Here is a 92,558-nt window from a genome sequence, read left to right on the forward strand (position 1 = left end):
AGAGCATATCCTTTCCTGATGCAAAAAAACGTCATTTACACGCGGTCACCAGCCTTAGTCCGCGAGCTCCAGCCCTTTCGTTTCCTTGCCAAGCACCAGTACGCCAAGCGCACCGATTAGGATAGTCACGAAAAACATCACGAAAATAAATTCGATACGGGTGCCATTTTGCTTCAGCACACCGACGAGCAGCGGTGCAATAACGCCGCCGATCCGTCCGAACGACGTAGCAAGCCCTACCCCCGTTGAACGAACCTTCGTCGGATAAAGTTCCGGACTGTAGGCATATAAACCTCCCCATGCTCCCAGATTGAAGAATGACAAGGAAATGCCTGCTGCGAGCAGCGAACCTTCCGTATTGGCGTAACCAAACCAGATTGCGCTGAAGGCCGTAAGCACCAAATAGGTTACGAGAACGAATTTCCGCCCGAACTTTTCTATAAAGTACGCGGCCGTAAAATAGCCCGGCAACTGGGCAAGCGTCATAATCAGCACATACTGAAAGCTCCTGACCAAACTGAATCCTTTATCGACCATGACGGTCGGAAGCCACAGGAACATGCCGTAATACGAAAATACGACCGTGAACCAGAGCACCCACAGCATGATGCTCGTACGCCGATGTTCCACCGACCAGACCGAAGCCACTCGCTCCCCGAAGGTCAGCTTGCGGGCAGCCTTGGCTTTCTGCTCGATATACCTTGGCGAATCCTCGATGGCACGCCGCAGATAGAGCGCATAAAAAGCAGGCAGAGCCCCAATAACAAAGGCTGCCCGCCAGCCGTAATCCGGGATGACAAAATAGGCTATAAGCGCGGATAGTATCCAGCCTGCCGCCCAGAAGCTTTCCAGCAGCACAACCGCTCTTCCCCGTTCATGAACCGGCATGCTTTCCGATACCAGCGTGGATGCAACCGGAAGCTCTCCGCCAAGTCCGAAGCCGGCAATAAAGCGCATCAAACACAGCATGATAAAACCGGTAGCCAGCGCGGAAAGACCGCTCGCGATCGAGAATATGAGCAGCGTCCACAGCAGAATGTTTTTCCGTCCATATTTATCGGCCAGGAATCCAGCCATGGCCGCCCCGAATACCATTCCGATCGAGGTGGTACTTGTCAGAATACCTACCTGCTGCGAGCTCAACGACCATTCCGCTGCCAGTGCCGCAACAACAAACGAAATCATCCCGACATCCATCGCATCGAACATCCAGCTGGCACCCGCACTGAACAGCAGCTTGCGCCGCTTCGGCTCTTTTAACAATTGCATATTGCCCATATTGGCCGCCCCCTCTCCTATATCTTTCTATAATGTAGAGCGAACCATACGTCCGGTCAAGCTAGATTATGCTGAGCGGCAGGATTACCTTTATGGTCGTTCCCTCCTGAAGCTTGCTGGACACGTGAACCTGCCCCTTGTGGTCCTCGATCATTTTTTTACTGATCATGAATCCCAGGCCGTTCCCTTTCTCCTTCGTGGTAAAGAACGGTTCCCCGAGACGGGAGAGAATCGCTTCCGGAATCCCGCAGCCATTATCTGTGAAATAGATGGCCACGGTAGGGTCATCGCCTCTCTCCAGCCGAATGGTCAACTCCCCGCCGCCCGGCATGGATTCCACGGCATTTTTAATAAAGTTGATGAACACCTGCTTCAGATGATTCACATCCCCTTCTACATTCGCCTCTCGCTCTCCGAAATCCGTTATAATCTCGACGTTATGTATGATGGCCTGGGTATTTAATAGAGTAATTACTTGGTCCAGGAGCTGCCGGATATCGGCACGCTCGAATTTCACGCTTTGCGGCTTCGCCAAAAACAAAAGCTCACTTACGATTAGCTCGATCCTTTCGATCTCCGAAGAGATAATATCGAAATATTCATCCTTTCGGCCGGCGCCGGAGCGAATGAGCTGCACGAACCCTTTGATGGAGGTCATGGGGTTACGGATTTCATGGGCGATCCCTGCCGCGAGCTGACCGGCCATGGACAGCTTATCGGACTGGATCAGCCTCTCCTCTTCTTGATGGGCCGCCTTTTTCATGTCGGTAATATCCGTAAAATGCGCCACATAGCCCAGTGTTCTTCCTTCCCTGCTGCGTGCTGTGCTTAGCAAACAAGATACCCACCTGATATCGCCTTGTTTATGTATCAGTCTTTTCTCCAATTGCAAGGAAGCGGTCTTACCCGACTTTAGCTTCTTTAACCAATCTTTGTCCTTATTCACATCTTCCGGATAAATCCAATCGTAATAGGGATGGTGCAGACACTCTTCCGCCTCATACCCCAGCATGACGCAAGCAGCGGGATTAATTTTGATAATACTCCCCTCTGAATCGATGAATACCGTTCCAATCGGCGCTACTTCAATCGCTTGGACCATAAAATCATAGCTGAGACTTTCACTATTCATCATCATTTGGAGATCCTCCTGTCTTTCATTGTTCAATCGTTTTACCTATTTCGAGATATCGGATTGCTTCTCCTTTCCTCTCGCCTATTGAAAAATATAAATACAGCAAACCAAAGGATAATTTGGACATAGGGCGAATATATTGTGATGAGGTTTCTAATTTTTGGTGACAATCCCAGAGCTATTCTAGTGAAACTGAGAGAAAATGGTTTTTTTTGACTTGAACGCTATGGCTTTTTCGTTTATTGTGAAAGAAAGCAAGTCATTTACAATTGTTAGTCGTTAGGACCGTTAACAAAGGAGTTTGCGAGTATGTACACGGAACAAGATATTTGGATTGTGCTTACAGGCACGGGCACCTGGTTCAGCAGAATGATCCAATATTTCACGAAGGCCCCACTCAACCATGCATCCATCGCGTTTGATTCCGAATTACGCGAAGTGTACAGCTTTGGGCGAAAGAAGGCGAACAATCCGTTTGACGGCGGTTTGGTTCGCGAGAATCTCCGCGACCCCTTCTTCTACACTTCGGAATGCGCGGTATATCGCTTCCGCGTTAGTAATGAAGACTATCAACGCATGCACAACCTTGTCAAAGAGATGATGCGTGATCAGGACCGCTACAAATATAATCTGCTAGGGCTGCTGGGTATATTGTTTCGGATTCATATTGATCGTGACGATGCTTTTTTCTGCTCCCACTTTGTTGCTACGGTGCTGGAGCAAGCAGGCCTGCGGCCTGTGAACAAGCCTTGTCATCTTGTAACGCCGGAGGATTTCTCCCATTCATCGCAGTTGAATGAAGTCTACCGTGGACCTCTCCACGGGTATCTTGCACAAGACATGACATCCCCGCTATCCCCATCACCGACGTTTACTCCTGTGACAACGAAAGGCCGAGGCAAGTTTTTCAGATTCGGAAAAACGGGTTAATCCTGAAATATGTAGCTATCATATAAATATGTTTCTCTGATACCTTGGAAAAAAGCAGCCGGGCTCTCACCCGGCTGCTTTTTTATATGATCGTCGCGGGGGTAACCCCCACGTCAGGTTTAGCGTTAAGCCGATGGAGTCTGGTCCGACGTCTGCTCCAGTACCGTCTTTTCGACCACAACGGGGCTAGATTCACTCGTAGATTCAGCCAGCTTTTCCTGCTCCATTTTCTTACGCTTGCGTTTGCGGTTAAAGTACACACCGATCAACAGAAGCGGAACGGCAATCAGCGCAATATATAACGATACATCCTTAACCATGCCTTCTGCCGCGTTACCGTACAGATAAAACAAGGTACCTACAACATAAAATTTGGTAGCTCTGCCTATAGCGGCATATGCAAGAAGTCTCCATAACGGGAAGTTCAAACACCCCGATAGAATCGTGAACACCTTAAAGGGTACCGGCGTAAAAGAACCAATCAATATAGCGGCCTCGCCGTTTTTCTGAAACATGTTCGTAGCAGCGTCAATCCACTCTTTTTTCAAAATCTTGTATAGTACCGACTTCCCAAGCAGCTTTCCGATTAAATAACCCAGCGGCGTCCCCAGCAAGCACCCGATAAAGCCATACGTTGCGAGCCACAGCGCATCCTGCGGATGCATGATGCTAAGCGAAACCTGCAGAAAAAAGGCGGGAACCGGAAAAATTACAGCATCAGCAAACGAATGAATAAACAATCCCCATGGACCAAAATTTTTTAAAAATTCCAAAATGTCCTGAAACATGTCTCAACCCCTAAACATTTTCTTCCTTTTCTATCAGACCCTTTATAAAGTATAGCACATAATTATACTGGAAAGGACCTAAGCCGCTGTATCCCTTTCGGAAAAAACGCGTAGAACGAAGCATGCCTTTGCTCCTATACACTATATGCAGCGAGTTCGACTAACAACAAAAAAAACCTTTCTTCTTGGAAGAAAGGTTTTTTTGTCACTTTCTGCAAGCCGAATACCACGCTTGAATAAGCTTGCAAAAAAATGTATTTTGTTTAATTTGCAGATAAACTGCGGTGCGCGGAATGTCTTGTCGGACCTACGAATTCATTCAGCGGGAAGCCATTGGAGATGGCTTGTGTAATGAATGCCTTCGCTTGCTGTACCGACTCGCGAACGGTCAAGCCTTTGGCAAGATTAGCTGTAATGGAAGCGGATGACGTGCAGCCCGCACCATGAGTATACTTCGTTACAATCGTATCGGCTTCGAACCATTCAAAGCTGTTTCCGTCATAGAGCAGGTCCATCGCTTTGCCTTCGCGGATCTTGCCTCTGTCTTTAATCAGCACATTCTTCGCGCCGCGCTCATGAATGATGGCCGCAGCCTCCTGCATTTGATCCAGGGTCGTGATCGGACCGGACTTGGCCAGCTGGGACGCCTCGAACAGGTTTGGCGTTACCAAATCGGCGCGCGGGAGAAGGAACTCCAGCATCGCTTCCGTATTTTCCGGCTGCAGCACTTCATCCGTGCCCTTGCAGACCATCACCGGATCGATGACGATCCGTTCCAGGTTATAGCGGTCGATATACTGGGACACGAGCTCGATGATCTCTACGGATCCGAGCATGCCGGTCTTCATCGCGTCGATGCCAATGCCCTCGAGCACGGTTTTCAACTGCGTTTCTACAATATCGAGCGCCACCGGGAAAACCTGATGATCCCATGTCTTCGGTTCCATGCAGACAATCGTGGTCAGTGCGGTCATACCGTATACGTCAAATTCCTGAAACGTCTTCAGATCAGCCTGGATGCCAGCGCCGCCGCTCGTATCCGAGCCCGCTACGGTTAGTGCTTTTCGTATCGTCATGTTCCATGTTCCCTTCGCTTGTAAAATGATTACTCTATTATAAGAAAAACTCCGATTGGCGTCTATTCATTGATGGCGTCGAATTCGTATGCGTCTATTCAAAAACGAATTCTGAGAGTTATACATCACTCCGCATGCGGATTGTTCTTCCGATCGCTGTTGCCCCCAGATTTCCTTTGAATCACGATATATATCGTTGAAATCCGGGGGCAAAGGCGCACGCTTCGCTTCTACAGAACAATTCCGCCTGCTCCGTTGGAGTTTTTTTTGTAGGCTCACTCGCGGAATACAACAACAGCCTCGTAGCTTGTACCGTCCCGCCCCATAGGGAGCGTAAGCCCCCTTGGAGTCACATCCTGCATCTTATTGTTCCGTTAAGATCACCGGGCCATCCTTTGTGATGGCGAGGGTATGCTCATACTGCGCGGACCATTTGCCGTCCACTGTTCTCGCGGTCCATCCGTCTGAGTCGATCTTGCATTGATATGTGCCAAGATTCAGCATCGGTTCAATGGTGATGACCATGCCCTCTTTAAGCCGTGTCCCGCGGTTGGGTGGGCCGTAATGCGGCACTTGCGGCTCCTCATGCATATTTTCGCCGATGGCGTGCCCCACGAAGTGGCGGACGACCGATAAATTTTGAGATTCCGCATAGGTTTGAATCGCATGGGAGATGTCTCCGATTCGATTGCCAATCACCGCTTGCTCAATGCCGAGATACAGGGATTTCTTCGTTACGTCCAGCAGATGCTGCGCTTCCTCGGACACGTTTCCGACCGGATAGGACCAAGCGGAATCGGCGAGCCAGCCATCATACTTCACCACCATATCAATGGTAACGATATCCCCGTCCTTCAATGGCTCATGGCTCGGAAAACCATGGCAAATCACGTCATTCACCGACGCGCAGGTGGCAAATGGATATCCGTGATATCCCTTCTGCTCCGGTGTCGCGCCGCGCTCTGCCAGAAACCGCTCGACAAATTGATCAATTTCCAGTGTTGTCACGCCCGGTTTAATCATCTTGGCAATCTGCCGGTGGCATTCGGCGAGAATGTCCCCGGCCTTGTTCATCTTGGCGATTTGTTCTTGTGTTTTAAGGATTATCAATCCTGCTCACTCCTTCTTCATGGGCTGTTATCTGCTATTCAAATCAAAAAGCCTTAGCTGACCGAAGTTCGTTGAGGACAGGCACCCGCCTCTCCTCACTCCCCGGCCAATAAGGCTGATTCACAATCACAAGGTGTATCTGCTTTCTTCTTGTCTTGTATCCAGAAAAAGAAAAGCTAAAAGCGCCCTACATCATCTTATTCTACTCCTAAGCCAAAGGAACCTCAATGTTTTCCATGATGAAGGTCTGCCTTTCGGTTTACACTCGGGCAGGCACGGAAGCCGAGAAGTATGCTTGTTGCATCCTTGGGGGCAGCTTCAACTCGGCTGTAACCCAGAACGTCATATGACTCTCAATGACCATGAACAGAATCAGGGCAGGCAGCATTTTATCTAACTTCGAACTTCATTTATCCAATGACCATCGTTTCTCCTCATATCATAAAGTATAATTTAAGGTTGCGCAGAAACGGTAATTTTACACGCGAGATCACAATTCCTTTCTTTTTTCCTATGTTCATTATATCAAAAGGGGCCGTTTGTTAGCTTTCCACTTGTTTCCGCTCCTTCTGGGTCATATCACTCTTCTCCTTGGACAAGAACCAGCCGAGGACCGCGATTAGGATTAATACGCCCCAGAATATAAGCTTCCAGCCGGTGCTTTTCGGAAACGTCTTTTCCAATACAGCGATATCCGGGTGTGCGAGCGTATAGACGGCCAGCTTAATGCCTACCCATCCCACGATCAGGAATGCAGCCGTTTCCAAGCCAGGTCTTCTAACGAGCAGCTTTCCGAAATACGATGCGGCGAACCGCATGATCACCAAGCCGATAATTCCGCCTGTCAGGATAACCAGGAATTGTCCACCGTCCATGCCCCCGATATTCGGAAGGCCGGTTTCCGGCAGTGTCAAGGCAAGGGCTACGGCAGCCAAAATGGCATCGACCGCAAACGCAATATCCGCAAGCTCTACCTTTAACACGGTAACCCAGAATTTTTCTTGCTTCATTTCGGCTTCCTTCAGATGTTTCTTCTTCTTCACAAAGAACTGTTTGACAATATGATTGATACTGATATACAGCAGGTAGAAGGCTCCAATCGCTTGTACGTACCAAACATCCGCCAGAAAGGAGATAATGAAGAGGGATGCAAAACGGAACACGAACGCACCGGCTAATCCGTAAAATAACGCCTTCTTCCTCTTGTCCTCGGGCAAATGTTTAACCATGATGGACATCACCAGGGCATTATCGGCTGCGAGAATCCCTTCGAGTCCAATCAACACCAGCAGCACCCACCCATATTCGAGCAACATTCCCATTTCCAAACGCAATCTCCCCTTCATGAATAGAATGATCCGATTTTTCGTTTCAAAAGGTGGAAGGAAACAAAAAAACCTTTATCCCGAAAATCGGCGATAAAGGTATCTACCCAGAAATAGACTGTAGGAATAAGCACCTTTACCGAATCGGCAAAGGTCTCGCAAACAACTTTCGTTGCCAACAAAGCCGGAGACACGTTCGTGTCACGAATTGACGACTTTGCTGCGACTGCTACTCCCCTTTACTTGAATACAAGAATTATAGCATGGCCGTTTACTACCGCCAATAGATCTTCAAAAATTTTACATCGGCTTTACATTTCTCTTTCTCTTCCTCCAAAAATAGAGCCATAGCCCCGCTCCCAGCAGCACTACGACAGCCCCCCACAGGACGGGTTTCAGTAAGAATTGAGATTGACCAGCATTCTGACCTTCACCTGAAGGCACCCCCTCCGCAAGCGTATCGGGCCCTGATTCACCCTGAGCCGATGCATCGTCTGGTGGATATCCATCTCCAAGCTCGGTTAGCTCTTTGCCTGCGGTGGAGAGGAGCTTCGTACCATCACACATCCCAGTTCTCAGCTGACCCGATTCTGCAGACGCGAACACCAAAAATTCGCTTCCTACGGCAAACTGATCATAACCGCAGCTGGCTGATGACACAGCCGTTGTAAGCTCCGTCATTCCGGCTAATTCGCCCTTCCATACTTCCGATACCTCTAACGTAACCTGGACCGGATCTGCGGATGACATCATCAGCTTCGGCTTCGGGCCAACCAGCTTGGTCACTTTGCCTGCAAATATCGCTGCACTCCGTTCCAAGCTCTCCTCAACCGTAGGCGGTCCCGCACAGGAACAAGCAAATACGTCCGTTGGTTTGACCGTGTACAGGCTCACGAGGAGCAGCAAGCAGCTAAGCATAATCCTAACCATGGATTGCCTCATAAATGAATCACCTCATTCCTTAGACGGCCGCAATCCCCAAAATGTTCCAGCAGTATCAATACATGCACAGAATCTGGGATCTACCTCCACAGAACACGGTGAGGCAGGCACTGGACCGGGTGGTTATCTCGGTTATCTAAAGAGAGAGGAGATTCAGCAAGAGGCTCCATCGGCATTGGCTATTTACTGGCGATGATCAGATAATGACGCTCTGTCGGATACTCGATTCCTTCCACATGCAGCCCTGCTTGCTCCAACAAAGCCTTCATCACATGCGGATCGACCCGGTTCGGACGGGGAACCCGCTTCTCGGCTGGATCCTCCTGCCACTCCAGACACAAGCATCGTCCTCCTGGCCGCAGCACCCTTGCCATCTGACGGATGGACTCCTCCAGCTGATCGGTAATATGAAGGATCAAGGAGGCAATGACCCGATCCACAGCTTCATGCTGGAAAGGAAGCTTTTCCACCATGCCTTCCATCACCTTCATATTCGTGAGCCCCTGTTCCTGTGCACGCCCCCGCATCATCTCCAGCATGGCTGGCTCGGTATCCAGCGCGTAAACCGTGCCTGTCGTTAACGAGGCTGCCGGTATGGAAAAATAGCCGGTACCTGCCCCGATGTCAAGGACATCCACCTCGCCATTCACTTGGAGCTTCTCTAGCAGTGAAGAGGCCGGTAACTCCTTCTTCCTTTCCGGACTTTCCAATCGGTCTATGAGTGACGGATCAAAGCTCTCTTTCATGGTATCGCTCTCCTCCTCGCATGATTGCACTTTGCTTATATGTACTTTATGAACCCAGTGAGGGAGAGAACTCCCCCTGTCGGTCTACCATACCGTTGATAGGGAACGATGTAAACCGGTTCGTTGCCTAATAACACTGTATCTATCCTTCTATCACTGTATCGATAAGATTAATGCTGTATCGGAACCATTATATATAATAAATGATCGCAATGAACACGCTGATTTATGATAAACCAGACTAAAAAGGGCTTCCCCACGATCATAATGACCATGAAGTTGCCCCATTTGTACCATTAGTCACGCTTATCCTCAATCAGCACCTGCCCTGCCAGAAAATCCGCGAGATGAACGGCCTCTACGCCATTTTGTTTACCGGCACGCTCGATCCCCCACTTCATCTGCAGCAGACATCCCGGGTTTGAAGTCACGATGACCTTGGCTCCGGTAGCCTCCACATGTTCCATTTTGCGATCCAAAAGCGTGGTCGACATTTCCGTCTGGGTCAGATTATAAATGCCGGCGGAACCGCAGCATATCTCGGCCCCCTGTAGCTCGCACATCTGTACACCAGGAAGGTGCTCCATCAGCTGACGCGGCTGGCCTTGTACCCTCATCACATTGCGCAAGTGACACGAGTCCTGATAGGTGACCGTTATGGCCTCGTTCTGTCCGCTCTCCGCATGAATCGGCGTAAGCAGCCGACCGAAGCTGTGCAGAAGCTCGGAGATGTCCTTCACCTGATCTGCAAAACGAACCGCCGCTTGCTGAAGCCGCTCATCCGGCTCTGCATGCATCAGATGATCGTATTCCTTCAGTAGTGCGCCACATCCTCCAGCATTGCTTGCGATGTAATCCACGTTCGCTTCCCCGAAAGCCCATATGTTCTGACCGGCCAGCTGCTTGGCATCGCCCATCTCACCGGCATGCGCATGCAGCGCTCCGCAGCATACCTGCTCCTCTGGAATGACAATTTCGAACCCGGCCTGACGCAGCAGCCGTACGGTGTTCACGTTCGTGGATGCAAACATGACATCCATGATGCAGCCACGGAACATGCCGACCCGGCCGACCTTAGCCCCGGCCGCAGGGATCACCATAAGCCTTGAACCGCTGTCTGTCGTCTCGCGGCGGTAGGGCAAGCCAGCCTTGCTCCACAGCTCTTCCAGGCCGTCGCCCGTTACGGGAGGCAGCGCCTTCTCCAGCTGCTGAAGATGGTCGGGAAACAGCTTCATGGCTCCGGAACTCCGCGCAAACCTTTGAAGGCCGGATTTCTGATAAAAGGAAAGCGTCTTGCCGATCAGCTTCAACCTTCCGCGATGCGGGAATAGCCCTTGCAGGAACGTTTTGCGAACGATCCGCACCGGCAGAGAATACGGCTTCTCGGCAGCAATGGCTGCCCGGGTCTGCTCGATCAGCTGGCCGTATTTCACATCGGAAGGACAAGCAGGCTCACAGGCTCTGCAGCCCAGACAAAGATCCATCTGGCTCCGAAAGCTCTCATCCGGCTCCATCAAACCATCCACAACCGCTTTCATAAGCGCAATCCGCCCGCGCGGGGAGGCAGCTTCGAGCCCTGTCTCGAGGAATGTCGGACAGGCGGTCTGACAAAACCCGCAGCGCATACAGTTCGTCAATTGATCCTCATCCAGCGTCAGCTTCAGCGATTGTGCAAGCTTCTCATGGGTTGAATTCATGCGCTCTCGCCTCCTCTCACGATGTTTGGATCTTCTGATCCTGATCCGAAATCGAGTCCCGCTCTGCCTGCTCCGTCCGATCCTGGAAGACAATCCGCTTCCGGGTTTCCGCAAACAGCTTGCCGGGATTCATGATTTGGTGCGGATCGATCGCATCCTTAATGGATTTCATCATTTGGATGCCGGCTGCGCCCACCTTCCATTCCAGGTAAGGGGCCTTCACGATACCGACGCCATGCTCACCGGTAATGGTGCCCCCCATGGCAATCGCCGCCTCAAAGATTTCGGCGAATGCCTGTTCCACACGGTGAATCTCTTCCGGGTCGCGGGCATCCGTCATCGCGGTCGGATGCAGATTGCCGTCCCCGGCATGGCCAAATGTGCAGATCTGCACATCGTATTTCTGTGCGATACGCTGAACTTCAAGGACCATGTCCGCAATCTTCGAACGCGGAACCGTCGCGTCCTCCAGGATCGTGGTCGGCCGCAATCGGGATAGCGCGGCAAGCGCGCTCCGTCTCGCTTCCATTACCCTCGCCCCTTCTTCCGGTGTCTTGGCAATATTGAGCTGAACCGCGCCGGAGGCGAGACATATCTCTTCCAGCTTCTTCAAGTCCCGCTCCACATCATCCACGCTGCCGTCCTGCTCAATCGCCAGCATCGCTTTGGCGTGAACCGGCAGGCCGATTTTGGCAAAATCCTCAACCACCTGGAGGGTCGGCTGATCCATGAATTCCAAGGTACACGGGAAAATATGATTGGCTATAATATTCGACACCGTTCGGGCCGCCGCGTTGAGATCGTCATAGACGGCAACCATGGCCTTCCTGTAAGAAGGCTTCGGAATCAGCTTGACCGTGGCCTCGGTCAGAATGGCCAGCGTACCACCCGATCCTACCAACAGCCGGGTCAAATCGTACCCTGCCGCGTCCTTCACCAGCTTGCCGCCCGTGCGCAGGATGCTGCCATCCGGCAATACGGCTTCCAGGCCAAGGACATAATCCTTGGTCGTTCCATACTTCAAGCCCCGCAGGCCACCAGCCCCCAGGGCGATATTGCCGCCCATCGTGCAGATGATCATGCTGCTTGGGTCCGGAGGATAGAACAGTCCTGTCCGTTCAACCGCCAGATGAAACTGCTTCGTATTCAGACCGGTCTGGAAGGTGGCGGTCAGGTTATCCGAATCGATCTCCAGCAGCTTATTCATTCGGGTCATAACCACGATCAGACCGCCCTGAAGCGGAATGGTCCCGCCGCACAGATTGCTGCCTGCGCCCCGCGTAATAACGGGTATGCGGTGTTTTGAGCAAATTTTGACGATGTCGGATACTTCCTGCGTGCTTCCAGGAAAGATAACCCCGTCGGGCATTGCTTGATATAGCGGCGTAGCATCATAACTGTAAGCGACGAGACTTTCCGGATCGTCCTTGAACCACTTCCCGCCAACCACGGCGGCCAGCTGCTCGCGAATAACAGATTCCAGCACGTGTTGTTTCCCCCTCCCCTATACGGGTTTGACTACAATATAGATAATCACGTTTCTTTCCAAGATCGCTGCCTAACATTACCTATACACCATCGCTCTGTACTTCCGTTCCGCGGGCTTTAATGAACGGTTTATGCATGGGTTTATGCACGGAGAACCTGGCAAAACCTATCGCTCTGGCAATCCGGCTTGATGCGAACATTTTTGCCGGCGAGGTACTGATCACGGTGATTTTGAAGTTTATGCCTCCTCCGCTATGGCAGGGCCAGCTTCCCCATAACGGTTGGGCGGCCGGCTCCCGTAGCCGCAGGCAAATTGTTAGGAACACCGAGCATGAAGTCATTGCCTAACAGTGCAAAAATCACGGCTTCCTTCGCATCGTCATCCAAGCCCAGCGCCTTGGAGGTCATGACTTTCTGTTCCGGCAGCAGCTCGCTTAACATGGAGAGCAGCGTCTTGTTGTGCGCTCCTCCGCCGGTCACGATCACTTCATCGATCTTGTAACGGGGAAACACATATCTCACATAGCTGTCGGCAATGGTACGGGCGGTAAACGCCGTAGCCGTTGCCATCACGTCCTCATCCGAAAGCTTCCTGAGCCTGGCTTGTTCCAAGAATGAAACCGCGTAATTGTGACCAAACACTTCTCTTCCTGTTGATTTGGGCGGCTCCATGTGAAAATAAGGATGCTCCATCATCTCGCCTAACAAGACCTGATCCGGGTTGCCTCGGGCAGCCCATTTTCCGCTGTCGTCATATGAAAGCTGCCCTTCGGACAGCATATGGGCTACGGCATCCATGATCATATTGCCGGGCCCGGTATCAAAGGCCAGCACATCCGCAGGATCCGCCCCTGCGGGCAGCGCCGAGCAATTGCCGATCCCGCCGATGTTCTGCAGCAGCCTTCCCCGCTGCGGTTGCCGGAACAGGATCAAATCTCCGTAAGGAGCAAACGGGGCCCCTTGCCCCCCTACCGCCATATCTGCGGGCCGGAAGTCCCCTACCGTAAGTTTGCCGGTATGCTTGGCGATAACGGAAATATCGCCGATCTGTAGAGTCGAAGCGACAGCATAGGGATCACCTTGTCCGGGTACAGGCTGATGCCAAATCGTCTGTCCATGGGAGCTAACCAAATCCACCTCATCGATTTGCATGCCGGCATCGGCAACCGCTTCCAGGACTGCCGCTCCAAACTGATACCCCAGGTATGCATTCATGCTGCAAACAGCAGCGCTATTGGAATTCTCTTCACTGCACAGATCGCGCAGCCGCTGACGGAGCTCCGGTTCGTATGGCTTGCTATAGTAATGCAGCAGTTCAACCGATGCCTCGAGGCCGCTTCCGTGTATGCGGACGACGGCTGCATCGATGCCGTCAAGCGAAGTACCCGACATCAGGCCGACCACAACGGTCGGCCCTCCATCCTTCCATGGTGAGAACATCCTTTACGCCTCCCCATACAGCAGATAAGGAGCCCGCCTCGTTCTCCACTGCTCCGCATTGTTGCCCCACTCGGCAACAATGCGCTGAAGTCCGGCTTCTTCGTGGATGTGCCGGCGGACATCCTCGCTGCCCGTAAGCAAATCAATAAAATACCGGGTACGTCCCTCCGGTGGGCTTAGCCACTGGAACTGATTCGGGTACATCCGGCTGACCAGGTGCAGCAGCACAAGTCCTGTGCGCACAGCTTCCACTTCTGCCGGATTCGTTACAAACAGCATCACCCCGCCACAGCCTTCGCCCTGGTGCTTCGAGAAGGTAGGCGTCATGTACATGGAATGGGCATGCACGCCCGGCAGTCCGTACGCGTTGAATGCCTTCGCCAGCTCTTCGCCATTGACCCATGGGGCCCCGATCCATTCGAACGGCCGGGTCGTACCCCTGCCTTCCGAAAGGTTGGTCCCTTCGAAGAAACAGGTCCCACTGTACAGCCGAACCGTATCCATCGTGGGAATGTTCGGCGAAGGCAGCACCCACGGAAGACCCGTGTCGGTATAAACCATGCCGCGCGTCCAGCCTTCGAGCTGAATCACATCCAGATCACAGCCCGTTCCCCGCAAGTCGTTGGCCATGCGCGCGAATTCGCCGATGGTCATGCCGGTGCAAATCGGAATGTGCCATCCGCCCACCATAGATTCAAATCCCGGCTGTAGCAAGCCGCCTTCGCAGCGCTCGCCTCCCAGCGGATTCGGCCGGTCCAGAACAAGCAGGCTCTTGCCATGCTCGGCGCATGCCTCCATGACATACAGCAGCGTCGTCATATACGTATAAAAACGCACGCCAAGGTCTTGAATATCAAAGATGACCGTGTCCACGTTCTTCAGCATGTCGGCGTCCGGTTTGCGCCGCGAACCATACAGACTGTAAACCGGCACGCCGAATACCGGGTCCACTTCATCATCCACGTGCTTCCCTGCCTGCAGTTGACCTCGCAGCCCATGCTCGCAAGCAAACAAAGCCGTCAATTCCGACTCGGGCAAGCCTGCAATCACCTCGATAGATGAACGAAAATCCGACGTGAGCCCCGTCGGATTCGTGATGACGCCAAGGCGACGACCCGTGATTTTCTCATGCTTTAAGCTCTGCAGCATATCAATTCCGCTCCGCACATTGATTCTCATATGCTCACACCTCTCGCTTCCGAGGCTACCACACCGTCTTCCGCCGGTTTGGCCTCTTCCGGATTCAGTACATTATACGTAACCTTATGCTGGTATATGGCCCACATGCCGTTAAACAAAAATCCAAAACCAACGACCGTTACCAGCAGCGGGATCGCGACGCAGAAGGCTTGAAAGCATGCGCCCAGCGTATAGGCCGGATATTTTAGGAACAGCTTGACACTGTGGGCCATAGCCTTGAAGATGCCCATCCCTTCCTGAATGACAAGCTGAAAGGTGTAGAATTGGGATATGAGCGCCATGATGACGAAATAGGTCTGGAACACGCCAATCGCAAGATAGCCGATTCCCTCTTTGCCCCCGTAATACCACCAGGTGGACCACAAAATGAGGGCCATCACCACAAAGAAGAAGCCCATGATTACGGCAGGTCCGAGTCCCTTGATCGCGCCTTGGAACACATCCTTAAGTCTTGACTTGCCCCGCTCCGTTCTGCGGTGATACGCATAACAGACACCATAAAAGAGCGGCATATACAGAATCGGCAGCAGCACCAGCGCTGCCCACAGCGGCACAAATATGACCACCGTCACGAGCACCAGCGAGGTAATCATGCTGTATAAGGCCACCGCCGTAATCTCACGGTAAATCTCAACCCCTGTCTTCTTCAACACATCATTCAGCTTGCGCATAGCTTTCCTCTCCTCTTCGTCGTTGTTTACCAATCGATACGCTGTTCCGTCTCAGGATCGAAGAAATGCACCTTATCGAAATTGAAAATGAAGGTTTTGTCCATGCCCGGATAACCCGTCGTTTCCGGGTGAACCTTCGCGGTAACCGTCCGGTTTCCAACGCGGAAGTACACCAGGTTCTCTGAACCGAGATGTTCAACAACCTGAACCTTGGTGAAGTACTTGTAATCCAGATTGGTTGTTCCTGGCAGATCCTCACCCGTAATGTGCTCGGGACGGACGCCCAGGATAAGATGCCTGTTCTCGTATTTGCTCAGCGCACCCGCCATCGTATCCGGAATAGTAAATGCCCCGCCTTCCATACGGAGGACGTTCCCTTCCTTATGCACATCGATAAAGTTCATCGGCGGGGAGCCGATAAAGCCGGCTACGAACATGTTCTGCGGATTCGCATACAGCTCCGTCGGCGAAGCGATCTGCTGGATAATGCCGTTGTTCATCACGACGATCCGCTCTCCGAGCGTCATCGCCTCAACCTGATCATGCGTTACGTATACAATGGTGGCTTCCAGACGCTTGTGCAGCTCGGACAGCTCTACCCGCATCTGCACGCGAAGCTTCGCATCCAGGTTCGACAGCGGCTCGTCAAACAGAAACACCTGCGGATCGCGCACGATGGCCCGCCCTACCGCAACACGCTGACGCTGTCCGCCGGACAGCTCGCGCGGCTTCCGGTCGATCATCGACTCCAGACCGAGAATGGAGGCTGCCTGCGATACCTTTTGCTCAATATAAGCCTTGGGCTTCTTCAGGTTCTTCAAGCCGAAGGAGAGATTCTCGCGAATGGTCATATGAGGATACAGCGCATAATCCTGGAACACCATCGCGATATCCCGATCTTTCGGGTGAAGATTATTTACTACTCTGTCGCCGATGATGATGTCGCCGGAGGTTTGACGTTCCAGCCCGGCAATCATGCGCAGCGAGGTGGTTTTGCCGCAGCCGGAAGGACCGACAAATACCACGAACTCTTTATCATTGATCACAAAGTCCGACCCCGCTACAGCGGTAAACGTCCCTTTGTTGTCGTCTACAAATTCTTTTCGTATATTACGGAATTCTACGCGTGCCATAACTTTGCCTCCTTCTAGCCTTTAACGGCTCCAATGGTGATGCCTTGCAGGAAATAGCGCTGAAGCGAGAAGAACAGGATCATCATCGGCAGCGCCGCGACGGTTGCTCCAGCCATAAGTGCGCCGAAATCGGTCGTGTCCGCATAAACGAAGGAAGCAAGACCGACTTGAATGGTCCTCATTTCCGTCGAATTGGTCACGAGGAAGGGCCAGAAGAAATCGTTCCAGGATGCAACGAACGTGAAAATCGCCAGCACGGCAAGACCCGGTTTGGCCATCGGGAGAATGACCTTCCAGAAGATGCCGAATTCGCCGCAAGCGTCGATACGCGCTGCATGAATCAGAGAGGTAGGCAGTGATGACATGTACTGCTTCATCAAGAAAATGTTGCCCACGCTTACAATGCCGGGAAGAAGAATAGCCGTGTATGTATTCCCGAGATCAAATACGTCAATCATCAAAATATAGAGCGGAATCAGCGTCACTTGCGCCGGGATCATCATCGTGCTGAGCAAAACCCAGAATACCGCTTTGTTCCCCGGGAACTTCAGCTTCGCAAAGGCATAACCTGCGAGCGAGGCCAGGAATACGTTGGTCACCGTCAGGATGGATGAGATCAATAAGGAGTTAAAGAGCCACCTCATGACGTTGGTTTTGCCAAAAAAACGCTCGTACGGGGCCACGGAAAATACGTCCGGAATCATTTTCGGGATAAACGAAGCCGCTGACTTGGTGTCCTGCACAGAGCCAATCAACATCCAGTACATCGGAATGATCGTCAGAACGCTCCATACCACCAGGATGACCGAAGCCACAATCAGCATGATCACTTTTGATCTTGATTTCATAGGTGCACCCCCTTTTAGCTTCAGAAATATGCATTAATACTCCACGTCGGACGAGAAGTATTTGAACTGAATGACGGAAATGACAATAATCAATGCGGCCAATACAAAAGATTGCGCTGCCGCGAGTCCAAATTCATAGAAGTTGAATGCGGTGCTGTAAATCAGGTAGGCGATGGTTGTCGTCGCGAAGTTCGGACCGCCCTGCGTCATCAGATACACCGAGATAAACACCTGGAAGGACGTAATGACGCCCGTCACCAACAGATACAATGTGGTTGGTTTCATCAGCGGCCACGTAATGCTCCAAAATTTGGACCAACCGCTGGCATGGTCAATATCCGCGGCTTCATAGAGCGATTTGGGAATCCCGCCCATGGCGGCCAAATAAAGAATAATGCCCGCACCATGCGAACCGAGCCAATTCATCAAGATAAGCGAAAAGAGCGCGGTGTTCGATTTGCCGAGCCATATGACCGGGTCAAATCCGAATAATCCAATGAAGCGATTCAACAGCCCGGCATGGGTCGGATCGTAAATGGCGAGCCATACCACCGAGATGGTGACGCCGGAAGCAACGGCCGGCAAATACATCGTAGCCTTGAAGAACGTTTGCCATTTATTCTTCATCTGAAAAATAAAAAAGGATAAAGCATACGTGATGACAATGTTCACAGGAACGGTACCGATCGTGAATAAAACCGTATTCCTCATGGATTTCCAGAACACTTCATCCTGTACCATCCGTGTGTAGTTGTCCGTTCCAATCCATTCAGAGCCCATCACGCTGTATTCCTGAAAGCTCATCAGAAAAGCGGAGGCGACCGGGTAAAGCGTAAATATCAAGAACAACAGTACGGGAGCCAGAATGAATAAATACGCCCATCCATATTCGCGTAGATAACCCTTCATTGGGGGACGCGAAGGCCGGGTTTGCGCCGGGGCAGTCTGCATTTGATTTCCTCCTTTGCGCACAGGTGAAGTATTTTCATGAAGCCTTTTGAAGCCTGAATCAATTGGTTTAAAAAGGGAGTGGCCCGATCGTTCCTGCTAAGGACAACGGGACACCCCCTTATAACTTCAATTACTGTCCTAAAATCTGTTTGCCTTTATCCTTGAAGTCCTGCGCGATCTGCTCCGGTGTCTTCTCACCCGAGAACAGCGCCTGAATGTTCGGCTTCACCACTTGCTCCTTGAATTTCTTCTGGTTGCCTGAAGCCTCTGCATCGAGGTTCAGGGTCACCGGAATTTCTTTGAAGTTCGCAAAAATTTCCGCTGCTTTAATGGTGGATTCCGTACCGAGTCCTTTGCCTTCATAAAACTCCGCTTGGGATTTACGAACGAAAGGCAGCACCAGTTCATTCGCGGAATTGCCGGCTTTCGCGCCGCTCAGTCCTTCCATGATGAGGAACGTGTTCTTTGCATGCTCTTCGCCTTTATCCTTCTTCTGTTTGAACGCTACGTAGCCTTCACCAAACATGGAGGTCTTCCGCTCAGCCCCGTCGTTATGCGGAACCGGCAGCAGGACGAAATCGATTTTCGCGCCCTGTACAGTACCGCTGTCAATATCCTTCGCGCGGTTCTGGAGCATTACGTCATAGTAAGGAATCGCCTTGGACACGATCGCGGCTTCCTCTGCATAGAACAGATCCATCCGTTTGGCCGGCGTAATCGCTGCGGTCTCGGCAGGCAAATGCCCGGCTTTCATCAGATCGGACACGAATGTCATCGTATCCAGAATCCGCTCGTCGTTCCATTGGAACTCGCCTTTATCATTCAGAACATCCGGCATGCCGTTGCTGCGCGTCAGCATTTCCATGAAGTCCAGGGAAGTACCGTCGGTCACCAGCGCATACTGCGTATTGCCGTTCGGAAGTTTCTTGGTCAACTTCTCGGCAGCTGCCTTGAATTCAGTCCAAGTCCAGCCGTTCTCTTGAATAGCCTTCCAGTCGATGCCGGCTTCTTCAAGAATCTTCTTGTTGCCACCCCACGCCCAGAGGGATTGGTACAGCGGAAGTCCATATTGTTTACCCTGGATTTGGCCCAGCTCAAGCGTTCCCGGCAGGTAGTCGTTTTTGATCTCGTCCGTAATATAAGGGGTAAGCTCCAGTGCAAGGCCCGTATCCACATAAGCTCCATCCACTGCGTGGAAATAGAGGTCAGGCGGGTTACCGGCATTCAAGGCCACATCGAACTTCTTCGGACCCTCAGCCCAGGAGAGCACTTCGGTTTGGACTGTAATGTGCGGATACTTTTCTTTCAGATCCGCTACATGCTCTTTCAACTCATCTTCGTATTTACCATGAACCGGATAAGTCCAGACGACAACCGTATCCTGCTTCGGTGCGGCTTCACCGTTTCCTTCCGAAGTGGTTCCTGTTCCGCCTTCCGGAGTCTTCGCCCCGCCGGAACCGCCGCAAGCTGCGGTAAACACGAGCATTAAAGAAGCCAACAATGTAAGCCAACCTTTTTTCTTCATGTACTACTCCCCTTATCATTTATATATTTGTGGTTTTCGCTATGAACTAAAACCGCTTGATCGCTTGCCGGCTCTCATCCAGGTATTTCACTGAATTCTCGTAATTCCGGCTGGCGACGCCAAGATATAAAATATCGATAAGATTAAGCTGCGTAATACGAGAGGACATTGCGCCACTGCGAATCTCGTTCTCCGTAGAGGAAGTGTACAAGGGAATGTCCACCGATCGGCTCAAGGTAGAATCACCGTATTTGGTAATGCCAATCGTCTTGCATCCCTTCTCCTTCGCAATCGCTGCTGCGCGGATCACTTCATCCGTTTCACCGGAGTAGGAAATGCATACGGCCGCATCATCTGGAGTCAGCAGCACCGCCGAGGTGAGCTGAACATGAGGGTCCGGAAACGATATGCATACCTTGTTAATCCGCAAAAATTTCTGCTGGGCATCCATCCCGATCAGATTGGAAGCCCCTACCCCGAACATAAAAATGCGCTTCGACTGATCGAGGGCCAGAACGGCCTCTTCCACCTTCCCTTCCTCCATAATCTTCATCGTATCCCGAATCGATTGAATGTTGTTGTTCGAGACGTTCTGTATAATTGCAGAAATGCTGTCATTGGGCCGGATATCCTGATACCCGGTGGCTAATGGCTCCTGCAAGTCTCCGGCTACCTTCAGCTTCAGATCCTGATAGCCTTTGAAACCCATCGTTTTGCACAGGCGTACAATGGCAGCCTGACTGGAACCGCTTCGGACTGCAAGATCCGCGACCGACATCTGTATCATCTCTGCCGGTTCCTGCAAAATGAAGGCTGCAACTTTGCGCTCGGACGGATTTAATGAATCATACACCTCACGCAATCGAACCAATCCGCCATTCATTTCTTGCCCCCCCTTTACAAATAATCCTCTGACGATCACCTATATGTAACATTACCTTACACAACTTGAATGAAAGCATGACTGGTATCGCTTTCAATATCAGTGGATTGAGTTCATTATAAATTGTATGAAATTATATTTCAATACTTAATTCATGATTTAAAATTTTATTTTACAACACTTCCGTTTTCTCCTATACTGGATATAGAAAGCGAAGTGGTTCAATATGGAAATTTTTATCGGTGTTGATGGTGGCGGTACCAAAACCGAAGCAACCGCTATCAATGGCGCTGGAGAAGTGTTTTCCCGGTATACCGGAGGTTCCACCAATCCTTACATTGTAACCTTTGATAAAGCGATGGAGGAACTCCAAACGGTGTTGGATGGGCTTCTGGCACCTCTTTTTAATAAGTCATCATCATTCACATCAATATGTCTTGGAATGTCAGGTATAAGCTCTGCAGAAGAACGACGTCGTGTTCAGTCTTTCCTTCATTCCTATTTCCAGCAGCGGCAGCTCTCGATGCGTATTTACATGCGCTCGGAAGCCGAAATTTCATTAATGGCCGTACTGGAACGTCAGTATGGAATACTTGCGATCTCGGGAACCGGATCCAATACCTACGCTATAACCAAATCAGGAGACATCCACCGCGTCGGTGGCTGGGGACATCTTCTTGGAGACGAAGGCAGCGGCTATCAGATCGGACTTCAGACGCTGAAATCTGTCATTAAGAGCCACGAGGGCATTTTACCACCCACCATCATGAGCAGCCTGATTGTTGCAGCCTATCCTCTCCAGCATATTACCGATCTCAAATCTTACATTTACCAGCCCGCTATAACGAAACAGGATATCGCTTCCTTCGCCCGCTGCTGCATAGAAGCAGCCGAAACCGGTGATGAAGCGGCATGCGGCATCATCCGGCAGCAGGCAGAAGAACTGGCCGATACAACAAGCGCTCTCATCAGGCAGCAAGCTGAATTCGAAGAGAGTGAACTCGTGCGGATCGGCTCGATATTCAAACATTCACCCTTGTTTCGGGACACGTACGGCAGCGTACTGCTAACGCGTTATCCCCGCATCCGGTTCCCCGAAGGAAATCGTGAACGTACACCCGCCCATGGTGCGGCCCTGTTAGCCTGCAAGCTATTTACAGACGGCGTCTCTGACTTGCTGTAGCTTTACATCAGTGCCCGTCCATATTCCAAGGCAAAAAAGGAGACCTGTCTCATGACGAATATTCTAAGTCAATTGACAACCGAACAGCCTCATGAAAATACGCAAAACATTGATCAGTTGAGCTCAGAACAAATTATGATCCTCATCAATAGCGAGGATAGCCTGATCACCGATGCGATCCGCGAGCTTATTCCTCTTATAGCCAGAGCGGCAGATCTCGTCGTGGACGCTTTCCAGAAGGGTGGCAGATTGTTCTATATAGGTGCCGGAACCAGCGGCCGAATCGGTATTCTGGACGCATCCGAGTGTCCGCCTACCTACGGGACTGACCCTTCCATGGTGCAGGGATTGATCGCAGGTGGTTTCAGAGCCGTAAAGGAAGCTATCGAAGGTGCCGAGGATAGCGAAGAGTTAGGTGAACAGGATATCAATGAAAACGGTATCAATGAGAGGGATGTTGTCATCGGCATCGCTGCAAGCGGCCGTACGCCCTATGTTCTTGGGGCAATGAGATGCGCCAAGGAGCGTGGAGCTGTTGTCATCGGACTCTGTAATAACTACGAATCGCCGATGCATCAGTATGCGGATTTTGTGATCGAGGCTGTTGTCGGACCCGAAGTGATCATGGGCTCCACGCGTATGAAAGCCGGTACTTCGCAAAAGCTGATTCTGAACATGCTGACAACGACCGCCATGATTCGGATCGGCAAGGTGTACAAAAATCTGATGGTTGACCTCAACCCGTCCAATAATAAGCTTGTGCATCGCGCCAAACGCATCATAACCCTTGCAACGGGAGCATCTGAGGAGGATGTGGAGAAGGCGTACCATGAAGCCGGCGCCCATGTTAAAACCGCCATCGTGATGCTGCTTGCAAATGTCAATGCCGCGGAAGCTTCCAAACTTCTAGACGGTACCAGTGGATTTGTTCGCAGCGCAATCGATATGAAGACGACGAAGTAATATAACGTGTGCTTCTATAACGGATCATGAACATCTATCGTGAAATGAAACGGGATATCCTCAGATCATGTTGATCTGAAGGATATCCCGTTTATTCGTTCGCCAGTCTTGGTCCTTCATTTACTGGTAGTCATCATGTTGATGGGCCGATTCATCCCCACGTTCATTGTTGCCCGATCAGGCTCTTATCGGATCATTCAGTCATAAACCACTCTTGGAATCGGGCCTCTTGAACGCGTAAATTCATCGACCCTTGTCCGACTTCCAACCTACCTGTTCTTCACTCCATTCCCACAGACGAGCGGCCAGCTTCGGATCCCTTGCCTTGTCGGTGGTCTTCGCTGGTTTGCATTTGACGTAGTATTCCCCTGTCACATGCTCCACTTCAGGACTAGAAGCCAAATAAATCGCTGTCCGAGCTCCTTCGAGCGGCGTTAAGAAGAACGGACGAAGCAGCTTGTGGACCGCATTGCCAAAGCCTGTGTCCCGGTTCACGCCAATGCTGGTGCTGACGGCACCGGGATGAAGCGCATTGACCGTTACCCGCGTCGGCTGCAGCCGGCGGGCAAGCTCTTTCGTGAATAAAATATTGGCCAATTTGGACTGTGCGTAACCTTTGGCCACAGTGAATCCCTTATCGAGATTAGGGTCATCAAAATGAATGCTGCCCACTTTATGCGCGCCAGAGGATACATTTACGACCCTCCCCTGCCGGGCGTGCTGAAGGGGCTCCAGGAGCTCGTTCGTCAGCAAAAAATGCCCCAGATGATTGACCCCCATCATGGCTTCATATCCGTCCTGCGTCAGTTCCCGCTTGATGGTGACCACGCCAGCATTATTCACAAGAACGTCAAGCCGCTCGTATTTGGCCTTATAATCGGAAGCAAATGCCCTAATGCTATCAAAAGACCCCAAATCCAGCGTCATCAGCTCGATTTTCGAACTGCCGCTCTCCTGCAGCGCTTGCCGAAGAGCCGCTTCACCCCGCGATTGACTACGGCAAGCCATGATCACATGCGCTCCGCCTTTTGCCAGCTCCACCGTCGCAGCCAGGCCCATGCCGGAGTTGGCTCCTGTTACGATGATGATCTTTCCAGTCATGTCATTCATCCCGCTGACCTCCTGTTCGTATCCTTCCACCATTGTAATAAGAAAAACGACTATCGACGCACTTTCTCAGAAGACAGACCACATTTAGCGGAAGTTTTTCTTGCGAGATAAGGATGGTAAGCCTCTGAAGTTTATACTTTCTTATCTCTAAAAAAAAAGCCCCGCCACCAACATCGATTTGGAGACGAGACTTAAATAACGTACTGGAAAAAGCTGATGTCAGGCTTTCACGCCTCAGGCGCCGCCATTCATCGCAAGTATGATTGCAGCCAGACCGAAACATAGATTCAGCAAACACAGAAATACTAATGTCTGCTTCTGATTGAGTCCCGTTGCCAGCAAACGATAATGCGCCTGGGATGCATCGGCCTGATAGATCGGCTTGGACTGAATCATTCTGCGGATGACCACAATGATATTATCGAAGATCGGCACGCCCAGAGCGAAGATTGGAACGAATAAGGACGCCAGGGTTGCACCTTTAAACGCACCATCCAGGGCAATGATCCCGAGTATGAACCCGAGGAAGGTGGCGCCGGCATCTCCCATAAACACGCGGGCAGGCGGCTTATTATATCGTAAATATCCCAGCGCAGCACCTACAAGAATGACGGCAAGCAGCGCGGATTCGCCTCTACCCAGCGTAATCGCCACAACAAACAGCGTGCCTCCGGATATGGCGGAGAGCCCTCCAGCAAGACCGTCGATGCCATCCGAGAAATTAATGACTGTCGTTACACCGAAAATCCACAGAATCGTTAAGATGAGCTGCAGCCATTCCGGCAGGTTAATATACTGACCCGTAAACGGATTGTTGAATCCTTCAAACGCGATGCCATAGCTGTATACAACGACGGCTGCGCTGACCTGTACAATGAGCTTCGGCAGCGAAGCCAGTTCCTTGCCTTGGGACTTATACCAATCATCCACGAGTCCAATGCCAAGAATAAGAGCACTACCGATAAAGATGCCTACCGCTTCCCTTGAAATGGCGCCGGTAAGCGCAAAATAGGTGATGAAAAATCCGATGAATATGGCGACCCCCGCTGTCAGCGGTATCGGCTCGCGGTGTATTTTCCGCTCGCTGTCCGGTCTTGGCTTGTCCACAAAATCAAGCTTGATCGCAAGTTTGCGAAATGGCGGAATCAGTACCAATACCAGCACCATGGATATGACAAACGCTGCAAAATAGAGCATGGTTTCCTCCCAATAAATGATGAATAATGGAGAACATTGCATTCTAAGTATATGACTTATATCGAACTCTATCAACCTATCAAAAGAAAAAGGCTGCAGCATCAGTAGAATTTCTACTTAGCAGCAGCCCTCCCGGACTCACAGGTTAAGACTCCTTCTTCACCGCAAGTCCGACGATCATAACGATAAGTGCCAGCAAAGCAATCAACTGATCGATGGTCATGGCCAAAAGCCTCCTTCAAGCAGGATGGCTCTTGCCCGGGCTACACATCTCCCTCTCCCGTTAAATGCCTTACGTTTTTCCCCACTACCATCTTATGAGGGCTCCCACCCGTTTTATGACGGGGGCCGCCAAAAAACCTGCCCCCGTTCATAAAACACGAAAAAGGCAGGTTGCATCGGCATACCTTGGAAAATGAACACGATATAGGGATGAGATGTGTTATTCTCACGGAGAAGTAGACCCTCACCCCGATGCTCCCCAGGGTTGCGTTTATGACTCGCTTCGGATTAGGCTTCCCTTACTCCGTCACGATGTCATAAATCAATACAGGCGCATCCGCATGATCTGCAATCCGAATGCTCTCATACAGCTTCTGCTTCACGTCATCCACGTTCTCGCGGTTAGCATGAATGGTTACAAGGGAATCACCCTTCTTCACGGCATCGCCGACCTTCTTGTTCAGCATCAGGCCTACAGCCAGATCAATCTCGGATTCCTTCGTCGCGCGGCCGGCTCCAAGCAGCATCGCTGCGGTACCGATCTCATCCGCTACCAGCTCAGCGACAACACCGTCCTGCTGCGCAGGAAGCTCAATAAGGTACTTCGCCTTCGGCAGTCGGTCGGGGTGATCCACCACGGACGCATCTCCGCCCTGGTTCTGGATGAATTCCTTGAATTTCTCCAATGCTTTGCCGTTGCGGATAACCTCTCTGAGCTTCTCTTCGGCATCTTCAAGCGAATCTGCCTTCTGAGCGAGGTAAACCATCTGCCGGCCCAGAGCCAGGCACAGCTCCTCCAGATCCTTCGGACCCTCGCCGCGAAGCGCATCGATCGCTTCCTGCACCTCCAGCGAATTGCCGATCGCAGCCCCAAGCGGCTGGCTCATATCGGAGATGACAGCCATCGTTTTGCGGCCGACATTGTTGCCGATGCTAACCATGGCATGCGCCAATTCCTTGGCATCCTCCACGGTTTTCATGAACGCGCCTGCTCCGGTTTTCACATCCAGGACGATGGCGTCCGAGCCAGCGGCAATTTTCTTGCTCATAATGGAGCTGGCAATCAGCGGAATGGAATTGACGGTAGCCGTCACATCCCGAAGCGCGTACAGTTTTTTGTCCGCCGGGGTGAGGTTCCCGGTTTGGCCGATGACGGCGATTTTATGTTGATTCACAAGGTTCACAAATTCGTCTTTGCTGATCTCTACATGAAATCCTTCAATGGACTCCAGCTTGTCAATCGTTCCTCCGGTATGGCCCAGACCGCGTCCGGACATCTTCGCTACGGGAATATCCAGCGCCGCTACAAGCGGAGCCAGCACAAGCGTCGTGGTGTCGCCTACGCCCCCGGTGGAGTGCTTATCAACCTTGATTCCCTCAATTGCGGACAGATCAATCGTTTCTCCGGAGTTTACCATCGCCATCGTCAGGTCCGCCCGCTCCCGGTCCGTCATGTCCTGGAAATAAATCGCCATGTTCATGGCGCTCACCTGATAGTCGGGAATATCTCCTTTGGTATATCCGTCGATAAAGAAATTGATCTCTTCTGTTGTCAGTTCCTTGCCGTCTCGTTTCTTCGCAATTAAATCAACCATTCTCATCGTACATTCTCCTCACTGTTTGCGATGATTGTATTCCTTCCACGGGCATCACTACAAATGCGGATTGTTCTTCCGATCGCTGTTGCCCCCAGATTCCTTATATATCATTAATATTGTTGGAATCCGTGGGCAAAGGCGACCGCTTCGCTTCTCCAAAACAATTCCGCCTTCTTCGCTCGGGGCCGTTTCCTTACAACGAAATCGCCGTATCCAGCGCGACTTCCATCATCTCGTTAAACGTCGTTTGGCGCTCCTCGGAAGAAGTCTCTTCCCCTGTCAGCAAGTGGTCACTTACGGTCAGGATCGTCAGGGCGTTCACACCGAAGCGTGCGGCAATCGTGTAGAGGGCCGTTGTCTCCATCTCTACGCCCAGCACGCCGTGCTGCATCAGCTTCTCAACCACCGACTTGTCCTCACGGTAGAATACATCGGACGTGAACACGTTGCCGACATGCATCTTAAGCCCTTTCTCCTTGCCGCGCTCGTACGCGCCGAGCAGCAGCGGGAAGCTGGCGATCGGGGAGAAATCATAACCGTTAAAGTGGTGACGGTTCATGCCGGAATCCGAGCAAGCCGCCTGGGCCAGAATGACGTCGCGCACCCGAACATGCTCCTGCATCGCGCCGCACGTTCCGACACGGAACAAATTTTTTACGCCATAATCCCGAATGAGTTCATTGACATAAATCCCGATAGAAGGCACGCCCATGCCCGAACCTTGCACGGAGATGCGTTTTCCTTTGTAGGTTCCCGTAAATCCGAGCATGCCCCGAACTTCGTTATAGCAGGTCACATCCTCCAGATACGTCTCTGCAATAAATTTAGCGCGCAGCGGGTCACCTGGCAGCAGAATCGACTCCGCAATGTCTCCCGGTTTCGCTCCAATATGTGTACTCATGTCCCATTCCTCCACATTTTCGATTATTTCAAATCATTCAAAAAGCTTGTTCCGTGCTCCGGCAGCTTCACGCCGAAGTTGTCCGCAACCGTAGCGCCGATGTCGGCAAAGGTCTTGCGAAGCGGCAGTTCCTTACCCTCCGCAAAACGTGGAGAATAAACAAGCAGCGGCACGTATTCACGCGTGTGGTCCGTTCCTTTGTAGGTCGGATCATTCCCGTGGTCGGCCGTGATGATCAGCAGATCCTTTTCCGTCATCTTCTCGAACACCTCGGGTAAGCGCTGATCGTAATCCTCCAACGCTTGGCCATATCCTTTCGGATCGCGCCGATGTCCGTATACCGCATCGAAATCCACGAGGTTCAGGAAGCTCAGTCCCTTGAAGGATTCACCCAGGGTTTGCACCATTTTATCCATGCCGTCCATATTCGATACGGTTCTGACTGCCTTCGTAATGCCTTCGCCATCATAAATGTCGGAAATTTTCCCGAGGGCAATGACGTCTAGACCAGCATCCTTCATCTCGTTCATCGTGGTACGTCCGAAAGGCTTCAAGGCATAGTCATGCCGATTCGCCGTACGCTTGAAGCTCCCCACCTCGCCAATGAATGGACGCGCGATGATCCGTCCGAGCATATAAGGATCTTCCAGCGTAATTTCGCGGCAGAATTCGCAAATTTCATACAGCTCCTTGAGAGGAACCACATCTTCATGCGCAGCGATTTGAAGCACGGAGTCCGCCGAGGTATAGATGATCAAAGCCCCCGTTTTTACATGCTCTTCGCCGAGCTCTTCGATAATCTCCGTTCCGCTGGCGGGCTTGTTGCCGATGACCTTGCGTCCGGTCTTCTCTTCGATGCGCTGGATCAGCTCGTCCGGGAACCCGTCCGGGAACACGCGGAATGGCGTATCGATATACAAGCCCATGATCTCCCAGTGACCCGTCATGGTGTCTTTGCCATTCGAAGCTTCCTGCATCTTCGTATAGTAAGCCCGAGGTTTATCCGAGGCCGGGACTCCCTCGATCTCCCGAATGTTGGACAGCCCGAGCGCTGCCATATTCGGCATGCTGAGCCCGCCGCATTCGCGGGCGATATGACCCAGCGTGTCGGATCCGATATCGTCAAAATCAGCCGCATCCGGTGCTTCACCGATACCTACAGAGTCCAATACGATCAAGTGAATTCGGTCAAAACGTTCCATATCCATTGCTCCCCCTCATATATGAGTTTTTAATCAAACTATCCATAAGGCTCGCTTGTAGTAGTCCTTCAAACCTGGCTTACAGGAACAGTCCGGTAATCGTGGCCGACAGCACGCTCACCAGCGTTGCGCCGTACAGCAGCTTGAGACCGAAACGCGCAACCACGTTCCCCTGCTTCTCGTTCAGGCCTTTGACCGCGCCGGCAATGATGCCGATCGAGGAGAAGTTCGCAAAGGACACCAGGAATACCGATACGATACCCACGGTGCGTTCGGACAAATTCGTGAAGTTGGCCAGATCGAGCATCGCAACGAACTCATTCGATACCAGCTTCGTAGCCATGATGCTGCCTGCATCCACTGCTTCTTTCCAAGGCACGCCCATGACAAAAGCAAATGGAGCAAAAATATATCCTAACAGCTCCTGGAAGGTGATTCCGAAAATCATATCAAAAATGCCGTTGATCATCGCGATTAAAGCAACGAAACCAAGGAGCATTGCTGCAACGGTAATCGCTACCTTGAAACCGTCCATGATGTACTCGCCCAGCATCTCGAAGAAGGATTGCTTCTCCTCTTCCTGCACCTCCAGGATATCCTCTTCCTTATCCACCTTGTAAGGATTGACGATGGAAGCAATGATAAATCCGCCAAACAGGTTCAGTACAAGCGCGGTCACCACGTACCGTGGCTCGATCATGCTCATGTAAGCACCGACGATCGACATCGATACGGTGGACATCGCGGAAGCACAGAGCGTATACATGCGGTGCTTCGGAATTAAGGCGATCTGTTTTTTTACCGAAATAAACACTTCGGATTGCCCCAGGATCGCTGAAGCTACCGCGTTGTAAGATTCCAGCTTACCCATGCCGTTGACTTTACTCAAGACGAGACCGATATATCTTACGATAAACGGCAGTACCTTAATATATTGAAGTATACCAATCAATGCGGAAATAAACACGATCGGCAGCAAGACGTTCAGGAAGAACGGACCCGCACCTTCATTCGCAATGCCGCCAAACACAAACTCGATCCCGGCTCCGGCGTAGTCAAGCAGCGCTTTAAACGTATTCGCTATCCCTTTAACAAGATACTCGCCGACATTGGTGTTCAGCAGTATAAATCCAAGGATCAGCTGCAGCACAATCATGACAGCCAGCGGACGGTAACGGATGTGACGCTTATCATTGCTGATAAGGAACGCAAGACCGAATACGACCAGCAAACCTAGTATGGCGATTATATATTTCATCGTCGTTGTTCCCCCATAGGTGATTTTTTTGATATGACACGGCTATAGAATCATCGAAAACCGGATATTCACAAAAGCATTTAGTAGGAAGAGCTGGATTGGCCGCCTTCCATAATTTTCACGCCGGAGCTGGCACCGATCCGCGTTGCCCCCGCTTCGATCATGCGATCCATATCTTCCTTGCTGCGCACGCCGCCGGAAGCCTTAACGCCGATATTCTCGCCAACGGTTTTGCGCATCAAGGCTACGTCTTCCGGCGTCGCTCCGCCCGTGGAGAACCCTGTTGAGGTCTTCACGAAATCGGCTCCCGCTTGCACGGACAGCTTGCATGCACGAACCTTTTCTTCCTCCGTCAGAAGGCTTGTCTCAATGATGACTTTAACCAGGGCTTTGCCTTTAGCTGCATCCACTACAGCTTGGATATCTTTCAACACGAGCTCATCATTGCGATCTTTGAGCGCTCCAATGTTGATGACCATATCAACCTCCGTAGCCCCGTTAGCAATAGCGTCCTTCGCTTCATAAGCTTTTACCGCGGATGTTGCAGCTCCCAGAGGGAAACCGATAACCGTGCATACTTTGACGTTGGTGTCCGCCAGCTGCTCAGCACAGTAGGATACCCAAGTCGGGTTCACACAAACCGAAGCAAACTCGTACTTTTTGGCCTCTTCTGTAATTTTCGTAATCTCGGCTTGGGTTGCATCCGCCTTCAAGAGCGTGTGGTCGATCATTCCTGCTATATTCATCTGGTTAAAACACTCCTTAAACTGTTTTTTAGCAATCTTGTAAAAGCGCTATCATAACGCTTAATCCTTTAGACGGGACCATCATATCACAGCCTTGAACATATGTAAAACACATATTGAAAATATGTTCATTCCGATTTATGGCAATGATATTTATCATTGTTGACTAAAACGACAATTGATCATTCAGGAATAATCTAACAATTCACTACGTTTACTATGCTCTATACCCGATCAGGGTAAACATAATCAGATAATAAGATCCGTTTCCTGTTATAACAGCTATTTTTAACGTACTAAAAAACACCTCATCCAGGCGAGGCGCGAAGCTGTAACGGCTTCTAATCTCCCTAAAACGAGGTGTCTATAAAATATCCAAATCAAGTTGAGCATTTCATGATAACAAGGCTTGCGCCGTAAACTGGTCCGTCACCAGGATGTTTGCATACTTGCCGATCAGCGCAGCTCGAATGGCATCTACCTTTCGCTGCCCGCCTGCCACGAGAATGGATTTCTCCTTGTGCCGGAGATCATCCAAATCAATGCCTACCGTACGATTGTTAATATCCTCGCTGCACACCGTGCCCTCCGCATCAAAAAAACGGGAGCAAATATCGCCCGCGCCGATCCGCTGCAGCAGTTTCTGTTCTTCCTTGCTAAGATAGCCGAGCCTGAACAGCAGCGCGTCCTCATGAACGGTGCCCACCGTGAACATGGCGATGTTGGCTTGTTTGCCTAATTGGATAATCCGCTGGATATGCCGGTCCCTCTCCACCATTTCTTTCAGCTCGGTGGTGTCAAAGATGACGGGCAGCGGCAAATATCTCGCCATCGTGTGGTATGCCTCGGCAAACAGATTGACGATCTCTGCGGCATACGTGTTCACATGCGAATGGCTGACGCCGCCCTTCAACTGCACGACCTCGACGCCCCGAACGGGCTTCTGCTGCAGCTGAAGCGCCACGGCATGCATGGTCGTTCCCCAGGTTACGCCGATAATATCGGCATCCTGGACCGTTTCATGCAGGTAATCGGCCGCCCTTTTGCTGATATGCTTCTGGATTTCGCGGTATTCATTGATGGGAGAGTAACTCACCAGCACCTGTTCCAATCCGTACTCCTTCTTCACCCTTTCGCCCAAAGCGTCCAGGTCCTCGAGAGGGTCCACAATGCTGATCTGCACGTAGCCCTGCTCCTTGGCGTGCTGAAGGAGCCTGGAAACCGTAGGACGTGAAACGCCGAGCTTTGTCGCGATATCCTGCTGGCTGTAATCCGACATATAATACAATCTTGCTGCCTCGATGCTAAGGCGCTGTTTATCCTGATCCATGATCCAACCCACTTTTATTTATGTCGTAACCGAATTGGGTACATTATACATTGTTCTTAGGCGGATTTCGATAGCCGCCGTTATGGTCAAAATAAACAAGCGCCCGATCAACGGTCGTATTCCTGACATCTCAGGCAATACAACGTTGACGACGGACGCTTGCAAGGGATCGGCCTATACCGGCTGAACGTATTCGAGCGGAGATACCCGGCCATAGGAGGTCTTGGCGCCTTGGATCGGCGCCGCCCAGGCGACGGCATTGGTAATTACCTGTTGAATTTCAGGTTGATGGTAAGTAGGGAATGCTTCATGACCCGGTCTAAAATAGAACAGCTTCCCGCGTCCGCGCTTGTAGCAGCAGCCGCTGCGGAATACCTCCCCGCCTTCGAACCAGGAGACAAACACCAGTTCATCCGGTGCCGGGATCTCAAAGCGCTCACCGTACATTTCCTCCTGCGGAACCTCGATATATTCTCCAAGGCCGCTAACGATCGGATGGCTGGGATCAATGACCCACAACCGTTCCTTCTCACCGTCATCGCGCCATTTCAGTGCGCCTGTGTTCGTGCCGAGAAGGCGCTGGAAAATCTTCGAGCCGTGGCCGGAATGCAGCACGATGATCCCCATGCCGTCCAATACGCGCTGGCGCACTTTTTCCACGATATCATCCCGTACTTCGCCGTGAGCCACATGCCCCCACCAGATCAGGACGTCCGTTGAAGCAAGTACTTCATCTGTTAATCCGTGTTCCGGATCATCCAGCACGGCCGTGCGTACGACAAATTGTGTGTCCTTCTCCAGAAAATCAGCAATCGTCCGGTGGATGCCTTCGGGGTAAATCTTTGCGATCTGTTCATTATGTCTCTCGTGCCGGTATTCATTCCATACCGTTACATTGATATTAGCCAAGAGTATGGCCTCCTTTAATATTAATATCCTACGCTCTTCCGTCCAGCTGGAAACCGTCGTTCTCTGGTTCTTGTTTGCATCCCCGTAACGTTGTATCCAGTGCATGACCATTGCCGTTAACCACATCGATAAAAGCCTGCAGCTGATCTCCGCGGAAAGACGTCCGTAAGACCTCTTATACATTCATCCCAAGTATAGGCTGTGTTACAATGAACGGGAATGTGTGAAAGTTACTCTTTTTGTACAAAAACGACTTCACGTTTTTTTGGGGAGAGGGTGGAATTCGTGCTATCGATGAACGCGGACTATGTGCCAAGAATCAAACTGATGGGATTTGTCTCCTACAAGAACCCCTGGATTCATTTCAAGCGGAACACACACGAGTATATTCTGTATTTCGTGAAGAGCGGCGAGCTTCATATGCGGGAGAACGGCGTTTCCCATGTGCTCAAGAAAGGCGACTTACTGGTCCTTGAACCGCATCTGGACCACGAGGGAACCCAGAAACATCCCTGCGACTACTACTATATTCATTTTGAACACCCCGATATTCATCATGCGCCCGAGCGCCCCTTATCCTTGCTGGCCAAACAATGGATCATGGGCGAGAACCAGACGACAGGCAAGGATGAGAACAGACAGCTATATTTCCCCAAGACCTGCACGCTAACCCAGAAAAAAAGCCTTCATCATATGTACCATGCTCTTGGCGAAATGCTGCAGCTGTACAGACGAAAGCACTTTAACCGCAGTTTGACCGCACTCAAATTCATGGAAATGCTGATCGAGCTGTCCCGCGAGAGCCTATTCGATGAGCTGGAGAAGAACAGCCCGCACACCAAGTCCTATATGAAGGTGCATGCGCTCCTTGACTACATCCATGAACATTACGCCGAGAAAATCATCAGCTCGGATATCGAACAGCGCTTCGAATGCAATTATGATTACATCAATCGGGTGTTTGCCAAGCTTACCGGACATACGATCATGCGATATGTGAATCAGGTACGAATCAATCATGCGAAGGAATTAATCGAGGCCACGCACCTCAGTTTCGGAGAGATCGGGTATCTAACCGGCCTGGAGGATCCGTTTTATTTCAGCAAGGTGTTCAAAAAATATGTCGGCATGTCCCCCAATCAATACTATAAGCAGGTCCGTGAGAAGGAATAAGGTTAAACGTGCTCGTCGCTGGCTCCCGGTATAACGGTCATCGTATCGTGAATAGATCCACAGCAAGCGTTGCGCCTGACCTCCGGCCTTGGGGATAACCGTCTCCTCCCTCGAGTTTAAAGGGGAGTTATGCTTGCACTTCTCCACATTTGTTCACAAACGCTGGATAACTTCCATGAAATATAAGATCGAAATTGGATGTATGTGGAACGAACGGGGATAATGTTTATAACTCTGTGTATAACGAACTCATTCATCATGTTATGCACAGTCCTTTGGATGTGAAGCAAACGTCCTTCGTTTGAATTATCCACATGCTTCGATTTGGACTTTTTTGCATTCGAGCCCTAAATCAATGGAGTATCAAAAAAAAGCGAAAACAGGGAAACCCTCCCTGTCTTCGCTTTATAATTGTAAGGGTGCCGCCCAGTGGCAACAAAAACGTCGATATCAAACCTACGGTTTGATACAACTTTGAACGGTTTCCTTCTGCTATCCCTCATTTATTTGCGTCCGTAATCTGCCTTTATCTCTCCCCAGCTCTTCGTTTGCCATTTCAGCACCTTGTTCTCATATGTATTGGTACGGAGCCAGTGCTCAGCCCGGTCCACCAGATCCCAGATCTCTTTGGTGGACGCATCGCGCGGCAGCGTGGAGACCACCTTCTTCTGCTTCAGCCATTTGAGCGCATTCATGGAATCGCTGTACACCGTCTTGGTGCTGCCGATTTTCTTCAGGTAAGCCAGCGCGTGAACGATAGCCAGAAACTCGCCGAGATTGTTCGTTCCCTTCGAAATCGGTCCGCACGAGAACAGAATATCTCCCGTTTGTGTATCCACGCCTTTGTACTCAACGGGTCCGGGGTTTCCCCGCGTCCCCACGTCCACGGAGATGCTGTCATAATCGATCTCGCCTGGGTCTTCGGCGGCAGGTGCGCTGCTGCGCTTGTAGCTCTTGGAGCCTGAGCTGCCCGATTTGCTTCCGGACTGCTGCCCCCAGTAATTTTTATAGCCTGCCGCATAAGCCTGTTCCGCTTCGCTCCGGGATTCGAACGCCTTGAACTTCGCGCCTGTAAACTGATTGACCTGCTGCTGGCAGTCGCCCCAGCTTGTATAAATTCCGGGCACTTTACCTACCCAGACTACATAATATTTTTGCTTCGCCATCATAAACCTCCATCCTGAACTAACCTCTCTAGCGTACTATATCACATCCTCCGAAACCAACAAAAAAAGCGCCATCGTCTCCGATCCGCTTTCTGTGTTTGATCTTATTCCATTGTTCCTGTTTGGTCGGCTTCACTCTCACATGCTGTGACAGCGCACTGTAATCTTCGTTGGTCTTTCTCATCGAGACGGCTGACCATGTTCCGGCACGTTCCGCTTTGCGGAGCGCTTTTTGCGTTTTGGTACGGGCCATGAGGCTCACACTCCTTGTATTATGGAATTCCCTTATATTGTACGGCAAAAGAGGCGGGAATGGAACAAAAGTCGCTCAGGATCCGCCACTCCGCATGAACGATCCCTGCAATATATTCCTTCTCGTTAACCATAGTAGAGATTTCATTTTCCGACTCATCTGTATCTCCTCTCCTTACTTAATAAAACCTATGATATAATACGGAATCATTGGAGAATAGATCCAATTATGATAGGAGAGTGTACCGATGAAACTGGAGCGGCTCATATCCATGATTTACATGCTGCTGAACAACGAGATTCTGTCGGCGTCTGCCCTGGCAGAGAAATATAACGTGTCTCAGCGAACCATATACCGCGACATCGATGCGATCTGCGCAGCCGGCATACCGGTTGTATCGTACCAAGGGGTGAACGGCGGGTATGGCATTATGGAGCAATACAAGATGGACAAAAGCTTGCTCGGCTCCTACGATGTCAGCGCCCTGATCACCATCCTGCACAGCATGTCAACGGTGTTTGAGGATGAACGGGCCATGGATACCATTCAGCGTCTGCAGACCATTGATCGTTCCGCCAATTCCGCATCGCAGGGATTGTCCATGGATATCGGGAGCTGGCGCTCTTACAACGAAATCCTCCGTCTTCTTCGCCGCGCCATTACCGATAAACATGTGATCTCCTTTCAATACATAAGCGCCAAGAATGAACGCATTCACCGTAAAGTCGAGCCCTTGCGACTCATGTATAAATTCGGATCCTGGTATCTGTACGGTTTCTGCAGAACAAGGGCCGATTACCGCGAATTCCGCATTTCGAGAATGTCGGAGCTTTCCACGTCCGCCGAGCCCTTTCAGCACCAGCATTCGGAGGAGCACACGCACGGGTCCCATCTTCAAGAGCAGAATCCATTCCACCGAGGGGAGCAGCACAGCTGGGAACCTTCACCCGATGCGATAGAAGTGATCCTTCACGTATCCCCCCGTGCCTTGGCCAAAGCGATGGATCAATTCTATGATGTACAGCGGGAATTTCATGATGACGGCTCGCTCCGTCTCACGTTCAGGGTCGAACATCCGGATTCCTGGTGGTTCTGGTCTACCCTGCTGAGCTTTGGCGAGGATATCGAGATCATCGAGCCCGCTGACTTAAGGACGCGCATGCAATCCAAATTAGAAAAAATGCTGCAGGTTTACGCAAAAGTATGACAGTCCGCTGTCATACTTTTTTATTTACAATGTTCCCAAGAAAGCAAAAAACACGAAGCCAAAGGGGACGATCACGATGAACTATCCTGTAAAAATGTATGAATACCATGTATGGGCCAACCAAGCGATATTCAACCGTCTGCTGGAGCTGCCGGGCGAATTGTACAATCGGAAAATAACGAGCATTTTCCCAACCGTATCCGAAGCATTGATTCACATCTACACGGCGGATTTCGGATGGATGAACATTTTATCCGGGATGGACATGAACCTTGCTTTAGCAGAAGCCTTCCAGCTTCGGGAGGAGCTTGAGGCCATTTCACTGGAGGACCTAAACCTCCGGTTTATCGAACTATCAGAGCGATACACAGCCTTTCTCAGCCAAAATCCTGACCTGGAACAAGTCATCAGACTGGATAATCCCTACGCCGGCATCCGGGATACCCGCTTGTCCGAGATCATGCTGCATGTCGTGAACCACGGCACTTACCATCGTGGAAACATTGCCGCCATGCTGCGGCAGCTCGGAAGCTCCTCTGCGATGACCGACTACGCTTTTTTTTGGTACCAGAGTGAACCGGAGTTGGTTCTTACCTAAATGACTCACTGCATATCGGCAATCGTCCCTGATCCGGAAATTCCCCCCTGTTAGCATGCAGACAAATGCCGCACCGAAATAAGCCTGCTTCAGAACCGGGTTCCGAAGCAGGCTTTCCTGTATCCTAATTAAAGGCGCGCTACAATTTGCGTCCTTCCGTCAATCGTACCCAGAAGCCGCCTTTAAAGCTTTTCGGTTCATGGGAGATAATGAACGCCTGCGGCGACATTTTGGATAGTGACTCCATCAACCGCCGCTCGTTCTTCCGTTTCACGAGAACTTGAAGCACGAGCCGTTTGCCATCCTTGCCATCCGCTTCCCAGGCGGTCACGCCATATCCCTTCTCCCGCAGGTTCATCGCCAGGTTCGTCTCAACGGAATTGACAATGACCTGTACCACGATATAGCCGAGTGCCAAATACTCCTCAATCCGGCTGCCGGCATATACACCGAGGCCAAAGCCCAGGCAATAGGCCGCCATATTAAAGGGATTGTCCAGATTTTGCAGGACGAGATTGAGGCCAAGCAAGTAGACGAATACCTCGAGCATGGCCAGAAGGGAGGCGATCCCCCTTCTGCCTTTGATCATCAGAATCAGCCGCAGCGAAAAGATCGAGACATAGACCACGTTGATGCCGATGATGGAGCCGATAAGTGGCAGCGAGATCATAGAGAGTCACGGGTGGCGATATACTCCGGTCTTGGGCTTTGGCCCGAATACGGCTGGACGACCTTGTTCTCCACGCTGTTATAAACCATGAAAATATTGCTGCGCGGCATCGGCGTGATGTTGCTGTTCGAACCGTGCATAATGTTGCAGTCAAAAATCACGATCGAGCCCGCTTTGCCGACAGGCGTGTCGATACCGCCTTCCTTCACCATCCGCGTCAAGCTGTCATGATCCGGAACGCCGTATTCCTGCTTGCGCAGGGAATCCTTGAAGTGATTCTCCGGCGTTTGGCCGATGCAGGCCACGAATTCTTTATGCGATCCAGGCACCACCATAAGCGGTCCGTTGAAAGGATAATTATCCTCCAAAGCAATGGAGCAGCTCAACGCTCTCATCCGCGGCATGCCATCCTCGACGTGCCAAGTTTCGAAGTCCGAATGCCAATAGAACTCCTTGCCGGTGAACCCCGGCTTGTAATTAATCCGCGATTGATGGATATACGTCTCGCTTCCCAAGAGATATTCCATGATCGCCAGGAGTCTCGGATGCCGGGAGAGCTGCTTGAATACTTCATGACTCTCATGCACCGCAAATACCGACCGAACTTCGTTCCCGCCCGGCTCCCGAATCACCTCATCCTTCTCCGTATCTCGTGCCGTTACCTGTAGTTTGCGAGCCTCTTCCTGGTAGCGTGACAGTTCCTCCCCATGAAAGAAGTTTTCCAGGAATAGATACCCGTTGCGCTCATAGAAGTCGGATTGCTCCTGCGTTAACGCAGCATCCGGACTCCATTCAGAATGTACGACAGGATCCTGTCTCTTTAGGATCCGGGGCTCCGGATGCAATCTTGAAGGATAAACGTCCAAATCTTTTTCCTGAAGGGCCGACACATGATTATTACTCATCGCATATCATCTCCTTAGTCTGAAATTGGGGCGAGCAGCGGGTAGGTTCCTTCCTCATCGTGAACTTCAGCGCCGGTAAGCGGCGGATTGAATACGCAGACCATCCGCATCTGGGAACGGGCTCTCAAATAATGCTTCTCATGACCATCCAGCGCATACATCATCCCAGGGGATAACGAGTAGGTTTCACCCCCGATAACCTCGATTTCCCCCTCTCCTTCGATGCAGTACACGGCTTCGACATGGTTTTTGTACCAGATCAGCGTCTCCGTTCCGGCCTTGATGAGGGTATCATGGAGAGAGAAGCCCATGCCGTCTTTGGTGAGCAGCAGCCTTCTCGAATTCCATGTCTGGGTATCGATATCGTCCTTGGTATCCACGATCTCTTCCAAATGTTTAACAATCATGACAACCTCTCCTCTGCAGCTAATTGTTTCATACTGTTCTCAAATATCCCCAATCCCTGTGCCAATGTGTTCATTTCAATCGTCAGCGGCGGCATCAGCTTCGCCACTTCGCTGTGCGGACCCGACGTTTCCATAATCAGTCCTTGCTCGAAGGCGATCTCGGACAATCTGCCTGCCAGCTCCGGCTTATCGAAAGCAACTCCCTGAATCATGCCTCTGCCGCGGATTTCGCCGCCGAACTGAGGGTAATCCTTCACAACGCCTTCCAATGATTGGCGGATCCGATTCTCCCGAATGCCTATATCAAGCTGAAAATCTTTCGTTTTCCAATAATTCAACGCTTCGGCCGCGGCAACGAATCCGAGATTATTCCCCCGGAAGGTACCGTTATGCTCCCCCGGTTCCCATATATCGATCTCCGGCTTGATCAGCGTAATCGCCATCGGCAAGCCAAAGCCTCCTATCGATTTTGAGAGGCATACGATATCCGGCTCAATGCCGGCATCATCAAAACTAAAGAACGGCCCGGTTCTGCCGCAGCCCATCTGGACATCATCCAGAATAAGCAGCATCCCTTTTTCCTTGCAAATGCGCGCAAGCTTCTGCAGCCATTCCCGACTGGCGGCGTTCAATCCGCCTTCCCCCTGCACCGCCTCGACGATCACCGCGGCCGGAAGCGGAATGCCGCTTCCCGGATCATTCAGAAGCTTCTCCATATATGCCATCGTATCCACGTCGTCGCCAAAGTAACCGTCATACGGCATAAATACCGAATGGTTCAGATCGACGCCGGCGCCTTGACGCTTGAAGGCATTGCCGGTCACCGCCAGCGATCCCAGCGACATGCCATGAAAGGCATTCGTGAAGCACAGAACGGTGCTGCGCCCTGTCACTTTGCGGGCGATTTTGAGCGCTGCCTCTACGGCATTCGTTCCGGTCGGACCGGGAAACATCACTTTGTGATCCCACCCGCGCGGCTTCAGGATGACCTCCTGAAATCGGGTCAGAAAGGTTTCCTTCGCATCCGTAGCCATATCCAGGCTATGCGTGACGCCATCCTTCAGGATGTAGTCGACCAGCTTCTCGCGAATCTTCTCATTGTTATGTCCATAATTTAAAGCGCCGGCTCCCGCAAAAAAATCAATGTATTCATTGCCCTGCGTATCCCACAGCTTTGCATTCCGGGCTTTGTCGAAAACCGTCTGAAAGCTCCGGCAATAACTTCTTACTTCCGATTCCAGCTTGTTAAACACGGTAAGCTTCGGTTTCTCCATGACTTGGTTGTCCATAGTTCCCTCCATTTGTTTAAATGTCATTGAAAAAGGGGCCAATCACGAATAACGGCTCATCTTCATGTGTCGTGCCATCCGGAAACATCTCGGCTCCATAACCTACCGTTACGGTGCTCGGAATGGATTTCTCTTCGGCATAACCGAGAAACAATCTGCGTGACGCCATATTGCTGGGCGATACTGTCGTTTCAATGAAACGGACGCCATGACATGCCTTCTGGTTCATGAGGCCTGTCAGCATCGCCTTCGCAATCCCCTGCCTCCGGTGCGAGCTTGCAACGGTCACTTGCCATACGAACAGCGTCTCCGGATTGCGGGGAGAACGGAAGGCGGAAATAAAACCAATGATATCCCCTTCATCCTCGGCGATCATGCAGGTATCATGGAAGTAATCTCCAAGCAGCATGTAGCAATAAGGGGAGTTCAGATCCAGTGATCCGGTGTCGCGTATAAGCTCCCACACCCGGGTGCCATCCCGTGCTTCCGGTCTTCGGTAAACAATTTCGGTTTCGGTATTTACAGCCATTCTATACAATCACCTCTTTCCAGAACTAATTTCCGTTGGAACGGAATCGCTGCAGGAAGCTCTGCAGCCGCTCGCTCTGAGGATCATCGAATATCTCCTCCGGCGTGCCCTGCTCAACGATCCTTCCGTCGGCTCCGAATATGACCCGGTCCGCGATTTCCTTCGCAAAATCCATCTCATGCGTAATCAGCATCATGGCCATTTCGCCTTCTTCGGCGATCTCCCGAATGACCTCCAGCACCTCGCCGACCAGCTCCGGATCAAGAGCCGAGGTGACCTCGTCAAACACCATCACCTTCGGCCGCATGACCAGCGCTCTGGCGATGGCAACCCGCTGCTTCTGACCTCCGGACAGATTGGACGGATACATCTTCAGCTTGTCGGCCAAGCCGACCTTGCCCAGCATGGAGACGGCCCGCTCCTCCGCCTCCTCCTTGGATAAACCCAGCACTTTGCGCGGGGCCTCCGTCACATTGCGAAGCACATTCATGTGCGGGAACAGATTAAAATGCTGGAAGACCATGCCGACATTGCAGCGCATCCGGTGCAAATGCTTTTCGTTGGCCCGAACCAGCTTGCCTTTCTCCTCCATATGCCAGAGCAGCTCGCCATCCACCTCGATGGTTCCTTCGGTGGGTTCTTCCAGCGTCATCAGCATCCGGCCCATCGTCGTTTTGCCCGATCCACTCGGACCGATCACAGCTACCTTTTCTCCCGGCTGCATTTCCAGATCGATGCCCTTAAGCACCTGGAGGTCACCAAATGACTTGGTCACGCCGGTATATTTTACAATCGGCTTTGTACCCGTAGCGGTAGCCAGACTTTTCTCCTGCTGCGGCTCCTTCGGCGCTTCCGCTTGCTCATCGATCACAACGGCATTCAATAGACTCCCCTCCTTATTTTCCACGCTGCAGATTCATACGCTTTTCCAGCCTTTGCACAAGCAAAGAGGCGATATAACTGATGATCAGGAACAGAATCCCGACCAGCGTATACGGCTCAAATGCGCGGAACGACTGCGACACGATATTTTTGGCCGTCAGCATCATCTCCACCAGCGTTATGGCGCATAGAATCGGCGTTTCTTTAAACATGACAATCAAATAATTGCCCAGTACCGGAATGATCGGCGGTACGGCTTGCGGCAGTATAATACTCCGCCAGGTTTGGGCTTTCGTGTAATTCAGTGCTGTGGCAGCCTCCCATTGTCCCTTTGGCACTCCCTCGATTCCGGAACGGTACACCTCGGACAGATATGTGCTGTAATGCAGCCCGAGACCGATCACCCCGGCATAGAAAGCCGGAATGGAAATTCCCGTGAGGAGCGGCAGACTGTAATACAGGAAGAAGACCTGAACCAGCAGCGGTGTATTGCGAATAAATTCGATGATTCCTTTGGTTAGGAGCGACAACACCTTAAATCGGCTCCGCGTCGCAAAGGCAAGCAGCAATCCGATGATCAATGCCACCGCGAAAGCGCAGAGCGTCACCCATACCGTCATCTTTAACGCATTCAAGAGTTGCGGCAGGATATCCCACACATAGTTCCAGTCCCACATGGCTATAGCCTCCCCGCTGTCCATTTACGCTCCAGCAGTCGAACCGCCAGCGAAACGAGCGTAGCAATGACAAAATACATGAGGAGCAGCAGCACCAGAATCTCGGTCGTCCAGGAGATGTAATTGTTGCGGAGCACCATCGCCTGATACGTCAAATCCGCCATTGTGATGAAATAAACCAATGAGGTGGATTTGATGAGTTCCACAAGCTGATTTCCGAAAGGGGGAAGCATTCGCAGGGACGCTTGAGGCAATATCACATTCCACAGCCTTTGCCAAGGCTTCAGATTAAGCGCTAAGGCGGCTTCCCACTGTCCTTTTGGAACGGCCAGCACGGCGCTTCGAACGATTTCCGAGCCGTATGCGCCGAAGTTCAGCCCGATCGCGAGGATCGCCGCCAGCATTTTCGGAAGCTCGATGCCGATGAACGGAAGGGCAAAATACAACCAGAACAGCTGCACCAGCAAGGAGGTTCCCCGAAAGACTTCCACGTACACGGCTGTCAACGTCCGGACGATCCACAGCTTCGACAGCCGGCATAATCCGGCTGCAAAGGACATCGCGATAGCCAGTATAGCTGAAAAAAACGCGACGATAATCGTGATCTCTGCTCCTTTAAGCAGCGTAGGGAGAAAATCGATCCAAGAATTCGGCATGCTATTCCCCGCAAAGCGCGGCGGCCGTCATCTCACCCGGGAGCTCTTCTTCCGTGAACCCGAACTCTTGCAAAATTTCGAGCAGCTCGCCAGACTCCTTCATTTTTTGCAGCTCCGCATTGTAAGCCTCCTGGAACTCGGTATCCGCTTGGCGAAAAGCCGTAGCGCCGTAACCGCGAACGCTCTCTCCGTCGATGACCGGCTGCTCGAAATCAGCCACGCGTTCGATGCTGTCGTCGTTAGCCGAATCCAGCATCGCCTGCAGGGACGGCCCCGTCATCGTAATCGCCTGCACCCGGTCTGCCTGGAGAGCGCTGATGGCCGAGGCCTGGTCAGGGACCTGTACGATCCGGTCCGTGGGAATGCCAGACTTCTCCATATAGCCGATTTCGACCGCGCCGGTCATGACGGCTACCTTGGCCTGGTCATTCTTGGCAATGTCCTCATAGCTTCCGAGTTCCATCGGGTTCCCTTGCTTCACCGCAATGGCTTCCCCGATGCTGTACTCCGGATCGGCAAACAATACGGCAGAGCAGCGGTCCGGATTAATGAACATGCCTGCGGTAATGAGATCAAACCGCTCAGCCTGCAGTCCGGCAACCAGTGAACCGAATTCCGTAAGCTCTCCCCTCATTTCCTTGATCCCAAGCCGTTCCAGAATAACTCGGGCAATCTCAACTGCTTCTCCCGTCAGCTCCCCGTTGGCCTCTTTATAGGCATAAGGCTTCTCATTCGCAAAACCCACGGTGATATATCCCTGCTCTATGGCGCGATCCAGCGTACTCCCTTTGTCGCCGCAAGCCGCAAGCGATACCACCAAAATCAATGACAACATCAGTACAACGACTTTCTTCAAAACTTTTCCACAACCTTTCGTTATGACTTTGCAATTCTTAAAAAATGGCATGATGAAATAATCCCTGTTAATTTATGTGTTAACTTGGATATAAGGACATTCAGATACCTTGCACGGGTCGGGGCTTCAGGGAAGATGATTCATCCATCTCCGTGCACGCTTTAACCCAATGCCGTCTGACCGATTCAATTGGTTCAACATTTGCCGACCTTGCCCCTCCTCTTTAGCAGAATACAAAAAGACCACCAAACAGGGGATCTAGACATAGCTCCGCCAGCAGGGGGTCAAAAAATAGAGAAAGGCCCCTATAGAGAATAAAGGGCCTTTGTTATGAAACATCCATTATGTATAAAAGACCCATCCACTGCTGACGAGGTTAGCTGACGGACTCGGGTAAGATGGTACCCTACACTCGTGATTCCAAGTGACTCGCCCCTGGTGAAACTGGTTCCCCCGCTTTCCGGAAAATGTATGCCGGAAACTAAGCGTGTGTTCATGATAAAGGGAAGTTCAGGAAAAGTCAAACCCCCTTAACCGCTTTTTTTGGAAATTTAGAGGCGGAAATGTCATTCTTCCAGGGTATATTACACGCCGGATAAATGCCTCATTCAAGCCTGTCCCCTTACCATTCAGGGGGGTTATTCCAGGTCAATTTTTCGCTATATAGCAGGCGTTTGACATGCCTCCCTTACTCGTTCATGTGATGGATAGTTTATGCCATGAATTAAACCCGGATTGTGAAAGCTTCCCTCATTACATGTAAGGTCTAATTTTTTTTGAAACGCTGCGTAATAAGCCTATGAACATCGTATGGAAATTTGAAATTCATCCTATGGTTTTTGCTATTCGTCAATAGATGAATGCCTTGGGGGCTAGCGTACATTCTGGAAATTATAGGTGGATATCTATCATTTGTACGCTATTAACCCATGCCGTACCGAGAGCACTTGCGTAGTATAAAACAAATCTAAAGGAGGTGCTCCATTTGGAACGTTCTTCTAGAAAAAGAAAATTATTGTGTGCTCTTAAAAAGATAGAGAAAGAAGTCATTCATGCGAAGAAAAAGAAATGCCCGTCTCATGGTCATGGTGGACATAAAGATCATGTATGTGTTGTTAAAAAGCGCCGATGCCCAAGAGCTATCCGCGGACCTGTAGGTCCTCAAGGGCCTATCGGACCGGTTGGACCGGTTGGACCAGCTGGACCTATCGGGCCTGCCGGACCTGCCGGACCGACAACTGGTATTGCTGGACCGGCTGGACCGGCTGGACCTGCAGGACCGGCGGGACCTGTCGGGCCTGTCGGGCCTGTCGGACCTGCTGGAGCCGTCGGACCTGCTGGAGCTACTGGGGCTACTGGGGCTACTGGAGCAGCTGCCGGAGGAGCCATCATCCCATTCGCATCTGGTCTGCCACTTGCTCTGACTACTGTTTTGGGCGGATTGGTAGGTACAGTCGGTCTGGTCGGCTTTGGTATTTCCGGCCCTACCGTTACCCTCGCTGGTGGAACGATCGACCTTACGGGAGCAGCAGGTACTGCACTTGACTTCGCATTTAACACGCCACGAGCTGGTACCATCACTGCACTGTCTGCTACCTTTAGCACTACTTTGGCGCTTACCCTGACAGGAACCACGGTTACAATCACAGCCCAACTGTACAGTGCACCGGCTACGAGCAATACTTTCGCACCGATACCAGGCGCTCTTGTTACGTTGGCTCCGCCGCTCACAGGCATTGTAGGTCCCGGAACGGTAAGCAATGGCTTCGTAGAAGGCCTGGCCATTCCGGTGGCAGCCAATACCCGCTTGTTAATGGTATTCTCGGCAACAGCTGCTGGCGTAACTCTTGTCACTGCAGTCGCAGGTTACGGCAGCGCTGGTGTCAGCATTATATAAGTTTCGTCTTTCCTCCTGCAAACAAAGCCCCGATTGTTATATCGGGGCTTTGCTTCAATTATACGGCCGTATATCCGCCATCCACCAGCAAACTCGTGCCTGTAATGAAGGATGCATCTTCGCTGGCGAGGAACAACACGGCTTTGGCTACTTCTTCCGGCTGCCCCAAGCGGCCCATCGGATGAAGGCCGACCAGATGCTGCGTGATCGCTTCCGTTCTTCCCTTAATAAGCGGCGTATCGATATATCCCGGACATACGGCGTTGACCCGAATCCCTTTAGGAGCATAATCCGCGCTCATCGACTGGGTTAACAGCTTAACGCCTCCCTTAGCGGAAGCATAGGCGGTAACCCCCGCTTTTCCGACATGGCTATGGATCGAGCCGCAGTTTACGATCGCCCCTCCGGTTCCTTGGGATAGCATTTGCTGGATTACATATTTATCACACAGGAACACCCCTGTAAGATTAATATCAATCGTTCTTTGCCAGTTGTCCATCGACAACTGATCGGCAGGCGCATCATGAGCAATGCCTGCATTGGCGAACAATACATCAACACGGCCAAAATGCTCAACCGTCTGCTTCACCATATTCGCAACTTCCTGTTCTTGGGTTACATCCGTCTTAACGAACAGCGTCTCAAAGCCTGCTCCTCTTAATTCATCGGAAACGGCCTGTCCGCGGTCCGAATAATCCGCGATAACAACCTTGGCCCCCTCTTCTACAAAAAGCCTTACCGCTGCTTCACCGATCCCGCTGGCGCCTCCCGTCACAATGACAACCTTGGATTCAAACTTCATATGTCGATCACTCCTATATTGTGAATTCATCATATCGGCCCCACATTCATGTAGAATTTGCATATTCCAGGCAGGATATTCCACAAGTCCCGTTTCTTTCATGGACCAACGCGCTATCGAATAGCGGTACATGAACGCTTACAGCTTGATATTCGCTGCGTCCTAACCCTTATCCATCCCATCCGCTGTTATACGGGCCGCTCGACCGTAAACATCTCTCCCAGTGAAGAATAGATGTTTCCCGCCATACGGCTTACAGGCTTCAACTTGGCAGCGTCAATCCGGCCTTGCTCGTAAAGCTCCTCTGCAACATGGAAGCGGACTACGCGGGCAATCAGGAGATCGGCAGCAGGAAGCTGATCCGCGCCATTCAAAGTGACGGCCTGCTCCAACACACATTCCATGCGAATCTTGCATTCCAGAACGCCGGGAACTTTAACGACCTCGCTAACGACCGGGGTTAAATGGGTTCGGTCAAGCTCACTCTCATGCGGGGGCAGGTTCGCCGCCGTTTCGTTCACGGCTTCTACGGTGTCTTCGTCCACGATATGGATGACAAGCTCGCCGCTTTGCATGGCATTTCTCGCTGTATCCTTAGCCGTACCGTTCTTCCGCTGAACGGAGACGGACAGCAGAGGGGGATTGCTCGACAGAATGGAAAAATAGCTGAACGGCGCCGCATTCAGCACGCCATCCTCCGATAATGTCGTAACAAAGGCAATCGGCCGCGGAACAACGCTCCCGATCAGCAGCTTGTATGTGTCCCGTTCGCTTTGGGTATTCGGGTCAATGGATATCACTTGAATTGCCCCCCTCCTGTATTTTGACTTGTATAGGCTCCAGACCTTCCTCAATACGGGCTCGCTCTGGTTCAAACCAGGCAGGAAGCTTTAATTGTTCCCCCAGTGAGTCCAGATCTTCATCCACCGTAAATCCGGGCGGATCCGTTGCGATCTCAAACAAGATCCCCCCTCTTTCCCTGAAATATAACGCTTTGAAATAGTTCCGGTTCCTAATATCCGTAGGGTGGAAACCATGTTCCTTCACCCATTCATGCCATTTGCCGTGCTCACCATCATCTTGGGCCCGCCAAGCGATATGATGGGTCGTTCCGGCACCTCCGACGCCCAACGGGATGTCCCGCATCGGTAAATCAATCACGTTGCCGAAGGGCCCCGTAGACTGAAACCGTGCATAGTTAACGTCCTCTCCCATGAAGGTCAGCCCCATTACCTGCTCCAATGCTTTCTTCGTTTCCTTCCATTTGTTACTGAACAGGACCGCACCACCAAATCCCTTAATCGCTGTTTCCGGCGTCACATCGTCTACAGACCAGCTGCTCTTCGGTCCGTTTTCACGCTCGACCAGCTCCAGAGAAAGTCCATCGCGATCGGAGAACTGAAGATAGTGTTCATTAAATCGGAATGCTTTCATGACAGGGACGCCGAAGCTCCGTAATCGCTGTTCCCAATACGGCAGGGCACCTGCAGGGACAACAAAAGTTGTATACCCAACCTGCCCTCCTCCACGTCTCCCTCTTCGCGAGGCAGAAGACGGAAAGAAGGTAATGATGGTCCCCGGGTGCCCCTCCTCATCCCCGAAATACAAATGGTAAACCTCGGGCGCATCGTAATTCACCGTCTTCTTCACCATTCTGAGCCCCAGTACCCCCGTATAAAAATCAACATTTCTCTGCGGGTCCTGCGCATAAGCGGTAATATGATGAATGCCTGCCGTATGTAATGCCATATCCATCGCCTCCTCATGGTTTCGTGTCCAGCCCAATATTTCCAAACTTGATTCCGTTCGTATAATTCAATCACACAATCTTTATATTTAATATCTTTAATTTAAGATTATATATTTTTCATATCATTGTCAAGCGCCCCTTCATACCTCGGGCATACAAAAAGCCGCCAAGAACGATTCCACGCTCTTAGGCGACTTCAGCAGCTAGCTTCGGCCACATATTTATCCCGATTCTATGCTTTTTGCCATTTTTCTTTAAAGAACAGCTGATACACTCTCGTTACGATAATCTTAATGATCATGTAAATCGGTACCACCAGCAGAATCCCTATAATTCCGCCAAGATCCTGTCCCACCAAAACCAAGATAATGATCGTAATGGGGTGGATTGCCAGCTGTTTGCCAAAAATATACGGACCAATCAGGTTATCCTGAATCTGCTGGGCGGCCAGGATGACAACAAGCGACCAGATCGCCGTCCCCGGGGACTGGATGAACCCGATGATCACAATCGGGATCGAGGATAGAATGGCTCCGATAAACGGTATGAAATTTGCAATGACCGCGACAACCGTCAGCAGCAGCGCATAAGGCAAACCAATAATCAGGAAGCCAATATACATCAAGACGCCCAGCGCCAGGTTGATGAGGACCCGACCCACGATAAACCCTTTGAGTGCATTATTGATTTCATCCAGCACCGAAGCTCCGACTTCCTTGAATCGGTTAGGCAAAAAGCTGACAATCATCTCCCCGAACTTCCCGCCTTCCTTCAGCATGTAGTACAGCATGATCGGGAACGTAAATAAAACGATGGCAAAATTCGAAACAAACGAAAACAGGTTCATAATATAATTCGTCAAAAACGTAAAGCCCTGGTTCAAATAATCGGTTAGCTGTGTAAGCGGATTGGCGTTCTCCGGAAATATATCCTTGAAGAAGCCGTTATTCTCCCATTCCTGAAGCTGCTCGCCAAGCTTAGCAAACAATGCGGGGGCATTCTGTACAAGTGCCACGATCTGGTCCCGCAGGGATGGCCATACGCCAATAATAAAACCTGTAAGTATGCCTGCAAACACGACATATAGGAGCAGGATGGCCAGCGAGCGATTTAGCTTGCGCTTTTCGAGAAAATCCACCAGCGGCCTGAGCAGGTAATAGAAGAATCCTGACAGCATCAACGGCACAAGGATGATCGAGAAGAACGAAAGTACCGGTCTGAATATAAAATCCACCAGCGATCCCAAATAAATAATAATGAGGACCAGGATCACGGCAAGACATAATTTGAAAAACTTGTTCATTTTCAGCAAAAAGCATGCCCCTTCTCCTATTTTTTTCACCATCGTATCATGACCATGTGTGCATACACAAATCGCTTGCGTCTGCACTGGCATAGGATGCCCGGAGCGTAACGCCATCCCCTTTATAACCATTCGGTTCACTTCATCCTGCCGATATATACTTCTCCTAACGCCTCACGTATAATATGATGGATTGCATGGGCAAGGATATAGTTTAGGAGGATATTATGAACCTGCATGTTACATCCATCATTCTTGGTCTGATCATCGTACTGAATATCGTGTTCTCCATGTTCGTGGTGTTCAGGGAACGGCGGGATGCCGGCTCCACCTGGGCATGGCTGTTGGTGCTGTCCTTTATCCCGATTCTGGGCTTTGCGCTGTACCTGTTGTTCGCCCAAAATTTAAGAAGAATCCGTCTCTTTCATTGGGATGATCTGCAGAAAACGGGAATTGAGAAGGTATTGCTGTCTCAAATGGAGAGGATGAATAACGGGGAATACCCGTTCAGCAATCAAGCGGCGGCGGATAGCAGCGATTTGATCCATATGCATATCAATGAGAATCAGGCGATCCTTACGGACGATAACCACGTTGAAATTTTCACGGATGGACGCAAGAAATTCGAACGCTTGTTTCAGGATATTGAGGAAGCCAAAGTCTACATACATATTCAATACTACATCATCCGTCGCGACGAGCTGGGCAAGAAGCTGATATCCCTGTTGACCAAAAAAGCAAAAGAAGGCGTGAAGGTAAGGGTTCTATACGACGAACTGGGCTCGCGTCAATTAACCAAGGGCTTCTTCAAAGCATTTCGCGAAGCCGGCGGAGAAGCCGAGGCCTTCTTCCCGTCCAAGCTGCGCTTCATTAATCTGCGCTTGAATTACCGGAATCATCGGAAGCTCGCTATCATTGATGGCGACATCGGGTATGTCGGCGGATTTAACGTTGGGGATGAATACCTGGGTCTCAACTCCAGGTTCGGATATTGGCGGGACACCCATCTGCGTATTCAAGGTGAAGCTGTTTATGCGATGCAGGTTCGCTTCATTCTCGACTGGAATCAAGCTTCGCACCATCACGATATTTTTTATGAATCGAATCTGTTCCCCAAGATCGATTCGCCAGGCAATGTCGGGATTCAGATTGTGACCAGCGGTCCGGATTCCAGGTATGAACACATCAAGAATGGTTATATCAAAATGATTTCGTCCGCCAAGAAATCGATTCATATTCAGACGCCCTATTTTATCCCCGATGCCAGTCTCCTGGATGCGCTCCGCATTGCGGCGCTGTCCGGCGTCGAGGTTAACCTGATGATTCCCGATAAACCAGACCATCCCTTTGTCTATTGGGCGACCTTATCCTATATCGGGGAAATGCTCAGAACCGGGGCTAACGTGTATCTCTACAATAATGGCTTCATTCATGCCAAGACAATCATCATTGACGAGAAGATTTCTTCCGTCGGCACGGCGAATATCGATGTTCGAAGCTTCAAGCTGAATTTTGAAGTGAATGCGTTCCTGTACGATGAGAATTTATCAAAACAGCTGACCCACATCTTCCATCAGGATCTGCAGGTATCCAGCCAGCTTACGATGAAGCAGTATCTGGAGCGATCAAGGTGGATCAAGTTCAAGGAATCCATCTCACGCTTGCTGTCACCCATTCTGTAAAACAAGCCTTAGCGCTGCCGCAACATTTAGCAATCCAGAAGAAATGCGGGAGATTCTGACCGTTTATACTAAAACCAAGGAAAACAAATCCATCATTTTAAAACTGGGAAGGATGTTGAACGTGGCTAAACTGACACCGTATATTTTCTCTGAGGATGCAAAAGCGCAAGCTGAGTTTTATACCCAAGCACTGGGCGGGGAGATCCTGTCCGTGCAAACCCATGGCGAGATTCCCGGAACCAAGGAAGAGCTTAAAGACAAGGTCATGCATCTTAGTCTGGTAGCCGGAGGAATTCCCATCTTTATGTCGGACTCCATATTCCAAACCTTGGAGCGCGGAAACGGAATTCATCTGAGCCTGTCGTTTGAGAGCGATGCTGAAGCACATGAAGCTTTTGACCGCATGGCCGAGGGCGGTAAGGTGATTGATCCGCTGAAAACTCAATTCTGGGGAGCGCTGTTCGGGGTGCTGGAAGACAAGTTCGGCGTATTGTGGCAGGTAACGACAGAAGTCCAAGTCAATTAATGTTAGAAGGCCCTTTCAAGTTTCACTTGGAGGGCCTTTTTTGTGTGATTTATTTGGAACTCCACCGTTCCACGACTTCCGCTGCGGCCAATCGGCTTGTGTCCAAAATATCTTTAACATCGAGCATGGCGCGGCCTTGTGCACGAATGATCTCATAATCCGTAATGCCAAGGAATTCGAACATGGATTTCAGATACTTATGCGAATATTCAACCTCTCGGTACCCATCATTCTCCGTGTATATGCCGTCGCTGCCCTGAATGACCACTACACTTCTTCCGTCGGTAAGGAGTCCTTCGGAGCCGCTTTCCGTATATCTGAACGTTTCCTTCGGAACGATGATGTTATCCATATAATCTTTCAGCTTGGAAGGGATGTTAAAATTGTGCAGCGGCATGGCGATTACATACTTGGATGCTCCTTTGAACTGCTGCAGGATTTCAGCCATCCGTCCCATCACCCTCTCCTCACCCTCTGTTAGCGGCTCCCCGCTCTCAAGCTTTTCCCACCCGTTCAGCAGACTTGCGTCAATGGCGGGTACGTCCTCCCGATATAGATCAATCTGCTCGATCAGACTGGCCGGATTCTGCGCTGCATACTTACTTACGAAATGCTCCAGTACCTGCAAGCTCAATGATTTCTCGCTTCTTACCCTCGGATGTGCATTAATAACGAGTACGCGTTCCATATAAACAACACTCCTTTTATTTTGTGGACAACAAAGTCACCAGCTAGCTTGCCAGCCCTGACTCACCTCCCGATCAGAATCATATGCTTAATCCAATTCTGCTTTTATATAAAATTTGTTTGTACATACAATTATTGTTTTGCGAAAATAAAGACCTCAGTCCTTATTCTCCAATTGATCACTCACCTCGTATAAACGCAGCGATAATTCATCACCTTCGGCATGACCTAATATAGCACCGTAACGACTGCGCAAATTCATCCAGCACTCGTGAATCACTTTCTCCAAAGCCTTCCCTTTATCGGTTGTATAGATCAGTGACATCCTTCCTTCCACCCGATTATAAACAAGCCCTTTAACGGCCAGCTTCTCAACCAGTCGGGTTACGGTAGAAGGCTGAAGATGAAGAATTTCGCCTAATTCCTTCTGCGAGATCCCTTCCTTCTCATATACAGCCATAAGCAAATAAGCATATGTGGGTGACAATCCGCTTGCGGCAAACTCGTCTTCGGCCATCTTGGTAATGACCCGGCTAAGACGATTGGCAGTGAAGTAAAGGCATTCCTTGATATACGTGTTTAACATAACGGCTACCTCTTTCGCTGAGTTCATCCTGTTGAATCACCATTTATTGTTTGCACATACAAATATAATGGATTTCCAAATAAAAGTAAAGCGGCAGATTTCCCCTATAACCCCCGGAGACCGCTGCCGCTTCATTTTATTAGGGTGTATGCTTCTTCATGTTGAAGATCCTGCATCTGTTTGCTTCCATGCTTCTTATTCGACCTGGCTCTGATCCATATACATGACTTCCCACAGGTGACCATCCGGATCCTGGAAGCTCCAACCATACATAAAGCCATGATCCACCGGATCATTGGAAGGCGACCCTCCTGCGGAAAGCGCGGCATTGACGATTTCGTCCACCTGCTCCCGGCTTTCGGCGGATAATGCCAGAATCACTTCCGTTGTGTTGGCGGCGTTCGACAGATCTTTCTTGGTGAACGTCTTGAAGTAATCCTCGGTGAGCAGCATGGCAAAGATGTTATCGCCGATGACCAGGCAAGCCGCATTTTTGTCCGTAAATTGGGCGTTAAATTCAAAGCCGATTTTCGAGAAAAAGTCCTTCGTTCTCTCCAGGTCCTTTACAGGTAAGTTCACAAAAATATTGTCGCTTTTCAAAGCCATTTCGAATCACCTCGTCGATTTGATAGATTCATCTTAGCATGAGCAGCAGCGCGGTATTTCTCTTCAATTGCTATGTTCAACCCAAGCCTCGGGAATTCAGCTTGCGAAGCATATTCAACCTCTCGATCCCGTCCATTCAGGTTTAGTTGTTAAAAAACGCAGCAGCGATTCAGCCGGCTATAGCATATAACCCCTAATCGAAAAAGGATGCCTCCAGGCAGTGTGAAAACTCGCCTGTGAGACATCCCATTGTATTACGAATCCATGTTTAGTTAGACAAACCCACTGCCCGCAGCAATCTCATGACGGTTACCACCGTCTGAGCTTTGGTTACATGGGATTGCGGATCCAGCTTGGAGGCGGATACGCCTTGCATAATCTTCTGCTCCACTACGAAGGCGACGGACGACTTCGCATAGGACGAAATCTTGGAGTGGTCTTTGAATTGGTTTAACATTCCTTGGCTGGCTTCGTTATTCTTGCCGGAATAATTCAGCACATTACTCAGCATGACGGCCAATTCCTCACGCGTAATCAAGCTGTTTGGATCAAAGGTATCGCCTGAGCGTCCCTTCACTAAACCTGCCGCTTTCGCCGCTGCAATCTCTCTAGCATATCGTGATTTCGGATCTACATCCTTAAAGTTGGAATTACTGTCGTCAGGCAGAATACCCAAAGCTTTCACCACAATGGATATAATCTCGGCACGGGAAATATGTTGATCCCCGCCGAATGATCCGTTACTTTCTCCAGATACGATCAGCTTGGCAGCAGCCTGCGCCACGTCTTCTCTTGCCCATGAAGGGATCGCGTCGCTAAACCGGATATCTTGCTGAATCAGAGCATAAATACCGCTGCCAGTTTTCTTGATTTCAACAGTTACCGTACCATCCGCGTTAACCTTAAACAAGGTCGGAACGGATCGAAGCTCATGAGTACCTGGTATATAAACCACTCCGGTGGCACGTTTTACATTTATCTTTTTCGCATCGACGGTCATAAATTCGCTGACATGGGTTTTGCCGAAATGCTTCAGCTCGGTCGTTGTCTTATCCGCGTTTATTTGCTCAAGCTTGAACAACAGCGGATCGGCTAGTACTTCTCTTCCCTTAAACAGTGTCTCCACGCTTGCTGCATCGGCAGCCCCTGGAGAAACAATCGAGACTTTCACAGGGCCGGGAACCGTCATCAGCGAAGCCGGAATCCGATATTCTGTGCCGTTCACGTTAATGGAGAGACTTGCGTTGGCTCCTTTTTTCGCAAGAGCTGCGATGATTTCCTGCGGAACCTCAACCTCTGCCTGCTTCGCACCTGCACCTGCATGGATCTGGAAGTTGGAGGAATCCGAAAGGTTAATGCTGTTAACAGCTGCAGCCGTAGGTATGGTAACCACAGCTTTGTCGCCATGAAGCGTGACTTTTGCCTCTAGCTGATCTTTGGCTTTAGGCGGTTGTGGTGTCGAAGGCGCTTGGGAACCAGAGCCTCCCGAACCTCCTGATCCGCCGGAACCGTCAGATCCACCGGAACTGCTGCTTAAAGTCGTTACGCTCAACAAATTCGAAGCGCTGGAGACGCGGTTAATCTCCTCTCCCGTTCGATCCACTGCAAGTACATGAATTTTGTAATTAGTTAAAGCATTAAGGCCATGAATGGTGTAACTATTCTCTATACCCGAACCTGATAAAGCATGATTCACATATACTTCGTATCCCGTTGCACCTGCCACAGCATCCCATTTCACCTGAATGGAGCTTTCGCCGACACTTACTCTTGCGAGATTCGCCGGAGCCGGGAGTGCTGAAGCATTGGCTTTGCCGTCGATCGGCAAGTCGTGAATGAGTTGAGTCGTCAAAGTCTTATTGCGGTCGCCGCTGATATCCCAACTCATGACACCCGCAATATCCAGCGACTTCACGATGGAAGCGGTATACTTCATCGTGTTCTCATCATTGTACGTGATGAACACTTTATTTTGGTCGTTGTACAGGTAAGGCACTTTGGCGGATTCGTTCCAATATCTCTGATAGCCGTTTTTGTCAATGTAGTTATTCTCGAGGTCACTGAAGTCGAAAATGCCCGTTTCCCACGATTTTAATGAGGATCCACCCTTACAAGTTTGATATTGACCCGTAGGGGGGCAATCATCCCATCCCTTACCGTAGTAGGGAACGCCCGCGATCAATTTATGTGTTGGCACCCCACCGTTCAGATGGCCTAACAATCCGCCGAGCACATGATTTCTTGAAGCGGATGAGGCTGCCTTTGGATGCTCTTTGTCATAGAACAGTGGTGCATTATGATGACCCAGCGTCTCCCAGCTTCCACTGAAATCGTAAGTCATGATATTGATGAAATCGAGGTATTTCACGGAATTCGCAAGATCTGCATTTTTAACAAAATTATCTCCCTGCCCAGAAGCAATCGTCAGCAGATAATACTTTCCGTCCTCTGAACCGGCTGCATCCAACGCCTCGCGAACGGTTTTCATTAATAATGTGAAGTTTTCCTTATCCTCTGGTGCTCTGGAGTTATCATCTTCCCCGCCTTCCACCGGGTATTCCCAGTCGATGTCCAAACCATCGAATTTGTATTCGCGAAGGAAGTCAACCGCAGAGTTCGCAAAGGTTCGGCGCGTCTCTTCAGTCTTCGCCATGTTGGAGAAGTGATTAGACCAGGACCAGCCGCCTACGGAAATCATGAGCTTCAAGTGGGGGTTAGCCGCTTTTACTAATTCAAAAGCAGTGAAGTTTTGAAAATCAAACGTAGGATCTCCTATCACAATTTCGCCATCATGGACGTATCGGTCCTGTGCAGGAATATTAGGATCTTCACAGGCTCTCGGTCCGCTTCCGTATTTCTTCCAACATACATCTGCGAAGGCATAGTTAATGTGGGTGATCTGTGATAGATCCAAGTCGCCAGGATGAAAATTACGATCTTTGGTACTAGCCGACCATGATGTGTAATACGTAATATTGTTATAGTTGCTGCCAGGCACAACCGGCACAGCTTCGCTTTCAGGCGAAGTCCATAGTCCGTTATGGCCCACTACCTTATACGAATAGCTCTTGCCTTCTTCCAATCCAGCAGCTACATACCGACTCTCGCTACTCGAACCAACCTTTGCTCCATCCTGAAAAATATCATAGCTTGTGGCCCCAGGCACCGGTGCCCAGCCTAGTGAAACCGTAGATCGTGTAGCCGTGACTACCTGCAGCCCTTCGGGCTGAGCCAGTTCCCCCCACTTAAGAGTAACGGCATTACTATTGGCCGATGCTTCCAAAGCTCCGTTTACGCTCCTTTGTGCACCTACTTTAAAAGTATAAGTCTCTCCTGCTTCCAAAGGTCCATAGGTAGCTGTGGTAACGGAGTTTTCCCAAGTGCCGCCTTTCCATGCTCCATTAATATAAATGTCATAAGCTTCGGCTCCGGGACTCGAACCCCAACTCAGCGCAACCGTATCTTTTGTTACATCGTCAATTTTAAGATGGCTTGGAGGAGTCAACTGTGCATCTTTATATTCAGCTTCGTCTTTGGTTGTGGTGAATTCCAATACATTGCTTCTGTGTTCTTTTTTCACGTCGCCATCCCAAGTAATATAGATCCTATAGGTCGTTTCAGGTGTCAATCCGGTCACGGCACGGGTCCAATAATTGCCCCAAGCCAGCCACTTGCCTGAATCCGCGTCCCACACCTGTACATTATTGTCATCCGCTACGGGTTTGAAATCCCATTGAAATATCGCCATATTATGAGATACACTTTCTATCCGAAGATTCTGCGGCGCCTGCGGATCCTGAGATCCGTAGGTCGAGCTTGTTACCGTTAACGGATCAATGTCGGAACTGATGGCGGGAGTCTCTGAGGAAGGGGCAGCTTCTGCTGCATAGGATGCAGGCGCATGAAGCAGTGGTGTAAAAATGAGAATAAAGGCCAAAAAACATATCACCCATTTCGGGTGCTTTTTCGTTATAAAGGATGTCACCGTTTTCACCTCTGTTGATTAAATTTCGATTGCAAATGATACAGCATTTCAATGAATGTCTGTCCCTCGGTGTCATCGAGTGTTTCTTTGATGACTTGCCTAATTTCGCATATCGCTCAAATCCAACTTGTATTGAAAGCGGTTACCTATATTTGTACAACGCAACTATGTAGAGTTCCCTCCCTCTCTCTACTCATGATTGAATCACTGTCCGTACGCTCTACTACAGCCTCCCTTCTTGGATTCCTTGTTGTTCAATAAATATTCATACATTTGTATCATGGAACCTACACTATCGATTGAGAAGGGATACATTTCCATAAACATGGGGTAAATTCTTGTCATTTTATATTTTGTTATTAAATTCAACCTGGAATGGATCTGTCAGGGCCTGCAATCTTTACAAATGGAAAAAGAGCCCTCCAAGGACTCTTTTTCTTTTATTTATGCAGTGCTATCCAACCGATTCATCGAATCGAACTTAAATGCTCGTGCTTTAATTTCCATATGCCATCAGCATCGCAAACAAACACATTCGTAGCTCTCCCGCTTCCGGACATAAATGTCCCCTGATGATAACCCTCAAAGTGGAAGGTATAAATACATACCGCCGAATAAGCATCACTAGCGATCCAATCTACATCCTCCGCCCGGTATACCTCATCCTGAATAACATGCCAAGCGTGTTCGAAATATGCTCGAATCTCATCCAACGTATGACAGCTCCGGTCCGAAAACCAATAGACCGCTTCTTCGTCGAGCAGCCGGGCTACATTGTCAAAATCATGCGTATTCGTAGCCGCTATGTATGTCTCAAGTGCCTTTTGATATGACATCGTTCCACCCCTTCCACTCCTCAACTAGGCATATAAGTTTATAAACAAACTATAGTATAGTTCTGTTCAGTGTCGGATCTTTCCTGGTTAACTTATATATCTGTGTTTATGTTAATTTCCTTAACAACTTGTTTGAAAATTCGCCTTTCCTTCCAAGACTGCATTCAAGAATTTTTTCGACTTTTTCAATCGCTTCTGGATCTCTTCAATTTCTTTGATTTTTTGTTCAACCATTTTTGTCTTTGCCTCGTATGATAAATTAAGTTGTTGATTTACTAGCAAACTTAATTCTTCTATAGAAAAGTCTACGGATAAAAGTGACTTCACATCATCTAGAAACTCAACAACCTCTTCAGAATAAACACGATAATTATTACCATCTCTTTTAACATAACTGTCTGGTATTAGGTTTTTACGTTCATAGAATCTTAATGTTGATATGGGCAGACCCGTTAATTTTGAAACATCGTTTATTTTCATAATAGGACCTCTTTATTTCTTGCTATAAACCTAGGTTCATAGTTCATAATACGAAATATGATAACGAACGACATACACAATGTCAAAAAAAATCTAGGTTATCAAAAGGAGAGGTTCTATGTTTAACCATATTCAAAACAATGATTTCGCCAATATCGTTATAGGTCGACGTTCCGTCCGTAATTATGATGAGAATTTTAAAATATCGAAGGAAGAGATAAGCGACATGATTTCGGAAGCCAGTCTGGCTCCATCCTCTGCAAATATGCAGCCTTGGCGTGTAATTGTGGTCGATACTCCAGAAGGAAAATAAAAGCTAAGACCTCTTGTGCGTTTCAATACATTACAAAATGATACTTCATCAGCCATGTTATTAATTTTTGGCGATACCCAAAGCTATTTATATGCTGAAGAAATTTACAATACAGCTGTAGAACAAGGAAAAATGCCAGCTGAAGTACGAGATCGTCAACTCGAAACTATTCTATCCCTGTTTCCGACTCTATCGAAAGAAATGAAAGTTGAAGTTGCAAAAGTTGATAGCAGCCTCTTTGCCATGCAGTTCATGTTAGTAGCTCGTGCACACGGGTATGATACGAATCCAATGGCAGGCTTTGAAGTGGATCAGTTAGCAAAAGCATTCGATTTAGATGAAGAACGCTATGCTCCAGTCATGATCATTTCATTAGGAAAAGCCAAAGAAAACGGGCATGAGTCGGTTCGATTAAGCTCTGACAAAATTACATTTTGGAGGTAACCATTTATCCGTCATCGATTAACCATTCTTTCAAAAACGAGAACTCTATAGCTTGTTATGCTAGCCATAAACTCAATCAGAAAGAAAAAACAGCCGGTCATTGTGATCGGCTGCTTTGGCTTCAAGGAATAAATGAGCCGAGTGACATCGCCGGGTCCTCATTCGTAATATCCTTGCACAGCAGGCAGACGCTTGTACTCCTCAAGCTCCTCTACCGTGCCGATCACGTCCTCAACCAGCTTGGTCATCTGTTTACCGTCTTCGCTTTTATCGCATTCGCTCCATGCATAGTGGTAACTTCCACTCGCAACCTTTACCGTCAGGTCAAAACTCTTATGCGGCTTTTTATTGTACGCTTCCTTATATTTTGTTTATATAAATGACTTTGTCCACATCGTGTCTAACGGTTTTATGACCTTGTTTAATTCCTTTCCCAATGGCGATCAGCATCACATCTTCATACCTATCAGAAATCTGTAAGGCCGACTTTAATTGTTGGGAATCATACCCGGACATGGTAATCGTTTGAAGACCTGCTTCGTTCGCCAGTAAGACTAACGACATGGACGCCAGGCTTGCATCTCTTACTAATTCGAGCTTTAAATCTTCTTTTGATTTATTTAGATAATATTGGATAGCCGCGTTAGCTAAATAGTCTCTTAAGGATGCGTCAAAATAACCCTGTTGGAATCCATCTTCATGGATATTTATAATGTTTTCTTTTTCAAATGCTTGATAATCGCCCAGTACAACGATTAGTACGGATGCTTCTATTACCTGTTGCTGATGAAAGGCAATGGGCAGTAATAAGTCCCTTAAATTCGGGTCGTCTATAACCAGGTACCGTGTCGCTTGAATATTGTTTCCGTTGGGCGATTTACTGGCTCCTTCAATCAATGCCGCCAACGTTTCCGATTCCACTTTATAATGGGGGTCATAATGTCTGACAGAACGTCTTTCTTCTATGATCTCTCTCACTCTCATTGTTCTCACTCACTCCAAATGTTTTATTTGCTTCACAATCCGATTATAATGGACCGTTTAACGTGGCGGAAAATAACGCACAATAAAGTGGGTTAGCCACCTTTATGTGCCTATTCAGGAGGAATACACAATGAACAGCCTCAATACGGGAATCAATATTTTTATGAATACGGTAGGAGGAAAGTGGAAATGTTTAATCCTCTTTTTTCTGAGTCAACAACCAAGGAGAACTAAGGAATTCTATCTGCTCATGCCAACCATAACGCAGAAAGTCTTAACCGAACAATTAAAGCAGCTGGAAAGGGATGAGCTTGTCCGAAGAGAAGTATTTAAAGAAGTGCCGCCTAAAGTAGAATACAGTTTAACTGAGCTGGGCCACTCCTTCGTGCCTGTATTAAATACAATGTGTGAGTGGGGCAACACCTATGCAACCGCACAAAACCTTGAAAGAGAAGAACAAATCTGCTGCCAGCATAAATAGGTGGTCGTGCATAAGAGGCACGAAAAAAACGAGCAGACGTATGGATCGTCTGCTCGTTTTCTATATTTAAACTTCCTCATCCGTCTCATTCTCCGGAGTCTGCTCTTCCGAAAGCGCGCTTTCGTCGGACAGCTCATATGAGATGCCATCCACAACAACCTTCTCGACTAGGGATACGTCAATCGGTTGATCCAGCTTCACGGTGACCTGACTTGAATATGTCTGGTTTTCCTGAGCGTCACCAACGCTATCCGATGACTGCACGCCTTCACCTTCAACAGGATCAGACGAGCCTTCCCCTTCTGTTGTCCCGGTATTCGGGTCCGCTTGATTGCCAGTTGAATCAAGCTCTGTCCCTGATGGATCAGTATCCGCTTCACCCGTTGTGTCATCGGCGCATACCCGCGATAATTCAGGGCTAGCGGCCTCAAGCAGCGTGCCTGCATCCTTGCCTACAATCTCAATCTTATCCACATTGAAATCCCGGCAAGCCGCTGGCTGTTTAAAATGGAAACTCAGCTCGGTCTTGCCCTCCTGCCCGCCTTCCTCCACCACCGTTGCCGTCAATAACGGCTTTTCAGGGACGGTATCGGTAGAAACCAGAGGTGCGGTAACCGGAGGCGTGACGACCGGATTCGGATCGGCCTTGCCGTCCGCAGGTCCTTCGCCGTTTTGGATCATCATGAAGACGCCGCCTGCAATCACAATTACAACAAGTGCGGCTGAAGTGATTTTTACGAACCGCGAATGCTGTCGAAACCAACGCACCAACGGCGAAGCCAATTCAGCCCTAACCTTCGTATAAACTGGTTTGAGGATGGGCGCAGGAGAATGGAAATACGTTTTCACATAATCCTTATTCTTGAAGGCTTCACGGTCATAGGTTTTGAAATAATCGACGATGGCGGCAGCATAAGCCGGAACAAGTCCCCGCGGCCTAACGAACACCGGCTGCTCGGCAGACCAATGAATATACTGGTATACCACTTCCGGACTCTGGCCGTATCTGTGCAAATAATCCAGCAAGCCCCGGTAGTCTACGGCACTGGAACGTATCTCCGTACAGAAGGCCAAGGTAATGCTCTCAAAGCTGGATGGCACCACATGATTCTGCAGCCATTTCCGCATCATATGCTGGGTTCGTTCCCGCTCCTCGGCTGACAGATCCTCCAGTACCTCCGGTTGGACCTCTTCACGGCTGGACCACTGGTAAAGGGCGAGCATGACTGCGGCCTTGGACCGAATCCGGGAGTCAAAACGCTCTACCCAACCCTTGAACTCCTTCGGCATTTGAAGGAAGCCGATATCCAGCAGCTGTTTCTGGCTTAATTGCTCGGGCTCCAACTCACGCAAGAGAAAGAGGTTTGCCGCATAAATCAACCGGTCTGCAAATGCAGTTCCGCCTTGGTAACGGCCAATTCCCCTCTGAGGATGGTGCTCCAACGAATCCAGTTGATCCAGTACAGCGTTGACCGCTCTCACCGGATCCGGATCATGCTTAAGCTTATCGATTAGCTGGGTTTCCGCTAACCTGATATAATTCTCCTGCTCCAGCAAGAGAGGGTGGTTTCGAACCCACAAGCCGATCAGATCTACCAAGTCGGCAGGCGACGCCGCTTGCTGCATGCGCGTTTTCATGTACGGATCAAACATCAACGACGGCAGTCCCGGACTGGTCAGCACCCTGGCGTAGAAGGCTCGGCTTAAGGCCGGGCTGCCCTCCAGCAAGTCGTAAATCGCCTCGGTCACATCCTGACGCCGCTTCGATAAGGCGTTATTTAAGGAGCGGATGAAATATTCCACAATCAGATCATGATGCTGCCGGGGATTGATGCCGTGATAATCCTTAACGAAACCGGCAATCGCTGCATCCGGAACATGTCCGCCTTTGACAAGCTCGAATTCCTGGGCAAACAGGGTGTGGAAAAGCTGATCCAGCCGGCCCTTTGAAACAAGGGCGCCTGCCGGCTTCAAATAAAGCAGCAAAGCACGCAGCACGGCATGTTTATGCTCATGGTACAAACCCACTTGACCTTCTTCAATCTGGAACAGCACACATAAATCATCGTAGCTATCCAGCGAGATCCCCAGACCCGGCTCCATATCCGCAAGCATCTGCTCGGCGAAGGCAAAAAAGCGCTCGGAGCGATCCGGGTCCAACAGCGTCTCCCATGCAAAATCAAGATAAGGCTGCTCGGACCATTTCAGGTCGGCATTGATGACCCTGCCGGCAGCGAGCTCAAACAAATAATCCTTCTCGATGCTGCGGTCGCTTAAGCGCAGGCTGCCCTTCTCCACGAACATGAGATGAAGTCCCTTCTTGCTCTGCGGCTCCTTGGCATAGGTAACGAATCCAAGCACCTGCCGCAGCGCATAGGGCAATCGGCCAAACAACACAAAGAGCAGCTGCTCCGCCTTCGCGGACAACTGTTCCACAGGGACGTCCAGCACGATGTATACCTTTTTCTTCCCGGCAGCCGCGGATATGCATGCATAAAGCAGCTGTTTGAATACCTTCTCGTCGATCCCTAGCTCCTGCAATAAGGTCGGCGCCTTCTTATATGAAATGGCCACTTGAGAATCCCCCTGAACCGGAATGGCAGGGAGCTGCGGCAGATCAACGCCTGCTTCGATATCGTAATGATCGGCAAAGGAGGCCTGGAGCCAAGTCTGATAAGCGTTATGCTCATCTACAAGAAAACCGTCGGGAATGACATAATGATGCGTAAAAAAGGCACTGCGCAGTCCCGTGAAATCCGCAGGCTGAAACACGCTTCGCCCCAGCACCGTTTCTCCTGTTTCCGTATGGAAGAGATGAAGGGCCGCCGGATAAGCCGCAGCGTCCCGCTCGCTGCGTGCCGTCAGCTCGGCAGGAGCTTCGTATTGGCAAAAAGGATGCAGCACCTTTTTGATAAAGGAAGCCTCCAATCCGGACGAACGGGCCACCGTATCAAAGCCCTCGGCCGAGCGGAATATGCCTCGCCGCTCCCGCGTGTACATCTGCTGCTGTATGGTTCGGGATGGGAAATCCGGCACTAGTCTTCCCTCCCCTGAATATACTTCAGCTTGTACAGAAGCCAGATGAACGGTTCATCCACCCGAATCGGGCTAACGACGCTTTGCAGCTTCTGATCGACAGGGTTGCTGCCTAGAGCCGATACGGCAAAATACGCTGTATTGGAAAAGTATACATCCATCGTTCCCTTGAACGGGCGGTCGACCTTCTCGATAAAACGGCGGATCTCGCCGTCAATATTTTCAAATTCGGTCAAATTCAAAAACTTGCGGTGTACCACATTGTTAAAGATATTGCTGTTCAGCTTCACGTATTCGCCATCCTCATCCTTAAGCGCATGAAGCATGTCGCTCTTGGTTAAGACGACGGCTGTCGGAATATCCGTCTTGCCCTTGTCCTCATAAGCGATGAAATCGCCGAACATCGTCAGCACGACATCCCGCGGCTCATCATACTGGGACACCCATTCCCCGGGCTGGTCACCGAATTTCAGGCGAATTTTCTCCCGAATGGAGCGGATTTGGAGCGGGTCCACCATAAACAAAATACCCGCGGAATTCTTGATATGCTGTCCGTGAAGTCCCAAGTAATCCTCATCCACCATGCCCTCACCCGCTACGTCAAAAAATACGAGGGTTAACGGCGGCTTGGATTCATCCTTGAACACGAATTGGAAAATGAAAGGCTCCTGCATCTTCTCCTTCTGCGTGGACGCCAGCAAATCTCCGCGCTCAAATAACGGCTCCTCATAGCCCGTACGGAACTTGCGGCTGATCTCGGCATTCAGCGGCATGCAGGCCGCATCAAAATGATCCGCCGTCGTATGCTGCAGCGTATGAATGAGCGAAGTCATATAAACCGATTTGCCCACTTGGGAAGCACCGATAATCGAGATAATGTTGCTTGGCACCTTCCCGGCGGTTACCGGAAGCTCATTATGGCATTTCGGGCACAATCGTCTGCGCGTGACGACTCCGTAACGGTCATTCAATCCAACCAGCACGTGATCCGAATAAATGTGCTGCTCCTCCGGTATGTCGCTCGGACGGATAATCGCTTCGATATCATAAACGGAATCCAGCCCAAAGCGTTCACGGTACCGATTCAGCTCATCATCTTCCCCAAGCGCATAGTCCTCGTCATCCTCCCGGTCGTGGGCAGCCCGGAAGACAACCTCCTTCGGAGCAAACTTACTGAAACAGTAAGGGCACACAATATCATAGAACAGCGGCTTTGGCTCCGGCTCCGGTTTTTTCTTGAATATATCAAAAATGCCCATCCTTTGTACCTCCCTCTGAACCCTATGAATTACACACTAACGCTTTCATCGTGGTTACTGTGTGATCTTCTATCTCTATCTATCTATACACCAGCTCATATCGTTGCCCGTACTTCCTTCCGTCCGTAAAAAACAGGCGCACGTAATCGTTCTTGCCCACCTCAATCGCAGGCAATACGTTGCGTCCGGCAGCAAAATCCGTCACGAACGGATACAAGATGCCGTCTTCCTTGTTGACCGGATAAGCCCCCTGCTTCTTCACGTAACATAAAGCTTCCTTCGGTACCGGCACTTCCGCCGTAACCTGAATTTCTATCGTCTTATAGGGCTGCAGCCAGCGGCTTTTTTCGCGGATGGAGTAGACCAGTCTGGCTTTGCCGGTACTGAATCGAATGCTATTCGTTTCATCCGGCTGTCTGATTAACGCCATCTCTCCGTCTTCGGAAGACAAGGCGTATACCGTGTACGTGATCTGACCAATCCCGTCCAGCCGGTCACGGTACCCGTTATTCGCCTTATACTCGTCTCGGGTATATAGACGCATTCCGCCGGGCAGCGGATCACTTGCAGGCTGACCGAATCCGTCGTCCATCGCACGGTGAATGTATACCGCTTGAAGACCCGGCGGCCAGCTCCAGCGGAGCGTGCAGTAACCATCGTCTAAATGATAGCTTAATCCCTGAATGACCCCTTCTCCGGGCTCCGCATTTTTAAACCGCATATCGAACGCCCCCTGCTTTAAAATCCTCGGCTTGTTGAATCATTCTGCCGCTGCCCTCTTCCCGTACGGCCCGGCCGCTGCACATTGCGGATAATCCTGCTGCTCTCCTTAACCGGAATCACCAACGTGAACAAGGCGATGATCCCCGCAAGAATAAGGCAGGCTATCAGACGAACGGAGGCATCCCCAATTTCCTCTCCGGAAAGACCATATTCCAGAACGATGCCTGCCAGTACGCCCGATACCGCGCCGCCTATGCTGAAGCTAAGCGCAAGATGGCGGTTGTCAAACATTGTTCCGAGGGCCAGGCCCATGGCAGCGCCAATGAGCAGCATCGCAGCGATTCTGCCGATCTGATAATAAACGCTATCTTCCATAGCGCCCGTACGTTTCGTCAACAGCGAACGGTCTCCGACATCGTTATAGATTTTCTGGAAAATAAAAGACAAATCTGCCGCGTTCTGCACATCGTAATATTGCCCGCCCGTTTCGGCAGCAATCGTCTGAAGCAGTTGGGCACCGTCCGGGTTAACAAGGCTGAGGCCAATCGTATTCACCGCGATTTGCTGCTGCTTATAGTCCGCAAGCACACGCGCATGATCCGTTTCGCTAAAGCCGTCCGACAGCATAATGACCATGGCGCTTCGACCGGCATCATGGCTCTCTTGGATATGCGTCATGGTATCCTCCAGCGCGAGACTGATGTCCGTACCACCGTCGGTTGCTGCCAAACCGTCGATTTCCGCGATGATCTCATCCTTGGTTTCTTGGTTCTTCACACGCGTAAACGGCTGCAGTAACGTTGTCGCATGATCGAACACCATCACCGATACGCGGTTATCCGGATCCATGCGGTTGATCAGATTTTTGGCTGCCGTGTATCGGTCCTGATTCGGGTCCGTCTCATTCATGCTGCCCGAATTGTCAATGACCAGCACGATATCCTTCACGGGCTTGGCGCTGCCCGGGTTCAACTGGTACACCCACTCAAACAGCATGCCGAGCAGGAACAATGCCACCAACGTGGATGGAATCAGCAGCTTCCATGATGTGCCTGTGTATCGCTGTCTCCATGAGCTCCCGCTCAAACGGGGGGATATCAGTTCTGCGATTAAGCAGGCCATTCCGATGCACAAGGCCAGAATCCCGAAATAGATCCCTGTAACCACGATGACAGGAAGCCCTGTCCCCCACTGGCGAAGCAAAAATTCCCCAATGGCAAATCCGAGTCCCCCACCGACCAGACTAAGCAGCAGCAGGAGAGGGTTTAATTTTCGTTGCACAATACACGCCTACTCTCTGTATCAGAATCTAAGAACGTTAGCGCAGTTCGGGAAGTTGCGCCGGTTCCATGCCATGAAATTCATAACCATTTGCCGTATAGGTCTCGTAGTAGGTTCTGCCATTCCGATAATACATCAGATCCTCCAAGTGGAAACCTCCCATCAGGTTCAGCTTCTCAACCCCGCTGGAGCGCTTCTCATGCACGATGCCAAGCTTGTACACCCGTAAAGCTTCATCGGCGTGGATCGCGTAGCGGACGAATTCGCTGTCGGCATCGCCGAAGAAATATTTCTCCTCATATCGATGCTCCTGCGTATAGTCAAACAGCCTGACCAACGTAACGGAGTTCTCCTCCAGCATCCGGTAAAGCACCTTAAACAGGTCTTCCTTGGCGAGCACCTGCTTGTTATTGTAGTCGATGGTTACATTCGCCCGCCGCAGCAGTTCTTCCTCGAAGGTCTGCACAAACGGCTCTGCCGTCAATAGATCCCTCAGACAAACCCGGATCATGTTCGACAGGATCGGTTCCGTTCCTTCATGCGTAACGATGGAGAGATTGCCGACATACCGTTCCTCGAAGAATACTCCCTGGCCGCGCTTACTCTCCAATTCCAGCATCAGCTCTTCCGTTACAAGGCCATAATACTCCATCAGGTTCTGGCCGATATAATCGTCTGCGGTACGTATGCTCGACTGGGCTGCCTCCAGCAACTCCGCTTCAAGCTGGTCCAGCATGTTCGCCTGCTGCTTGTAATGACGGTGGATCCGTTCTAGCTCCGCCTCATAAAGCCTGTACAGCGCAAGCTCCGTTTCCAGTAATAGAAGCTCATATTTCCGCCGATAGACCTCACCAACGAAATAGCGAATGAAATGACGCACATTCTGTTTATCTCGAAAAGGAAGCTTCTTGAACGGCTGGCTTTCCACGCTTTCCTCATAATAGCGGTTTAGCCCGTCCTGCTCGGTCTTCAGGAGGCTGCCGAGATCCCGGATTCGAGAACGAACCGCTTTAAGCAGTATCCCCTCTCCCGCCTTGTCGCTCGTCCACTCCACGATTTGATAACAACCGATTTGCGGATGATCCGCCAAGGTGCGACGAAGCGCACGATGGAGATCCTCAGAAGTGCTTATATCGCTCAGTCTCTTCTGGACTTCCAGCTCGTAATTGCTGTGGAAAAATTGCCGACATCCTTCGCCGAACAGCGCCTCTTCAGCCTCGCGAATGTTCATCCGCTTCAGCCCGGCAAAACTGACGGGGTGTGACATCATACCCTTTAGCCCGTCCAGATGCTCTGCGTTCGGCAGCATCCGGTCCGCTTTTGCCGATACGGCTTCCGGGTCGAGACCGAAGTAGGTCAGGCATTCGTGAACCTCAAGTTCCGGCCCGCCCTTCATGCGAAGCAGCAGCCCGCGGCACAGATGATAGAGGACCGTGAGCGCAATCGGCTCGCCCGGCCTCTTCACCCGGGCAAAGCCAGCGGAGACAAAGCCTTGTCGGCCGGATTCCGTCATGATATTGCTTTTGAAGGACGTATTGTTGTAGATGCCCCGGATTCCGTCATAAGTTTCATCCTTCTGCTTCCGGTTCTTAAGCAAACCCAGATGGCAGATGATATCGTAGATATCCTGCATCCCGGCGTATCCCGATATGCCCCGTTCATTCTTATCGGACAGCACATAGACGAGATCAAACAACGGCGAGGCCGGGTGAACGACCGGAATGGCCAGCCCATCCTCCGTGACCTGCAGCGGCGCAGAGAAGCTGTATTCCCGGCTTTGCATCAGCTCCAGCTCCCGCAAGAAGGCAACGCCCACGGAGCTCGCATAACCGTAGGAGTCAATCTGCTCCCTTTCTTGAATCAGCGCATACAAATCCATTTGCACCGACTTGAAAGACTGCTGGAAGATGGATTCCGCCAGTAATGAAATTTCCGGAATAAACACATTAAACGGGTCGTCGACCCGTGTAATAACAGATAGATGAATCCGGTCAAACGATGAATAGCTGCGTCCATAGTCTGAAATGTGGTGGCTCAGCTTCCGAATCGCTTTGTTCAACCCGGCCAGGTGGTGCGGGTCCCAATAGAAGCCCTGGTACAGCTCCTTGCGTACGGACTTGGATGCGCCGTCTGACTCCGGCAATTGCAGATGATACCTGTGAAGACGACCGGAGGATGCGGAGCCTTTCGGCTCCCGCCCTCCATCTTGGCCCGTTCCCACGTGCAAATAGATGACACTTGCGCTGTTGTCCCATTTACGGTCATGTATCTCCATGATCGGCTCGATTGCGGACGCCGTCTTATCACCGATGAACAAGTATACCTCCGGGTAGTGGATGCTGCTCTGATCATCCTCCATCAAGGTGAGCTGCTCTTCCGATTTGGCGTAGCCCTCAGCATACTGGCGAAGAATTTCCCTCATCGCTATTTCAACCTTCTGCGGATGTCATTTAATTTCGAAGAGACCTGTCTATAGAACTGATAACGTTCTTCACCGTCCGCAAGCTCCACCTTCTCGTATTCGAGCCGGTCGCGCGTTTCCAGGAACCGTTCGGCCAATTCTTCCAGCTTCGCGAGCAGCGGCGTAATTTCCTCGGAAGCGGTCAGCTCCTGATCACGGCGGGAGGATTTACGAAGCAGCGTGCTCCGGCTTTTCTCATCCAGCTGACGGAAGTGCTTGTAGACTTCATACTCCACGTCATTCACGCTTTTTAGCAGATTGGCAAACGGCTCCCAGGAATCCTCTTCCGGATCGCGATCATAAACGAAGAGCGCACCCTTCTTGGTGATCGTCCCGGTATATAACGCCTCTATAAATTGATCGAGCCATTTCTCCTCATTCTGATTGTCGCTGATCAAGAGCTCGAATTCCGTGATTTTGGCTGCGATGGCTGCATATTTCTTCAGCTCTTCCCGCACGCTGCGGATCATTTCCGGCGAACGAATCAGATTCTCCTTGGCCATATCCTCGTTGATGCTGTTGAAAATATCCTTGGAGCCTACCCGCTCCAGTCCCTCGTTCATCAATCGCTTCAGCTCGGTCCATGCCCGCTTGACCTCGCCAAGGTTAGGCTTGGGGCTATCCAGCTGCAGATCATAAGCACGAATCAGCTCGTTCAGATCAAATGGCTTCGTGAACACAACCGCGTAGCGGCTGCTCGTATTCTGGTCGACATCCTTCTGGATGATGACCTTAAACTCAAGCGCCTGGTTAAATTCGGCGCGAACCCGGGCGTTGTAATCCTGAACCCGCGGGTTGACGTAGGTATCCCCCCAGGATTTTTCGGGAATCGGCGATGGCAGGTACGTCCAATTGTTGCGGTCCGTCTGTACCAAGTGGCGCCCAACGCCTTCCTTGTCCATGATCGTGCGTTCGTAACTCTCCTCATAAACCTTAAGCGGTGTATAAACGAATAACGGCACGCCGTTCTTTGTATTCAACCAGAAGATCCGGTTCTTCACTTCGCTCTCCTTCACGGTGAAGTGAGACTTCCCGACTGAATTATTCTGATAATTTCGAATCCCCTTCAGAATGCTTGGAGCCTGCACAGGCACGGATACAAAGCCCCAGGAAGGGAAGTACAAATTGCCTGCGCTGTTGCTCAGATGGAAGACCGGAACAGCTTCATCATCCAGCTTGCTGGCGATATTGCGCTCGACAAATTTTTCGATGGAATCCTCCTGCCCGAATTTCATGACGAGAAAATCCTCCATCGAACGGGTGATCAGATCGCCGAATTTATCGGTAAGAAACTCCGAAATGGATCTGACGATATCAATCTCCTGCTCCCGGGTCCAACGATTCGCATGGCTTAGCAGCTCTTGCGCAAAATCGCGGATGAGGTCATCCACATCCTTCTGATCCATGATTTTGTTGATGACATCGGAAATGTCGGGCACGCTGACCAGGTTCCAGTAATACGTCTTGTTCCCTTTATGATCCTGCTGTTCCTCCCCGTTGACGAGAATGTCACCGTTCTTGGCAAAAATCGAATTCAGCGCATTCAGAATTTCCGTATATACGCTATAAATCCGGTTATTCTCCTGGTTCAGCAGATCGTATAAATCCTCATAGAATTCAATCATCTGCTCGGTGCGTTCCACATCCGCTTCCAGCCAATATTCGTTGATTTTGGCTTCAATATAGATGTTCTTCTTCTTATCCTTAGAGACAAAAGCGCTCTTCGCATCGCCCAGACGATCGATCGCCTGCTCTCTGGCCGACTCGATATCACGGGGAATGCGGGTCAGATTCTCGCGCAGTGCTTCGATGTAGGACAGCAGCATCTTCAGCAGGCTGAAGCCTTTCTCCGTATAAATCAAACGGGATACGTAGAACGGTCCTTGCTGCGGATGCAGGAACATGCGGCGGATTTGATCGCTGAACTGAGCCACGATCTCGCCCGGCAGCTGCTTCTTCGCTTTGATGTATTCCTCACGGGCTCTCGCCAGGAAATTTTGCTCCAGCTCCGTATCCATATTAATGACCTGATTCTTCACGACGTTCGCGTAACTAAGTCGCTCGCTGTTCTGGTAACCGGGGAGAGGCTCCGGTACGCGGGACTCAAAGTTCTTGGTCATCGAGTCCAGGTCGATGCCCAGCTTGCTTGCGAATTTCTCGACGTCCTCCTGGCTCGGCGCTTTCTCGAACATGGTTTGCATTTTGCCGAAGACGCGGTACGCCAGATAAGTGGTCATCTCTTCAATGGGTAGAACAGCTGAAGATGCGCCGATAATGTTGTAGTCGTAATTGGCAGGGTACGCCTTGTTCATCTGCGCGATATTGGTACGAATGTTGCTGATATAGTCATGGATCGCAAACTCTTCGCCGGACTGTTTTTCCTCGCTGGCCATAAAGTTCGTGATGTTCTCCGCAGTAACGTTCATGCAGTAATCATAAGCGTTCTCCAGCAGTTTGCCTTCCGTATTCGTAGCGGATATCAGGTGACACAGATTAAACGGAGGCAGCGGGGAGTTCACGTTCAGGATGCTGCCGTACTGCTGCTTGAACCGCTCGCCTCTGGCATCCACGTTCATCCAGTAATCGAGCTCTTTGAGGGCGGCATACCCGTTCTTCTTGATGTATTCGCGCGTATGCTCGCTCAAGCTTTTGTTGGCCAGATTAATATCCGGCGTAAACAGATAGCCGAGCGTGTTCACGCGGTCAATGCCGGCAGAGCCGTGGTCCCGCTCGATAATGCCGCGAACGATATAGGCAATGTCCAAGAAGCAGCCGCTGCCTGTACCACCGGAGAGCCCCGTCAGCAGGAAAACCATCAGCTTTTTGTTCGTGCCGACCGACAGCGTCTTAATCTTCTTGTCGATCGCCTGCACCACTTGGGTAATCTTCGTGAACAGGAGCAAGCGGCCCGCCTGGCGTACGCCTGCGGCCCCGTTCATGCCGTCAGTAATGCTCAGCTCGGGCGACAGCCAATCCGTAATATACGGCTCCAGGATGCTTCGGTTTTGAAGGAGGCCTCCAATCTCGGCATTAGAGAGGAGCACGAATTCATTGATCGGATCAAGCCCGATGCCTTTATAGCGTTTATTCTTATCCTGTTCGTTGGTCTCAAAGGCCAGAAATTCCACATTATCCGGCTTGTCCATTCTCTTCTTGGACAACGGATCCTCCGGCAGCTTGAAACGGCGGTTAATCTGATATTTCAAGCGCAGCAGCGCATCGATTCCCGTCCCTCCAAGTCCAATGATAAGGATCGGATTGTCGATGGTATCGACCCGTATTTTCTCGCTGACAATCCCGCCTCCAAGTGAAACGTCAAGCTGTTGTATATGTTCTCTAACTACCGGTTTCATAACTTCCCCTCCTGATAGGTCCTGGCTTTAAGCCAAATATTCCAATAATATCGTTTTGTCCGCCTGCTGCAGGGAAACTCTCAGCCGGTCTCCGTTCTTAAGCTCCGTGCCATTCGATGCATCCAGCGCGCGGCCGGATTTCTCAATCACGGCTGAAGAATTGTTTTTAAGTATCATGCGGTCATTCTTGCCCGGCATGAAGAGGATCTTCTCGGTCTCCTTCAGCTCGGGAGCAAGCTGCAGAAGCTGATGCAGATTGAACTTCCCTTTGAACGAAGTCAGCTTCTTGTATTGCGGGAACGTCTTCTCGCCGGTGTTCTCATCTCTGATCTCGATCACGATCTGACCGACAAAGCCTTTGTTCGCTTTCTTCATCGCGCCGAGTATGAAATATGCAGCCGCTCCAACAATGAGCAGGGCCGCGATGCCAATGATTACGGGCCATAAAGGAAAAGGTTTCGCATCCTCGCCCGCAGTCATCTCCTTCCCACCGCTTCCGGAGCCCGCGGCTGCCGCTTTTGCGCTAATCTTCACAGGCGCGCTTTCGCGGTAGAAGCTCTGCTCCTCCGCCCGTACCCTCAGCTCGTAGTCGTGCTTTTGCGGAATCTTGTAATTCCCTTCAAAGCTGCCGCCTTTATTCTCAAGCTCTACCTCTGACTCGTCCCCGGTGTCCAGATCCTTAACCAACAGCTTGGCCGTCATATTGCCATACTGTTCCTGGTCCTGCAGCTTCTGTCCATTGCTGACGAGATATGCCCTAATATCGATCGTGTCTCCAGCCTTTACCTTTGAAGGTGGCGGAGGATCCATGGTCAGCTCCAGGTCGTAGTTGAATACGAGGTTGATGTCGATTTTGTCTTTCGATACGCCTTTCACCTGCAGCTTCCAATCGCCTTGCTGCGGCTTCAGCAGCTTGAGCAGCGAATAGGAATTGGAAGTGGATCGCAGTACGTTGGCCGAAGGAATAGTCTGCTCAGCGCCCGCAGGATCGACCAGCTTCACGTCGACGGGGCTTGAGGACATAATGGAAATGTTCGCCTCCAGCACGTTCGCATTCGGCACACGGACCGTAACCTCCTGATAGCTTCCGTTGCCGGTAATCGATTGTACCGGAACGATCTTAAGCTGCTGATGGCTGGCAAAAATCTCGCTTAATATTTGCGGAAGGTCATCCGCCGAACTGGTGGTAAAGGATTTGCCCCCCGTTTGGTTTGCCAATTCAGCCAGCGTTTCTTTATTCAGCTTCCCGTCGGCATTCAGCCCAATCGTATAAATCGGGATGCCGCTTCCCTTGGCCTCCTTGACGGCTTGATCTAACTGTTCTGACGCTTGCTGGCTTGTCTTGCCCGTGTTTGGATCCAGGTCATTGTTACCGTCGGCCAAAACAACGATCATCGGCGCATGCGCCGGGTCCATTCCCTGCTTCAGCACTTTTACGGCTTCATCGAGGCCTACGGACATATCCGTGTACGGGCCGCGATCAAGCTGATCGATAAACTCCTTCAGCGCGGTCTTGTCCGCCTCCGACTGAATTTCCAGCAGCGCTTTCTCCCGCTGAATCCGGTCGGTATAGGAAACGACGCCGACCTTGTCGCCGGTGGTGGCCAGCATGTCGATAAACATTTTCATCGCTTCGCCGCTGATCCGCTCCGGATCACTGTTTTTCATCGAGTTGCTGGCATCCATCACCAGTACGGCATCAATCTTGGAGCCCTGCGAGGCAGCCATTGCCTGAGGCATGGTTCCTCCGCTCCAGCTCAAGATCAGCAGCATCGCTGCCATCAAAGAGAGCAGCCATTTATTTTTACGTAACATTGAATTACTCCTTCATCCATTTAGTCTAGCATCAGGTGGATGCCTCGGTTCGTTTGTCAGACCATGAGTCTAACTGTAGGCAATAAGTCTTAAAATTACATGAAAGAAAGCTTAAAAAACAATAACGGGAACATCCATTTCTCTGGTGATTTATATAGAAAATACCATGCTAATCACTAAAATATACCAGCACTATGTCCATATGATATAATTATACCTGCCAAAGTTCAACATAATCAGTCGTACCACCCGGACTTAGGACACAAGGCTCACCCACCATTTTCGAACAAATACGATGCCGAAAGGAATAGATATATGATTACATACGGATGTCTCGGGATTTTGTTTCTTTTTGTCATCATCAAGATCACGGCCTACTTCAAGCGTAAGAAGAACGCCCCGACACCGGAGCAGCTGCATCAAACCCTGCTTGAAGTTGCCAACTCACAGAGGGAACAGCATGGATAAGAAAAAACCCGTACAACTTCGCCCCTATAGTAAAACGAGATATGTCTACCAAAAGTTAAGGGTTTGCAAACATTGCCACAATTTCACGATTCTTTGGGAAGACAGCTGCGCTTTCTGTAAACGGAGCGCCCCTGTCCCCGTTATGGAACTTGCAGAGAAAATGGCCAAGCGTTCCATGCAAAGTGACCGGCTTCTCTTCTATATTATAGGGCTCTCTGCCGTACTTCTTAGTCAGACCTTCTTGCAAATCGTGATCTCCTTTGCTTGTATGGTGGTCCTGCTTGTATGGTTATGGCTGATGCAGCGCCGGATGCTGCAAACGGAGACGCTGCATGCCCTGAACAAGCTTATTAGATCTCATCGAAAACAGATTCTTGAGGGCCTGGATCTGAACAAAGCAACGGCTTCTGCCGCCATCAAGGAAGATGCCCAGCTAGGGTATGAAATCGTCAGGGAAATTGCCTCCTTGGTCCGGAATGACCGTATCCGTCTGCAGCAGATCGTTCTCCTTCAAAGCTTCAGCTTGCGCAAGGATATGGAGCTTGAACTCGAACCGCTATTGCTGGATGAGTTTGATCCGGATCTGGCCGCCTATATCGGTGAAATCGCCAAAATTAAACGCGAGTTGATCAACAGCAAAGCGATCCAATACCTGCTCGACCATGAATCCAACATCTTGCGGATGGAGCAAGGCAGGCAGATTATGATCGACGCCGCCGGGGCAGCGGTACGGAAGAAAAAATATATCGATACGTTCCCTGATTTTATTAGCCGCTATGCGGATGGATTGCCGAGATACCGCTTCCTCCGCTTGTATCAGATCGTACGCCGCAATCCCGGCTTGTCGTGGAACGGCCTGCGGGACCGGGTGTCGGCCATTTATAATGAACACTACCGCTCGGACCCTGATTTTCAAAAATGGGATTAGAGGGGCTATACCGTTATGACGATGAAAAACACGCTAACCCTGCGTAATTTGTATCTTTTTTTATGTATAGTCCTTCTGCTGCTGATCGGATATAAGGGATTTCATATCTATCAGAAAATCGAATCGATGGCACAAGCCGAGTTATTATATGCTCAGAAAAAAATGGTTCAGGCCGAGGAGTGGTATCAGAAAGCGCGAAATAACCGCTCCCTTCTATATAAAGAAGAGCTGCTTGCTTCAAGATTACAAGAGCTTCAACCCATTACTTCCATGAAGCAGAGCCTTTCCTCGCTTGATCATCGATTGAGCCGGGTCGGGGAAGCAGGCGATTTTTCCGGCTTTATGAACGTATATGCCGAATTGCTTGATACAGAGCAGAAGCTGGCCGAGCAGCAAGGAGCTTATGCTTCCTACTACGATGAAATTGCTGCATTCTACGGAATCCCAGGCGATGTGAAACGGATATTCCTGCAGTTCATTGGTTTGTTTAACCGTCAGGCCGACGAGCTGCTTGAAGAGCAGCAGTATGACGATAACAGCTTCAAATGGAATTTGCTCCGCATTCCGGATTCATTCTACGGCGGGGAAAAGCAGAAGAATGACAAGCTGCTCCATCTGTTCCAGCGTTATGACGAAATGGTCCTAACCCGTCTGGCAGGAGCCGGACAGTATACGGATCTGCTGAATTGGTCACATGCCATGAGTTCCGAATATGCCAACCGATCGCTGCCGGCTGCCTGGTTGAATGGCAAGACCGATGAACTTGTGTATACCATGCTGCAAAAGGATGTGCTGCGAGAACGGCCCTCCGATTTTGTTTCGCACGCCATGGGGTATCGAGACTACCTGGAACGGAACGAACGAAAGAACGCGGAAATCATGGAGTATATTCAGAACCAGATGAACCGGTGGATCGCAGCGGCCGATGGGATGGTACAAAGCCAGAACTACGAGGAAGCGGTAGCACTCTATGAAGCGCTGTCGGGATACCAGGATATGAGCGGTAAACTGCAAGCTGCCGAATTGGCCTGGACGATCCACGATCCGATTCGTTTGTTCCACATGGCTGGTTTGAAAGGCAGCTTCAGCTACGTCAGCGGAGGCGGGAATCGTTTCGGAGGATTGGCCTATGCCACTGGGGTTGATGAGGGAAATATCATCTATTTAGCAGTCTTGAATGCCGATGAAACGGTGCAATTATTCCAAAACCATGATTACCCGTCCGACATCGCCATCCAACAGGTTTCAGTCGAGGATTCGCTTAGCACCGCGAAGAATCCGGTTATCCTTGTAGAAGGCGATGCAGATAACGAGCTGGTCTGGTATTCAGCCTATGAAGCCAGAGATGCCAATCTGACGCCGCTGTTCCAGTTCACGGCCGAAGGCTATCAAGTGCAGCCGGATAAGTCTTTGCTGGTGACGAATCTGGAAGGAGCCAGTCCGGATGAGATCGCCATCTTCGAACGTCAGGGAGACCAATACGGATTCACAGGATATCAGGTTCATTATACCGACATCGATATCGCTAATATCGAGAAGTATCCGAATGAGAAGGTTCGCTTCTCGGTCCATATCCCGGAAGGTGGCTACGGCGAGGTCGTTGCTGGACGTAATGGATACTATATCGTCTTAAGGGGAGACTTGGATTTCCCTGCGGGGAGCGCGACGCTAATCGGAACGTTCAACGGCGAGTATCAGCAGCTGGAGATACCGGGAAGCCAGAGTTCCACAACAACTCTAGACCCCGTTGAACCGGAGGCCAATCAGGTTGACGGAAATATCATGGATGAAACAGATAGCCCAAGCGAACCCGCTAACACCGAAGAAATCAATCCTGATGAAGTCCAACAAGACAATGGCGAGATTGGTGACAGCACCGGATCCAGACAGATCACGCAGGTGCCTGTCATTCAGGTCGAATCGATCGAGTAAGCATAACAAAAAGGCTTCGCCCCTTATCACCAGGGGCGAAGCCTTTTCATTTATAAATTCATTTTTTCTTATGCGATATGAATCCTGACTTTCATAAACTGAACAGGAGCTTATTTCCCCGCTCCCGCCTTACTCCACCGTCACGCTCTTCGCCAGGTTACGCGGTTTATCCACGTCGTTGCCACGGGCAAGCGATGCGTAGTAGGCAAGCAGCTGTAACGGTACGACAGACAAAGCTGCCGTCAAGATCGGCAAAGTCTTCGGAATGGCGAAGGCTTGATCCACGGATTTCAGCAGGCCGGCCACATGCTCTTCATGCGTAATGGCCATCACTTCTGCACCGCGTGCCTTCACTTCCTTGATGTTGCTCACCGTTTTCTCCATAACCGCTTCCTGGGTTGCCAAGGCAATGACCGGAATTCCCTCTTCAATCAGGGCCAGCGTACCATGCTTCAGTTCGCCAGCAGCATAAGCCTCGGAGTGAATGTAAGAGATCTCCTTAAGCTTAAGGGATCCTTCTTGTGCTACGGCGTAGTCTTGACCACGGCCGATGAAGAACAGGTTCTCATGCTCCGCAATTTGCTCGGCATATCCCTTGATCGATTCTGCGTTGGTCAGCATGGACTCAACCTGTTCAGGCAGTGCTTCCATCGCTGCAATCACTTCAGCAACGGCGTCTTCCGTCATCGTACCACGTACTTGAGCCAAGTACAGACCAAACAGATAAAACGCAATCAACTGCGAGGTGTAAGCTTTCGTGGAAGCTACGGCAATCTCTGGGCCAGCCAGGGTGCCGAGCACATCGTTAGCTTCACGGGCAATCGAGCTGCCCACCACGTTGGTGATGGCCAAGACATGAGCGCCATGGCTCTGTGCTTCACGAAGCGCAGCCAAGGTGTCTGCCGTTTCACCGGATTGGCTTACTACGATGACAAGCGTCTCTGGCGTAACGATCGGCGAACGGTAACGGTACTCGGAAGCCACATCATTTTCAACCGGAATGCGTACCATCTCTTCGATCACGCTGCGTCCCACAAGTCCGGCATGGTAAGCCGTACCGCAGGCGACAATCTGCACATTGCGAATGCTCTTAATCTGTTCCTGTGTCAGCTTCAGCTCAGGCAGAACGACTTTACGTCCGCTCTCATCCACACGGCCCAGCATCGTATCCCGGTATGCTTTGGGCTGCTCGTGGATCTCCTTTAGCATGAAGTGATCGAATCCGCCTTTTTCCGCCGTAACGGCATCCCAATCGACACGAATCATTTCCCGAGAAATAAAGTTCCCTTCAATGGTCATTAATTCGACAGCATCTGCTGTCAGCAGAGCCATCTCTCCATCGTTGAGAATATATACGTTCCGCGTATATTTCAAAATAGCCGGAATATCAGAACCGATGAAGTTCTCTCCTTCGCCAAGACCGATAATAAGCGGGCTTGCTTGACGTACAGCCACCAATCGATCCGGCTCATACTCGGTCAAGACGCCGAGGGCAAATGCGCCTCTCATGTAAGAGATCGCCTTCTGCACGGCCTTAACGATATCCCCGTCATATTCACGTGCGATGAGATGGGAGATAACTTCCGTATCGGTCTCCGAAACAAAGTGATGTCCCTGGGTGATCAGCTCTTCCTTCAGCTCCAGATAGTTCTCAACGATCCCGTTATGAACAACGGAGAACTTCTGGCTTTCGTCCGTATGCGGATGCGAATTCACGTCCGACGGCCGACCATGCGTAGCCCAGCGGGTATGACCGATACCTGCAGTTCCCACGAGTGGGGCAGACTCCAGTCTCTCCTCCAGATTGGCAAGACGCCCTTGCGCCTTGGCCACACGCAGCCCTTCATTCGTAAAGACGGCAATCCCTGCTGAATCGTATCCGCGATACTCCAGCTTTCTCAATCCCTCGATCAACACCGCTTGCGTTTTCTGATTTCCAATATATCCGACAATACCACACATCGTATGATTCCTCCGTTCAATTTCCCTATAATAGTAGGCGGAAATAGAACACGGCAGCATCTGTGCGGTATCAGGAAAGAAGAATGATCTATTCAATTATCAACGTTCAAAATATCCAGCAAGATATAGGCTGCTAAAGTTGAACAGACATGAATGCACTCTTCTTCCACCGCGCTGCCCTGTTCTAAATCGCACATTCATGTTTTGTATATTAGTGATAAGAAGCACCTGCGGATACGTTGTAAGAACGGTCGCCCATTCCTTTTCCGTGATTCGCTTACGGTTGGTGCATAACCGAGAGGTCCCCGCCGAACAATCCGAACACCTCTACCTCGTCAACTTGCGTTCTGCCGTCTGGTCATCCCTATCGTAGCAATAACCAATCCCCGCGCAGGTACAAGCTCTGGCGCTTATAAAGCTTGAAGTAACCTCACAATCCTCGCTTTCTATTCTTGAATGACATCCTTTATTATATTCATGCGTTCAGACTTTGGCAACTCGGCTGTTTCCCAGGTGCTCCAAGCCCTGCGTATAATTAACCCCATGAATGACATCGAATGACCTATCCTCTCAAGCGATGCCGTAATTTGCACTCTTTGCTGACAGGACAGGGGGTGTTGCGCTTTCAGCGACTGGCTTCATCGAAAAGCAGCAGGCCAGTGAACCGGATCCACATAGTTCACTGGCCCTGACAAAAATTAGTCTGCTTTCCTTGAAAAATACACCCTTAGTCTTACGCCAATTCCCGCTTCACCACGTCTGCAATCTGCGTTACATAACGGTCGAGCTCTTCTTTGTCCGGGCCTTCCGCCATGACGCGAATGAGGGATTCCGTTCCCGATGGGCGAACCAGGACGCGTCCGTTATCACCCAGAATGCCTTCAACTTCAGCAATCGCAGACTCAATAACGGTATTGCCTTGGTACTTGCTCTTATCGCCAACACGAACATTAACCAGCACTTGCGGATACTTGCGCATGCTGCTCTTCAGCTCATGCAGAGGCTTACCGGAGGCTACCAACGTATCCACCAATTGAATTCCCGTTAGAATGCCATCCCCTGTGGTGTTGTGATCCAGGAAAATGACGTGCCCGGATTGCTCTCCACCCAGGTTATAACCACCGCGGCGCATTTCTTCCATCACGTAGCGGTCACCGACTGCAGTTTTTGCGGTTTTCAGCTTCAAGCTGTCACATGCCTTATAGAAACCGATGTTACTCATAACGGTTGAAACGATGGTGCCTGCCTTCAGCTTGCCGGCACGGTTCATGGCATCACCGCAAATGCACAGAATGAAATCGCCGTCCACTTCCTCGCCTTTTGCGTCAATGGCAATCAAGCGATCCGCATCTCCGTCAAAAGCGAGACCAAGGTCAGCGCCATGCTGGAGTACGGCCTCAACGAGTTTCTCCGGATGAGTCGATCCACAGTGATCATTAATATTCAGGCCGTTCGGCTCAGCACCGATGGCGATCACTTCCGCACCCAATTCACGGAAAAGCTTCGGAGCCAGCTCATAAGCTGCGCCATTCGCACAGTCAAGAACGATTTTCAGACCGTCAAACCGGTTATTGACCGTCGTTTTCAAATATTCCAGGTATTTATATTTCGATTCGTTATCAACCAGCAATTCACCTAAATCAGCCCCGATTGGTCGCGGCAGATTATCTGTTTCCGCATCCATGAGCTCTTCAATCTTAAGCTCTGTCTCATCCGACAGCTTGAAGCCGTCTCCACCGAAGAACTTGATGCCGTTATCTTGTACCGGATTATGTGAAGCCGAGATCATAACACCCGCATCAGCCTTCAAAAGTCTTGTGATATACGCCACCGCTGGTGTACTCACGACACCCAGACGAATGACGTGTGCACCGATGGACAGCAGGCCTGCAACCAAAGCCGACTCCAGCATAGCCCCGGATACCCGGGTATCCATACCGATGATGACGGTTGGCTTCTCTTTATCGCCAGTAAGCACATAGCCTCCGCAGCGACCGATGCTGTAAGCCATTTCCGCTGTCAGTTCTTGATTTGCAACTCCTCTTACTCCATCTGTACCAAAATATTTCCCCATGTTTTATATACTCCTTTATCTACTCTTCGTTATTATCCATCATTGGACGTTTCTGATCCGGTTGTTCCATCACTTGATCCGTCTCCCGGCGGATGTGATGGGCTTTCTCCTGATCCGGAGTTATTCGTATCTTCATCAGTTGGAGGCGTCTCCGTATTCTCCTCCTGATCATTGCCTGTTCCTGATCCCGTTCCTGGTGAAACAGGCTTGTCTTTGTCCGTTCCCTCATTCTTCGAGGTGTCCGGCTCCGTTGTCACGGGTTTGGAGTTATCCTTGAGCTCTATCTTAATCACAGGACGTTCCGAATCCGTACGGTTAATAAAATTAGGCAGCGTGATCTGCAGCGGAATTTCGTGAACGCCGGCTTTTAACCCAGTTGCGTTCGCTTCAGCTCCGATATCGGTCGGCTCCAGACTATTGAGCAAGTCAGGCGCTCCGGTGAGCGTTAAAGATATGGTCTTTGTCTTTGGATCTGTAATGACAGCATCCAGGCCGGTGGCAACCCCTTTTAACGTTATCGGAATCCCCGTAATCACCCGTTCACCATGCGATACAGCCGTAACATCCACCGTTACAGAGCTCGGCTCGATTTTCTCAAAACCTTCGGGCGGCGTCAAGTCGGCCGTAAGCACTGTTGTTCCCGAATTTCTAACTTCTCCCAAATTGATCGTAGCTTCGACATAGGTCTCAGCTCCTGCCAGCGCCTCTTTACTGCCAAACAGCTTCACTTCTTTTACCTTCTGGTCCACCTTGGAGAGGACAAACCCTTCCGGCAGCCGTCCGGTATATTGTATCTCCAGTGGGAGGGTGACAAATGCAGGTTCAATCGGCACTTCAGCTGCTACTGCAGCAGGCTCAATGACCGCATCTTCCATCGCGTTGCCTTCTTTATCATATGCTGTAAGCTTGACTCGTTTCTCCGTAATCTTCTCTTTGGCACCATCAAGGTCCACATTACCTTTGACCTGCCCCAGATTCGCCATGGACGATTCAGGCAGGGTAACCGTGACTTGTCTTGGGTCAATCAGCACGGGTGTTCCGGCCCGGTAATCTTTAGCAGGCTCGCCTTTGGTTCCAATACTTACCGTCACGGATTTCGACACTCTCGGCTCTACCGTCACCGTAACAACGGATGGCTCCATCGATATCATCTCCACGCCACTCGGGATGGAGGGGGTTAGCGGAAGTGTGTGCGTACCCGGTTCTCTGACGTTGCTCAAATCAAGCTTCACCTTATAGTCGTCGGTCAAAAGCGAGATATTGGATTTCTTTCCCCGAACTTGGAGATTTACGCGGTCCTGATCGATACCCGTTAACGCATATTCGCTGTCATCAAATCCATACGTCTGAATCTTAACGCCTTCAATGACTTTGGTATCATAAAAAGTCGTTGGCGGTGCAGGCGTTCCGCTGTCCATATGAACCATCGCCCACAATAAAATACTGACAGCGAGTGCAATGAGCTTGCTTGCCGTGTTGTTCTTGATCCATTTATCCATTGCTGCCGTCCCCCTTCCGTTTCCAGAAGAACGTGCGTTTCTCCTTAATGGACGCGGCAGGCCTGAGCTCCTCATACAATTTGGAGATGAGGGACTCTTCCTTAATATCTCGAACCACTTGTCCATTCAAGGCCAGCGATACTTGCCCAGTCTCCTCGGATACGACAACCGAAATCGCATCCCCCACCTCACTGATTCCGATAGCGGCACGGTGTCTTGTTCCCAATTCCTTACTGATAAAAGGATTCTCCGATAGCGGCAAATAACAGCCAGCGGCCGCAATTTGACCGTTCTGAATAATGACGGCTCCGTCATGGAGAGGTGTGTTCGGTATAAAAATGTTAATAAACAATTCCGAGCTGATCACCGATCTCATCGGAATCCCTGATTCTACATACTCATTCAGGCCCGTCGTCCGTTCAAAGACGATCAGAGCCCCTATTTTGCGCCGCGACAAATAATTAACCGCCTTAATGGTTTCGCTGATTAACTTATTGGTCTCCTCGTCAATATCCGCCGTCCGCCCGAACAGCTTGCCTCGTCCGAGCTGCTCCAGGCCACGTCTGAGCTCCGGCTGGAAGATGATGAAGATCGCCAGCACCCCAAATGTGAAGATCTGATTCATCAGCCACTTCAGCGTGTACAGATCAAACCAAGTGCTGAGCGCCCAGATGACCACAAGCACCAAAATCCCTTTGAGCAGCTGGACCGCCCGCGTACCGCGGACGAGCAGAATCATCTGGTATATTATATAAGTAACGATAAGGATATCGATGATATCTTTAATGGTTTCACCCCAGGTCATATCTGTGAAATACTCCATACAGCAACCCCCGTCATTTCCTTTAAGTGCGGGCCCAAAAAATCCGGTTCCTCGAAAATGAACGCTAAGATTCGAATGACCGAACCAGCTCTCCATTTTCCATCTGATCACACGGGGACTTTTTGAACTTCCTTTTTAATAACGCATGAGACTTATATATGTAGTATGTACTCTACACTCTCTAGGTTATAACGTTAATCTTTCCGATGCAAGCGGACGCCCTCCGCTTTCCATGAAAAAGATCATAAAATCAACAAAAGAAGCGCCGTCTTTTCACTGAAAAGAGGCGCTTTTTAATTAAGTAGGCTTCAGGTTACACCTAGCGGTAAGCGGCATCCGTAAACAGAGTGGAGATCTTGTACCATATCCAGTCCATCGCCCGATCTATGTCCTTTACTTGACCTGCTATATGTGAGGTGGAAGCCTGAAATAATTCTCCGTCAATGACGGTCACATTGCCATTCACTTGACCGTAGACCTTCGTCTTTCCATTCTCGACTGTAATATCTCCCGTGATGATTTGATCCGGAGGAATAATGACGGTATCTCCTTCAATCACCAGCTTTTCGAATTCATCACTCTTTACAACCAGCTGAGTATCCTGACTCCAAAAACTGATTGTGCTGAAGAGCATGACAACCAAAAACAAAGCTGCAGCCGTGAGCGCAGGATGATTCCTAACCCATTTGACCCAAGCTTTTTGTTTCTTGGGCTGCGGCAGCATACCCATTATACGTTCCGTTAAATCATCGGATGGCTTGGTCGCATGATGAGTTAAGGAATAAAGAAGCATATCGGTATGCTCCAGCTTCTCGAAGTAATTCCGACAGTCAGCACAATCCAGCAAATGCTCTTGCAATTCCAGCTGTTGTGGGTCGGACAAGTCATTATCCAGATAATCATGCATCAAAGAGACGGCTAATTTGCAATCCATTTGTGAGCCAATCCTTTCATTCAATCTCTTTGCTGGGTCTATTCCCCCATAGGGGCATAAGACTTGCTTATTGTTCATACGTGCCGGAATCGGGGATGTTTCAATTTTTTTAAAAGAAAATTAGAAAAAAAAATAGCGGATACGGACTTTCTGGCATCGCAAGAAAAAAGCGCCCTTAAACGCGGTCTCTCTTCCTCAAAGAACGGCGATAGGCGTTTTTTTCATCACAATTTGTATTCTAATTTTTTACGCAAAAATTCGCGTCCACGATGAACTCGTGTTTTGATCGTTGTTACAGGCAAGTCCAAAATCTCGCTGATCTCTTGCAGGGATAAATCCTGAATGTACCTTAGAATCATGATCGTCTTGTACTTGGCAGGAAGTCCGTCAATCGCCTGATGAATGATGCGCTGTGTCTCCGATAGCAGCATTTCACTCTCAGGTGTACGGTTATCGCTCGGGATCAGGGAATAGCCGTCCATACCTTCGCTTTCATTCAGGTCGGCGTCCAGCGAGAAAGACGGCTTGCGCTTGCGCAGCCGATCAATGCTAAGATTTGTACCGATTCGGTATATCCAAGTTGAGAACTTCTGATTCTCGTCGTATCGATCAAGGTTTTTATATACACGCAAAAAAGTCTCTTGTACGACATCCTCGGCCTCATGGCGGTTACTCAGCATCCGGTAAGCCAAATGAAAAATTTTGTCTTTATAAAGCTCTACGATTTCGGCAAAAGCTCTCTGGTCCCCTTTTCGGGCCAGCTTCGCCAGTCTTACATCCAAATTGTCCACCATAATTCCCCCAGAATGGTCTGATGGGTAACGTCTAAAAAAGCATCATTCAAATCGTAATTCAACTGTTTCTAAAAATCAACAATAATTCAAAAAGAATCCCTATTCCCTATCAAAGACAATCATGTTGCAGCCGATACTCTAATCATCAGAGGTTATGCTGCTTCATAGATTAAAAAACGAGGTCCCTCTAGGGAACCTCGCCTTATACTATCCCTTTCAAACCGATTTGTCATCCTGTAAGGATCAACCTGTATTACGAAGCCCCGCCGCAATGCCGTTGATGGTCAGCAGTACTTCCCGAAGCAGATCCGGATCGTCCTGCTCCTGCTCCCTCAGCTCGCGCAGCTCGTTAAGCAATTGAACCTGCAAATAGCTAAGCGGATCCACGTAAGGGTTACGGAGTCGAATTGATTCCTGCAGGACCGGCTGGTTATCCAGAATATCCTGTTGTCCCGTAATCTTAAGAACAAGCTCTTTCGTCAAGTTAAACTCATCTTGGATCAGACCGAAGATACGCTCGCGGGCTTGATCATCCTTCGTCATCAGAGAATACTCCTTAGCGATGATCAGATCAGCCTTGGCAAGAGCCATCTGAAGGGTATCGATCAGCGACGTAAAGAACGGATAGCTCGTGTACATCTTCTGTAGCACCTTCATATTCTCTTCCTTGCCCTGGTAGAAGCTCTGTAAGCCCGTACCAGCCGCGTACCATGCCGGAAGCAGGTAACGGCTCTGGGTCCACGCAAACACCCAAGGAATGGCTCTGAGGTCCTCAAAACGGTCACTGTTCTTACGCTTGGATGGTCGGGAACCGATATTCAGCTCTCCCACTTCAGGAAGCGGCGTGGATTCCTTGAAGAAACTCAGGAAATCCGGATCACGGAAGATCAGATCCTGGTATTTCTTCTGTGAAGCGGCCGATATGCTCGAGGAAATCTCTTCCCACTCTTTTTCGGTCGATTCTTTTTCAGGGTAACGGGCATTAAGAGAAGCCGTTATAAGTGCTGAAGTCGCCTGGTCCAAACTGCGGTAGGCAATTCCCTTCAAGGAATAACGTGAAGAAATGACCTCGCCTTGCTCCGTGATTTTGATGCCCCCTGCAATCGTTGATGCCGGTTGAGCCAAAATGCTGCGATTCAGAGGCATACCGCCGCGTCCAAGCGACCCGCCGCGTCCATGGAAATATTTCACCTTGATGCCATACTCATTGGCTGCAGCCGTAATATCTTTGAGTGCTACCTGGAGCTCCCAGTTCGCGGTAATGGCTCCGCCGTCCTTGTTGCTGTCAGAGTAACCCAGCATGATTTCCTGAAGCTCATTCATGGCGCTAACCGCTTCCCGGTAGATCGGTAGGCTGAAGAGCTTACGCATAATATTAGGTGCGGCATGAAGATCCTCAATCGTCTCAAACAATGGTGCAGCCTGCAAAGTAGCTATGACAGAACCATCGTTGTCCTTGCGGAAGAGTCCGACTTCTTTGGCAAATACCATCACTTCCAGAACGTCGCTTGCGCCCTCGGACATACTGATCAAATAACTTGAAATACACTTCACGCCAAATTCCTGCTGGGCACGGAATACCGTACGGTATACTTCAAGGCATTCTTCGGTGCTGTCGCTGTACTCTTGATAAGGCGTAGTCAATGGACGAGGATCGTTAAGCAGGTTGTTAAGCAGCTCGATCTTCTCGTCTTCGCTTAATTGGGCGTAATCCTGCGTCACGTTCATTTTACGAAGAATTTCGGCCATGGCATTTTCATGCTCTTGGCTATGCTGTCTGATATCCAGCGTTGCTGTATGGAAGCCAAACAACTCCGCCTGACGGATCAGTTTTTGAATATACGTATCTGCAACATAGTCAGCAAAATGGAAGCGCAAGCTTCGATCAATGATATTCAAGTCCTCGATAAATTCCTCAGGGGACTGATAACGCTCGTTGCCAGTCATGTTCTCATCGAGAATATGACTCATTTTAGCCAGCATATATACCAGCTTTACACGATAAGGCTCTTTCTCATTGTGCCAAATTTCCATCTTCTTCAGTGTTACATGTTCGCGGTCTTTTTCAATGGATTGAAGCAATTCATCCGAAACGCTCACAATCGACGAGCTGAAGCTCAGGTATTTCATGAATTCACGCAAAATCCGTTGGTATTCACGAATCGCCAGCTTCCGCTGCATTTCAAGCGTTCTCCATGTTACGTCCGCCGTCACTGAAGGATTTCCGTCCCGATCGCCACCGATCCACGAACCGAAACGCAAATAGGTTGGAACGTGCCAATGGTGACCCGGATAATATTTACTTAGGCAGCGCTCCAGTTCTTGATAAACCTCTGGCAGAATGTGAAACAGGGTCTCGTGAAAATAATACATACCGTTTCTGACCTCATCAAGAACCGTTGGCTTACGGTCGCGAAGCTCGTCGGTTTGCCACAGTGTAATCACTTCATTCAGTAGTTTCTCCCGAAGCTGCTCTCGTTCGCGGAATGTCAGTGTCGGGTTGTCCAGTTGCATCACATCGTCCGCTATCCGTTTATGAATATCCAGAATAGCCCGACGCATCGCTTCTGTTGGATGAGCTGTCATTACCAGCTCAAGGGATAGACTTTCGAGAATTTCTTGAACTTCTTCAAACGTAATATTGCGCTCTTTCAAATCCTGGACCGCACTTTCAATGGAACCTGGTTGAACACTCTCTCCGGCGGAACGCTCGTAATCGCGTTTGCGACGAATGCGATGATTCTGCTCCGCGATATTAACCAATTGAAAGTAAATGGCAAACGCGCGAATTACCTGATGGCGAATGTCGGGCTCCAATGTGCTGATGATCCTTTTGAAATCTGCAAACAATTCTGGCAGGAATACGGATCGCAACGATTTACTCGTTTCACGAATTTTCTCAACTATATCTAAAAGCTCATTGCCACCTTGGTGGACAAGAACTTCTCCAAGAATATTGCCAAGGAACCGTACATCTCGCCGCAGCAGATTGTTGGAATTGCTCTTTGCGGTTACTGTAAGTTCAGTCATGCTACTCCTCCCATCTCAACCCGTTTCAGCAGTTTGTCTATAGGACGTAACGCCTTCCTAACATCATACAATAAAAGCGCATGAAAATCTGCATTTTCCAGGCGAAAAAATTAGCCAAATCGACAAAACTCATGATATTGATATACCCATATACCATGGACATTAGTCCTATAAACCTTGATCCAACGATGTTCTTTAGTACATTAACACTTCGCAGGGTAGTCGTGTGAATATGTAAAAAAACATCACACACGGTGATGTCCTGCTTATGTATGGAGCGGGTGATGGGAATCGAACCCACGCTACCAGCTTGGAAGGCTGGAGTTCTACCATTGAACTACACCCGCATATCAACCCACAAAAGTGACGCTATGCTTCGGAGCATGCTCCGATTACTTTTGCAGGGCCCTAAATCTTAAGAAATCGGGATGACACGATTTGAACATGCGACCCCCTGGTCCCAAACCAGGTGCTCTACCAAGCTGAGCTACATCCCGATATTAATCTTTTTAAAAAATGGCACGCCCTGAGAGATTCGAACTCCCGACCTTTTGATTCGTAGTCAAACGCTCTATCCAGCTGAGCTAAGGGCGCAAATGGAGCGGACGACGGGAATCGAACCCGCGACCCTCGCCTTGGCAAGGCGATGCTCTACCGCTGAGCCACGTCCGCATTAATGGTGCGCGTGGAGGGACTTGAACCCCCACGTCAAAGACGCTAGATCCTAAGTCTAGTGCGTCTGCCAATTCCGCCACACGCGCACAAGATGAAACAATGGTGAGCCATGAAGGACTCGAACCTTCGACACCCTGATTAAAAGTCAGGTGCTCTACCAACTGAGCTAATGGCTCGCATTTCAGGTCTCCGAAAAGTATTCGGAATCACCTTCAAAGCTTAACTTCACTTTTTGGGGTGAAGTGGCTGGGGATATAGGATTCGAACCTATGCATGACGGAGTCAAAGTCCGTTGCCTTACCGCTTGGCTAATCCCCAAAATCGATGAGTACTTCTATTTTGCTGATTCTCGTTAGAATCATACATGAAATGGTGGAGGCTGAGGGGATCGAACCCCCGACCCTCTGCTTGTAAGGCAGATGCTCTCCCAGCTGAGCTAAGCCTCCATGTTGTGGTGACCCGTAGGGGATACTCTCACTTCGTTCGAGACTGCGAAGCCTCCGCTTACGAAGTTATCCTCCGACGAACCGACGGGATTCTCATTCCCTGATGCAATTAAAATAGTGGTGACCCGTAGGGGATTCGAACCCCTGTTACCTCCGTGAAAGGGAGGTGTCTTAACCCCTTGACCAACGGGCCACAATTTCATGCTGCATGTCCAATTCAAAAGCGAATCTGGAGCTTCCAACCGGGATCGAACCGGTGACCTCATCCTTACCATGGATGCACTCTACCTACTGAGCTATGGAAGCAAGTGGCTCCCCGAACAGGACTCGAACCTGTGACAACTCGATTAACAGTCGAGTGCTCTACCAACTGAGCTATCAGGGAATATGTACCGCTTGGCGACGTCCTACTCTCCCGGGACCCTTCGGTCCAAGTACCATCGGCGCTGGAAGGCTTAACGGTCGTGTTCGGTATGGGTACGCGTGGAACCCTTCCGCCATCGCCACCAAACGGCTTCAGATGCTTGATCACCTGAAAACTAGATACGAAACGAAATTTGCAGCACATTGAAATATGTTGGATAAGCCCTCGACCGATTAGTATTGGTCAGCTCCATGCATTGCTGCACTTCCACCTCCAACCTATCTAC

The 92,558-nt window shown here is 50.2% G+C and carries 78 protein-coding genes, 11 tRNA genes, 1 rRNA gene, 2 pseudogenes and 1 riboswitch; of the genes and pseudogenes, 16 read left to right on the plus strand and 76 right to left on the minus strand.

Annotated elements, in window-relative coordinates:
• Positions 1–54: 54 nt before the first annotated feature.
• Both OHJ21_RS31285 and OHJ21_RS31290 read right to left on the minus strand, forming a co-directional pair.
• Positions 55–1,278 (minus strand): MFS transporter, encoded by a 1,224-nt coding sequence (locus tag OHJ21_RS31285; protein ID WP_486022198.1) that lies wholly within the window; start codon positions 1,276–1,278, stop codon positions 55–57.
• A gap of 61 nt (positions 1,279–1,339) precedes the next feature.
• Positions 1,340–2,416 carry an ATP-binding protein gene (locus tag OHJ21_RS31290; RefSeq protein ID WP_326119736.1) on the minus strand — a complete coding sequence of 359 codons (1,077 nt, stop codon included), beginning with the start codon at positions 2,414–2,416 and terminating at the stop codon, positions 1,340–1,342.
• A gap of 306 nt (positions 2,417–2,722) precedes the next feature.
• Here OHJ21_RS31290 and OHJ21_RS31295 point away from each other — a divergent pair, with 306 nt between their 5' ends.
• Positions 2,723–3,343, plus strand: coding sequence for a hypothetical protein (locus OHJ21_RS31295; protein WP_098749017.1), 621 nt, complete (start codon positions 2,723–2,725; stop codon positions 3,341–3,343).
• Positions 3,344–3,468: 125 nt separating this feature from the next.
• Here OHJ21_RS31295 and OHJ21_RS31300 read toward each other — a convergent pair whose 3' ends face one another.
• The 9 genes from OHJ21_RS31300 to OHJ21_RS31340 form a co-directional block, all read right to left on the minus strand.
• The gene (locus OHJ21_RS31300; RefSeq protein ID WP_100541435.1) at positions 3,469–4,131 is read right to left on the minus strand and encodes a YqaA family protein; all 663 of its coding nucleotides are present in this window, start codon (positions 4,129–4,131) and stop codon (positions 3,469–3,471) included.
• A 263-nt stretch (positions 4,132–4,394) separates the two neighbouring features.
• On the minus strand, positions 4,395–5,207 hold the full coding sequence (gene pdxK, locus OHJ21_RS31305; protein ID WP_076325345.1) for a pyridoxine/pyridoxal/pyridoxamine kinase: 813 nt from the start codon (positions 5,205–5,207) through the stop codon (positions 4,395–4,397).
• Positions 5,208–5,570: 363 nt separating this feature from the next.
• Positions 5,571–6,317 carry a type I methionyl aminopeptidase gene (gene map / locus OHJ21_RS31310; protein WP_076325344.1) on the minus strand — a complete coding sequence of 249 codons (747 nt, stop codon included), beginning with the start codon at positions 6,315–6,317 and terminating at the stop codon, positions 5,571–5,573.
• Positions 6,318–6,576: 259 nt separating this feature from the next.
• Positions 6,577–6,705 (minus strand): hypothetical protein, encoded by a 129-nt coding sequence (locus OHJ21_RS31315; protein ID WP_486022202.1) that lies wholly within the window; start codon positions 6,703–6,705, stop codon positions 6,577–6,579.
• 154 nt (positions 6,706–6,859) lie between these two features.
• On the minus strand, positions 6,860–7,645 hold the full coding sequence (locus OHJ21_RS31320) for a TerC family protein (protein ID WP_486022204.1): 786 nt from the start codon (positions 7,643–7,645) through the stop codon (positions 6,860–6,862).
• A gap of 297 nt (positions 7,646–7,942) precedes the next feature.
• Positions 7,943–8,572, minus strand: a complete 630-nt coding sequence (locus tag OHJ21_RS31325) for a hypothetical protein (protein ID WP_486022205.1) — start codon at positions 8,570–8,572, stop codon at positions 7,943–7,945.
• Positions 8,573–8,763: 191 nt separating this feature from the next.
• Entirely contained in the window at positions 8,764–9,330 is a 567-nt protein-coding gene (locus OHJ21_RS31330) for a class I SAM-dependent methyltransferase (protein WP_100541432.1), read from the minus strand.
• Positions 9,331–9,626: 296 nt separating this feature from the next.
• Positions 9,627–11,027: a (Fe-S)-binding protein gene (locus OHJ21_RS31335; protein ID WP_486022207.1), complete on the minus strand. Its 1,401-nt coding sequence runs from the start codon at positions 11,025–11,027 to the stop codon at positions 9,627–9,629.
• 16 nt (positions 11,028–11,043) lie between these two features.
• Positions 11,044–12,513, minus strand: coding sequence for an FAD-linked oxidase C-terminal domain-containing protein (locus tag OHJ21_RS31340; protein WP_486022209.1), 1,470 nt, complete (start codon positions 12,511–12,513; stop codon positions 11,044–11,046).
• 152 nt (positions 12,514–12,665) lie between these two features.
• On the opposite strand from OHJ21_RS31340, the pseudogene OHJ21_RS31345 reads away from it, so the two are divergent.
• A pseudogene (locus OHJ21_RS31345) lies at positions 12,666–12,863 on the plus strand (hypothetical protein); the annotation flags it as partial.
• On the opposite strand, the gene OHJ21_RS31350 reads toward OHJ21_RS31345, so the two are convergent.
• From OHJ21_RS31350 to OHJ21_RS31385, 8 genes are all read right to left on the minus strand, one after another.
• Positions 12,768–13,955 (minus strand): anhydro-N-acetylmuramic acid kinase, encoded by a 1,188-nt coding sequence (locus OHJ21_RS31350; RefSeq protein ID WP_486022211.1) that lies wholly within the window; start codon positions 13,953–13,955, stop codon positions 12,768–12,770. The pseudogene OHJ21_RS31345 and the gene OHJ21_RS31350 overlap by 96 nt on opposite strands.
• 3 nt (positions 13,956–13,958) lie before the next feature.
• Positions 13,959–15,134, minus strand: a complete 1,176-nt coding sequence (locus OHJ21_RS31355; RefSeq protein WP_486022213.1) for a DUF1343 domain-containing protein — start codon at positions 15,132–15,134, stop codon at positions 13,959–13,961.
• Positions 15,131–15,826, minus strand: a complete 696-nt coding sequence (locus tag OHJ21_RS31360; protein ID WP_486022215.1) for a hypothetical protein — start codon at positions 15,824–15,826, stop codon at positions 15,131–15,133. The genes OHJ21_RS31355 and OHJ21_RS31360 overlap by 4 nt, the downstream gene beginning before the upstream one ends.
• 26 nt (positions 15,827–15,852) lie before the next feature.
• Positions 15,853–16,959, minus strand: a complete 1,107-nt coding sequence (locus OHJ21_RS31365) for an ABC transporter ATP-binding protein (RefSeq protein ID WP_100541426.1) — start codon at positions 16,957–16,959, stop codon at positions 15,853–15,855.
• A 14-nt stretch (positions 16,960–16,973) separates the two neighbouring features.
• The gene (locus tag OHJ21_RS31370) at positions 16,974–17,807 is read right to left on the minus strand and encodes a carbohydrate ABC transporter permease (protein ID WP_100541425.1); all 834 of its coding nucleotides are present in this window, start codon (positions 17,805–17,807) and stop codon (positions 16,974–16,976) included.
• A gap of 33 nt (positions 17,808–17,840) precedes the next feature.
• Positions 17,841–18,758, minus strand: coding sequence for a carbohydrate ABC transporter permease (locus tag OHJ21_RS31375; protein WP_100541424.1), 918 nt, complete (start codon positions 18,756–18,758; stop codon positions 17,841–17,843).
• Positions 18,759–18,888: 130 nt separating this feature from the next.
• A complete protein-coding gene (locus OHJ21_RS31380) occupies positions 18,889–20,283 on the minus strand; it encodes an ABC transporter substrate-binding protein (RefSeq protein WP_100541423.1) in 1,395 nt (464 codons plus the stop codon).
• Between the two features lie 46 nt (positions 20,284–20,329).
• Positions 20,330–21,166 (minus strand): MurR/RpiR family transcriptional regulator, encoded by an 837-nt coding sequence (locus OHJ21_RS31385; RefSeq protein WP_486022218.1) that lies wholly within the window; start codon positions 21,164–21,166, stop codon positions 20,330–20,332.
• Positions 21,167–21,392: 226 nt separating this feature from the next.
• Between OHJ21_RS31385 and OHJ21_RS31390 the strand changes: the two genes are divergently transcribed.
• Both OHJ21_RS31390 and murQ read left to right on the plus strand, forming a co-directional pair.
• Positions 21,393–22,349 carry a BadF/BadG/BcrA/BcrD ATPase family protein gene (locus OHJ21_RS31390; RefSeq protein ID WP_486022220.1) on the plus strand — a complete coding sequence of 319 codons (957 nt, stop codon included), beginning with the start codon at positions 21,393–21,395 and terminating at the stop codon, positions 22,347–22,349.
• A 51-nt stretch (positions 22,350–22,400) separates the two neighbouring features.
• Positions 22,401–23,312 (plus strand): N-acetylmuramic acid 6-phosphate etherase, encoded by a 912-nt coding sequence (gene murQ / locus OHJ21_RS31395; protein WP_486022222.1) that lies wholly within the window; start codon positions 22,401–22,403, stop codon positions 23,310–23,312.
• A 243-nt stretch (positions 23,313–23,555) separates the two neighbouring features.
• On the opposite strand, the gene OHJ21_RS31400 is transcribed toward murQ, so the two are convergent.
• The 8 genes from OHJ21_RS31400 to deoR all read right to left on the minus strand — a co-directional run bounded on the left by OHJ21_RS31400 (position 23,556) and on the right by deoR (position 32,876).
• A complete protein-coding gene (locus OHJ21_RS31400) occupies positions 23,556–24,422 on the minus strand; it encodes an SDR family oxidoreductase (RefSeq protein WP_486022224.1) in 867 nt (288 codons plus the stop codon).
• Positions 24,423–24,656: 234 nt separating this feature from the next.
• Positions 24,657–25,619 carry an MraY family glycosyltransferase gene (locus OHJ21_RS31405; RefSeq protein ID WP_326115746.1) on the minus strand — a complete coding sequence of 321 codons (963 nt, stop codon included), beginning with the start codon at positions 25,617–25,619 and terminating at the stop codon, positions 24,657–24,659.
• 521 nt (positions 25,620–26,140) lie between these two features.
• The gene (locus OHJ21_RS31410) at positions 26,141–27,442 is read right to left on the minus strand and encodes a pyrimidine-nucleoside phosphorylase (RefSeq protein ID WP_100541419.1); all 1,302 of its coding nucleotides are present in this window, start codon (positions 27,440–27,442) and stop codon (positions 26,141–26,143) included.
• 190 nt (positions 27,443–27,632) lie between these two features.
• Complete coding sequence (gene deoD / locus OHJ21_RS31415; RefSeq protein ID WP_076325327.1) at positions 27,633–28,340, minus strand: purine-nucleoside phosphorylase; 708 nt, start codon at positions 28,338–28,340, stop codon at positions 27,633–27,635.
• Positions 28,341–28,363: 23 nt separating this feature from the next.
• The gene (gene deoB, locus OHJ21_RS31420) at positions 28,364–29,542 is read right to left on the minus strand and encodes a phosphopentomutase (RefSeq protein ID WP_486022227.1); all 1,179 of its coding nucleotides are present in this window, start codon (positions 29,540–29,542) and stop codon (positions 28,364–28,366) included.
• A gap of 79 nt (positions 29,543–29,621) precedes the next feature.
• Positions 29,622–30,800 carry a NupC/NupG family nucleoside CNT transporter gene (locus tag OHJ21_RS31425; RefSeq protein ID WP_100541417.1) on the minus strand — a complete coding sequence of 393 codons (1,179 nt, stop codon included), beginning with the start codon at positions 30,798–30,800 and terminating at the stop codon, positions 29,622–29,624.
• An 80-nt stretch (positions 30,801–30,880) separates the two neighbouring features.
• Positions 30,881–31,546, minus strand: a complete 666-nt coding sequence (gene deoC / locus OHJ21_RS31430) for a deoxyribose-phosphate aldolase (RefSeq protein ID WP_100541416.1) — start codon at positions 31,544–31,546, stop codon at positions 30,881–30,883.
• Positions 31,547–31,940: 394 nt separating this feature from the next.
• Complete coding sequence (deoR, locus tag OHJ21_RS31435; protein WP_486022230.1) at positions 31,941–32,876, minus strand: DNA-binding transcriptional repressor DeoR; 936 nt, start codon at positions 32,874–32,876, stop codon at positions 31,941–31,943.
• Between deoR and OHJ21_RS31440 the strand changes: the two genes are divergently transcribed.
• Positions 32,875–33,063: a hypothetical protein gene (locus tag OHJ21_RS31440; protein ID WP_326115753.1), complete on the plus strand. Its 189-nt coding sequence runs from the start codon at positions 32,875–32,877 to the stop codon at positions 33,061–33,063. The genes deoR and OHJ21_RS31440 overlap by 2 nt on opposite strands.
• Here the strand turns inward: OHJ21_RS31440 and OHJ21_RS31445 are convergent.
• Positions 33,051–33,785: a ThuA domain-containing protein gene (locus OHJ21_RS31445; RefSeq protein WP_486022232.1), complete on the minus strand. Its 735-nt coding sequence runs from the start codon at positions 33,783–33,785 to the stop codon at positions 33,051–33,053. The genes OHJ21_RS31440 and OHJ21_RS31445 overlap by 13 nt on opposite strands.
• Positions 33,786–34,079: 294 nt before the next feature.
• On the opposite strand from OHJ21_RS31445, the gene OHJ21_RS31450 reads away from it, so the two are divergent.
• The gene (locus tag OHJ21_RS31450; protein WP_486022234.1) at positions 34,080–34,958 is read left to right on the plus strand and encodes an AraC family transcriptional regulator; all 879 of its coding nucleotides are present in this window, start codon (positions 34,080–34,082) and stop codon (positions 34,956–34,958) included.
• A gap of 503 nt (positions 34,959–35,461) precedes the next feature.
• Here the strand turns inward: OHJ21_RS31450 and rnhA are convergent.
• Positions 35,462–36,124 carry a ribonuclease H gene (gene rnhA / locus OHJ21_RS31455; protein WP_486022236.1) on the minus strand — a complete coding sequence of 221 codons (663 nt, stop codon included), beginning with the start codon at positions 36,122–36,124 and terminating at the stop codon, positions 35,462–35,464.
• A 28-nt stretch (positions 36,125–36,152) separates the two neighbouring features.
• Positions 36,153–36,377, minus strand: a complete 225-nt coding sequence (locus OHJ21_RS31460; RefSeq protein WP_326097788.1) for a hypothetical protein — start codon at positions 36,375–36,377, stop codon at positions 36,153–36,155.
• Between the two features lie 247 nt (positions 36,378–36,624).
• On the opposite strand from OHJ21_RS31460, the gene OHJ21_RS31465 reads away from it, so the two are divergent.
• Both OHJ21_RS31465 and OHJ21_RS31470 read left to right on the plus strand, forming a co-directional pair.
• A complete protein-coding gene (locus tag OHJ21_RS31465) occupies positions 36,625–37,584 on the plus strand; it encodes a helix-turn-helix transcriptional regulator (RefSeq protein ID WP_100541411.1) in 960 nt (319 codons plus the stop codon).
• A 76-nt stretch (positions 37,585–37,660) separates the two neighbouring features.
• Entirely contained in the window at positions 37,661–38,182 is a 522-nt protein-coding gene (locus OHJ21_RS31470) for a DinB family protein (RefSeq protein ID WP_486022238.1), read from the plus strand.
• 139 nt (positions 38,183–38,321) lie between these two features.
• Here the strand turns inward: OHJ21_RS31470 and OHJ21_RS31475 are convergent, their stop codons facing one another.
• From OHJ21_RS31475 to ehuB, 9 genes are read right to left on the minus strand one after another with little or no spacing between them, the layout of a single operon-like run.
• Positions 38,322–38,852 (minus strand): DUF2179 domain-containing protein, encoded by a 531-nt coding sequence (locus OHJ21_RS31475; RefSeq protein ID WP_100541409.1) that lies wholly within the window; start codon positions 38,850–38,852, stop codon positions 38,322–38,324.
• Positions 38,849–39,757, minus strand: a complete 909-nt coding sequence (gene thpD / locus OHJ21_RS31480; protein ID WP_486022240.1) for an ectoine hydroxylase — start codon at positions 39,755–39,757, stop codon at positions 38,849–38,851. The genes OHJ21_RS31475 and thpD overlap by 4 nt, the downstream gene beginning before the upstream one ends.
• A 14-nt stretch (positions 39,758–39,771) precedes the next feature.
• Positions 39,772–40,164, minus strand: a complete 393-nt coding sequence (locus OHJ21_RS31485) for an ectoine synthase (protein ID WP_486022242.1) — start codon at positions 40,162–40,164, stop codon at positions 39,772–39,774.
• On the minus strand, positions 40,161–41,453 hold the full coding sequence (ectB, locus tag OHJ21_RS31490; RefSeq protein WP_486022244.1) for a diaminobutyrate--2-oxoglutarate transaminase: 1,293 nt from the start codon (positions 41,451–41,453) through the stop codon (positions 40,161–40,163). Before ectB ends, OHJ21_RS31485 begins: the two co-directional genes overlap by 4 nt.
• A gap of 16 nt (positions 41,454–41,469) precedes the next feature.
• Positions 41,470–41,982 carry a diaminobutyrate acetyltransferase gene (ectA, locus tag OHJ21_RS31495; RefSeq protein WP_486022246.1) on the minus strand — a complete coding sequence of 171 codons (513 nt, stop codon included), beginning with the start codon at positions 41,980–41,982 and terminating at the stop codon, positions 41,470–41,472.
• A 25-nt stretch (positions 41,983–42,007) separates the two neighbouring features.
• Positions 42,008–42,865, minus strand: coding sequence for an ectoine/hydroxyectoine ABC transporter ATP-binding protein EhuA (ehuA, locus tag OHJ21_RS31500; protein WP_100541404.1), 858 nt, complete (start codon positions 42,863–42,865; stop codon positions 42,008–42,010).
• A gap of 13 nt (positions 42,866–42,878) precedes the next feature.
• Complete coding sequence (gene ehuD / locus OHJ21_RS31505) at positions 42,879–43,541, minus strand: ectoine/hydroxyectoine ABC transporter permease subunit EhuD (RefSeq protein ID WP_100541403.1); 663 nt, start codon at positions 43,539–43,541, stop codon at positions 42,879–42,881.
• Between the two features lie 2 nt (positions 43,542–43,543).
• Positions 43,544–44,197: an ectoine/hydroxyectoine ABC transporter permease subunit EhuC gene (gene ehuC, locus OHJ21_RS31510; RefSeq protein WP_486022249.1), complete on the minus strand. Its 654-nt coding sequence runs from the start codon at positions 44,195–44,197 to the stop codon at positions 43,544–43,546.
• A gap of 1 nt (position 44,198) precedes the next feature.
• The gene (gene ehuB / locus OHJ21_RS31515; RefSeq protein ID WP_165789787.1) at positions 44,199–45,032 is read right to left on the minus strand and encodes an ectoine/hydroxyectoine ABC transporter substrate-binding protein EhuB; all 834 of its coding nucleotides are present in this window, start codon (positions 45,030–45,032) and stop codon (positions 44,199–44,201) included.
• Positions 45,033–45,403: 371 nt separating this feature from the next.
• Positions 45,404–45,551, minus strand: a riboswitch (cyclic di-AMP (ydaO/yuaA leader).
• 487 nt (positions 45,552–46,038) lie between these two features.
• Here ehuB and OHJ21_RS31520 point away from each other — a divergent pair.
• Positions 46,039–46,950: an exosporium glycoprotein BclB-related protein gene (locus OHJ21_RS31520; RefSeq protein WP_279300492.1), complete on the plus strand. Its 912-nt coding sequence runs from the start codon at positions 46,039–46,041 to the stop codon at positions 46,948–46,950.
• Positions 46,951–47,008: 58 nt separating this feature from the next.
• On the opposite strand, the gene OHJ21_RS31525 is transcribed toward OHJ21_RS31520, so the two are convergent.
• The 4 genes from OHJ21_RS31525 to OHJ21_RS31540 all read right to left on the minus strand — a co-directional run bounded on the left by OHJ21_RS31525 (position 47,009) and on the right by OHJ21_RS31540 (position 50,814).
• Complete coding sequence (locus OHJ21_RS31525; protein WP_486022252.1) at positions 47,009–47,752, minus strand: SDR family NAD(P)-dependent oxidoreductase; 744 nt, start codon at positions 47,750–47,752, stop codon at positions 47,009–47,011.
• A 188-nt stretch (positions 47,753–47,940) separates the two neighbouring features.
• Complete coding sequence (locus OHJ21_RS31530; RefSeq protein WP_486022253.1) at positions 47,941–48,552, minus strand: flavin reductase family protein; 612 nt, start codon at positions 48,550–48,552, stop codon at positions 47,941–47,943.
• On the minus strand, positions 48,539–49,501 hold the full coding sequence (locus OHJ21_RS31535; protein ID WP_486022255.1) for a ring-cleaving dioxygenase: 963 nt from the start codon (positions 49,499–49,501) through the stop codon (positions 48,539–48,541). The genes OHJ21_RS31530 and OHJ21_RS31535 overlap by 14 nt, the downstream gene beginning before the upstream one ends.
• Before the next feature lie 233 nt (positions 49,502–49,734).
• Positions 49,735–50,814, minus strand: coding sequence for an AI-2E family transporter (locus OHJ21_RS31540; RefSeq protein ID WP_100541398.1), 1,080 nt, complete (start codon positions 50,812–50,814; stop codon positions 49,735–49,737).
• A 224-nt stretch (positions 50,815–51,038) separates the two neighbouring features.
• Between OHJ21_RS31540 and cls the strand changes: the two genes are divergently transcribed.
• Both cls and OHJ21_RS31550 read left to right on the plus strand, forming a co-directional pair.
• Positions 51,039–52,487 (plus strand): cardiolipin synthase, encoded by a 1,449-nt coding sequence (gene cls / locus OHJ21_RS31545; protein ID WP_100541526.1) that lies wholly within the window; start codon positions 51,039–51,041, stop codon positions 52,485–52,487.
• A gap of 121 nt (positions 52,488–52,608) precedes the next feature.
• Positions 52,609–53,013, plus strand: coding sequence for a VOC family protein (locus tag OHJ21_RS31550; RefSeq protein WP_100541525.1), 405 nt, complete (start codon positions 52,609–52,611; stop codon positions 53,011–53,013).
• A gap of 49 nt (positions 53,014–53,062) precedes the next feature.
• Here OHJ21_RS31550 and OHJ21_RS31555 read toward each other — a convergent pair whose 3' ends face one another.
• The 6 genes from OHJ21_RS31555 to OHJ21_RS31580 all read right to left on the minus strand — a co-directional run bounded on the left by OHJ21_RS31555 (position 53,063) and on the right by OHJ21_RS31580 (position 60,193).
• Positions 53,063–53,701 carry an FMN-dependent NADH-azoreductase gene (locus OHJ21_RS31555; protein ID WP_100541397.1) on the minus strand — a complete coding sequence of 213 codons (639 nt, stop codon included), beginning with the start codon at positions 53,699–53,701 and terminating at the stop codon, positions 53,063–53,065.
• 156 nt (positions 53,702–53,857) lie between these two features.
• Positions 53,858–54,286: a MarR family winged helix-turn-helix transcriptional regulator gene (locus tag OHJ21_RS31560; protein WP_100541396.1), complete on the minus strand. Its 429-nt coding sequence runs from the start codon at positions 54,284–54,286 to the stop codon at positions 53,858–53,860.
• A gap of 195 nt (positions 54,287–54,481) precedes the next feature.
• Positions 54,482–54,892, minus strand: a complete 411-nt coding sequence (locus OHJ21_RS31565) for a VOC family protein (protein ID WP_100541395.1) — start codon at positions 54,890–54,892, stop codon at positions 54,482–54,484.
• A 268-nt stretch (positions 54,893–55,160) separates the two neighbouring features.
• Positions 55,161–58,829, minus strand: coding sequence for a glycosyl hydrolase family 18 protein (locus OHJ21_RS31570; protein WP_486022258.1), 3,669 nt, complete (start codon positions 58,827–58,829; stop codon positions 55,161–55,163).
• Between the two features lie 515 nt (positions 58,830–59,344).
• Complete coding sequence (locus OHJ21_RS31575) at positions 59,345–59,713, minus strand: YybH family protein (protein ID WP_486022260.1); 369 nt, start codon at positions 59,711–59,713, stop codon at positions 59,345–59,347.
• A 120-nt stretch (positions 59,714–59,833) separates the two neighbouring features.
• Entirely contained in the window at positions 59,834–60,193 is a 360-nt protein-coding gene (locus tag OHJ21_RS31580; RefSeq protein WP_486022262.1) for a MerR family transcriptional regulator, read from the minus strand.
• A gap of 118 nt (positions 60,194–60,311) precedes the next feature.
• Between OHJ21_RS31580 and OHJ21_RS31585 the strand changes: the two are divergent.
• Positions 60,312–60,950: pseudogene (locus tag OHJ21_RS31585) on the plus strand (nitroreductase family protein).
• A gap of 360 nt (positions 60,951–61,310) precedes the next feature.
• Here the strand turns inward: OHJ21_RS31585 and OHJ21_RS31590 are convergent.
• Positions 61,311–61,934 carry a nitroreductase family protein gene (locus OHJ21_RS31590; RefSeq protein WP_486022263.1) on the minus strand — a complete coding sequence of 208 codons (624 nt, stop codon included), beginning with the start codon at positions 61,932–61,934 and terminating at the stop codon, positions 61,311–61,313.
• A gap of 130 nt (positions 61,935–62,064) precedes the next feature.
• Here OHJ21_RS31590 and OHJ21_RS31595 point away from each other — a divergent pair, with 130 nt between their 5' ends.
• A complete protein-coding gene (locus tag OHJ21_RS31595) occupies positions 62,065–62,415 on the plus strand; it encodes a winged helix-turn-helix transcriptional regulator (protein WP_326119705.1) in 351 nt (116 codons plus the stop codon).
• Positions 62,416–62,481: 66 nt separating this feature from the next.
• Here the strand turns inward: OHJ21_RS31595 and OHJ21_RS31600 are convergent, their stop codons facing one another.
• The 7 genes from OHJ21_RS31600 to OHJ21_RS31630 form a co-directional block, all read right to left on the minus strand.
• Positions 62,482–65,451: a GAP1-N2 domain-containing protein gene (locus OHJ21_RS31600; RefSeq protein WP_486022266.1), complete on the minus strand. Its 2,970-nt coding sequence runs from the start codon at positions 65,449–65,451 to the stop codon at positions 62,482–62,484.
• Positions 65,451–66,710: a hypothetical protein gene (locus tag OHJ21_RS31605; RefSeq protein ID WP_486022268.1), complete on the minus strand. Its 1,260-nt coding sequence runs from the start codon at positions 66,708–66,710 to the stop codon at positions 65,451–65,453. The genes OHJ21_RS31600 and OHJ21_RS31605 overlap by 1 nt, the downstream gene beginning before the upstream one ends.
• Positions 66,711–66,789: 79 nt before the next feature.
• Positions 66,790–67,431, minus strand: coding sequence for a beta-mannanase (locus OHJ21_RS31610; RefSeq protein WP_100541386.1), 642 nt, complete (start codon positions 67,429–67,431; stop codon positions 66,790–66,792).
• Positions 67,432–67,448: 17 nt separating this feature from the next.
• Positions 67,449–68,714: a vWA domain-containing protein gene (locus tag OHJ21_RS31615; protein WP_486022270.1), complete on the minus strand. Its 1,266-nt coding sequence runs from the start codon at positions 68,712–68,714 to the stop codon at positions 67,449–67,451.
• Positions 68,715–68,751: 37 nt separating this feature from the next.
• Complete coding sequence (locus tag OHJ21_RS31620; RefSeq protein ID WP_486022272.1) at positions 68,752–71,136, minus strand: transcription initiation factor TFIID; 2,385 nt, start codon at positions 71,134–71,136, stop codon at positions 68,752–68,754.
• A 2-nt stretch (positions 71,137–71,138) separates the two neighbouring features.
• Positions 71,139–74,528, minus strand: a complete 3,390-nt coding sequence (locus OHJ21_RS31625; protein ID WP_486022274.1) for a tubulin-like doman-containing protein — start codon at positions 74,526–74,528, stop codon at positions 71,139–71,141.
• Between the two features lie 27 nt (positions 74,529–74,555).
• A complete protein-coding gene (locus OHJ21_RS31630) occupies positions 74,556–76,343 on the minus strand; it encodes a vWA domain-containing protein (protein WP_486022276.1) in 1,788 nt (595 codons plus the stop codon).
• Between the two features lie 315 nt (positions 76,344–76,658).
• Here OHJ21_RS31630 and OHJ21_RS31635 point away from each other — a divergent pair, with 315 nt between their 5' ends.
• The 3 genes from OHJ21_RS31635 (at position 76,659) to OHJ21_RS31645 (ending at position 79,671) form a co-directional block, all read left to right on the plus strand.
• The gene (locus OHJ21_RS31635) at positions 76,659–76,811 is read left to right on the plus strand and encodes a hypothetical protein (RefSeq protein ID WP_164817485.1); all 153 of its coding nucleotides are present in this window, start codon (positions 76,659–76,661) and stop codon (positions 76,809–76,811) included.
• Positions 76,812–76,953: 142 nt separating this feature from the next.
• Positions 76,954–77,739: a hypothetical protein gene (locus OHJ21_RS31640; RefSeq protein WP_326115773.1), complete on the plus strand. Its 786-nt coding sequence runs from the start codon at positions 76,954–76,956 to the stop codon at positions 77,737–77,739.
• Between the two features lie 15 nt (positions 77,740–77,754).
• Positions 77,755–79,671 (plus strand): hypothetical protein, encoded by a 1,917-nt coding sequence (locus tag OHJ21_RS31645; RefSeq protein ID WP_486022278.1) that lies wholly within the window; start codon positions 77,755–77,757, stop codon positions 79,669–79,671.
• A 129-nt stretch (positions 79,672–79,800) separates the two neighbouring features.
• Here OHJ21_RS31645 and glmS read toward each other — a convergent pair whose 3' ends face one another.
• The 19 genes from glmS to rrf form a co-directional block, all read right to left on the minus strand.
• Positions 79,801–81,633: a glutamine--fructose-6-phosphate transaminase (isomerizing) gene (gene glmS / locus OHJ21_RS31650; RefSeq protein WP_326119696.1), complete on the minus strand. Its 1,833-nt coding sequence runs from the start codon at positions 81,631–81,633 to the stop codon at positions 79,801–79,803.
• Positions 81,634–82,366: 733 nt separating this feature from the next.
• On the minus strand, positions 82,367–83,707 hold the full coding sequence (glmM, locus tag OHJ21_RS31655; RefSeq protein ID WP_326115776.1) for a phosphoglucosamine mutase: 1,341 nt from the start codon (positions 83,705–83,707) through the stop codon (positions 82,367–82,369).
• A gap of 32 nt (positions 83,708–83,739) precedes the next feature.
• Positions 83,740–85,206 carry a CdaR family protein gene (locus OHJ21_RS31660; protein WP_486022280.1) on the minus strand — a complete coding sequence of 489 codons (1,467 nt, stop codon included), beginning with the start codon at positions 85,204–85,206 and terminating at the stop codon, positions 83,740–83,742.
• Positions 85,199–86,029: a diadenylate cyclase CdaA gene (gene cdaA, locus OHJ21_RS31665; RefSeq protein ID WP_071221881.1), complete on the minus strand. Its 831-nt coding sequence runs from the start codon at positions 86,027–86,029 to the stop codon at positions 85,199–85,201. Before cdaA ends, OHJ21_RS31660 begins: the two co-directional genes overlap by 8 nt.
• A gap of 319 nt (positions 86,030–86,348) precedes the next feature.
• Positions 86,349–86,963: a zf-HC2 domain-containing protein gene (locus OHJ21_RS31670; RefSeq protein ID WP_100541376.1), complete on the minus strand. Its 615-nt coding sequence runs from the start codon at positions 86,961–86,963 to the stop codon at positions 86,349–86,351.
• Positions 86,964–87,187: 224 nt separating this feature from the next.
• Entirely contained in the window at positions 87,188–87,757 is a 570-nt protein-coding gene (gene sigW, locus OHJ21_RS31675; protein ID WP_009589526.1) for an RNA polymerase sigma factor SigW, read from the minus strand.
• Between the two features lie 243 nt (positions 87,758–88,000).
• Entirely contained in the window at positions 88,001–90,787 is a 2,787-nt protein-coding gene (ppc, locus tag OHJ21_RS31680; protein WP_326115781.1) for a phosphoenolpyruvate carboxylase, read from the minus strand.
• A gap of 273 nt (positions 90,788–91,060) precedes the next feature.
• Positions 91,061–91,134: transfer RNA gene (locus tag OHJ21_RS31685), tRNA-Gly, on the minus strand.
• 76 nt (positions 91,135–91,210) lie between these two features.
• Positions 91,211–91,284: transfer RNA gene (locus tag OHJ21_RS31690), tRNA-Pro, on the minus strand.
• Between the two features lie 20 nt (positions 91,285–91,304).
• Positions 91,305–91,381 (minus strand) — tRNA-Arg (locus tag OHJ21_RS31695).
• 3 nt (positions 91,382–91,384) lie between these two features.
• A tRNA-Gly gene (locus OHJ21_RS31700) sits at positions 91,385–91,459 on the minus strand.
• A 5-nt stretch (positions 91,460–91,464) separates the two neighbouring features.
• A tRNA-Leu gene (locus OHJ21_RS31705) sits at positions 91,465–91,548 on the minus strand.
• A gap of 14 nt (positions 91,549–91,562) precedes the next feature.
• Positions 91,563–91,638, minus strand: a tRNA-Lys gene (locus OHJ21_RS31710).
• Positions 91,639–91,705: 67 nt separating this feature from the next.
• A tRNA-Gln gene (locus tag OHJ21_RS31715) sits at positions 91,706–91,780 on the minus strand.
• A 52-nt stretch (positions 91,781–91,832) separates the two neighbouring features.
• Positions 91,833–91,908, minus strand: a tRNA-Val gene (locus tag OHJ21_RS31720).
• Positions 91,909–92,026: 118 nt separating this feature from the next.
• Positions 92,027–92,101 (minus strand) — tRNA-Glu (locus OHJ21_RS31725).
• Between the two features lie 37 nt (positions 92,102–92,138).
• Positions 92,139–92,214, minus strand: a tRNA-Thr gene (locus OHJ21_RS31730).
• A gap of 3 nt (positions 92,215–92,217) precedes the next feature.
• Positions 92,218–92,293, minus strand: a tRNA-Asn gene (locus OHJ21_RS31735).
• Between the two features lie 9 nt (positions 92,294–92,302).
• Positions 92,303–92,419, minus strand: a 5S ribosomal RNA gene (gene rrf, locus OHJ21_RS31740).
• Between the last annotated feature and the right edge of the window lie 139 nt (positions 92,420–92,558).

Source organism: Virgibacillus sp. LDC1 (genome assembly GCF_025792345.1).
Classification (GTDB): Bacteria; Bacillota; Bacilli; order Paenibacillales; family Paenibacillaceae; genus Paenibacillus_AQ; species Paenibacillus_AQ lautus.

Coding starts and splice junctions, on each gene's coding strand:
- OHJ21_RS31285 (WP_486022198.1), bottom strand. CDS start 1,278: ATGGGCAATATGCAATTGTTAAAAGAGCCGAAGCGGCGCAAGCTGCTG.
- OHJ21_RS31290 (WP_326119736.1), bottom strand. CDS start 2,416: ATGATGATGAATAGTGAAAGTCTCAGCTATGATTTTATGGTCCAAGCG.
- OHJ21_RS31295 (WP_098749017.1), top strand. CDS start 2,723: ATGTACACGGAACAAGATATTTGGATTGTGCTTACAGGCACGGGCACC.
- OHJ21_RS31300 (WP_100541435.1), bottom strand. CDS start 4,131: ATGTTTCAGGACATTTTGGAATTTTTAAAAAATTTTGGTCCATGGGGA.
- pdxK (WP_076325345.1), bottom strand. CDS start 5,207: ATGACGATACGAAAAGCACTAACCGTAGCGGGCTCGGATACGAGCGGC.
- OHJ21_RS31315 (WP_486022202.1), bottom strand. CDS start 6,705: ATGCTGCCTGCCCTGATTCTGTTCATGGTCATTGAGAGTCATATGACG.
- OHJ21_RS31325 (WP_486022205.1), bottom strand. CDS start 8,572: ATGGTTAGGATTATGCTTAGCTGCTTGCTGCTCCTCGTGAGCCTGTAC.
- OHJ21_RS31330 (WP_100541432.1), bottom strand. CDS start 9,330: ATGAAAGAGAGCTTTGATCCGTCACTCATAGACCGATTGGAAAGTCCG.
- OHJ21_RS31335 (WP_486022207.1), bottom strand. CDS start 11,027: ATGAATTCAACCCATGAGAAGCTTGCACAATCGCTGAAGCTGACGCTG.
- OHJ21_RS31350 (WP_486022211.1), bottom strand. CDS start 13,955: ATGTTCTCACCATGGAAGGATGGAGGGCCGACCGTTGTGGTCGGCCTG.
- OHJ21_RS31355 (WP_486022213.1), bottom strand. CDS start 15,134: ATGAGAATCAATGTGCGGAGCGGAATTGATATGCTGCAGAGCTTAAAG.
- OHJ21_RS31360 (WP_486022215.1), bottom strand. CDS start 15,826: ATGCGCAAGCTGAATGATGTGTTGAAGAAGACAGGGGTTGAGATTTAC.
- OHJ21_RS31365 (WP_100541426.1), bottom strand. CDS start 16,959: ATGGCACGCGTAGAATTCCGTAATATACGAAAAGAATTTGTAGACGAC.
- OHJ21_RS31370 (WP_100541425.1), bottom strand. CDS start 17,807: ATGAAATCAAGATCAAAAGTGATCATGCTGATTGTGGCTTCGGTCATC.
- OHJ21_RS31375 (WP_100541424.1), bottom strand. CDS start 18,758: ATGCAGACTGCCCCGGCGCAAACCCGGCCTTCGCGTCCCCCAATGAAG.
- OHJ21_RS31380 (WP_100541423.1), bottom strand. CDS start 20,283: ATGAAGAAAAAAGGTTGGCTTACATTGTTGGCTTCTTTAATGCTCGTG.
- OHJ21_RS31385 (WP_486022218.1), bottom strand. CDS start 21,166: ATGAATGGCGGATTGGTTCGATTGCGTGAGGTGTATGATTCATTAAAT.
- OHJ21_RS31390 (WP_486022220.1), top strand. CDS start 21,393: ATGGAAATTTTTATCGGTGTTGATGGTGGCGGTACCAAAACCGAAGCA.
- murQ (WP_486022222.1), top strand. CDS start 22,401: ATGACGAATATTCTAAGTCAATTGACAACCGAACAGCCTCATGAAAAT.
- OHJ21_RS31400 (WP_486022224.1), bottom strand. CDS start 24,422: ATGAATGACATGACTGGAAAGATCATCATCGTAACAGGAGCCAACTCC.
- OHJ21_RS31405 (WP_326115746.1), bottom strand. CDS start 25,619: ATGCTCTATTTTGCAGCGTTTGTCATATCCATGGTGCTGGTATTGGTA.
- OHJ21_RS31410 (WP_100541419.1), bottom strand. CDS start 27,442: ATGAGAATGGTTGATTTAATTGCGAAGAAACGAGACGGCAAGGAACTG.
- deoD (WP_076325327.1), bottom strand. CDS start 28,340: ATGAGTACACATATTGGAGCGAAACCGGGAGACATTGCGGAGTCGATT.
- deoB (WP_486022227.1), bottom strand. CDS start 29,542: ATGGAACGTTTTGACCGAATTCACTTGATCGTATTGGACTCTGTAGGT.
- OHJ21_RS31425 (WP_100541417.1), bottom strand. CDS start 30,800: ATGAAATATATAATCGCCATACTAGGTTTGCTGGTCGTATTCGGTCTT.
- deoC (WP_100541416.1), bottom strand. CDS start 31,546: ATGAATATAGCAGGAATGATCGACCACACGCTCTTGAAGGCGGATGCA.
- OHJ21_RS31440 (WP_326115753.1), top strand. CDS start 32,875: ATGATCCAACCCACTTTTATTTATGTCGTAACCGAATTGGGTACATTA.
- deoR (WP_486022230.1), bottom strand. CDS start 32,876: ATGGATCAGGATAAACAGCGCCTTAGCATCGAGGCAGCAAGATTGTAT.
- OHJ21_RS31450 (WP_486022234.1), top strand. CDS start 34,080: ATGAACGCGGACTATGTGCCAAGAATCAAACTGATGGGATTTGTCTCC.
- rnhA (WP_486022236.1), bottom strand. CDS start 36,124: ATGGCGAAGCAAAAATATTATGTAGTCTGGGTAGGTAAAGTGCCCGGA.
- OHJ21_RS31460 (WP_326097788.1), bottom strand. CDS start 36,377: ATGGCCCGTACCAAAACGCAAAAAGCGCTCCGCAAAGCGGAACGTGCC.
- OHJ21_RS31465 (WP_100541411.1), top strand. CDS start 36,625: ATGAAACTGGAGCGGCTCATATCCATGATTTACATGCTGCTGAACAAC.
- OHJ21_RS31470 (WP_486022238.1), top strand. CDS start 37,661: ATGAACTATCCTGTAAAAATGTATGAATACCATGTATGGGCCAACCAA.
- OHJ21_RS31475 (WP_100541409.1), bottom strand. CDS start 38,852: ATGATCTCGCTGCCACTTATCGGCTCCATCATCGGCATCAACGTGGTC.
- thpD (WP_486022240.1), bottom strand. CDS start 39,757: ATGAGTAATAATCATGTGTCGGCCCTTCAGGAAAAAGATTTGGACGTT.
- OHJ21_RS31485 (WP_486022242.1), bottom strand. CDS start 40,164: ATGATTGTTAAACATTTGGAAGAGATCGTGGATACCAAGGACGATATC.
- ectB (WP_486022244.1), bottom strand. CDS start 41,453: ATGGACAACCAAGTCATGGAGAAACCGAAGCTTACCGTGTTTAACAAG.
- ectA (WP_486022246.1), bottom strand. CDS start 41,982: ATGGCTGTAAATACCGAAACCGAAATTGTTTACCGAAGACCGGAAGCA.
- ehuD (WP_100541403.1), bottom strand. CDS start 43,541: ATGTGGGACTGGAACTATGTGTGGGATATCCTGCCGCAACTCTTGAAT.
- ehuC (WP_486022249.1), bottom strand. CDS start 44,197: ATGCCGAATTCTTGGATCGATTTTCTCCCTACGCTGCTTAAAGGAGCA.
- ehuB (WP_165789787.1), bottom strand. CDS start 45,032: ATGTTGTCATTGATTTTGGTGGTATCGCTTGCGGCTTGCGGCGACAAA.
- OHJ21_RS31525 (WP_486022252.1), bottom strand. CDS start 47,752: ATGAAGTTTGAATCCAAGGTTGTCATTGTGACGGGAGGCGCCAGCGGG.
- OHJ21_RS31535 (WP_486022255.1), bottom strand. CDS start 49,501: ATGGCATTACATACGGCAGGCATTCATCATATTACCGCTTATGCGCAG.
- OHJ21_RS31555 (WP_100541397.1), bottom strand. CDS start 53,701: ATGGAACGCGTACTCGTTATTAATGCACATCCGAGGGTAAGAAGCGAG.
- OHJ21_RS31560 (WP_100541396.1), bottom strand. CDS start 54,286: ATGTTAAACACGTATATCAAGGAATGCCTTTACTTCACTGCCAATCGT.
- OHJ21_RS31565 (WP_100541395.1), bottom strand. CDS start 54,892: ATGGCTTTGAAAAGCGACAATATTTTTGTGAACTTACCTGTAAAGGAC.
- OHJ21_RS31575 (WP_486022260.1), bottom strand. CDS start 59,713: ATGTCATATCAAAAGGCACTTGAGACATACATAGCGGCTACGAATACG.
- OHJ21_RS31580 (WP_486022262.1), bottom strand. CDS start 60,193: ATGAAAATAAACGATGTTTCAAAATTAACGGGTCTGCCCATATCAACA.
- OHJ21_RS31590 (WP_486022263.1), bottom strand. CDS start 61,934: ATGAGAGTGAGAGAGATCATAGAAGAAAGACGTTCTGTCAGACATTAT.
- OHJ21_RS31595 (WP_326119705.1), top strand. CDS start 62,065: ATGAACAGCCTCAATACGGGAATCAATATTTTTATGAATACGGTAGGA.
- OHJ21_RS31605 (WP_486022268.1), bottom strand. CDS start 66,710: ATGGGCATTTTTGATATATTCAAGAAAAAACCGGAGCCGGAGCCAAAG.
- OHJ21_RS31610 (WP_100541386.1), bottom strand. CDS start 67,431: ATGCGGTTTAAAAATGCGGAGCCCGGAGAAGGGGTCATTCAGGGATTA.
- OHJ21_RS31620 (WP_486022272.1), bottom strand. CDS start 71,136: ATGAGGGAAATTCTTCGCCAGTATGCTGAGGGCTACGCCAAATCGGAA.
- OHJ21_RS31625 (WP_486022274.1), bottom strand. CDS start 74,528: ATGAAACCGGTAGTTAGAGAACATATACAACAGCTTGACGTTTCACTT.
- OHJ21_RS31630 (WP_486022276.1), bottom strand. CDS start 76,343: ATGTTACGTAAAAATAAATGGCTGCTCTCTTTGATGGCAGCGATGCTG.
- OHJ21_RS31635 (WP_164817485.1), top strand. CDS start 76,659: ATGATTACATACGGATGTCTCGGGATTTTGTTTCTTTTTGTCATCATC.
- OHJ21_RS31640 (WP_326115773.1), top strand. CDS start 76,954: ATGGAACTTGCAGAGAAAATGGCCAAGCGTTCCATGCAAAGTGACCGG.
- OHJ21_RS31645 (WP_486022278.1), top strand. CDS start 77,755: ATGACGATGAAAAACACGCTAACCCTGCGTAATTTGTATCTTTTTTTA.
- glmS (WP_326119696.1), bottom strand. CDS start 81,633: ATGTGTGGTATTGTCGGATATATTGGAAATCAGAAAACGCAAGCGGTG.
- glmM (WP_326115776.1), bottom strand. CDS start 83,707: ATGGGGAAATATTTTGGTACAGATGGAGTAAGAGGAGTTGCAAATCAA.
- OHJ21_RS31660 (WP_486022280.1), bottom strand. CDS start 85,206: ATGGATAAATGGATCAAGAACAACACGGCAAGCAAGCTCATTGCACTC.
- cdaA (WP_071221881.1), bottom strand. CDS start 86,029: ATGGAGTATTTCACAGATATGACCTGGGGTGAAACCATTAAAGATATC.
- OHJ21_RS31670 (WP_100541376.1), bottom strand. CDS start 86,963: ATGGATTGCAAATTAGCCGTCTCTTTGATGCATGATTATCTGGATAAT.
- sigW (WP_009589526.1), bottom strand. CDS start 87,757: ATGGTGGACAATTTGGATGTAAGACTGGCGAAGCTGGCCCGAAAAGGG.
- ppc (WP_326115781.1), bottom strand. CDS start 90,787: ATGACTGAACTTACAGTAACCGCAAAGAGCAATTCCAACAATCTGCTG.